The following is a 115,343-nucleotide window of genomic DNA, read 5'->3' as shown; positions in this document are numbered from 1 at the left end:
CTGATGGAGGGCCAGCGTGCCTAAGCGCACCGATATCCAGTCCGTCCTGGTCATCGGCTCCGGCCCGATCGTCATCGGTCAGGCAGCCGAGTTCGACTATTCCGGCACCCAGGCCTGCCGGGTCCTCAAGTCCGAGGGCCTGCGCGTCATCCTGGTGAACTCCAACCCGGCGACGATCATGACCGACCCGGAGATCGCGGATGCCACGTACGTGGAGCCGATCACCCCCGAGTTCGTCGAGAAGATCATCGCCAAGGAGCGCCCCGACGCGCTCCTGCCCACCCTCGGCGGCCAGACCGCGCTCAACACGGCGATCTCCCTCCACGAGGCCGGAACGCTGGAGAAGTACGGCGTCGAGCTGATCGGTGCCAATGTCGAGGCCATCAACAAGGGTGAGGACCGCGACCTCTTCAAGGAGGTCGTCGAGGCCGTCAACCGCAAGATCGGCCACGGCGAGTCCGCCCGCTCGGTGATCTGCCACTCCATGGACGACGTCCTCAAGGGCGTCGAGACCCTCGGCGGCTACCCCGTGGTCGTCCGCCCCTCCTTCACCATGGGCGGCGCGGGTTCCGGCTTCGCGCACGACGAGGACGAACTGCGCCGCATCGCCGGCCAGGGCCTGACCCTGTCGCCCACCACCGAGGTGCTCCTGGAGGAGTCCATCCTGGGCTGGAAGGAGTACGAACTGGAGCTGATGCGCGACAAGAACGACAACGTCGTGGTCGTCTGCTCCATCGAGAACTTCGACCCCATGGGCGTGCACACCGGCGACTCGATCACGGTCGCGCCCGCGATGACCCTGACCGACCGCGAGTACCAGGTCCTCCGCGACATCGGCATCGCCGTCATCCGCGAGGTGGGCGTCGACACCGGCGGCTGCAACATCCAGTTCGCCGTCGACCCCGAGGACGGCCGGGTCATCGTCATCGAGATGAACCCACGGGTGTCCCGCTCCTCCGCCCTGGCCTCCAAGGCAACCGGCTTCCCGATCGCGAAGATCGCCGCCCGGCTCGCCGTGGGCTACACCCTCGACGAGATCCCCAACGACATCACGGAGCAGACGCCGGCCTCCTTCGAGCCGACGCTCGACTACGTGGTCGTCAAGGCTCCGCGCTTCGCCTTCGAGAAGTTCCCTTCCGCGGACAGCACGCTCACCACGACCATGAAGTCCGTGGGCGAGGCCATGGCCATCGGCCGCAACTTCACCGAGGCCCTGCAGAAGGCGCTGCGCTCGCTGGAGAAGAAGGGCAGCCAGTTCGACTTCGTCACCGAGCCCGGCGACAAGGACGAGCTGCTGCGCGCGGCGGGCCGCCCGACCGACGGCCGGATCAACACGGTCATGGAGGCCATCCGCGCCGGGGCCACTCCGCAGGAGGTCTTCGAGGCCTCGAAGATCGACCCCTGGTTCGTCGACCAGCTCTTCCTGATCAAGGAGATCGCCGACGACCTGGCCGCCGCCGAGAAGCTCGACCCCGAGCTGCTCGCCGAGGCGAAGCGCCACGGCTTCTCCGACGCCCAGATCGGCGGCATCCGCGGGCTGCGCGAGGATGTCGTCCGCGAGGTGCGCCACGCGCTGGGCATCCGCCCGGTCTACAAGACCGTCGACACCTGCGCCGCCGAGTTCGCCGCGAAGACCCCGTACTTCTACTCGTCCTACGACGAGGAGTCCGAGGTCGCCCCGCGCGAGAAGCCCGCGGTGATCATCCTGGGGTCCGGCCCGAACCGCATCGGCCAGGGCATCGAGTTCGACTACTCCTGCGTCCACGCCTCCTTCGCGCTCCACGACGCCGGCTACGAGACCGTCATGGTCAACTGCAACCCCGAGACGGTCTCCACCGACTACGACACCTCCGACCGGCTGTACTTCGAGCCGCTCACCCTGGAGGACGTCCTGGAGATCGTGCACGCGGAGCAGCAGGCCGGTCCGGTCGCCGGCGTGGTCGTCCAGCTCGGCGGACAGACCCCGCTCGGTCTCTCGCAGGCCCTCAAGGACAACGGCGTCCCGATCGTGGGAACGTCCCCCGAGGCCATCCACGCGGCCGAGGACCGCGGCGCCTTCGGCCGCGTCCTCGCCGACGCCGGCCTCCCCGCGCCCAAGCACGGCACCGCGACCACCTTCGCCGAGGCCAAGGCCATCGCCGACGAGATCGGCTACCCGGTGCTCGTCCGGCCGTCGTACGTGCTCGGCGGCCGCGGCATGGAGATCGTGTACGACGAGACCCGCCTGCAGGCGTACATCTCGGAGTCCACCGAGATCGGACCCGACCGGCCGGTCCTGGTCGACCGCTTCCTCGACGACGCCATCGAGATCGACGTGGACGCCCTCTACGACGGCTCCGAGCTGTACCTCGGCGGCGTCATGGAGCACATCGAGGAGGCCGGCATCCACTCCGGCGACTCGGCCTGCGCCCTCCCCCCGATCACGCTCGGCGGCTTCGACGTCAAGCGGCTGCGTGCGTCGACCGAGGCCATCGCGCGCGGAGTCGGGGTGCGCGGACTGATCAACATCCAGTTCGCGATGGCCGGCGACATCCTGTATGTGCTGGAGGCCAACCCGCGCGCCTCCCGCACGGTCCCGTTCACCTCGAAGGCGACCGCCGTGCCGCTGGCCAAGGCCGCCGCCCGGATCTCGCTGGGCGCCACCATCGCCGAACTGCGCGAGGAGGGCCTCCTGCCGGCCCAGGGCGACGGGGGCACCCTCCCGCTGGACGCCCCGATCTCCGTCAAGGAGGCCGTGATGCCGTGGAGCCGCTTCCGCGACATCCACGGACGCGGTGTCGACACGATCCTCGGCCCGGAGATGCGCTCCACCGGCGAGGTCATGGGCATCGACAGCGTCTTCGGCACGGCGTACGCCAAGTCGCAGGCCGGGGCCTACGGGCCGCTGCCCACCAAGGGCCGCGCCTTCATCTCCGTCGCCAACCGCGACAAGCGTTCGATGATCTTCCCGGCCCGCGAGCTGGTGGCGCACGGCTTCGAACTGCTCGCCACCTCGGGCACCGCCGAAGTGCTCAAGCGCAACGGAATCCACGCCACCATCGTGCGCAAGCAGTCCGAGGGCGAGGGTCCCGGTGGCGAGAAGACCATCGTCCAGCTCATCCACGACGGCCAGGTCGACCTCATCGTCAACACCCCGTACGGCACGGGCGGCCGTCTCGACGGCTACGACATCCGCACCGCGGCCGTGGCCCGCGGCGTGCCGTGCCTGACGACGGTCCAGGCGCTCGCGGCCGCCGTCCAGGGCATCGACGCGCTCAACCTCGGCGGGGTGGGCGTCCGTTCGCTCCAGGAACACGCGGAACAGCTGATCGCGGCCCGCGACTAGCAGCCCACGAGGGGGACACCGAACCGGTGTCCCCCTCTTCGTGAGGACACCGTCCTCGTGAGGACACACAGGACACCACTGAGATGTACAAGTTCTTCTTCAACCTGGTCTTCAAGCGGATGGACCCGGAAGCGGCCCACCACCTCGCCTTCCGGTGGATCCGGCTCGCGGCCCGCGTCCCGGTGCTGCGCACGTTCGTCGCCGCCGCGCTCGCACCCCGCTACGAGGAACTGCGCACCGAGGCCCTCGGCCTGCGGATGCACGGCCCCTTCGGCCTCGCCGCCGGCTTCGACAAGAACGCCGCCGCCATCGACGGCATGTCGATGCTCGGGTTCGACCACGTCGAGATCGGCACGGTCACGGCACAGGCCCAGCCGGGCAACCCCAGGAAGCGCCTCTTCCGTCTCGTGCCGGACCGCGCGCTGATCAACCGGATGGGCTTCAACAACGACGGCTCCGCGGCCGTCGCCGCCCGGCTCGCCGCCCGCCGGGAGGTCTTCCGCACGGTCGTCGGCGTCAACATCGGCAAGACCAAGGTCGTCCCCGAGGCGGAGGCCGTCGGCGACTACGTCACCTCCACCGAGCGGCTCGCCGCCCACGCGGACTACCTCGTGGTCAACGTCAGCTCGCCGAACACCCCCGGCCTGCGCAACCTCCAGGCCACCGAGGCCCTGCGCCCCCTGCTCAGCGCGGTGCGCGAAGCCGCCGACCGCACCGTCACCGGCCGCCGCGTCCCCCTCCTGGTCAAGATCGCCCCGGACCTCGCCGACGAGGACGTGGACGCCGTCGCCGACCTCGCCGTCGAACTGGGCCTCGACGGCATCATCGCCACCAACACCACCATCGCCCGCGACGGTCTCGGCCTGAAGTCGGATCCGGCGCTGGTCAAGGAGACCGGCGGGCTCTCCGGCGCCCCCGTCAAGGAACGCTCCCTGGAGGTGCTGCGCCGCCTGTACGCACGGGTCGGCGACCGCATCACCCTGGTGGGCGTCGGAGGCATCGAGAACGGCGAGGACGCCTGGCAGCGCATCCTGGCCGGCGCCACGCTCGTCCAGGGCTACAGCGCCTTCGTCTACGAGGGCCCCTTCTACGCCCGGGCCGTGCACAAGGGCCTGGCCGCACGACTGGCCGCGAGCCCGTACGCCACCCTCGCCGAGGCCGTCGGCGCCGAGACCCGAAAGGCAGCCACCGCATGAGCCCTCTGGAACCGTTCGGCACCCGCCTGCGCCAGGCCATGGACACCCGTGGGCCGCTGTGCGTCGGGATCGATCCGCACGCCTCGCTGCTCACCGCCTGGGGGCTGAACGACGACGTCAACGGCCTGGAGCGGTTCACCCGCACGGTGGTCGAAGCGCTCGCCGACCGGGTCGCCGTCCTCAAGCCGCAGTCCGCGTTCTTCGAGCGCTTCGGCTCGCGCGGGATCGCGGTGCTGGAGAAGGCGGTGGAGGAGTCCCGGGCCGCCGGGGCGCTGGTCCTGATGGACGCCAAGCGCGGCGACATCGGCTCCACCATGGGCGCCTACGCGGAGGCGTTCCTCCGGAAGGACTCGCCGCTGTTCTCGGACGCCGTGACGGTCTCGCCGTACCTCGGGTTCGGTTCGCTGCGCCCGGCGCTCGACCAGGCCGTCCTGAGCGGCTGCGGGGTGTTCGTCCTGGCGCTCACCTCCAACCCGGAGGGCGCAGAGGTCCAGCGCGCCACGGCGTCCGGCGGCGGCTCGCTCGCCCAGCTCATGCTGAACCACATGGCGGACGAGAACGCCGGGGCGGACCCGATGGGCTCGGTCGGCGCCGTGGTCGGTGCCACGCTGGGCGACGCGGGCGTGGACCTGGACATCAACGGCCCGCTGCTCGCGCCGGGCATCGGCGCCCAGGGCGCCACTCCGGCCGACCTGCCGGGCGTCTTCGGCGCCGCCGTGCGCAACGTCGTGCCGAGCGTCAGCCGCGGCGTCCTGCGCCACGGGCCGGACGCCGCCGCCCTGCGCGGGGCCGCTGAGCGTTTCGCCGACGAGATCCGTGTGGCGGTCGCCGGCGCGTGACCGGCCGCGAGGGACGTCCGGGAGTCCGTTCGGAGGCCCTGAGGGGCTCTCCGGAGCGGAGCCCGGCCCTCCGAGGGCCCTGCCGAGTCGTTCGGCGGGGCCCTCATCTGCGCCTTCGACCGATGCTTTCTTGACAGAAACCGGGTCGGTATGTCTGGAATATCCAGGTCGGCCGATGCTGACCAGGACTTTTCCGCTGTTCTCGCTGACTGGAGCGGTCTCGGCCGCTAGTCTCCGTCGAGAGTCAGCGATGCAACGGCCACTGCGTTGTTCGTTGCTCGCCTGGTGTGGGCCGACTAGGTTCCTCACCGGTCCGTATCCGACAGTTCGACATCCGAGGTGACGTAGGCGTGGCTCTTCCGCCCCTTACCCCTGAACAGCGCGCAGCCGCGCTCGAAAAGGCCGCCGCGGCTCGCCGGGAGCGGGCCGAGGTCAAGAATCGACTCAAGCACTCCGGCGCCTCCCTCCACGAGGTCATCAAGCAGGGCCAGGAGAACAACGTCATCGGCAAGATGAAGGTCTCCGCCCTGCTCGAGTCGCTCCCCGGCGTCGGCAAGGTCCGTGCCAAGCAGATCATGGAGCGACTGGGCATCTCCGAGAGCCGCCGTGTGCGGGGTCTCGGCTCGAACCAGATCGCGTCGCTCGAGCGTGAGTTCGGCGGCGGCGCCGCCTGACGTTCCCGGGCACTCCCGAGAACCTGGATAATCGCTGCATGGCAGCAGAGGCACGTCCGCGGCTGACCGTGCTCTCCGGCCCTTCCGGGGTCGGCAAGAGCACGGTCGTCGCCCATATGCGCAAGGTCCACCCCGAGGTCTGGCTCTCGGTGTCGGCCACCACCCGGAAGCCGCGCCCCGGCGAACGTCACGGTGTCCAGTACTTCTTCGTCGGCGACGACGAGTTCGACAAGCTGGTCGCCAACGGCGAGTTGCTGGAATGGGCAGAGTTCGCGGGCAACCGCTACGGCACTCCGCGCCGTGCGGTCCAGGAGCGCCTGGAGGCCGGTGAACCAGTGCTCCTGGAGATCGACCTCCAGGGCGCACGCCAGGTCAAGGAATCCATGCCGGACTCCCAGCTGGTCTTCCTGGCTCCGCCGAGCTGGGACGAATTGGTCCGCCGCCTCACCGGCCGCGGCACCGAGGCTCCCGAAGTGATCGAGCGGCGTCTCGAGGCGGCGAAGGTCGAGCTGGCGGCGGAGTCGGAGTTCGACACCACCCTGGTCAACACCTCCGTCGAGGACGTCGCGCGTGAGCTGCTAGCCTTGATGGAAGTTGTCTGATCTTTCTGTTTTCCCCGTAGTTTCTTCGGAAGGCTAGAGCGTGTCCTCTTCCATGACCGCGCCCGAGGGCATCATCAACCCGCCGATCGACGAGCTGCTCGAGGCCACCGACTCGAAGTACAGCCTGGTGATCTACGCGGCCAAGCGCGCGCGTCAGATCAACGCGTACTACTCGCAGCTCGGTGAGGGTCTCCTCGAGTACGTCGGTCCGCTGGTGGACACCCACGTGCACGAGAAGCCGCTGTCGATCGCCCTGCGCGAGATCAATGCGGGGCTGCTGACCTCCGAGGCCGTGGAGGGCCCGGCCCAGTAGTCCCGGCCCGGGACCGGCTGCGGCCGTCCCGGCAAGCATGCGGCACTGTCACCACAGGCCCGGCGGAGCATCCGCCGGGCCTGTGGTGTGTCATAGAGGCGATACGTATCGCCATCGGTGGGGAGCGGGAGACGCAGTGGACAAGCCGAAGGTCGTTCTGGGTGTCAGCGGCGGCATCGCCGCCTACAAGGCGTGCGAGCTGCTGCGCCGGCTGACCGAGTCCGGACACGACGTCCGGGTCGTGCCCACCGGCTCCGCGCTCCAGTTCGTCGGTGCCGCGACCTGGTCGGCCCTGTCGGGGCACCCGGTCTCCACCGAGGTCTGGTCGGACGTCCACGAGGTCCCGCACGTGCGGATCGGGCAGGGCGCCGACCTCGTCGTCGTCGCCCCGGCCACCGCCGACATGCTCGCCAAGGCGGCCCACGGACTGGCGGACGACCTGCTGACGAACACCCTGCTCACCGCCCGCTGCCCGGTCGTCTTCGCCCCCGCGATGCACACCGAGATGTGGGAGCACCCCGCCACCCAGGAGAACGTGGCGACGCTGCGCCGCCGCGGCGCGGTCGTCGTCGAACCCGCCGTCGGCCGGCTCACCGGTGTCGACACGGGCAAGGGCCGGCTGCCCGAGCCCGGCGAGATCTTCGAGGTCTGCCGCAGGGTGCTGGCCCGTGGTGCGACGGCCCCCGATCTCGCGGGCCGCCATGTGGTGGTCAGCGCCGGCGGGACCCGTGAGCCCCTGGACCCGGTCCGCTATCTGGGGAACCGCTCCTCCGGCAAGCAGGGCTACGCGCTGGCCCGTACCGCTGCCGCCCGCGGGGCCCGGGTGACGCTGATCGAGGCCAACACCGGCATGTCCGACCCGGCCGGCGTCGACGTGGTCCACGTGGGCACCGCGGTGCAACTGCGCGAGGCCGTGCTGAAGGCCGCTCCCGACGCCGACGTGGTGGTGATGGCCGCCGCCGTCGCCGACTTCCGCCCGGCGGTGTACGCCGAGGGCAAGATCAAGAAGAAGGACGGGCACGAGCCGGCGCCGATCGCGCTCGTGCGCAACCCGGACATCCTCGCGGAGATCTCCGCCGACCGGGCCCGCCCCGGGCAACTGGTGGTGGGTTTCGCCGCCGAGACCGACGACGTGCTCGCCAACGGCCGGGAGAAGCTGCGCCGCAAGGGCTGCGACCTGCTCGTCGTCAACGAGGTGGGGGAGCGCAAGACCTTCGGCTCCGAGGAGAACGAGGCCGTGGTCCTGGCCGCGGACGGCGGTGAGACGCCCGTTCCGTACGGCCCCAAGGAAGGGCTCGCGGACACCGTCTGGGACCTGGTGGCCGCCCGGCTGGTGTGATCCGTCCGGATGCGCGACCGCCGTGCGGCCCCGTCACCGGAACACACGGCTCCGCCCCGGAGACGGGGTGTGACGAAGTGCTCACCCGGTGGGGCGGGTCGGTGGACACGCCCGGCTCGGGTGAATCCGGGATGAATTCCTCATCCCTCGCAAAGGCGGCGCCAAATCCGGCGAAACCAGTCCTTCCGGCCGCGCGCGGTCGCCGCCGGCGACCCGGGGACGGGTGATTCGGCCCACGGTTGGCAGCCCAGGGTGCGAGACGCTGGTCCGGTCGCCGGGAGTGCCCGATAAACTGTCCCTCGGAACGACGCGGGGCGCAGCCCCCCGGCCGGTCCGCCAATGATCAGCCAGCAGCCGCTGCAACCCCAGGGAGCGTTGTGTCCCGTCGCCTGTTCACCTCGGAGTCCGTGACCGAAGGTCACCCCGACAAGATCGCTGACCAGATCAGCGACACCATTCTCGACGCACTGCTTCGCGAGGACCCCACGTCCCGTGTCGCCGTGGAGACCTTGATCACCACCGGCCTGGTGCACGTCGCGGGCGAGGTGACCACCAAGGCGTGGGCGGACATCCCCACGCTGGTGCGCAACAAGATCCTCGAGATCGGCTACGACTCCTCGAAGAAGGGCTTCGACGGCGCCTCCTGCGGTGTCTCCGTCTCCATCGGCTCCCAGTCGCCCGACATCGCCCAGGGTGTGGACACGGCCTACGAGAGCCGGGTCGAGGGTGCCGCCGCGGGCAGGGACGCGGACGAGCTCGACAAGCAGGGCGCCGGCGACCAGGGCCTGATGTTCGGGTACGCCTGCGACGAGACCCCCGAGCTGATGCCGCTGCCGATCTACCTCGCGCACCAGCTGTCCCGCCGACTCTCCGAGGTCCGCAAGAACGGGACCATCCCGTACCTGCGTCCGGACGGAAAGACCCAGGTCACCATCGAGTACGACGGCGACAAGGCCGTCCGCCTCGACACGGTCGTGGTGTCCTCGCAGCACGCCTCCGACATCGACCTGGACTCGCTGCTCGCGCCGGACATCCGCGAGTTCGTCGTCGAGCACGTGCTGAAGCAGCTCGTCGAGGACGGCATCAAGCTGGACACCGACGGCTACCGGCTGCTGGTCAACCCGACCGGGCGTTTCGAGATCGGCGGCCCGATGGGCGACGCCGGCCTCACCGGTCGCAAGATCATCATCGACACCTACGGCGGTATGGCCCGCCACGGCGGCGGCGCGTTCTCCGGCAAGGACCCGTCCAAGGTGGACCGCTCGGCCGCCTACGCGATGCGCTGGGTCGCCAAGAACGTCGTCGCGGCCGGTCTCGCCTCCCGCTGCGAGGTGCAGGTCGCGTACGCGATCGGCAAGGCCGAGCCCGTCGGCCTGTTCGTGGAGACCTTCGGCACCGCCGCGGTCGACGTGGAGAAGATCGAGAACGCCATCGGCGAGGTCTTCGACCTCCGCCCGGCCGCGATCATCCGCGACCTCGACCTGCTCCGCCCGATCTACGCCCAGACCGCCGCCTACGGTCACTTCGGCCGCGAACTGCCCGACTTCACCTGGGAGCGCACGGACCGCGTCGACGCGCTGCGCGCGGCGGCGGGCCTCTGACGGCACCCGCTCCGCGCGAAGGCCCCGGACCGGACGGCGGTTTCCAGGACTCGTCGCAACAGGTGGTCGTGTTGATCAGGCCGCGAGCGGTTCATGCAGGCGCTCGGCTGGGGTTTCCCGGCCGAGCGTTTTGCGTGGGCGGCGGTTGAGCTGGTCGGCGACGGCGGCCAGGTGATCGGGGCGTGGACGGACAGGTCCGGGGGCCTCGCGCGTTCGCCGGGCGCCGGCCGGGAGGACGGTACTCGGGCCCGGGGCGCTGTCGGTGCCGTCTGGTAGGAATGTGGCTGTGAGCAGCGACGACGAAGCCTCCGAGCGGACCGGGGACGGTTCGCCGGAGCAGCTTGCGCTCATCCGGGAGACCGTGCGGAAGGCCGGCAGACCACGGGCCAAGCCGCGCACCTGGCGAGGGGCGGCCCTCGCGGCGGAGCGCCCGGTGGCCCGGGTCGTGGTGAACAAGGGCGTGCTGCACCTCGACCAGTACTTCGACTACGCGGTCCCCGAGGAACTGGACGAGGCCGCACAGCCCGGCGTCCGCGTCCGGGTGCGCTTCGGCGCCGGATCCCACCAGGTCCGGGAGGGCCGCCGGGAAGGCGGCCGGCTGATCGACGGGTTCATCGTCGAGCGACGGGCCGACTCCGACTACTCGGGCCCGCTCGCCGCCCTCGCGGACGTGGTCTCGCCCGAGCCCGTGCTCGGCCCCGGTCTGCTCGGTCTGGCCAGAGCGGTCGCCGACCGGTACGCGGGCAGTCTCGCCGACGTGCTGCAGCTCGCCGTCCCGCCCAGGAGCGCCCGCGCCGAGTCCCGGCCGTCGCCCGCTCCGCTGCCGCCCCCGGCGGCGCCGGAGCCGGGATCCTGGAGCCGGTACGCGCAGGGGCCGGCCTTTCTGCACGCCCTGGCGGGAGGGGGAGCGCCGAGGGCCGTGTGGACGGCACTGCCGGGCCCGCACTGGGCCGGCGAGCTGGCGGGAGCCGTCGCGGCGACCCTCTCGTCCGGCCGGGGTGCGCTGGTCGTCGTCCCGGACGGGCGGGCCGCCGCACGGGTGGACGCGGCCCTGACCGCACTGCTGGGCGAGGGACACCACGCCGTGCTCACCGCGGAAGCCGGCCCGGAGAAGCGGTACGGGCAGTGGCTCTCCGTGCTTCGCGGCTCGGTGCGGGCCGTGGTCGGGACGCGGGCGGCGATGTTCGCGCCGGTCCAGGACCTCGGGCTGGTCGCGATATGGGACGACGGCGACTCCAGCCACAGCGAGCAGCACGCGCCGCTGCCGCATGCGCGGGAGGTGCTCCTGCTGCGTGCCGCGCACGAGCGCTGCGGATTCCTGCTGGGCAGCGTGAGCTGCACGGTCGAGGCCGCCCAGCTCGTCGAGACCGGCTGGGCGCGGCCGCTGGTGGCGGACCGGGAACAGGTGCGCCGCGCCGCGCCCCTGATCCGCACGGTCGGCGACGGCGAACTCGCGCGCGACGAGGCGGCCCGGGCCGCCAGGCTGCCGTCGCTGGCCTGGCAGACCGTGCGGGACGGCCTGCGCACCGGCCCCGTGCTGGTCCAGGTGCCCCGTCGCGGCTATGTGCCGAGGCTCGCCTGCGAGCGCTGCCGGGCGCCCGCGCGCTGCGGGCACTGCTCAGGTCCGCTGGAGGCCCCGCGGGAACAGGACCTCGCCTGCGGCTGGTGCGGCCGGGACGCCGCCGGCTGGCACTGCGCAGAGTGCGGCGGGGCAAGGCTGCGCGCCCGGATAGTGGGGGCCCGGCGCACGGCGGAGGAGCTGGGGAGGGCGTTCCCCGCGGTGCCGGTGCGGACGTCGGGGCGGGACCACGTCCTGGACTCGGTGCCCGACCGTCCCGCGCTCGTGGTCAGCACACCCGGCGCGGAGCCGGTCGCCGACGGCGGCTACGCGGCCGCGCTGCTGCTCGACGGCTGGGCCATGCTCGGGCGGCCCGACCTGAGGGCGGGGGAGGAGGCGCTGCGGCGCTGGACGGCGGCTGCCTCGCTGGTACGCGGACAGGCTGAGGGCGGCACGGTCGTCGTGGTCGCCGAACCCACGCTGCGTCCCGTCCAGGCCCTGGTGCGGTGGGACCCCGTCGGCCATGCCCAGCGCGAGCTGGCCGACCGCGCCGAACTGGGCTTCCCGCCGGTGTCGCGGATGGCTTCGGTGACCGGGCGGGCGGAGGCGGTGGCGGACTTCCTGGCCACGGCCGCCCTGCCCGCCGACGCCGAAGTGCTGGGGCCGGTGCCCCTTCCACCGCCCCCTCCCGGGCGGCCCCGGCGGCCGGGCGACCCTCCCCCGGATTCTCCGGGGGGAAGCAGGCCGGGCGAGCATGGGGAGCGCGCCCTGCTGCGCGTACCGCCCGGCAGCGGGGCCGCCCTCGCCGCCGCCCTGAAGTCCGCCCAGGCCACCAGGCTCGCGCGGGGAGGCGGCGATCCGGTACGGATCCGGGTGGATCCTCCGGACATCGGCTGACGGGCGACCGGGCGGCCACGGTCGCACCACCGGGGCGCGCTCTCGGGCGGCATCGTGACCTGCCCGGCAGCGGCACGACGCGGAGCGCCGTCCGGTCCGGGGTCGCCTTCCGCACGGCAGCGCCCCGGCGCACCGCGAAGGTGTGCCGGGGCGGACGGGGAGGAGTCAGCCGTTGCGCGGGCCGGGGAAGGCGCTCGGGCGGACCTCCTCGCGGAGCGGGTGGGCGCCGGGCCCCGGCTGCGGCGGCATGGAACGGGCCGCCGGAACCGCGGGGGCGACGGGCATCGTGCGGGTCGCGCCCGGCTCCGGTTCCGTGGGCACGGCGGTGGCCGGCTGCGGCGTGGTCCGCCGCGAGCCGTAACGGCGGTGCACCGCCTGCTTGGTGACGCCGAGCGCCGAGCCCACCGCGTCCCACGAGAAGCCCAGCGAGCGGTCGAAGTCGACCGCTGCGGTCACCAACGTCTCCACGCTGTCCCGCAGTTCCTGGGCCAGACGCACGGTCGGGGCGGGCGCCCGGCCGTAGACGACGAAGCCCGTGGACGGGCCGGAGCGGCGCGGACGGTAGACGTTCCCCAACTGAGCCGTGAGCGTGCGCAGAGCGTCCACCTGCCGGCGGACCCGCTCGATGTCCCGCACCAACAGATGCAGACTCGCCCGGGCTTGGGCGTCGTGGGTTGCGTGGTCGGCCATGAACAAGCCTCTCGAACCGGCGTTGAAAAGGTCGGGCCGCACCGGCGGCCCGCTTCGGTCAATCTCTCTTGACAACGCGCCACCAGGCGATCTGGTCACGCTGCGGAGGTGCAAGCGCACATGCGCGGGGCGCGCACCAGTCCGCGCGCCCCCTGTCGGTGCGGCCAAATAGACTGGTGCGTCGCGCGATCACCCCGGCACACAGAGCGAGGTATTACCAGTGAAACTTGTCTTCGCAGGCACCCCCGAGGTCGCCGTCCCCGCCCTGGACGCCCTGATCGCCTCCGGCCGCCACGAGGTGGCGGCGGTCGTCACCCGTCCGGACGCCCCCGCGGGCCGCGGCCGCCGTCTGGTGGCCAGCCCGGTCGCCCAGCGCGCGCAGGAGGCCGGCATCGAGGTCCTGAAGCCCGCGAAGCCCCGAGACGAGGACTTCCTCGCCCGGCTGCGCGAGATCGCGCCGGACTGCTGCCCGGTGGTCGCCTACGGTGCGCTGCTGCCGCGGACGGCACTGGACGTCCCGGCCCGCGGCTGGGTCAATCTGCACTTCTCGCTGCTGCCCGCCTGGCGCGGAGCCGCGCCGGTGCAGCACGCGATCCTCGCGGGCGACGAGATGACCGGCGCCTCCACGTTCCTGATCGAGGAGGGCCTGGACTCGGGCCCGGTCTACGGCGTGATCACCGAGCACGTGCGGCCGACGGACACCAGCGGCGATCTCCTCACCCGGCTCGCCTTCGCGGGCGCCGGGCTGCTGGCCGCGACCATGGACGGAATCGAGGACGGCACGCTGAAGGCCGTGCCTCAGCCGGCCGACGGCGTCACCCTGGCGCCGAAGATCACCGTCGAGGACGCCCACGTGGACTGGCACGCGCCCGCCCTCCGTATCGACCGCCTCGTGCGCGGCTGCACTCCCGCGCCCGGTGCCTGGACGGTCTTCCGCGGCGAGCGGCTGAAGCTGATCAACGTCCAGCCGCTGCCGGACCGCACGGAGCTGGCACCCGGCGAGCTCTCGGTGGGCAAGAACCACGTGCACGCCGGCACCGGTTCGCACGCCGTCGAGCTCCACTGGGTCCAGCCGCAGGGCAAGAAGCCGATGCGTGCCGCCGACTGGGCCCGTGGCGTGCGGATCGCCCCGGGGGAGACCCTCGGCTCCCAGGCGCAGTGATCGCGAGCGGGGTCCCGGGCGGTACCGGGGCAGGGACGGGGACGCCCGGCCGGCCGACGTAGGCTGAAGGGGTTCGACCCTTCCGAAACGCGGAGCACCTTTGAGCCAGCAGAGCCGTCGCCGTCCCTCGCAGCCCTATCGCCCCCCGAAGAAGGACCCGGTGCGGATCCTCGCCTTCGACGCGCTGCGGGCCGTGGACGAGCGCGACGCGTACGCCAACCTCGTCCTGCCGCCGCTGCTGCGCCGGGCGCGTGAGCAGGGCGACTTCGACAGCCGGGACGCGGCGCTCGCCACGGAGCTGGTGTACGGCACCCTGCGGCGCCAGGGCACCTACGACGCGATCATCGCCGAGTGCGTCGACCGGCCGCTGCGCGAGGTCGACCCGCCCGTCCTCGACGTGCTGTCGCTCGGCGCGCACCAGCTGCTTGGCACGCGCATCCCGACGCACGCCGCGGTGTCGGCGAGCGTCGAGCTGGCCCGGGTCGTCCTCGGCGACGGCCGGGCCAAGTTCGTGAACGCCGTGCTGCGCCGGATCTCGCAGCACGACCTCGACGGCTGGCTGGACCGCGTCGCGCCGCCCTATGACGAGGACCCCGAGGACCATCTCGCCGTCGTCCACTCCCACCCCCGATGGGTCGTCTCGGCGCTCTGGGACGCGCTGGGCGGCGGCCGGGCCGGGATCGAGGACCTGCTGGAGGCCGACAACGAGCGGCCCGAGGTGACGCTGGTCGCCAGGCCGGGCCGGTCCTCCACCGGCGAGCTGCTCGATCTGCTCGGCGAGGAGGGCGGACTGCCCGGACGCTGGTCGCCGTACGCCGTTCGACTCGCCGAGGGCGGGGAGCCGGGCGCGCTCGATCCCGTGCGGGAGGGCCGTGCCGGGGTGCAGGACGAGGGCAGTCAGCTCGTCGCGATCGCTCTCGCCGGCGCGGCGCTGGAAGGCCGGGACGAGCGCTGGCTCGACGGCTGCGCCGGGCCGGGCGGCAAGGCGGCGCTGCTGGGCGCACTGGCCGCGGGGCGCGGGGCCGCGCTGGTCGCCGCCGAGAAGCAGCCGCACCGGGCCCGTCTCGTCGAGCGCGCGCTGGCCGGCAACCCCGGCCCGTACCAGGTCGTGACCGCCGACGGCACGCGTCCGGCCTGGCGGCCGGGCACCTTCGACCGCGTCCTCGTCGACGTGCCGTGCTCGGGTCTGGGCGCCCTCCGCCGCCGGCCCGAGGCCCGCTGGCGCCGCCGCCCCGAGGACCTGGACGGCTTCGCCCCGCTCCAGCGGGCCCTGCTCCGCGAGGCGCTGGAGTCGGTCCGGGTGGGCGGGGTGGTCGGATACGCCACGTGCTCGCCCCATCTCGCCGAGACGCGCGCGGTCGTCGACGACGTGCTGGAGGCACGCGACGGCTCGTTCGGGGCCGAGTGGATCGACGCCCGACCCCTGATGCCGGGGGTACCGGCCCTCGGCGACGGACCGGACGTCCAGCTGTGGCCTCATCTCCACGGAACTGACGCCATGTACCTGGCGCTCCTGCGCCGAACGGCCTGACCCTCGCGCCGCGACGGCCGCTGCCACCACGACCGGGGACGCGAGAGGCGGCGGCCCGGCCGGCTCAGCGCAGCGCGCGGCACAGCAGCGCGACCGGGCTTCGTGACGAGCCCAGACGGCCGGTGTACGCGATGCCGGCGGCGTACTCGTCGCCGGCGCACTGCCCCTTGTGGTGGCCGTGGGCGAAGTCGCCCCCGCCGGCCGCCGGCGGGCGGTTGTCGGACCGGTCGAACCACACGGTCCGGCCCGCCGTCCCCGGAACCCCGCCCGCCTCGACGCACAGGGCGGCGGAGACGGCGGCGCCGCGCACGCTGTAGCCGGCGAGGAAGTACCGCGGCGGGCACTGGAGCTTGGTGTATCCGGAAGCCCAGTCGCGGCCGGGTTCCACGTGCCGTTCGTCGCGGACGATCTCGTGGGCGCCGGCGGACGCGCCGAGGCCCCGGGCCCCGGCGTCGGAGCACAGCCCCCGGTTGCCCGTGTGGCTCAGCCCGACCAGCCGCTGGTCGTCCGGGCACGCCGCCTTGCGCGCGCCCGGGTCCCAGTCCGGCAGGGCGCGCATGCGCAGGGACTGGACGAAGTCGCCGTGGTCCGGGCTGAGCATCGACCAGCGGTCCACCGGGGCCACCCGGCCCGTCCTGCCGGGTGCCTCGACCAGCCGCCTCCAGGGCTCGGCGCGCCAGTCGTCCCCGTCGAAGAGGCCCGCCCGCCGCCCTGCCGAGTCCCAGTGCAGCAGTGCCCAGCCGTTGCCCTTCCGGTCCTCGTGCCAGCCGACGAGCGGCCAGTAGGCGAAGTCGGCGTCCGCATCGACGAGGAAGTCGACGAAGTGGTCGAACCACGCGCGCTGCTTCGCCCCGGTCTCCTGGCGCCCGCCGACGCCGAACTCGCTGATCCAGACCGGCGCGGTGAAGTGCCGGTCGGTCTGTGCGGCGACGTAGAAGGCCTGCCGGCGCAGCACGTCGTACAGCTCGGAGCGGCCGAAGTCGCGGTAGCGGGGGTCGGACGTCTCGCCGAGGCCCGTGGCGCCGCTGTGGTTCGGCCCCGTGTAGTCGTAGAAGTGGGCCGAGTACACGAGCTTCCCGGATCGCACCAGGGTGTGCGAGAGCCGCTGGACGGGCTCGAGGGTGGGTCGTTCGTGGGGGAATCCGTCCACGGGGATCCCGGTCCAGTTGATTCCCTCGACGATCACCAGCAGGTCCGGGTTGGCCTCCTGGAGGATCCGGTCCCCGAGGCGCTGGGACGCCGCGAACCAGTCGTGCCGGTCTCCGAGCCCCCAGTTGGGGTCGTCGAGCACGGAACGGCGGACCTCGTTGTAGAGATCGGCGCCGACGACGCGGGGGTTGTCACGGTAGCGGCGGACCATGACCAGCCAGTCGCTCTCCCAGGTCTCGGCGCTCTGGGACGAGTTCCACCGCTCGTTGCCGTCGACGCCGCAGCACCAGCGCGTGGTGTTGGTGTGGTTGTTGAGGATCACCGCGAAACCGGCGTCCGTCAGGGCCTTGACGGCGGCGTCGTAGACCTGGAGCGGGGTCATCCCCTTCAGCGAGGGGTTGGCCGCCACCGAGGCGTCCGCGACCGGGCGGGTGTCGTGGACCATCTCGTTGGAGAACGGCAGCCGGACGCTGTTGAGGCCGAGTTCGCGGAAGCCGGCGACGATCTCGGACAGGGGAGCGCGGTCCAGGCCCAGCGGCATCCGGTCCGACTTCTCCCCGGCGTGGTTGTTCGCCGGGTCGTCGGGGCTCCCCGAACCGGTCCAGGTGCCGCTGGCCCCGTGCCAGTTGCCCGACTTCAGCTTGAACCGGTCGCCCTCGGCGTCGACGACGTACCGGCCGCGGGTGCTGAGCGGTGGGGTCCACTCCGGTACCGGCGGGACCACGGAGGGTCCGGAGGCGTTCCCGGCCCGTGCGGAGGGAGCGGCCCCGTCCCCGGCGGCTGCCGGGGACGGGACGGGCGCGGCCGCCAGGGTGCACAGCAGCGCCAGGGCCGACAGCGGCCTGAGCAACGACCTCGTCACCAACACCCGCACCCCCGTCGTGCGCGCCCCGGCCCGCGAGCGCGCGATTGGCATGTCTGCGACATGATGTCGGGCGCACGGCGGGTTGACCAGTGCGCCCGCCCGGCGGTGACGGCGCTCGACGGGAGGCGGCGCGAGCGGCCCCGGCGGTGCGGAATGCCGGAATCGTGGCGACTGGGGTGTCCCACGGAGCGGACGGTGCCTCGGAAAGGACGGCTTCCGTCGGCTTCGAGGCCAGGAAGTGCTCCGGAGCATGGCAGTCTTGGCACATGGCCCAGATCAACCCCAGCATCCTGTCCGCCGACTTCGCCCGACTCGCCGACGAGGCGCAGGCGGTCGAAGGGGCCGACTGGCTCCACGTCGATGTCATGGACAACCACTTCGTGCCCAACCTGACGCTGGGGATTCCGGTCGTCGAGTCGCTGAGCCGGGCGACGGACACCCCGCTGGACTGCCATCTCATGATCGAGAACCCGGACCGCTGGGCCCCCCAGTACGTGGAGGCCGGCGCCGGGTCCGTCACCTTCCACGCTGAGGCCGCCGCGGCACCCGTGCGGCTGGCGCGGGAGATCCGGGCCAAGGGCGCGCGCGCCTCCATGGCGCTCAAGCCCGCCACACCCGTCGAGCCGTACGAGGACCTGCTCCCCGAGCTCGACATGCTGCTGGTCATGACCGTGGAGCCCGGCTTCGGAGGCCAGGCGTTCCTCGACATCATGCTCCCCAAGATCCGCCGTACGAGGGAGCTCATCAACAAGCACGGCCTGGAGCTGTGGCTCCAGGTCGACGGCGGGGTCTCGGAGGCGACGATCGAGCGGTGCGCCGAGGCGGGCGCCGATGTGTTCGTCGCCGGATCCGCGGTGTACGGGGCCGAGGACCCGGCGCAGGCCGTCCGGACGCTGCGCGAGCAGGCCGACGGGACGATCGCGTCGGCGCCCTGGGCGTGCAACCACTGAGCCACAGCTCGGTGAACGGGGCCCTACCGGGCTGATCAACATCACCCGGATCTGTCAGGATGGCGGTTCCGGAGTGTGAACAGCAGTGAGGAGAACGCGGTGTCTGCTATGTCGGCGGGACGGTCGGCCCTGCGGATGGGACCCGCGGAGCTGGTGCAGGCGGCGGCCATGGCCCGACGCTTCTATCTCGAGGGAAAATCCAAGATCCAGATCGCGGAGGAGTTCGGCGTCAGCCGCTTCAAGGTGGCCAGGGTCCTGGAGACCGCGCTCGAGCGCGACCTCGTACGGATCGAGATCCGCGTGCCCGCCGAGCTGGACGCCGAGCGCTCCGACGCGCTCCGCGCCCGCTACGGTCTGCGGCACGCGGTGGTCGTGGAGTCCCCGACCGAGGGCGAGGACGAGTCGCCCGACCCGGAGAACCTCGGCGAGGTCGCGGCGGACCTGCTCGGTGAGCTCGTCACCGAGGGAGACGTGCTGGGACTGGCCTGGGGCCGCTCCACGATCCACATGGCGGCCGCGCTCGACCGGCTGCCGCCCTGCACGGTCGTCCAGCTCACGGGGGTGTACGACGCCGGGACCGCGGAGCGCGGCTCGGTGGAGGCGGTGCGGCGTGCCGCGCAGGTGTCCGGTGGCGAGGCGCACCCGATCTACGCGCCCATGCTGCTGCCGGACCCGGCGACTGCCGCCGCCCTGCGGAACCAGACGGGCATCGCCCGGGCCTTCGAGTACTTCGACAAGGTCACGGTCGCCTGTGTCTCGATCGGCTCGTGGGAGCCCGGCATCTCGACGGTGCACGACATGCTGAGCGACGAGGAGCGGGCGCACTACGCCTCGCTCGGTGTCGCGGCCGAGATGTCGGCCCATCTGTTCGACGCCGACGGCAGACGCGTCGGGCGTGACCTGGGCGAACGGTGCATCACCGTCGAGGCCGACCGACTGCGCCGCATTCCCGAGGTCGTCGCCATCGCCGGAGGCCAGCGCAAGGCGGCGGCGATCGGTGCGGTCCTGCGCTCCGGTCTGGTGACCAGCCTGGTGACGGACACCTCGGCGGCGGACTACCTCCTCACGGAGTCCCGCCCCGCGCCGCGCCCCGCGCTGGAGCGGGCCGACCCGGACGACTGACCGGCGTCGAGCCCGGCCCGGGCGGCCGACCGGGGTGGAAGCGGGTCCGGGCGGCCGACCGGCGTCGAGCCCCGCCCGGGCGGCAGCCCTGCACTGCTTTGGCCCCTGCCGCCGGTGCACCACCACGGCGGTGCCGGCCGGGGCCGGACACCGGGCCCCGGCCTCCGGCCGCCCCGGCGGAAGGCGCCGCTACGGCCCCGCCGGGGCGTTGCCGGGGCCTCCGGCGACGGCCCGCCGTACGCGCTGGCCGCGCGCTGCGCAAGCGCCGGGTCCGCTCGCGGATGCCGTCGTACCACCTGCCTCGCCGGCGCTCGCGCCCGGGCCGCACCCGTCCCGTGGCCGGTGCGGCCCCGTCTGCGGCGGGCCCGCCGGCCGTGCGGCCCGCTCTTCACGGGTTCGAGCGGCTCGCGGGCACCGTTCGTGTCGTCGCACGGCCGGTCGGCCGGCTTCACGACTCCGCCGGTACCAGCCCGTAGAGCCGCGCAGCGTTGTCCGCCGCCAGCAGACCCGCGATCCGCGTCGCGTCACGCTCCGACCAGGCGCCGGACGACGTCCAGTCCTCGGTGAGACGGGTGAGCGCGTCCTCGAAGACCCGCGCTCCGACGAGGTACAGCTCCGGCAGCCCGTAGGCGTCGCTCGAGTACAGCAGCTTGCCGAACGGGGTGAGCTCCAGAGCCTCCGCGAGCACGGCGGCCGCCCGGACGCCCGTGTGGGACAGGGCGAGGCCCACGTCCGCGTACACGTGTGTGAACGCATGGGCGAGGTAGGCGGCGTTCCGGTGGTAGGGGTAGCCGTGCAGCAGTACCAGGGGACAGCCGTGTGGGGCGACGGCCCTGATGAAGTCCGTCAGCAGCAGCGGATCGCAGCGGTCGAGCCGCAGGTCGGGGTCGCCGAAGCCGGTGTGGAGCTGCAGCGGCAGCCCGGTGCGGACCGCAGCCCAGAGCAGATGCCGCAGCAGCACCGGATCCGTGAGCCGCCCGCCCGGGTCCCGCTCCGCCAGCCAGCGCGAGGCGGCCGCGTGGACCTCGGGGGAATCCGGCGGATCGGGCTCCAGCCCGAGGCCGTAACGGTACGCGGCGACCGACTTGAAGCCGAGGGCGGTCCGGGCGGATGCCACGACGGCGTGGTCGAACACCTCGACGAAGCCGGCCGCGTCGTGGCTCGTGTCCGCAACGCGCTCGGCGAGGGCCTCAAGGCGCACGATCACGCCCGCGTCCCCGCCGCCCAGCTCCGCCAGCTCGGCGGGTCCGGTGAGATCGCCCGGCAGACCGGTGTCGACCAGGTAGGTGCCGGTGCCGCTCGCCCGCAGCAGCCGCCGCGCCACTTCCTCGGTGCCGAGTTCGCGACGGCGCTCCAGATAGGGCTCCGGCGGGCAGTGCGCCGGCAGCCCGAGCAGCGGCGGGCACCAGCGCAGTACCGCGAACCCCAGCTGGCTGTCGAAGAAGCTCGTACCGGGCGCGGGCGGGGAGTCCGACTCCGTCAGGAACGAGGCGAACCCGTCCCGTTCCGGCGCGTGCCGCAGCACCCCGTGGCAGTGGTGGTCGACGAGCGGAGGCAGCGTGAGGGGCATTCAGTACCGCCCCCGTGTCGCGTCGGCGATCTGCTGCGGGGCCCGGCCGGCGAACAGCTCGCTCTCCGCACGGCGAACCGACGCGATCGCCTCGAAGAGCGCGTCGCCGAGCGCTTCACGCAGCACCTCCGAACCCTCGAAGTACTCCAGTGCCTCCGGCAGCGACCGGGGCAGCCGCGCCGGCCCGGTGCCGACCTCCCGGCGGGCCGTTCCCGTGCCGGTGCGCGGTTCGCCCGTTCCGCCCGCCGCCTCCCGTCCGGCCGCTCCCGCCCCTGTCGCTCCGCCGGGGACCGCCACGCCGCCCGTCACGGCCGGATCGCCCTGCACGGGCGCCGGGAGCCTCGCGCCCGCCTCCAGGCCCGCCAGCCCCGCGGCGATCACGGCGCCCGTGACCAGATACGGATTCGCCGCCGCGTCGAAGCACTTCACCTCGGCGTTCGCACCGTCCGGATCGTCGGGCGCACCCGTGATGAAACGCAGGGCCGCCTCGCGGTTCTCCAGCCCCCAGCACTGGAACACACCGGCCCAGTGAGACGGTTCGAGACGCAGATAGCTCGCCGGTGTCGGCGCGCCGATCGCGAGCAGCGCCGGGAGCGCGCCGAGCACACCCGCGAGGAAGGACTCGCTGTCTCCCGTCATCCCGAACGGCCCGTCCCCGCCCCGGCACAGATTGCGGCCCTCCCGCCACAGGCTCAGATGCAGATGGCCGCCGTTGCCGACGCCGCCGGCCTCCACGACGGGGCCGAAGAGGGCGGTGAGCCCGTGCCGCAGGGAGACCGCGCGGACCGTCTCGCGCACCAGTACGGCGAGGTCCGCCGCGCCGACCGGATCCGCCGGGGCCACGGAGACCTCGAACTGCCCGGCCGCGTACTCGGGATGGATCTGCAGCACCTCCACGCCCTGGGCGCCGAGCGCGCCCAGCACCTCGTCCACGTAGTCGGAGAGCTCGACCACCCGGGCCATGCCGTACGCGGGTCCCGTCCACGGGCAGGTGCCGTCCCGCTGCACGACCCACTCGGTCTCGAAGCCCATCCGCAGGTCGATTCCGCGGTCGGCCGCCCGACGTGCCATCCGGCGGGCGAAGAGCCGCTGGCAGGCGGCATAGGGCCGGCCCTCCTGGTCGTAGCGGTCGACGGGTGCCCAGGCCCAGCCCGGTTGGGCCGCGAGCACCGTCAGCCGCTCCAGGTCCGGCACCAGTCTCAGATCGCCGTCCGGCCCGCCGATGTGCGGGCTGGTGGTGATCGAGTCGTCCACCAGATAGACGTCGAACACCGGGGACATGCCGACCCCACGGCCGGCGACGTGGGCGAGGCGGCCGGTGGGGATCGCCTTGACCCTCGTGAGGCCGGCATTGTCCACCCAGGTCAGGGCCACACCGCGGACGCTCTCCGCGTTGAGCCGGGCGGCCTCCCGGCGGGCCGCGCGCTGAGTCTCGTCACTGTGCTGCACGGGGCATTCCCTACCCGCGCGGGGCCGTCCTCACCGCCACCGCCGAGCCGGCGTGACAGCATCGGCGGCATGCCGAACCGGCCCGCGCGGCTCCTCCTCGTGCTGCTGTCGGCCCTCACGGCCCTGCTGCTGACCGGCTGTCCGGGTGGCACCGGGACGGGCAGCGGCGCGCGGAGCCCAGCCGCCTCGGCCCCCGGCGGTCCGGCCACCGTCCAGGCCGCCGACCTGCCGCCGGAGGCACGCGAAACCCTGCGGCTCATCGACGACGGAGGCCCCTTCCCGTACCGGAAGGACGGCAGCACCTTCGGGAACTTCGAGCGGCTCCTGCCCGAGCGGGAGCGCGGCTACTACCGGGAGTACACGGTGCCCACGCCGGGGGAGCGCGACCGCGGCGCACGCCGCATCGTCACGGGCAGGGAGGGGGAGGTCTACTACACCGACGACCACTACGAGACGTTCAGGGTGGTACTCCGATGAGAAACGGTCCCCTCGCCGCGCTGTTCGGCGCCACGCCGGGGCGGAACATCACCGTGCTCGACCTCCACGGCGTCACCGACAAGAAGACCTTCATGGAGCGCTGCGCAGGCGATCTGGGTCTGCCCGCCTGGTTCGGCCGGAACTGGGACGCCCTCGCCGACTGCCTCACCGATCTCCCGGGCGAGGAGGGCACCCTCGTCCTCGTCTGCCGCTGGCAGGAGTACGCGACCGCCCGGCCCGGGGAGTGGGGGATCGCCCAGGAGGTCTTCACCCATGCCGTCGACACCATGCCGGGGCAGCTCGCCGTGCTGCTCGTCCTTGGAGGATCCGACGAGAGCCCCTCCAGCGGTCCTGGATGATCGGCCCGCACGGTTCCGTCCCCGGCTCATGGGACAATGAAGTACGTGCGTTTTCTCCCGGACGAGTGTCCGGGACCCCTCCGAATCGACTGGGATGTTCAGCACGTGCGTTTCCTCAATGACATCAAGCCGCCGTACGACCTCACGTACGACGACGTGTTCATGGTCCCGAGCCGCTCGGCCGTGGGCTCCCGTCAGGGCGTCGACCTCGCTTCCCCCGACGGCACGGGTACCACCATCCCGCTGGTCGTCGCCAACATGACCGCGATCGCCGGCCGCCGGATGGCCGAGACCGTCGCCCGCCGCGGCGGCCTCGTCGTCATCCCGCAGGACATCCCGATCGACGTCGTCACCGACGTCGTCACCTGGGTGAAGACGCGACACCTCGTGCTCGACACGCCGATCGTGCTCAGCCCGCACCAGACCGTCGCCGACGCCCTGTCCCTGCTGCACAAGCGGGCCCACGGGGCGGGCGTCGTCGTCGACGAGGAGCAGCGGCCCGTCGGCGTCGTCACCGAGCACGACCTGTCCGGCGTGGACCGCTTCACCCAGCTCGCCGAGGTGATGTCGAAGGACCTGCTGCTCGTCGACGCGGACATCGACCCGCGTGAGGCGTTCACCAGGCTCGACGGCGCCAACCGCAAGCTCGCCCCGGCCGTGGACCGGGACGGCCGGCTCGCCGGCATCCTGACCCGCAAGGGCGCCCTGCGCGCCACGCTGTACACGCCGGCCACCGACGCGAACGGCAAGCTGCGCATCGCCGCCGCCGTCGGCATCAACGGCGATGTGGCGGGCAAGGCCAAGCAGCTCCTCGACGCCGGCGTGGACACTCTCGTCGTCGACACCGCGCACGGCCACCAGGAATCGATGCTCGCGGCCATCAAGGCGGTCCGCGCGCTCGACCCGCAGGTTCCGATCGCCGCGGGCAACATCGTGGCCGCCGAGGGCGTCCGGGACCTCATCGAGGCCGGCGCGGACATCATCAAGGTGGGTGTGGGCCCCGGCGCCATGTGCACCACCCGCATGATGACCGGCGTGGGCAGGCCGCAGTTCTCCGCCGTCCTGGAGTGCGCCGCCGAGGCGAGGAAGTACGGCAAGCACGTGTGGGCCGACGGCGGAGTCCGCCACCCGCGCGACGTGGCCATGGCCCTCGCAGCCGGCGCCTCCAACGTGATGGTGGGCTCGTGGTTCGCCGGCACGTACGAGTCCCCCGGCGACCTGCAGCAGACGGCCGACGGCCGGCTCTACAAGGAGTCCTTCGGCATGGCCTCCGCGCGTGCCGTCCGCAACCGGACGAGCGAGGAATCGGCGTACGACCGGGCGCGCAAGGCGCTGTTCGAGGAGGGCATCTCCACCTCGCGCATGTTCCTCGACCCGGCCCGCCCCGGCGTCGAGGACCTGATCGACTCGATCATCGCGGGCGTCCGCTCGTCCTGCACCTATGCGGGTGCCGGCTCCCTGGAGGAGTTCGCCGAGAAGGCGATCGTCGGCATCCAGAGCGCCGCCGGCTACGCGGAGGGCAAGCCGCTGCACGCCAGCTGGAACTGACGTACCGCCGGCCCTGGCCGGCGCGCGTCGCACACGGACGGCCGCGGCCCCGGGGGAATCCCCCGGGGCCGCGGCCGCTTTCCGTGGGCGGTCCGTCGTCCGTGCGCCTGCGGAGCGTCCGGGCCCCGCGCTGGTCGGGCGCCTCGTCGTCGCGAACGTCAGACGCCACCCGCGGCCGCGGCAGCAGGCGTCAGGGCGAGACCCGACGTCCGTACGGCTCCGGCCACCGCCGCCGCCATCCGGGCGTGGCCCGTGTCGTTCGGGTGCAGGCCGTCCGCCAGGTCGTCCGCGGTCAGCAGGCCGGCACCGGGCAGCAGAACCAGCCGGTCGTCGCCCGCGGCGACGAGATCCCGGACGGCCTCCTCCATCGCCGCCCGGAGGTCCGCCAGCGTCGCGCCCAGCGCGTTGCGCGTCGTCTCGGCCTCCGGGCGCAGCACGGGTGAGACCAGCAGCAGCGGTGTGGCCGGGTGCCCCCGGCGGACGAGGGAGAGGAAGGCGCGGGTCGTCTCGTACAGCAGGGGAGCGGAGCAGGGCACGGACGACCAGCAGTTCGTGCCGAAGGCCAGCGTGAGCAGGTCGGCGGGCAGCGCGGCGAGCTGCTGGGCGGTCGCGAGCTCGCCGCGGGCCGATCCGGCGTAGCCGAGGTTGACGCAGTCCAGACCGAGGGCTCGGCCGGCGGCCGAGGGCCAGGCGTGCGCGGGCCGGGTCGACCACCAGCCCTCGGTGATCGAGTCGCCGTGGACCACCCAGCGCGGCCGTCGCGGAGCCGGGACCACCCTGCCGCCCAGCCCGCGCAACCCGAGAACCACCGGAGCCTGCGATTGCGGTGGATGGACGGTGAACGGCCCCGGCCCGGGCGGCAGGGGGACGGTGACCGTCGCCTCCTCCGCGGGCTCGGTGAACGACTCGGCGGTGCACCGGTCGCCCTCCCACACCGCGAAGCAGTGGGCCAGGTCGCGCAGCGCGTCGGTCGTGCCGGGCACCCGGGCCCGGTAGCGCAGTTCGATGGCGCGGGCGCCGTCGGGAGCCGTGAACTCCAGCCGTACGCCGATGGGGAGCGCCGCGCGCTCCCGGGTGTCCCACGGCAGCCGGGCCGCATCGCCGGGGTCGGCCCGTACCGGACGCCCGCCGTCGAGCCAGGCCACGCCGCGCAGGAACGGTCCGGGGTCGAGCCAGTTCGGGTCCGGCGTCACGTGGGCCTCCGTTCGGTCGGGTGCGGGAGTTGACTCCTACCCCGTGCGCGCCGATCGGTGCCCCTCGCCCGGCTCTGTCCCTTCTGGGCCCTGCCGGCGGTACCCCTCGGCCATCGTGCTGTCACTGCCAGTGGCCGATAACCGCCCCCGGCGTTACCGGCGGGAGCATTGCGCGGCCCACGACGGATCGCGTAGCTTCTGCCCCTACCCGGCGGTAACACCCGCTGGCCGTATGTCCCGAACGTCCAGGGGAGCCCATGCGCCGGCGATTGCGCCCTCCCACGATCCGCGGCCGGATCGTGGCCCTCACTGCTGTGCCCGCCGTTGCCCTGCTGGCGTTGTGGAGCTTCGCCATGGTGTCCGTGACGGGGGATCTGCGGGCCCTGATCCGGCTCCAGAGCGTGTACGAGACGTTCGGCACCCCGGTCGACACGGCTGTCGGGCAGATCCAGATCGAACGCCGGCTCTCCGCCGCCTATCTGGGTGCCGGGCAGCGGAACGGCGGGGCGGCCGACGCCGCCGCGCTGCTGGCCCAGCAGCGTTCGACGGACCGTGCCGTGGAGGCCATGCTCGACGCCGTCGGCGACCAGGACCGCCGCGAGGACCTCTCCGGACGGCAGCGCGAGTCCCTGGACGCGATGGCCCGCGCCGCCGAGCGGCTCGACGCCCTGCGGAACGCGGTGGTCGACCGCCGTCTCTCCTGGAGCGAGGCGGTCGACGCCTACACGGTGATCGTCGAGCCGACCTTCGACGTCCAGTCCCAGCTCACCGCGCTGCAGGCCGGACAGCTCGCACGCGAGGCGCAGGTTGTCGTGGAGCTCGTGCGGGTGCGGGAGTTCGTCTCCCGCGAGGACGCGCTCGTGGCCGGGGCACGGGCTGCCGGAGCCCTCGGCGACGCCCAGTACGACACGCTCACCGCGGCCATCGAGGACCGGCGCGTCTTCCACCGCACCTACGTCCCCGATCTCCCGGCGGACTCCCGGAAGCTCTTCACGGACTTCCAGCGGAGCGCCGAGTACCGGGCCCTGACCTCGGGGGAGGACGCGCTGCTCCGGGCCGGTGCGGCGAACGCCGGCGAGGCGATGGCGGATGCCTCGTGGCGTACCACCACGGACCGCGCGGTCAAGCGGTACATGCTGCTGTGCACCGAATCCGCCCTGAACGCGGCCGAACGCGGACGCGCGTTCGCCTACCGCGAGATGGTCAAGGCGGCCGTCGTCGGCCTCGCCGGGCTGGCCGCGGTCGGCCTCTCCGTGTGGCTCTCGGTGAGCGCCGGCCGGCGGATCGCCCGGCGGCTGGAGGAGCTGCGGGACGCGGCGGACGTACTCGCCACCCGTCGGCTGCCCGAGGTGATGGAGCGGCTCGGCGCGGGCGAGGACGTCGACCCGGCGGCCGCGGCGCCACCCCTGGACTTCGCCGACGGGGACGGGGAGCCCGACGAGATCGCCCAGGTGGGCACGGCTCTCAACGCGGCGCGCCGGGCGGCCGTCGAGGCGGCGGTGAAGCAGGCGACGCTGCGGCGCGGCGTCTTCGCCGTCCTGCTGAACATCGCGCGACGGAACCAGGCGCTGGTGCACCGGCAGGCGAAGCTCGTCGACACGCTGGAGCGGCGGACGACGGACCCTGACACGCTCGAGGACCTGTTCCGCATCGACCATCTGACCACCCGTATGCGGCGCCACGCGGAGGGCCTGATCATCCTCTCGGGCGCGGCGCCCGGCCGGCGGTGGCGCAAGCCGGTGCCGCTCGTGGACGTGGTGGCGGCCGCGGTCGGCGAGATCGAGGACTACACGCGGGTCGTGGTGCCCCCGATGCCCGCGGTCGGCGTGGGCGCGGACGCCGTGGCGGACGTGGTGCATCTCGTCGCGGAGCTGGTCGAGAACGCCGCGGCCTTCTCGCCGCCGCACACCCAGGTGACGATGCGCACGGGCGAGGCCCGCAACGGCTTCGTCCTGGAGATCGACGACCGCGGCCTCGGCATGGACGGCGAAGAACTCGCCCGGGCCCACCGCACCCTGGCGCGCCCGGGCGACTTCGACCCGGTCCAGGACGAGCGCCTCGGCCTGTACATCGTCGGCCGGCTCGCCGCCAGGCACGGCATCACCGTCACCCTCACCCGCTCCCCGTACGGGGGCACCACCGCGGTGGTGCTGCTGCCCAACCCGATCATCACCCCGGCGGACCCGGCGCCGGACCCCGACCGGGGGCCGTCCTCCGCACCGGACCGGGCGCACGAGGCGGCCCTCGCCGGCGCTGCGACGGCCTTCGGGGCCGAGCCTGCGGCGACAGCGCCTTCCGGGGCCGGCGCGGTGGTCCGCACCCTCCCGACGCGCTCCGTGCCGCCGGTGGACGAGCCGGCCGAGCACGGCAGCGCGGCGCCCGATGGACGAGGCACCACGAGCCCGCGGCCCGGCGCAGGAGGTGAGGAGTCGGAGGTCCGATCCGGCGCAGGAGGTGAGGAGTCGGGGGTCAGGCCGCTCGGCGGGCCGCCGAGCCCGCTGCCCGTCCGCCGCCGTTTCCACCCCTCGACGGCGGACCGGGCGGAACAGCAGACCGGCCCCGGCGCCGACCCCGGACCGGAGCAGGCGCGGGCCGACGCGGCCCCGCCCTCCGGCAGCGGGACGGGAGACGACCCGGCCGGGACCCGGAGTGCGGCTCCCGCCCCGGGATCCGGCGGCGAACCGCCGGCCGAGCACGGCCCGGCGCCCCGGACCCTGCCCACCCGGATCCGCCAGGCGTCCCTCGCCGCCCCGCTGCGCGAAGGGCGCCCCGGAGCGGAGCAGGACGGGCCCGGAAAGCCGGAGAGGGAGATCAGCGCGGAGGAGATGCGAGCCGTCTTCGGTGCCTTCCAGCGAGGGCTCGACCGCGGACGCAGAAGCGAGCCGCGGGGAAGCGAATCGCGCGCGAGCGCGCCGGGTGACGGGGGCGCTCCGGGCGGCGGGAGCACGCCGGCCGGGCGGGGATCCACGAACGACGAAAGGACGCACGACGATGGCTGAGCCGTACGCCGGAGAGCCCGGACGGACCGCCGCGGACGGCCTCGGCTGGCTGCTCGACGACCTGCTGGACAGGACCGACCACGTCCGCCGGGCCGTGCTGCTCACCGCGGACGGCCTGGTCACCTGCGCCTCCCGGGGGATGCCGCAGCGGGACGCGGAGCATCTGTCCGCCGTGTGCGCGGGCTTCCACAGCCTCGCCGGTGAGGCCGGTTCCCGATTCGCGGCCGGGAAGGTCCGCCAGACGATGGTCATGCTCGACGACGCCTATCTGTTCATCACCCCGGCCGGCGACGGCAGCCGGCTGGCGGTGCTCAGCGGCACCGAGACCGACGTCGGACAGCTCGCCCACGAGATGGCGCTCCTGGTGAAGCGCGTCGGCCGGCACATGGCCGTCCCCGCGCGCTCGGCCGCCGAGGCCCCCGACGCGTAGTCCCGTGAACGATCACTGGTACGAGGACGAGACCGGGTCGATGGTGCGGCCGTACACCGTCACCCACGGCCGGACCCGTCCCGTCGCGGAGCACCACATCGATCTGATGTCGCAGGTCAGAGCCGTGGAATGGGACAGACCCGAGCCGCGACTCGACCATGCCCGCAGCGCGCTGCTGGAACTGGTCCGCCGCGCGCCGCGACCGGTCGCCGAGGTCGCGGCGGACGCCGACATGCCCCTGACGGTCGTCCGGGTCCTGCTCGTCGACCTCGTCGAAGCGGGTCTGGTGCGGGTCTCCGCGCCGCCCGACCGGCGAGGCGAGCACGACCCGTCCCTGCTGAGGGAGATAGCAGACCGGTTGCGCGAAATCTGAACACCTTTGCGCGGCCGTGCAACGAACCCCCGTCGTCGCCCCCAGTACGCAATGATCTTGCGCAGGTGCGCAAAGCTCATGCATTACGGTCGGGAACGTCAACCTCGTAGGGTTCCTGCCTGTACGTGGAGTGGCGGGGACCGCCTGCTCGGCGATTCCCCCGCGCTCCGGGCTGCCCTCGGTCATGCCTGCGCCGGGCCGCCGCGGTCGCCGCCTCACCGATAGGCAGCGATAAGGAGCCTCCCCAGTGTTGGACCACGGCGCAGCGCCCCCCGTCACCCCCCAGAGGGACCCCGGTGGCCCCGCCCAGGGCCTCGGCAGCCGTCTGATGCGGCGCAAGCCCGTCGAGCAGCTCGTCTCCGAGGGCGGCCAGGGCGAGGGCGGCACGCTCCGCCGCTCGCTCACCATGTGGCAGCTGACCATGATCAGCATCGGTGCCACCCTCGGCACCGGCATCTTCGTCGTCCTCGGCGAGGCCACCCCGCTCGCCGGCCCGGCCGTCGCGATCTCCTTCGTCGTCGCCGGCCTGACGGCCCTGTTCTCGGCCCTGTCCTACGCCGAGCTCGCCGGCGCCGTGCCGGTCTCGGGATCGTCGTACTCCTACTCGTACGCGACCATGGGCGAACTGATCGCCTGGGTCTGCGGCTGGTGCCTGGTGCTGGAGTACGGGGTCTCCGTCGCGGCCGTCGCCGTCGGCTGGGGCGAGTACCTGAACGAACTGCTCGACGGCACGATCGGGGTGACGATCCCGAGCGCCGTGTCCGCGCCGATCGGCGAGGGCGGGTTCATCAACCTCCCCGCGCTCGTCGTCGTGCTGCTCGCCATGGTCTTCCTGATGGGCGGTGCCAAGGAGAGCGCCCGCGTCAACACGGTGATGGTCGTCATCAAGATCGTGACGCTGCTGCTCTTCATCGGCATCGGCTTCATGGGCATCAAGGCCGGCAACTACGCCCCGCTCGCCCCGCTCGGCATCACCGGGATCAGCGCCGCCGCGGCCACGCTGTTCTTCTCCTACATCGGCTTCGACGCCGCCTCCACCGCCGGCGAGGAGGCGAAGAACCCGAAGAAGGACCTCCCCCGCGCGATCATGCTGTCGCTGCTGATCGTCACCGTGCTCTACTGCCTCGTCGCCCTGGTCGCCGTCGGCGCCATGCCGTGGCAGGACTTCGAGGGCACCGAGGCCGCGCTCGCACAGATCATGAAGGACGTCACGGGCCAGAGCTTCTGGGGCGTGGTGCTCGCCGCCGGCGCCGTCGTCGCGATCGCCAGCGTCGTCTTCGCCGTGCTGTACGGCCAGACCCGCATCCTGTTCGCGATGTCCCGCGACGGCCTGGTGCCCAAGGTCTTCGCCAAGGTCAACGAGAAGACCGGCGCCCCGCGCGCCAACACCGTGATCGTCTCGCTGTTCTGCGGAGTCCTGGCCGCCTTCATCCCGCTCGGCGAACTGGCCAACGCCACGAGCATCGGCACCCTGTTCGCCTTCGCGCTGGTCAACGTCGCCGTGATCATCCTGCGGTGGAAGCGCCCGGACATGAACCGCACCTTCAAGGTGATGCTCTTCCCGGTCACCCCGATCCTGGGCTTCGGATTCTGCGCCTACATGATGCTCAGCCTCCCCGGCATCACCTGGGTGTGGTTCGGTGGCTGGATGGCCGCCGGGCTCGTGTTCTACTTCCTCTACGGCCTTCGCCGCTCCCGGTTGGCAACTGCAGAGAAGTGATCCACCCCCCGTGCGACTGAACGATCTCGACGAACGCATCGTCCACGCCCTCGCCGAGGACGCCCGCCGTTCCTACGCCGACATCGGTTCGCTCGTCGGCCTGTCCGCGCCCGCCGTGAAGCGGCGCGTGGACAGGCTCCGGGCGGAGGGGGCCATCACCGGCTTCACGGTCCGCGTCGACCCGGCCGCGATGGGCTGGGAGACCGAGGGCTTCATCGAGATCTACGCACGCAGCAACACCTCTCCCGGGACCATCAAGCGCGGGCTCGAGCGGTACCCGGAGGTCGCGTCCGCCTCCACCGTCACCGGGGAGGCGGACGCGATCGTCCAGGTCTTCGCCTCCGACATGCGCCACTTCGAGCGGGTGCTGGAGCGGATCGCCGGAGAACCCTTCGTGGAGCGGACCAAGTCGGTCCTGGTGCTGTCGCCCCTGCTCAGGCGGTTCTCCTCGGGGGCACCTGCCTGAGCCCCCGGGTCCCGGCGGGTGCCGCCACGGACCGCAGGGAGCGCCGACGGCCGAGGCGCAACGAATCGCCGGTCCTCGCCGAATTCACGCAACGGATCGACACTCTGAACGCAACGGTCTCGCCTTGTCCCGGCGGTTGGCCGGAACGTACCGTTTTTGACGTCTCCCAGACACCCAGCCCACTCCTTCCGAGGTAGGTCCATGCCGCCGCTGCGCACCGCCCTGCTCCAGAGCTCCGGGACCCCCGGCGACCTCGCCAAGAACCTCGAGATCCTCGACACCCACGCGGCCCGTGCCGCAGCGGCCGGGGCCGGCCTCCTCGTCGCCCCGGAGATGTACCTCACCGGCTACGCGATCGGCGATGACGTGCGACGCCTCGCCGAGACCGCCGACGGCGCCTCCGCCGGGGCCGTCGCGGCGATCGCCGCCCGCCACGGGATCGCCGTCGTCTACGGCTACCCGGAGCGCGGCACCGGCGACCGGGCGGAGACGGTGTACAACGCGACGCAGCTGATCGGTCCGGACGGCACGCGCCTCGCCAACTACCGCAAGACCCATCTCTTCGGCTGCTTCGAGAAGGAGTGGTTCACGCCCGGCGACGAGACGGTCGTCCAGGCCGAGCTCGGCGGCCTCCGGATCGGTCTGCTGATCTGCTACGACGTCGAGTTCCCGGAGAACGTGCGCGCCCACGCCCTGGCGGGCACGGACCTGCTCGCGGTGCCGACCGCGCTGATGAACCCCTTCCAGTTCGTCGCCGAGAAGCTCCTCCCGGTCCGCGCCTTCGAGAGCCAGATGTACGTGGCGTACGCCAACCGCACCGGCCCCGAGGGCGAGTTCGACTTCGCCGGGCTGAGCTGCCTCGCCGGCCCCGACGGCATCGTCCGGGCCCGCGCCGGCCACGGAGAGGACCTGGTGATCGGCGATGCCGACCCGGACCTGCTGGCCGCCTCCCGCGCCGACAACCCGTATCTGCGCGACCGCCGTCCCGGCCTGTACGGGCCGCTCGCCCGCTGAGACCTCCCGCCCAGCCCCGCCACACCAGGAGCAACACCCCATGACGTCCACGGTGCCCACCGCCGTCCCGCACACCGACGCGCAGCCGCCCATCACCATGTTCGGGCCGGACTTCCCCTACGCCTACGACGACTTCCTCGCGAACCCGGCGGGCCTGGGGCAGATACCCGCGACCGAGCACGGCACCGAGGTCGCGGTCATCGGCGGCGGCCTCTCCGGCATCGTCGCCGCGTACGAGCTGATGAAGATGGGCCTCAAGCCGGTCGTCTACGAGGCGGACCAGATCGGCGGCCGGCTGCGCACGGTGGGCTTCGAGGGCTGCGACCCGTCGCTCACCGCCGAGATGGGCGCCATGCGCTTCCCGCCCTCCTCGACGGCGCTGCAGCACTACATCGACCTGGTGGGGCTGGAGACCCGGGCCTTCCCCAACCCGCTCGCCGAGACCACCCCCTCGACCGTCGTCGACCTCAAGGGCGAGTCGCACTACGCGGAGACCATCGACGACCTGCCGCAGGTGTACCGGGACGTCGCGAAGGCGTGGAACGACTGCCTGGAGGAGGGCGCGGACTTCTCCGACATGAACCGCGCCATGCGCGAGCGCGACGTCCCGCGGATCCGCGAGATCTGGGCGAAGCTCGTCGAGAAGCTCGACAACCAGACCTTCTACGGCTTCCTCTGCGACTCCGAGGCGTTCAAGTCCTTCCGGCACCGCGAGATCTTCGGCCAGGTCGGCTTCGGCACCGGCGGCTGGGACACCGACTTCCCCAACTCCATCCTGGAGATCCTCCGCGTCGTCTACACCGAGGCCGACGACCACCACCGCGGCATCGTCGGCGGCTCCCAGCAGCTGCCGCTGCGGCTCTGGGAGCGCGCACCGGAGAAGATCACCCACTGGTCGTACGGCACCTCGCTCGCCACGCTGCACGTGGACGGGCAGCCCCGGCCCGCCGTGACCCGGCTGCACCGCACCGCGGGCAACCGCATCACCGTCACGGACGCCTCCGGCGACATCCGCACCTACCAGGCGGCGATCTTCACCGCACAGTCCTGGATGCTGCTCTCCAAGATCGCCTGCGACGACTCGCTGTTCCCCATCGACCACTGGACGGCGATGGAGCGCACGCACTACATGGAGTCGTCCAAGCTGTTCGTGCCGGTGGACCGGCCGTTCTGGCTGGACAAGGACGAGCAGACCGGCCGCGACGTGATGTCGATGACGCTCACCGACCGGATGACGCGCGGCACCTACCTGCTGGACGACGGCCCGGACAAGCCGGCCGTCATCTGCCTCTCCTACACGTGGTGCGACGACAGCCTCAAGTGGCTGCCGCTGTCCGCGAACGAGCGCATGGAGGTCATGCTCAAGTCGCTCGGCGAGATCTACCCGAAGGTCGACATCCGCAAGCACATCATCGGCAACCCGGTGACCGTGTCCTGGGAGAACGAGCCCTACTTCATGGGCGCGTTCAAGGCCAACCTGCCGGGCCACTACCGCTACCAGCGGCGCCTGTTCACCCACTTCATGCAGGACCGGCTGCCCGACGACAAGCGCGGCATCTTCCTGGCCGGGGACGACATCTCGTGGACGGCCGGCTGGGCCGAGGGCGCGGTGCAGACGGCGCTCAACGCCGTGTGGGGCGTGATGCACCACCTCGGCGGCGCGACCGACGCCACCAACCCGGGCCCGGGCGACGTCTTCGACGAGATCGCCCCCGTGGAGCTCCCCGAGGACTGACGCCCTCCCTGGCCCCGCTCCGCGGGGCCCGTGAACGCACCCCCGCCGCCGACCGCGACCCGGTCGGACCCGGGAGGTCACCTCAGCCGCCGCCGGCCGGACACCCCGGCCGGCGGCGGCTCCGTGTTCGCGCCCTGGGGCCGGAGTGCCGCGGCCCCGGTCCCGTTCGGGTCAGTGCCGTCCGGGCCCGTCGCCGTGGCCCTCGTGCTGTCGCTCTCGTCAGCGGAGCGGGGTGAGCAGGCAGCGACCGACGAGGCCGACCCCGGCGTCCAGGCGCTCGGTGAACTCCTCCGCCAGCGCGGGGAGTTCCCGCAGCCCCCACAGCAGCCGCGCCGCCGACCAGGCGCCGTCGCGGGCCCGCTCGAGACTCCACGAGCCGAGCAGATGGGTGAGCGGATCGGCGATCTCCAGCAGATCGGGGCCGGGCATCAGATCCTCGCGGATGCGCTCCTCCAGCATCGTGAGGACGTCACCCACGCGGTCGAAGTCCCCCTCGACGTCGGTCGGTCGGCAGCCGAGCGTACGGCAGGTGTCCACGACCGCCAGCGCGAGATCGTGCCCGATGTGCGCATTGATCCCGGCCAGCGCGAACTGCAGCGGACGTACGCCGGGATGACGGCGGAACTGGAACAGCGGCCGCCAGCAGGCCGGTGCCCGGCCGCCCGCGGCGACCGTGTCCGCGGTCGACAGATAGCGCTCGGCGAAGAGAACGTGCAGGGTGACCGCGGACCTGCGGTCGGGGAACTCGCCGCGGTCGATGCGCCGTCCGAGTTCCTCGGTGACGGTCAGGTACACGCGGTTGAAGACCGCGATCCCGTCGCCCGCCGGCCAGTCGGAGCGGAATGCCCGCATCCGGGCCAGCACCGTGTCGACCGACCTGCGGCCCGCCTCGCCGCCGGCCGCGTACTGTGCGATCTTCGCCATGGGGGCAGCGTCCCAGCCATAGGCTCGGACACGCGCCGCCCGGCCGCAGGCGTCCCCGGAACGGGGGAACGCCACGGCCGCGGCGGCCGGGGAGGGAGCACAGCACATGTCAGGCGTACGCAACCGGCGCCGGGCGGAACGGAACGAGCGGCGCCTCGCGGCCGGCCGGGGAGTCATGACCACGGCGGCCTCCGCGGTGGTGGCCCTGGGCGCCGTCGCCGGACTGATGTCCACCGCCGGAGGCGAGGACGACACCGCACGGCCCGAGGTGAGGAGTTCGCCCGTGACCGTCCCGCTGCCCGCCCGCCCGACCCACCCGCCCTCCGCGCCCGCGACGTCACCCGGGCCCCCGCCGTCGCCCGCGGCGTCGGCCGCTCCCGCCCGCTCGTCCCAGGCGAGCCGCCCGGTACGCCGCCCCGGTACGCCCGCGGCCGCCGGCCGGCTGTACCGCCATCCGCAGTCCCAGGTCCTGGACTGGGTGCGCGAGCACCGTGACGATCCCCGCCGGCCGCTGATCGAGTCACGGATCGCCGCGCACGCCGCCGCGGTCTGGTTCCCGGAGCACGATCCCGGACGGATCACGGGCCGGGTGCGGGCGGTGACCTCGGGCGCGGCGGCGGCGGGCCGCGTCGCGGTGCTGGTGCCGTACGCGATCCCGGACCGGGACTGCGGCGGCGCTTCCCAGGGCGGCGCGCCCGATCTCGCCGCGTACGACGCCTGGATACGGGAGTTCGCCGCCGGCCTCGGCGACGGGCCGGTCATCGTGGTCCTCGAACCCGACTCGATCGCGCTCTCGGACTGCCTCGCGGACGACGGCCGGGCCGCCCGCTACGCCTCGCTCGCCAGGGCTGCGCGCACCCTGAAGGCCGCGGGCCCCCGGACGAGGGTGTACTTCGACGCCGGTCACTCCGGCTGGCACCCGGCCGCGAAGCAGGCCGCCCAGCTCCGCGCCGCGGGTGCCGCCACGAGCGGCGACGGCATCTTCACCAACGTCTCCAACTTCCACCGCACCGCCGACGAGGCGCGGTACGCCCGCCGGGTGCTGGACGCACTCGGCGGCCCGCCGGGCCTGGGCGCCGTCATCGACACCAGCCGCAACGGCAACGGCGCGCCGGCGCAGGGCGCCTGGTGCGATCCGGACGGCCGCGCCCTCGGCCGGACGCCGACCACCGAGACGGGGGAGGCCCGGATCGACGCCTACCTGTGGGTGAAGCTGCCCGGGGAGTCGGACGGGTGCAAGGGCGCGGCGGGCACCTTCACGCCGGACTACGCCTACGACTTGGCGAACGGCTGACCGCCGCCGTCACCCTCGTCGTACGTGGACGTGCCCGCGTCCAGCAGCGGCTCCTGCGGCTTCATGTGGGCGGGGGCGAAGGCGCGCAGCACGTGGTAGCCGGTGATGACGACGAGCGTGCCGAGGGCGATGCCGCCGAGTTCGAAGTTCTCGCTGAACTTCAGGCTGACGCCGCCGACGCCGATGATGATGCCCGCGGCGGCCGGGACGAGGTTCAGCGGATTGCGCAGATCCACCTTGGCGTTGATCCAGATCTGCGCGCCGAGCAGGCCGATCATTCCGTACAGGATGACGGTGATGCCGCCGAGCACGCCGCCCGGGATCGCGGCGACGACCGCGCCGAACTTCGGGCAGAGCCCGAAGAGGAGCGCGAAGAACGCGGCGGCCCAGTAGGCGGCCGTCGAGTACACGCGGGTGGCTGCCATGACGCCGATGTTCTCCGAGTACGTGGTGTTCGGCGGGCCGCCCACCGCGCTCGACAGCATCGACGCGGCGCCGTCGGCGGCGATGGCCGTGCCCAGCTTGTCGTCCAGCGGGTCGCCGATCATCTCGCCGACGGCCTTCACGTGTCCGGCGTTCTCCGCGATCAGGGCGATGACGACGGGCAGGGCGACCAGGATCGCCGACCACTCGAACGCCGGGGCGTGGAAGTCGGGGAGCCCGATCCAGTCGGCCTTGCCGACGCCCGACAGGTCGAGCCGCCAGTGGTCGACCGCCTCGGCGCCGCCCGCCGGTGAGTGGATCCTCCCGAAGATCCGGTCGAAGACCCAGGAGATGCCGTACCCGAAGATCAGGCCCAGGAAGATCGCGACGCGCGACCAGAAGCCGCGCAGACACACCACGGCCAGTCCGGTGAACAGCATGGTGAGCAGGGCCGTCCACTGGTCCTGCGGCCAGTACGTCGAGGCCGTGACCGGCGCCAGGTTGAAACCGATGAGCATGACCACCGCGCCGGTGACGATCGGTGGCATCGCGGCGTGGATGATCCGGGCGCCGAAGCGCTGCACGGCGAGGCCCGCGAGGAAGAGCACCGCGCCGACCACGAGGATCGCGCCGGTGATCGTGGCGCTGTCGCCGCCCGTGGCGCGGATGGTCGCGGCCACGCCGACGAACGACAGCGAGCAGCCCAGATAGCTCGGGATCCGGCCGCGGGTCGCGAGCAGGAAGATCATGGTCGCGACACCGGACATCATGATGGCCAGGTTGGGATCCAGCCCCATCAGCACCGGCGCCACGAACGAGGCGCCGAACATGGCCACGACGTGCTGGGCGCCGAGCCCCGCCGTGCGCGGCCAGGAGAGGCGCTCCTCGGGCCGTACGACCGCTCCCGGAGCGGGGGTTCGTCCGTCGCCGTGCAGGGTCCAGCGCACGCCGAGGTTCATACGGGCTCCACTTCCGAGGGGGCGATGATCAGCGACCATCGTACGAGGAACGCGATGCTCCGCTTCCGTCCCCGGTGCGGGCCCGGGGCGCGTTCCACGGCCCCGCGACCTGCTGCGGAGGCGCCGGGCTACGCCCGGAGGTCAGGCGCCGGCGCGGGTGCCTGCGTACCGGTCGCCCCGGGCGCCGCCGGCGCCGCCCCCCGGTTGCTGCCCCGCAGCACCCCCGCTCCCAGGACCAGCCCGAACGCGAGCACCGTCACCAGCCCGAACGACACCACCAGCGAGGTCAGATCGGCGATCCCGCCGATCGCCGAAGGGGCGATCAACCCGGACGTGTAGGTGATCGTCGCCACTCCCGCGATCGAGAGACTCGGGTTCGTCCCGCTGCGGCCCGCCGCCGCGAACGCCAGCGGAACCACCACGGCGATGCCGAGCCCGATGCAGCCGAAACCGGTCATCGCGGCCGCCGGATGGGGCGCCAGAACCACCAGGACGCCTCCTGCGGTGGCCAGCACGCCGCCGACGCGGACCGTGCGGACCGGGCCGAACCGGTCCACGACGCGGTCGCCGACCAGCCGGGCCACCGCCATGGTCAGGGCGAACGCCGTGGTGGACGCGGCGGCGAGCCCGGCCGAGGTGCCCAGTACGTCCCTCAGGTACACCGCCGACCAGTCCAGGCTCGCGCCCTCGGCGAACACCCCGCAGAAGCCGATCGCCCCGATGACCACCGCGGACTTCGGCGGCAGCGCGAAGCGCGGCGGCGGCTCCTCGTCGGCGGAGCTCCGCAGGTCGAGCACGCCCTGGCAGGCCAGCAGCCCGACCACCGTCAGTACGGCGGACGCGAGCAGGTGGTGGAGCCGTGCGTCGCTGCCCAGATGCGCGGCGACCGTGCCCGCGGCCGAGCCGAGGAGCGCGCCCACGCTCCACATGCCGTGCAGCCCGGACATGATCGAGCGGTCCAGCCGGTTCTCGACCTCGACGCCGAGGGCGTTCATGGCGACGTCCGACATCCCTGCGGTGGCGCCGTACACGAACAGCGTGGCGCACAGGGCGTACACGTTGGGGGACAGCGCCGGGAGCGCCAGGGCGAGCGTCCACAGCGCGAGCAGACCGCGCAGCGCGGTGCGCGCCCCGTAACGATGGCTGACGGCGCCCGCGAGGGGCATCGCGAGGGACGCGCCGATGGCGGGGAAGGCGAGGGCGAGCCCCAGCTGTCCCGCGCCGACCCCCGCGTGGTCCTGGATCCAGGGGATGCGGGTGGCGAAACTGCCCGTCACGGCACCGTGCACGCAGAACACGGCGGCGACCGCGTAGCGCGCCCTGTTCAGCCGTCGCCTGTCGTCTGCCACCTCTGTCGGCATCGGCGCCGTCCTCCCCGGGAGTCGTGGTGTGCGCGTAAACTATCAGGAACCCTGCCTGATAAATAGAGTCGAACGAGGCAGGCATCTGGAAGGATTCCGGCATGCCCGCATCCCCGAGCACCGCCCGGGCCATCAACGACCGGCTCGCCCTGCGACTGCTGCAGCAGGAGGGCCCGTTGACGGCAGGTCAGCTGAAGACGCTCACCGGACTCTCCCGGCCCTCCGTCGCGGACCTGGTGGAGCGGCTCCAGGTGTCGGGGCTGATCCGGGTGGTGGGAGAGGCGGGCGAGCAGCGCCGGGGGCCCAACGCCCGGCTGTACGGGATCGTCGCCGACCGCGCCCATCTCGCGGCCCTCGACGTCCGCACCCAGGGTGTCTCGGTCGTGGTCGCCGACCTGGTGGGCGCCACCCTGGCCGAGGCGACGCTGCCCATCGGCAGCGACACGGGCACGGAACCGGCCGTCGAGCGGGCCGTGGCCCTGCTGGAGAGCACCGCCCACGAGGCCGGCGTCCGCCGTCTGCACAGCGTCGGCATCGGCGCGCCGGGGCTGATCGACCCGGTGACGGGGGAGCTGCGGAACTCCACCAAGCTGCCCGCCTGGCACCGCAGACTCGTCGCCGCCCTCCAGCAGCGGCTCCCCGCGACCGTGCTCGTGGAGAACGAGACCAATCTGGCCGCCGTGGCCGAACTGCGCCTCGGAGCCGCCCGCGATCTCGACGACTTCGTACTGCTGTGGCTCGGCCAGGGCGTCGGCGCGGCCGTCGTGCTCGGCGGCGCGCTGCGCCGCGGTGCCTCGGGCGGCGCGGGGGAGATCGGCTTCCTTCCGGTGCCGGGCACCGGAGGGCTGCCGTCCGCGACGGGCTGCGACGCCGGGTTCCACGCGCTGGCGGGTGCGGCCGCGGTACGGGATCTCGCCGTGCTCCACGGCATCGACGGCGAGGCCGAGGAGGCGGTCAGGGCCGCGGCGGCGGGGGAGTGCCCCGGCGGACGGGGGGACGCCTTCCTCGACGCCCTCGCCGGGCAGCTGGCCGTGGGGGCCGCCGCCGTCGCCGCCGTACTGGACCCCGGCTGCGTGGTCCTCGGCGGGGAGATCGGGTACGCCGGCGGTACGGCGCTCGCCACCAGGGTGGAGGCGCGCCTGGCGGCGCTGTCACCGCTGCGCACGGCGATCCGGCCGACGGAGCTGGGCGGCGAGGCGGTGCTGCGGGGCGCCCTGCTCGCGGCCCGGGAGGCGGCCCAGGCGGAGCTCTTCGCACCCGCTTCCTGAGGGTTCGCCTCCACGGCTCGTGCGCCGCGCCGTTGCTCCGGGGGTAGGGGCGGCCGCAGGGCGCACGGTACGCATCACGGCCGGACGGCCCGCGCAGGCGCCCACGGGCCGTCGGGAGGGGCTGCCGTACGGCCGAGGGCTCCCGGGGAGGCGCGAGGACCCGGCGGCGGCAAGGGCCGGGAACCGCCGCCGGGCGTTTCTCACTCGGGGTGCGTGCGGCAGGCCCCGGGGTCCTGCCGCGCCCCGCTCGTCAGCAGGCCCCGAGGTCCTGCCACACCCCCCACTCGCCGGTGGTGCCGGGCTCCTCGCCCTTCGTCCACCACTTCGCCTTCCAGGTGCGGGAGTTGTGGGACACGCTCGTACCGCCGCCGTACTCGGCCGTCGCGCTCCACGCGGGCGCCGTGCACTGCCCGCCGCCCCCGCCGGTCGTCCCCCCGTCGGTCGCTCCCCCGTCGGTCGCTCCCCCGCCGGTCGTTCCCCCGGTCGTCCCGCCTGTGCCGGACCCTCCGCCGGACGACCCCGCGCCGGGATCGACGACGGTCGTGCCCCGTGCCAGATCGCCGGCCAGCGCATAGGTCCTGCCGCCGAAGGTCACCGTCCAGTTCGACGGAGTGGACACCGGCAGGTAGTAGACGAAGTCGAGTTCCACGGACGCGCCCGGCGCGAGAGTCTGCCAGCCCGGCAGTTTGAGGGACACGCGGTGGTGATCGCCCTTCAGTCCGCCCACGTTGCCGCCCGTGTGGTCGCTCCGCACGACGGTCGTGCCGAAGCCGGACTGGTCCTTGGCGTTGCCCGGGGCCGAAGTGCCGTAGTCGAACTGGAACTCCGTACCGCCCGGCAGCGTCGCCGTCGTGCCGTTGGTGATCTTGAGCTTGGGGCTGATCGGGTAGTTGGAGTCGCCGAGCGGGAACTGCCCGAACTCGGCCTTCACGTCGACCGCTTCGGCCGGCATCGGGGTGGTCGCCCGCCGGGCGCCGTACGGGGCCGCCGTCCGGAACTTCTCGTACATGGCCGTGGTGAGCGTGTCGCCCGTCTCGTACTGGCCCTTCGAGGCGTTCCAGTCGTAGTCGCCGGCCAGTTCCCAGACCATCGTCCCGCCGATGCCCCGGTCCACCACGTAGTCGGCCTTGGTGCTCACCGACTGCTCGTCCTCCGTGGAAAGGAAGACCTTCTTCTCCGCGTTCCACAGCCAGGGCGCGACGAGCGTCGCGTCGTACTTGCGGACGTACGTGCCGGTCAGCGTCGTGCCGGCCGGGAAGCCGTACCGGGTGACGTAGTCGCCGACGACGCCCCGCTCCAGGTTCTTCGCGTGCCACATCGGGTTGGAGCCGGCCGGGGACTCCCTGCCCGCCGTGTCCTTGTCGTGCCAGAGGTTGTCGATCCCGACCGCGCCGTCACCGCACCTGGTCAGTCCCGTGCCGGCGGGGCAGTTCGTCGAGGGGGCCCTGCCCCACAGCCCGTCCGTCCCGCCCTGGACGTTCTTGAAGCCGCGGGTGTAATAGGGAAGGCCGATGTTGATCCGGCCGGCGGGCATCGATCCGCGGAAGTAGTGATAGGCCCAGTCGGTGTTCAGATATCCGATTCCGCCGTACTGGGAGGTCGAATAGACCCCGGCCGCCGCGAGTTCGCCGTCCTTGCCGTCGTCGAAGAGCGAGGCATTCGGCCCGACGTACTCGTTCCAGGCGCCGTGCAGGTCGTAGGACATGATGTTGACGTAGTCCAGGTATTTCTGGACCTGGAACGTCTCCATTCCCCTGAGCAGATAGCCGGAGGACGGCGCCGCCACCGTGAGCAGGTAGTGCTTCCCGTCCGCGGCGCCCGCGCGGTCCAGTTTCTCGCGCAGGGTCTTCATCAGCGCGGCGTAGCCCTTGACGAGCCCGGCGCGGCGCGGGTTGGAGACGGCGTGGTCCAGCGGGTTTCCGGCGTCCTTCATCGAGGTCGGGTACTCGTAGTCGATGTCGACGCCGTTGAACCCGTACTTCTTGACGAAGGCGACCGCCGAGTCGGCGAACGTGTCGATCCCGGCCTGGTTCACCGATCCGTCGGCGTTCGTCGCCATGGAGTAGAAACCGCCGGAGTCCACCCGGCTGCCGTCGGCGCCGAAATGGCCTCCGGTCTCGGCCCAGCCGCCGACCGAGATCAGCGTCTTGACGTCGGGGTGCTGCTTCTTGAACTTGCCGAGCAGGTTGAAGTGGCCCTTGTACGGGAACGCCGGGTCCATTTCGGCGCCCGAGACGTCCGGCCAGGTCATTCCGATCGCGGGATTGTCCGGCCCGTCCGCGCCGACCGAGAGTCTGTTGTCGACACCGATGTGCCCGAACGCGTAATTGATGTGGGTGATCTTGTCCCACGGGATGTCGGAGGCGAGATACGCGGGCTCGCCGTTCTTCCCGGTGCGCCAGCCGGTGAAGTAGCCGATCACGCGGCGCTGGTGGTCGGCGCCCATCTTCTCCCGGCCTTCGGCGTCGTAGGCGGTGCAGTACGGCACGGCGACGCCGGGAGTGCGGTGGAGCCCGTCGGGCCGGCAGGACTCGTGGTCGTCGGCGGCGTGGGAGACGCCGCCGGTGAGCGAGCCCAGCAGCAGTCCGGCGGCGGCTGCGCCGGCTGCGAGCAGCGTGGCTCTCGGGCGGGTGGGGGTGAGCACGGTGGGGTCCTCCTGGGGAGGGTGGGGATCACACAACTGGCGGTGGAATGAGTCGGGTTGGCCCCGGTGTGCGCACACCGGAGCGCCGTCTCCGCGGAGGTGACGCAGAGATTAAGAGGACTAGACCAGTGCGTCAATAGGTCTGGACCATTCCGTTCGGGTGGGTTCTTGTGAGCCACCCCACATCGGGTCACCCGTATGGCCCCCGCGCGCTCGTGGCACACTGGGCCTGTATCAGCAGCAGCGCACTCCGGGGTCGGTGCAATTCCGAACCGGCGGTTACAGTCCGCGACCCGTCCGCAGCCAGCGGCCGGTTGACCAGGTGAAATTCCTGGACCGACGGTTAAAGTCCGGATGGGAGGCAGTGCGCGGCGGGCGGCCCTCGAGGTCCGTCGGCCGTAGCGGCTGATCGCCTTCGAAGGACACCTCCGGGGCGATCGGAACCGTTGACGCCGGCGTTTCCCGAGGTGTTGCTCGCTCTCTGTCGACATCGACAGCCCCGGAGTCCGTGCCCGAAGAGGCAGGAGGACCCGGTGGCCACCGCAGCCGACACGCACGCCATGCGCCGAGCCGTCACGCTCGCCGCCCGCGGTCTCGGCTCCACCAGCCCCAACCCGGTCGTCGGGTGCGTCGTCACCGACGCGTCGGGACGCCGGGTCGGCGAGGGCTTCCACCAGCGCGCCGGCGGTCCGCACGCGGAGATCCACGCCCTCCGGGAGGCGGGCGAGCACGCCCGCGGCGGCACCGCGTACGTCACCCTCGAGCCCTGCAACCACACCGGTCGCACGGGCCCCTGCGCCCAGGCCCTGGTCGAGGCCGGGATCACCCGCGTCGTGTACGCGGTCGCCGACCCGAACCCGCAGGCCACCGGAGGCGCCGACACCCTGCGCGCGGCCGGCGTCCGGGTCGAGCAGGGCCTCCTCGAGGAGGAGGCGGAGGCGGGCAACACCGCATGGCTCACCTCCGTGCGCCTGCGCCGCCCGTACGTCGTGTGGAAGTACGCCGCCACCCTCGACGGCCGGATCGCCGCCGCCGACGGGACCAGTCGCTGGATCAGCTCCGCCGAGTCCCGGGCCGACGTCCACCGGCTGCGCGCCGAGGCCGACGCCGTGATCGTCGGCTCCGGCACGGCCCGCGCGGACGACCCCCATCTCGCGGTCCGCGACATCGACGGCGTCACCCAGCCCCTGCGGGTCGTGCTCGACACCGACGCCCGGGCCGTCAGGCCGGGCGCCCGGGTCCTGGACGACGCCGCGCCGACCCTCGTCGCCGTCGCCGAGGACGCCGAGACCGCCCTCCCCGACGTACTGCGGCTGCCCCGGGACGGCCGCGGTCTGTCCGTCCCCGCTCTCCTCGAAGCGTTGTACGAGCGCGGCGTCCGCTCGGCGCTCCTCGAAGGCGGTCCGACCCTCGCCGGATCCTTCGTCGCCGCGGGTGCCGTCGACCGAGTCGTCGGCTACCTCGCCCCCGTACTTCTCGGCGAGGGTCCCGCGGCCCTCGCCGGCGCCGGAATCACCACCATCACCGAAGCGTTGCGGCTCGACGTGGCCGAGACCGTGAGCCTCGGCCCCGATCTGCGCATCACCGCGACCATCCCCAAGGGAGCCTGACCAGTGTTCACCGGAATCGTCGAAGAACTGGGCGAGGTCACCGCCGTGGAGGACCTCGGCGACGCCTCCCGCTTCCGACTGCGCGGCCCCGTCGTCACCGAGGGGGCCAAGCACGGCGACTCCATCGCCGTCAACGGGGTCTGTCTCACCGTCGTGGACACCGTCGACGGCGAGTTCACCGCCGATGTGATGGCCGAGACGCTGAAGCGCTCCAGCCTCGGCGCGCTCGGCGTCGGATCCAGGGTCAACCTGGAGCGGCCCATGGTCGCCGACGGACGCTTCGGCGGGCACATCGTCCAGGGCCACGTCGACGGCACGGGCGCGATCGTCGAGCGCACGCCCTCCGAGCACTGGGAGATCGTCAAGGTCTCGCTTCCGGCCGAGCTCTCCCGCTACGTCGTGGAGAAGGGCTCCATCACGGTCGACGGCGTCAGCCTCACCGTCGTCGACGCCGGCCGCGACCACTTCACCGTCAGCCTGATCCCCACCACCCTCGGGTTGACCACGCTCGGCACCAAGCAGGCCGGCGACCCGGTCAACCTCGAGGTGGACATCATCGCCAAGTACGTCGAGCGGATGCTCGGCGACCGCTCCGAGGGCGCGGAGGGGACCGCCGAGTGAGCGTCGTCGACTGGCTGAACTCCGAGGCGTTCACCGCCTTCGGTCAGCACATCAAGTGGTCCGACATGATCGGCAACGTGATCGGGCTGGTCGCCCTCGCGCTGGGCTGGCGCCGATCCATATGGACCTGGCCCGCCCAGTTCCTGTCCGGCCTCATCCTCTTCGCCGCGTTCGCCCCCCATCTGACGGGCAGCGCGGGCAAGCAGGTGGTCGTCATGGCCGTGGCCGGCTGGGGCTGGTGGCAGTGGACCCGGGGCCGGGGACAGGCCCAGGACGGCTCCATCGCCATCCGCTTCGCCACCTGGCCGGAGCGTCTCCTCATGCTCGGCGTCGCCGCCCTCGGCACGGTCGCCGTGGCCCTGCTCTTCACGGCCTACCCCACGCTGTCGTGGGACCCCTGGCCGGACGCGTACATCTTCGTCGGCACGCTCGTCGCCATGTACGCCCAGGCCCGCGGCATGGTCGAGTTCTGGTTCGCCTGGCTCCTCGTCGACCTCGTCGGCGTGCCGCTGAACTTCGCCAACGGCTACGCCTTCTCCGGTTTCGTCTACGTCATCTACGGCGCGCTCGTCCTGTGGGGCATGCGCGACTGGTGGCTCCGGTCCCGTACGACCCCTGCTCTGGAAGGAGCGGCAGCATGAGCGCCCGCCCGTCTACCACCACCGCCCTGCCGGACGCGGCGGGTCCCGCCGCTCCGTCGCCCTGGTTCGCCGCCGACGGCGCCGAGGAGGACCTCCGCCTCGACCCCGTCGAGCAGGCCGTCCGCGACATCGCCGCCGGCCGGCCCGTCGTGGTCGTCGACGACGAGGACCGCGAGAACGAGGGGGACCTCGTCATCGCCGCCGAGAAGGCCACGCCCGAGATCGTCGCCTTCATGATGAGCGAGTGCCGCGGACTGATCTGCGCCCCCATGGAGAGCGAGGAGCTGGAGCGGCTCGAGCTGCCCCAGATGGTGGCCAACAACACCGAGTCGATGAGCACGGCCTTCACCGTCTCCGTCGACGCCGCCCCCGTGCACGGCGTGACCACCGGCATCTCGGCCGTCGACCGGGCCACCACCCTCAGGCTGCTGGCGGGCGGCACGGCGGAGGCGGCCGACTTCGTCCGCCCCGGCCATGTCTTCCCGCTGCGCGCCCGGCCCGGCGGTGTCCTCGTACGCCCCGGCCACACCGAGGCCGCCGTGGACCTCGCCCGGCTCGCCGGACTCCGACCCGCCGGGGCGATCGTCGAGATCGCCGGCGAGGACGGGGTGATGCTGCGGCTGCCCGAGCTGGTCCCGTTCGCCCGCAAGCACGGGCTCACGATCATCTCCATCGAGGACCTGATCGCCTACCGCCGCAGCGCGGAGCCGACCGTGCGCCGCGAGGCCGAGGTCGACCTGCCCACCGCGCAGGGCGCGTTCACGGCCTACGGCTACCGCTCGACCGTGGACGGCGTCGAGCACATCGCGCTCGTCCACGGCGACATCGGCGACGGCGAGGACGTCCTCGTCCGCGTCCACTCCGAGTGCCTGACCGGCGACATCTTCCACTCGCTGCGCTGCGACTGCGGCCCCCAGCTGCGGGAGTCCATGGAGCGCGTCACCGAGGAGGGCCGGGGCGTCGTCGTCTACCTGCGCGGCCACGAGGGCCGGGGCATCGGGCTGGTGTCCAAACTCCGCGCGTACGAACTGCAGGAACGCGGCCGCGACACGCTGGACGCCAATCTCGAACTCGGGCTGCCCGCGGACGCCCGGGACTACGCCGCCGGCGCGCAGATCCTGGACGACCTCGGTGTGCGCAGCCTCCGGCTGATGACCAACAACCCCGACAAGACCACCGCCCTGGTGCGGCACGGACTGAAGGTGCTCGACCGCGTGGCCATGCCCGTGCAGGCGGGCGAGCACAACCTGCGGTACCTGCGCACCAAGCGCGACCGCATGGGACACGATCTGCCCTGGCTCGACTCCGTGACGGCGTCGACCTGCGGCAACCAGTAAGAACAGGAACGAGGAGACACGTGAGCGGCAAGGGCGCACCCGAACTGTCCGTACGCAACTGCGGAGACCTCCGCGTGGCCGTCATCGCGGCCCAGTGGCACGAGAAGATCATGGACGGACTCGTCGACGGCGCCCTGCGCGCCCTGCACGAGCTGGGCATCGACGAGCCGACCCTGCTGCGGGTCCCGGGCAGCTTCGAGCTCCCGGTCGTGGCCAAGGTGCTGGCCGGCCGCGGCTACGACGCCGTCGTGGCGCTCGGCGTCGTCATCCGCGGCGGCACGCCGCACTTCGACTACGTGTGCCAGGGAGTCACCCAGGGCCTGACCCAGGTGTCCGTCGACACCGGCGTCCCCGTCGGCTTCGGCGTCCTCACCTGCGACACCGAGGAGCAGGCGCTCGACCGGGCCGGTCTGGAGGGCTCCAGCGAGGACAAGGGGCACGAGGCGGTCACCGCCGCAGTGGCCACCGCGGCGACGCTGCGTTCAGTATCCGAACCCTGGCGCTGAGGAGTGCCCACTTCCGCGTAGGGTGGGACCACCATGTCCAAGAAGACGTTCGAGGAGCTCTTCGCCGAGCTCCAGCACAAGGCCGCCAACGGTGACCCCGCGACCTCCCGCACCGCCGAGCTGGTGGACAAGGGTGTCCATGCCATCGGCAAGAAGGTCGTCGAGGAGGCGGCCGAAGTGTGGATGGCCGCCGAGTACGAGGGCAAGGAAGCCGCCGCCGAGGAGATCTCCCAGCTGCTGTACCACGTCCAGGTGATGATGGTCGCGCGCGGGATCAGCCTCGACGACGTCTACGCCCATCTCTGAGCACACTCGTCCCGTACGTCCGAACAGTCCCACGCAAGCACCCACGCACCCGAAGGAAGCCCGTCTCATGCTGCGCATCGCCGTCCCCAACAAGGGTTCACTCTCCGGACCTGCGGGGGAGATGCTCCATGAGGCGGGCTACCTCCAGCGCAAGGACTCAAAGGAACTCGTGCTCGTCGACCCCGAGAACGAGGTCGAGTTCTTCTACCTGCGCCCCCGCGACATCGCGATCTACGTCAGCTCGGGCCGTCTCGACATCGGCATCACCGGGCGGGACCTGCTCCTCGACTCCGGCGCCAACGCCGAGGAGATCCTCCAGCTCGGCTTCGCCCGTTCCACCTTCCGCTACGCCACCAAGCCCGGAACGGCCTCCGGCGTCGAGGAGTTCGGCGGGCTGACGATCGCCACCTCGTACGAGGGCATCGTCGCCAAGCACCTCGCGGACAACGGCATCGACGCCTCGGTCGTCCACCTCGACGGGGCCGTCGAGACCGCGATCGAACTGGGCGTCGCCCAGGTCATCGCCGACGTCGTGGAGACCGGCACGAGCCTGCGCAACGCCGGCCTCGGAGTGATCGGCGAGCCGATCCTGACCTCCGAGGCGGTCGTGATCCGCCGTACGGGCGCCGGGACCGACGACCCGAAGGTGCAGCAGTTCCTCCGCCGCCTCCAAGGCGTCCTGGTCGCCCGCTCCTACGTGATGATGGACTACGACTGCCGGGTCGAGCACCTGGAGAAGGCCGTGGCCCTCACCCCGGGCCTGGAGTCCCCGACCGTCTCCCCGCTCCACCACGAGGGCTGGGTCGCCGTGCGCGCCATGGTCCCGGCCAAGGAGGCACAGCGGATCATGGACGACCTCTACGACCTGGGCGCCCGCGCGATCCTGACCACGGCGATCCACGCCTGCCGACTCTGAGGAACCGGACGGCACGGAGCATGTACATGGACCAACAGGAGCTGCCGACGCTCCCGGTGACCTTCAGGCCCACCCGCACGCGGGCGGTCCTGCTGTCCGTCGGGACCGTGATGTTCGCGGTGATCACCGCGGTCGCCGTCGCGCTGGAGAAGCTCAGCCCGGGGGAGCGGGTCAGTTTCGTCCTGACCGCGGTGCTGTTCTTCGGGGTGCTGGCGCTGCTCAGCCGTCCCAAGGTCGTCGCCGACGCCCGGGGCGTCACCGTGGTCAACCTGACCCGGACCCGCAGGCTCGACTGGGCGGAGATCGTCCGTGTCAACCTCCGTCCGGGTGACCCCTGGGTGTTCCTCGATCTGAGTGACGGCACCAGCCTCCCGGTCCTCGGGATCCAGCCCGGAATCGCCCGTCACCACGCCATCCGCGACGCCCGCGCCCTGCGTCTGCTCGCCGAATCGCGGGGCACCGGCACGGACGACCGCTGAGCCCCTGCCCGTCGGGGCGGACTCGTGATTACTCTTGACCCGGAGGCGCCGAGTGCGCCTCCGCCTCACACCTGTGGGCCGGCCACGGCCCGTGAGGCACCCCTGCGACCCGAGGAGTGACTCCCTCCGGCAATGGACGGATCGTCCGGTAGTACCTGCGCCGCCCCCTCCCAGGAGGCGGCGGCATGATCATCCCGCTACTGCTGCTCTTCGCGGCATTCCTGCTCATCCTCGCCAACGGCTTCTTCGTCGCCGCCGAGTTCGGCCTCGTCACCGTGGAGCGCGCGGACGCCGAACGCGCCGCCGCCGAAGGCGACCGCCGTGCCGGGACCGTCGTCCGGGCCCTGCGCGAGCTGTCCTTCCAGCTTTCCGGCACCCAGCTCGGCATCACCATCACCTCACTCGTCGTCGGCATGCTGGCCGAGCCCGCGCTGGCCCGGCTGCTCGGCGGGCCGCTCACCGCCGCGGGCCTCCCCGCCGGGGCCGTTCCCGGCGTCGCCGTCGTGATCGGCATGCTGCTCGCCTCCGCCGTCCAGATGGTGCTCGGCGAACTCGTCCCGAAGAACTGGGCCGTGTCGCGGCCGCTGCAGGTCGCCCGGTTCGTGGCCGGTCCGCAGCACCGGTTCTCGGCGGTGTTCCGGCCGGTGATCGCGCTGCTCAACGCCGTCGCCAACCATCTCGTACGGGCGTTCGGTGTGGAGCCCACCGAGGAGCTGGCCTCCGCCCGTACCCCCGGTGAACTGGTCTCCCTGGCCCGTCACTCGGCCCGGGCCGGTGCCCTGGAGGAGGACACGGCGGACCTGTTCGTGAGGACCCTCTCGCTCGGCGGGCTGACCGCACAGCACGTGATGACGCCTCGGGTGAAGGTGAGCGCCCTGCAGTCCGACGCGACCGCCGCGGACGTCCTCAATCTGACCCGCGCCACCGGTCTGTCCCGCTTCCCGGTCTACCGGGATCGCATCGACGAGGTCGTCGGCATGGTCCACCTCAAGAACGCGCTGGCCGTGCCCGCCCACGAGCGGTTGCGCACCCCGGTCGGCCGGATCGCCGTGTCCCCGCTGCTGGTGCCCGAGACCCTGCCCGTGCGGCAGCTGCTCGGGCGGCTGCGCAGCGAGCAGCCGATCGCCGTCGTCGTCGACGAGTACGGCGGCACGGCCGGGGTCGTGACCCTTGAGGACATCGTCGAGGAGATCGTCGGCGAGGTCCGCGACGAGCACGACGCCGAGGCCGACGGCGGGCCCGAGCTGGCCCCGGTCCCGCCGGAGGACGGCAGGCCGGCCTGGGAGGCCGACGGCAGCTGCCGCGTCCTCACTCTGCGGCGGATAGGCCTCGACGTGCCCGACGGCCCGTACGAGACCGTCGCCGGTCTCGTCGCCGACATCCTCGGCCGGATCCCGGCGCCCGGTGACCGCGCGGAGCTGCCCGGCTGGCGGCTCTCGGTCCGCCAGGTCGACCGGTACCGCGCCGAACGGGTGCGGCTGGTCCGCACGGCGGACGCCCAGGCCATGGCGGAGGCCGTCCGATGACCGTCCTCCAGCTGCTGTTCGCGCTGCTCCTGGTACTGGCCAACGGATTCTTCGTCGGCGCGGAGTTCGCGCTCGTGTCGGTGCGCCGCAGCCAGGTGGAGCCGCTCGCCGCCCGGGGCTCGTCCCGCGCCCGGCAGGTTCTGCACGGCCTGGAGAACCTGCCGCAGATGATGGCGGCCGCCCAGTTCGGCATCACCGTCTGCTCGCTGACGCTGGGCGCGGTGGCCGAGCCGACCGTGGCGCACCTGCTGGAGCCGGTGTTCCACGCCCTCCATGTGCCCGAGGCGCTGGTCCACCCCCTCGGCTACATGATCGCCCTCGCCGTCGTCGTCTTCCTGCATCTCGTCGTCGGCGAGATGCTGCCGAAGAACCTGGCGATGGCCGCCCCGGAGAAGACCGCGCTCTGGCTCAGCCCCGCGCTGGTCGGCTTCGCCCGGCTGTGCCGCCCGGTGACCGCGGCGCTCGGCGCCTGCTCCCGGCTGGTGCTGAAGCTGTTCCGGGTCGAGCCGAAGGACGAGGTCGAGGCGGTCTTCACCAGCGACCAGCTGGGCCAGCTGGTCGAGGACGCGGGCCAGGCGGGACTGCTCGACCCGGAGGAGCAGGAACGCCTCGGGGACGCCCTGGAGCTGGGCAGCCGCCCGGTGACGGACGTCCTGATCGCCCGGTCGTCCCTGGTCACTGTGGCGCCCTCGGTGACGCCGAGGCAGATCGAGGAGCTGACCGTCCGCACGGGCTACTCCCGGTTCCCCGTGCGCGGCGAGGGCAACGGGCGGTTCATGGGCTACCTCCACGTCAAGGACGTCCTGGAGCTGGAGGACGGCGAGCGGGCCGTGCCGCAGCACATCTGGCGCCCCATGGCCACACTGCGGTCGGAGTTGCCGCTCGACGACGCGCTGACCGTGATGCGCCGCGCTGCCACGCATCTCGCCCAGGTCGCCGACGCGTCCGGGCGGGTGCTGGGGCTCGTCGCCCTGGAGGACGTCCTCGAGATGCTGGTGGGCGAGGTGCGCGACCCGGCCCACCGTACGGTGCAGCCCGCCGCGTCCGCCGTGGGATCCCACCGGACGACGGTCCCGCGGGGCGGTCTGCGGACGGATCCGCCGCACCAGCAGGACGTGCGCTCCCACCAGCCGAGCCCGAGCGGAGTGTGAGGCCCTGCCCCGCCCTCCGGGGCGGGGCACGGCACCCCGGCGGCGCCCTTCCGGGCCGGCGCCGCAGCGCCCGACCGGCCCGGTGGGCTCACGGCCCGGTGGGGTCCTGGGGGCCGCGGTCCCGCGGACCGCGGCCCGAGAGCACCTCTCCGTACGCCTGCATCAGATCGGGCAGCCGCAGCGTCGCCAGGTCCTCGCGCGTCGGGGTGCCCGCGTACCCCGAGAGGCGCAGGTCCCGGTAGGCGCAGCTCTTCTCGTACAGCGTGCGCAGGAAGCGGCCGTTGCCCAGCTCGTCGATCCAGCTCTGGTCCACCACATGGCCGCTGATCGACCGCAGCTCGTCCAGCGCCTCCTCGTCCCACAGATCGCCGTTGGCCGCGGCGAGGACCTCGCCGATGGCGGTCAGCTCCAGCGGCCGGTACGACGGGAAGTCGACGCGGGTGGTGAACCGGGAGGAGAGCCCCGGGTTGGTGGCGAGCAGCCGGTCCATGCCCTCCGGATAGCCGGCGAGGATGACCACCAGATGGTCCCGGTTGTCCTCGGCCCGCTTCAGCAGCACCTGCAGCGCCTCGTCGCCGTAGGCGTCGCCCTTGCTGTAGCCGGTGTTGGAGAGCGCGTACGCCTCGTCCACGAACAGCACGCCGCCGAGCGCCGAGTCGATCAGCTCATTGGCCTTCACGGCGGTCTGGCCGAGGAACTCCCCGACCAGGTCGGAACGCTGCGCCTCCACGAGATGGTCGCCGCCCAGCAGCCCGAGCGCGTAGAAGACCCGGCCGAGGATGCGGGCCACGGTCGTCTTCCCGGTGCCCGAGGGGCCGGAGAAGACGAAGTGCCGCTTCGGCGGCTGGACGGGAAGGCCCTGCCCGGCCCGCAGCCGGGCCATGTTCAGCTGCGCGGAGAGCGCCTTCACCTGCCGTTTCACCGGCTCCAGGCCCACCATCCGCTCCAGTTCCGCGAGCGCGTCGGCGAGCAGCACCGGATCGGTGGGCCCGGACGGGAACGGCGGCGCGGAGCGGGACGGGGCACCGGACTTCTCGCGCACCCCGTCCGGCGGGCCCGCGGCGGCCGGGGCCGGCGCCCCGACCGGGGGCTGGGGGTCGGCGCCGTAACGCGGCTCGGGCACGAAGGGCGGCTCGGCCTCGGCAGGCTGGGCGTCCGCCGCGTCCTGCCCCAGGCCCGCTCCGGCGCCGGCCAGCGACACGGTGGCAAGTCCCGCTGCCTCGTCCGTCCCGTCGATCCCGTCGTAGTCGGCGATCGCGGCGAGCCGTGCCGAGGTGTCCATGAAGGCGGGGTCCACCCGGTGGACGGCCCGGTACAGCGGCAGCGCGGCCGCGCTGCGGCCGGTGCCCTCGTGGGCCCGGGCCAGCCAGTAGCGGAGCTCCTTGCGCTGGGGCTGCTCGCTGCGGCAGCGCATCAGCGCGGCGGACAGCAGCGGCTCGGCCTGTCCGTACACCTCCAGCCGGACCCGCGCCATACCGGCGAAGAGTCCGGCCTCGATCCCGAGGAGCGGATCGTCGACGAGGGGCTCGGTGTGCCGCACCAGCTGGTCCCAGTCCTTGACCAGGTAGGCGCGGCAGGCGTGCAGGAACCGGACCTGGGGATCGGCGTCCACGGGTGGCAGTCCCGCGAGGGCCCGGTCCAGTTCGGGCACATGGCGCCCGTCCAGCCAGTGCGAGGCGTGTGCGAGCAGGAGGTCTCGCGGGCTCTCCAGCACGGGCTGCACCCACCAGCCGAGCCAGTACCAGGAGTTCAGCGTGCGGCGGTGCCGGGCCCGCTGCTCGCCGAAACGCTCCCGGTTCCGGTACATCCTCAGCAGCGCGGTGGTGGTGTCCACGCGCAGTGCGTGCAGTCCGAGCCAGCCGTCGGCCATCCCGGGGTCGAGCCGCACCGCGCTTCTGAACTCCTCCTCCGCCTGCGGGTAGGCGCCCATGGTGTAGGCGTCCACGCCGCGCACCCAGGCGAGGTCGGCCGGGGCCGGTGAGCCCTGCGTGCCGATGTCCATCGGGTCCCCCACATACCTGCCCCCGTGCTGTCCCACCGGGCGGATACCCGGCGGAGCGTGCCGAACCACCTTGTCGCGGGCGGGAATTGACCGCACCGGGGTGCATCGTACCTGCGCAGGGGGCGGCTGATTAAGGGCGCGCGAGCACGGCGCGAGCGGTGACCCTGGGTGAGCGTGCGGTGCCGGAAGGGTGCCGGGGGAATGTGCCGAAGGCAGAACGAAGCCCCCGATCACGGGGGAACAACCGGGGGCTTCGCGTCCGGGCGGCTCGGAAAAGCCGCACATTGAGAACGTAAGACCTGTAAGGGCCCTGGGTCAAGCGGAGTTGAGACGCCCGGTGGAGTGGATTTCCGACCGCTCGGTACGCCGGTCAGAGGTGGTCACGTTCCGTCACGAATCGGTTCGCTCCTGCTGTCGCGCCGGGCCCTGGCAGCCACTCGTACCCCTCGGGCAACTCGCGTACCAGCGTGTCGGCGAACGGGCGCGAGGGGTCGTCCGCGAAGTGACGGTTCTCCGCGACGGTCCAGCCGTCCCAGAAGCCGGAGAGCTCCGGCCCGTCGCGGCGCCGGCCGCGTATCCACGACTCCTGGGGGCCACGCTCCATCCACAGCAGGCGGGCCAGATGGGGCCGCAGCGCCCGGCGGCCCGCGCCCACGCCCTCGACGAGGACGACCGGTGCCGCGGGCAGGGCGCGTGGCGCCCCGAAGCGGCGGAGGTTCCAGTCGTACGGGTGATACAGCGCGCTCTCCCCGCGGGACCACGGACCGATCACCTGTTCAATCAATCGGCCGGTCCAGGCGAAGAGTTCGTCGTGCGTGGCGATGTCGTCGAGGCGGAGCACCGGTGCCCCGCCGAGGGCCTCGGCGAGCACGGCGGCGAAGGTGCTCTTGCCGGAGCCCGCGTGGCCGTCGACCGCGATCAGCCGGACCGGACCGCAGGACGGCGGCAGTGCGCGCAGTCCGGCGGCGGCGCGGGCGAGTGGCACGGAGGGGCTCATGGGGATCACCCTACGGGGGTACACGCGCCGGCCGGGGGCCCCTTCGCAGGTCATGCCAGTGGTCGAGACCAATATTGGTCGGTGCGACGCGGTGCGCGTCACTGGCAGAAGTCGCTCGCGAACCGCGATAGTTGGCCCACCGACGAGCCGCCCAGACCGCTTCCGGAGGTCCCATGACCACGCCTGCCTCGCGCAGAACCGTACTCACCGCGGCCCTTGCGGCCGCGGCCGGCGGAAGCGCCCTGTCCGCCGCCGGCCCCGCGGCCGCCACCGGCATCCCGGTGCCCGCCGCCCGGCCGCGCCCCCTCGTGGACAACCGCTTCTGGAACTCGTACACGGACTGGCGCAGCGGCGAGGGCGCGGGCACCCGCGCCTTCGCCGGCAGCCGCCCGGGGCTGGTGATCGGCACTCCGGCGGGCCGAACGGAGTACGCGGACCCCCACACCGGCCGCACCACGTCCTGGGAGTACGCGAGGTGGATCTCCCCCGTGCACCGCCCCCGGGTGGCCGCGACCGAGGTCATCGCGTCCTGGAACGCACGCACCCCGGCCGGGACCTGGCTGCAGACGGAGCTGTCCGGCACCTACAGCGACGGCAGCACGACTCCGTGGTTCGTGATGGGCCGCTGGGCTGCGGGCGACGGCGACATCCTGCGCACCTCCGTCGACGACCAGAGCGACGGCCGGAGCAGCATCTGGACCGACACCTTCTCCGTGGACGACCCTGCGAGCGGACTGCGGCTGGTCGCGTACCGGCTCCGCCTGACCCTCTACCGCCGGCCGGGGACGGCGCTCACCCCCACCGTGTGGCGCGTCGGGGCCATGGCCTCGGACGTCCCGGACCGCTTCACGGTGCCCGCGTCCACGCCCCGGGTCGCCCGTGAGCTGGCGGTGCCCCGCTACTCGCAGAACACCCACGTCGGCCAGTACCCCGAGTACGACAACGGTGGCGAGGCCTGGTGCAGCCCCACGTCCTCGCAGATGATCGTGGAGTACTGGGGCCGCCGGCCGACGCCGGAGGAGCTGGCCTGGGTCAATCCCGACTTCGCCGATCCCCAGGTCTGCCACGCGGCCCGCCACACGTACGACCACCAGTACCAGGGCTGCGGGAACTGGCCGTTCAACGCCGCCTACGCCGCCTCGTACCGCGAGATGAACGCCGTGGTCACCAGGCTGGAGTCGCTCGGCCAGCTGGAGTCGCTCGTCGCGGTGGGCATCCCGGCCATCACCTCCCAGTCCTTCCTGAAGGAGGAGCTGACCGGGGCCGGCTACGGCACCTCCGGCCATCTGATGACCGTGATCGGCTTCACCCCCGGGGGAGACGTGATCGCGAACGACCCGGCCTCGCCCAGCAACGAGGCCGTGCGCCGGGTGTACAAGCGGGCGGAGTGGGAGAACATCTGGCTGCGCACCAAGCGGTACAACGCGAGCGGGAAAGTGGCGTCCGGCACAGGCGGCGTCTGCTACCTCTTCTGGCCCGAGCGCCCGACGGCCGCCCAGCGCAAGGCCCTCGCCGCCCTCGGCGTCGACTGACGCGCCACCGCCGCGCCCGGGGGCCGTGACCGCTGTCACTGCCCCCGGACGGCGCGGCTGGCACTGTGGTCGGGGCAGGTCCAGCGGACCCCGTGTGGGCGTCGCGGGACCGGCCGGGGGGCGACCGGAACCACGAGAACGACCGAGCGAGCCGCCATGACCACGACCACCGCCAACGCCACCGTCACCCGGGCCCGTACCGGAGGCCCCAAGGACGACGGCCCGAAGATCGTCGAGCACGTCCTGGGCTGGGTTCTCGTGGTCGTGTTCGCGATGCTCGTCACCGGGGCCGGGCTCCTCTGACGGCCCGCACCCGCGCCTGAGGGGCGGGGTACCGGACCGGCCCCCGCCCCCACACGCTCTCGCGGCTCAGCCGATCGACCTGATCAGCTCCCCGTCCGCGGTGTCACCGCCGAGCTCCCGGAAGAAGGTGCCTCCGAGCCCCTGCTGGTTCTTGTACGCCGTCTTCCCGGCGATCGTGGCGGGAGTGTCGTAGCTCCACCACTGGTTGCCGCAGTGCGCGTACGCGGTGCCCGCGATCGTGCCGTTCGCCGGGCACTTGGTCTTCAGGACCTTGTAGTCGTCGATCCCCTGCTCGTAGGTGCCCGGGGCGGGCCCCGTGGCCGTGCCGCCCGGCCTGCTGCGTCACACCGGTCCAGCAGCGCCCGTGGAAGCCGATGCCGAGCAGCAGTTTCGACGGTGGGATGCCGAGGCCCTCGAGCTTCTGGATCGCGGCGTCGCTGTGGTAGCCCTGCTGCGGGATGCCGGGATGCCGGGATGCCGGGATGCCGGGATGCCGGGATGCCGGGATGCCGGGATGCCGGGGTACGAGGTGAGCGGGGAGTGCGGGGCGGTCGGGCCCTGGGCCGCCGACGGCGCACTTTCCGCCCGTGACGTCGCCGAAGGCGTAGTTGATGTGGGTGAGCCGGGTGGCGGAGCCGGAGGTCCGGATGTTCTTCACGTGGTAGTTGCGGTCGTAGACGCCCCAGTTGGTGAAGTAGCCGAGGACCTTGGAGCCGGCGGCGGGGCGGGCTCGGCGGCCCCTCCGGCGACGGCCGTCTCGGTGGTGGTCCGCTCACGGGGAGCGGTGGCGGTCGCGGTGCCGGCTCCGGCGAGCAGGCCCGCGCCGAGGACGGCCGTGCAGACCGTGGCGATCAGTGCCCGCGGGCGGGCACGTGGGGGACGTGGTCCGGGCATCGGTTCTCCTCGTGGGGGAGGCAGATCGAGTGGGGGACTGCGAGACATGACATGGACGCGTCATTCGCTGGCGGGGTACGTCAGGAGGACTGGACCAGTTGGTCAATGGTTCGGACCATCTTCGAGGAATGCGGGAAGCGGCCGCGGGCGTGATTTCCGCCCGTGACGGACGCCGTCCGATGGGGCATACTCAAGCCGCCACAGCCGCTGGTCAGCCACTTCCGTGATCCGGGAGGGCAGCATCGGCGCACCAGTGACATCCGGCGGCGCCGCCCAACCCTTCGCGCGCGACCGCCGCAGCGCCCGACAGGGAGGAGAGCGCCGCCATGCCCGACCGTGCCCCGCAGCCGGTGGACCGCACACTGCCCACCGAGGAGGCCAGGGATCTGATCGCCCTGGTCCGTGAGATCGTCCAGCGGGAGATCGCTCCACGCGCGGCCGAGGAGGAGGAAGCGGGCCGCTTCCCGCGCGAACTGTTCTCCCTGCTCTCCGAGTCGGGACTGCTCGGCCTTCCCTACGACTCCGAGTACGGCGGCGGCGACCAGCCGTACGAGGTCTACCTCCAGGTCCTCGAGGAATTGGCCGCGGCCCGGCTCACCGTCGGACTGGGGGTCAGCGTCCACTCGCTCGCCTGCCATGCCCTCGCCAACTACGGGACCAAGGAACAGCGCGGCGAGTACCTCGCCGCGATGCTCGGCGGCGGGCTGCTCGGCGCGTACTGCCTCTCGGAGCCGTCGTCCGGCTCGGACGCGGCTTCCCTGCGCACGAAGGCCGAGCGCGACGGCGACGACTGGGTCATCACCGGAACCAAGGCGTGGATCACCCACGGCGGTGTCGCCGACTTCTACACCGTGCTGGCCCGTTCCGGCGGCGAGGGCGCCCGTGGCATCTCGGCGTTCCTCGTGCCGGGCGACGCCGAGGGGCTGAGCGCGGCCGCGCCCGAGAAGAAGATGGGCATGAAGGGCTCGCCCACCGCCCAGCTGCACTTCGACGGCGTACGCGTCCCCGACGCCCGCCGGGTCGGCGACGAGGGGCAGGGCTTCGCGATCGCCCTGTCCGCGCTCGACTCGGGTCGCCTCGGCATCGCGGCCTGCGCGATCGGCGTGGCCCAGGCCGCCCTCGACGAGTCCCTCGACTACGCCACCGGCAGGAGGCAGTTCGGCCGCCCGATCGCCGACTTCCAGGGCCTGCGGTTCATGCTGGCGGACATGGCCACGAAGGTCGAGGCGGGGCGTGCGCTGTACCTCGCCGCCGCACGGCTGCGCGACCGGGGCCTGCCGTTCTCGAAGGAGGCGGCGATGGCCAAGCTGTTCTGCACGGACACGGCGATGCAGGTCGCCACGGATGCCGTGCAGATCCTCGGAGGCTACGGCTACACCGCGGACTTCCCGGTGGAGCGGCTGATGCGCGAGGCGAAGGTGCTGCAGATCGTCGAGGGCACCAACCAGATCCAGCGGATGGTCATCGCCCGTCACCTCGCTGGGCCAGAGTCCCGCTGACCCAGCCGGTCCGCCCGGTCCACACCGGTGCCGCCGTGAGCCGGTTCCACTCCTGGTCACGGCGGCCCGGCAGGGTACGTCCCGCACTGGCCCAGCGATGCAGCAGGTCGCGGTAGATCGGCGGATCGGGCGTATGCGGAACCGATTCTTCTTGACGTGAGGTCATCAGCCGGCGGCGGCCCTGGCCGCCCTTGGGGTGCTCCGCGGTCATGCCCGTCCAAACGGCGTCCGGCGGCGCGGGGTCACCCCCGATGCCATTCGAGCACCGGTTCGTCCTGTCACCGGGGCGTGCCGGTGCGGGCCGGCCCTCGGTGCGCGCTAGACCGCCCCGAGGTGCCCGCAGCGGTCGGCGCGGGGATGAGCGCGCGACCGGCGATGCCCGGCGGAACGCGGTGATCCTCCCGGGCATGACGTGCCGTCACATGTCCTGCGGGCAGCAGGAGATGCCGGTGGACCGGGAGGGGTGGTCCCGCACCGCGAACGGCCGTGCCGTCCTGGTGCGGGGGGAAGACGTCGGAGCCGACGGCTCAGGCGGCGCGCCGCATCGGGGGGACCTTCATGGGCCGCGAGCCCGGGCCGCCGACGTGCGAGAAGGGCTGCGTACGCCAGTCGAGTCCCTGAGGGAGCGTCAACAGCAGTGCCGTGTCCTGCTCCTGGACCTCGCGCGTGTCGTCGGCGGGGCGGGCGTCCGCCGCGGCCCGGCCGGTGCCGGCGCAGACCGCGAGCACGAACGGGTTCCACGGCGTCGGGCACAGTGCGTGCTCGGGGAGCACGTACTCGTCCGCGAGCAGCGCGATCGGCTGGGCGCAGTCCGGGCAGACGACCCGGTACATCTCGAAGGTGTCGTAGGAGTCGAGTTCGTCGTCCTCGTGAGACGCGACGGAATCAACGGGCTCCGGTTCGGGACGACCGGTGCGCTTCACACTGTGCATGGAGAATCTCCCCCTCGGGTGGGCCGACCAGGCGCTTGCGGCCTCGACCACAGCAAGCAATTCCCTCCCGGCCCCCGGGGTAACCGCGCGGCCCCGAGGGACACGGCCCCGGTGCTGTGGCGTTCGTCACACGACAGGCGCAAGTGCCCTCCCGGAGGGCGGCCGGCTGTGCCGGAAGGCACCGGGGGCAATAGGTTGACCTGCATGGAGGAGCTGGATCGTCAGATCGTCGAGTTGCTCGTCAAGGACGGGCGCATGAGCTACACCGATCTGGGCAAGGCCACGGGCCTGTCCACGTCGGCGGTGCACCAGCGCGTGCGTCGGCTCGAACAGCGGGGCGTCATCCGGGGGTACGCCGCCGTCGTCGACCCCGAGGAGGTCGGACTGCCCCTCACCGCGTTCATCTCGGTGAAACCCTTCGACCCCAGTGCCCCGGACGACATCGCCGAGCGGCTGGCCGGCGTGCCCGAGATCGAGGCCTGCCACAGCGTCGCCGGTGACGAGAACTACATCCTCAAGGTCCGCGTCGGGACCCCGTTGGAGCTGGAGGAGCTGCTCGGCCAGATCCGCTCGCTGGCCGGCGTCTCCACGCGGACGACGGTGGTGCTCTCCACCCCGTACGAGGCACGGCCGCCGCGAATCTAGGCTGTTCCCCATGAGTGAGAGCGCGACCCAGGCCGAACACCGCACCGTGCTGCTGCGCGGCGGAGAAGTCCACAGCCCCGCCGACCCCTTCGCCACGGCGATGGTCGTCGAACGCGGACACGTCGCCTGGGTCGGCTCCGAAGGGGCCGCGGACGCCTTCGCCTCGGGGGTGGACGAGGTGGTGGACCTCGACGGCGCCCTGGTGACCCCGGCCTTCGTGGACGCGCACGTCCACACGACGGCGACGGGCCTCGCGCTCACCGGACTCGACCTCTCGACCGCCGCCTCGCTGGTCGAGGCGGCGGAACGCATCCGGGAGTACGCCGCCGCCCGGCCCGCCGACCGCATCCTCATCGGACACGGCTGGGACGCCTCGCGCTGGCCCGAGCAGCGGCCGCTCGGCCGGGACGAGCTGGACCGGCTCACCGGAGGCCGTCCGCTCTACCTGACCCGGATCGACGTCCACTCCGCCCTGGTCACCACCGCGATGCTCGACCTGGTGCCCGCGGTCCGCGGCATGGGCGGCTTCCGCGACGGCGAGCCGCTCACCGGCGATGCGCACCACGCCGTGCGGGCCGCCGCCTACAGCGCGGTCTCGCCGGAGCAGCGGACCGAGGCCCAGCGCGCCGCGCTGCGGCACGCGGCGTCCCTCGGTATCGGCACCGTCCACGAGTGCGGCGGGCCCGACATCTCCTCGGAGGACGACTTCACGGCGCTGCTCAAGACGGCGGCCGAGGGGCCGGGGCCGCGTGTCGTCGGCTACTGGGCCGACACGGACGTCGAGCGGGCCCGCGCCCTCGGGGCCGCCGGAGCGGCCGGAGACCTGTTCGCGGACGGCTCGCTCGGCTCCCACACCGCCTGTCTGCACGAGCCGTACGCGGACGCCCCGCACACCGGTGCCGCCCATCTCGACGCGGCCGCCGTCGCCGCGCACGTCACCGCGTGCACCGAGGCAGGGCTGCAGGCCGGTTTCCACGCCATCGGCGACCGTGCGATCGGCAACGTGGTCGAGGGTGTGAGGGCCGCCGCGGACGCCCTCGGGCTCGCCCGGATCCGCGCCGCCCGCCACCGGGTCGAGCACGCCGAGATGCTCACCCCCGAGACGGTGGCCGCGTTCGCCGAGTTCGGTCTGACCGCCTCGGTACAGCCCGCGTTCGACGCGGCGTGGGGCGGCGACACCGGGATGTACGCGCAGCGCCTGGGCGTCGAACGGGCCCGCACCCTCAACCCGTACGCCGCGCTCCTGCGCGCCGGGGTCCCGCTGGCCTTCGGCTCGGACAGTCCGGTCACCCCCGTCGACCCGTGGGGCACCGTCAGGGCCGCGGCCTTCCACCGCACCCCCGAGCACCGGATCTCCGTGCGCGCCGCCTTCACCGCCCACACCCGCGGGGGCTGGCGTGCCGTCGGACGCGACGACGCGGGCACGCTGGTGCCCGGAGCCCCTGCGGACTACGCGGTCTGGCGCACCGGTGAGCTCGTGGTCCAGGCGCCCGACGACCGGGTCGCCCGCTGGTCCACCGACCCCCGTTCGGGCACGCCCGGCCTGCCCGATCTCACCCCCGGAAACCCGCTTCCCGAGTGCCTGCGGACCGTGGTCTTCGGACAAACGGTCTACGTACGGCCGGGCGAGTGACTTCGGGACGAGTCCTGCCGGCGTCCGCCGCCGTACGGGTTCCTCCACGACCTGCGGATCTTCGTCGCTGACCTGCTGGATCGGTCAATCGCCGCAGATCGCACGACTGTTGACAGAGTGCGCCCGTCGGCCGGTAGGTTCGGCGGGTCCACCACAGGACGTCCGACCGGCCGGCCTCCACGCAGTCGTCGAACGCCGCTGGGCCAGGGGGTGGAGCGCCGCACCGGCGCTCCGCCACTGGGAGCCAGGTCCAGCGCCCGCGCCTCGGGGCGAGGGTAGGTCACGGCCGGTGGGGGTCCCCCCTGCCCCGCAGGAGCTCGGGGGAAGGTGCGACCCGGGTGGGGCCCGGCGTTCAGTAGACAACGGCTCTCGGTCGACCCGCAGCCAGCGGTTCCCAGGCCGGCCCGAAGGACGCCGGGCCCGACCCTCCGCCCCCGCTACCGTGCCGTCGTCGCTCCGCCTGCGGCGCTCGCTATGGTGGGTCCCTGCGTACGGACGTTAAGGGGCAGCATGAACGACGGCGGTCAGAGGCGGTACGGCCCGCTCGGAAGAGCCTTGGTGATCATTCCGACCTACAACGAGGCGGAGAACATCGAGCCGATCGTCTCCCGGGTGCGCGCCGCCGTGCCGGAGGCCGACATCCTGGTCGCCGACGACAACAGCCCCGACGGCACGGGAAAGATCGCCGACGAGCTGTCGGCCGAGGACGACCAGGTCCACGTCCTGCACCGCAAGGGCAAGGAGGGCCTAGGGGCCGCCTATCTCGCGGGCTTCCGCTGGGGCGTCGACAACGGCTACGGCGTCCTGGTCGAGATGGACGCCGACGGCTCCCACCAGCCGGAGGAACTGCCCAGGCTGCTGACCGCGCTCAAGGGTGCCGACCTCGTGCTCGGCTCCCGGTGGGTGCCCGGCGGGCGCGTCGTGAACTGGCCCAAGTCGCGCGAGCTCCTCTCCCGCGGCGGCAGCACCTACTCGCGGCTGCTGCTCGGTGTGCCGATCCGCGATGTCACGGGCGGCTTCCGCGCCTTCCGCAAGGAGACCCTCGAAGGGCTGGGCCTCGACGACGTGGCCTCCCAGGGCTACTGCTTCCAGGTCGACCTCGCCCGGCGGGCCGTGGAGGCGGGGTTCCATGTCGTGGAGGTTCCGATCACCTTCGTGGAGCGTGAGCTGGGCGACTCCAAGATGAGCCGCGACATCGTCGTCGAGGCGCTGTGGCGGGTCACCGCGTGGGGGGTCGGCGCCCGCGCCGGGAAGATCATCGGGCGCAAGCCGTTCTGACGCCGGGGCCGGCCCGACGCACGATCCCGCTCCGGCCGTGTACACCGCTCCCGCTCCGGCCCCGATGCGACCGGCCGGAGCAGGCTCGGAGGCGCCGGCCTCACAGGCCGTACCGGCCCCGACGCTCGGGTCCCGTCGTGGCGCTCCCCCCTCCGGGCGGGGCTCCGGCCTGCCTTTACGCCACTCCTGCCGCCACCCAGGCACACTGGGAGCATGACGACCGGCGCAACGACACCGACCGCCCCCAAGCGCTCCCGCGCTCGCACCCTCGTTCCCGTTGGCATCGCCGCATGGCTGGTGCTGGAGATATGGCTGCTGACCGTCGTGGCCGGGGTCGCCGGCGGGTTGACCGTCTTCGCGCTGCTCGTGGCCGGCGGCGTGCTCGGCGCCGTGGTGATCAAGCGAGCCGGCCGTCGTGCCTTCCGCAATCTGTCGGAGACCATCCAGCGGCAGCAGGCGGGCACGCCCGGCGCCGAGGACGGATCGAGCAGGGGCAACGGCTTCCTGATGCTCGGCGGACTGCTCCTCATGCTGCCGGGCCTGATCTCGGACGCTGCCGGACTGCTGCTGCTCGTGCCGCCGGTCCGTACGGCCCTCGGCCGGATGACGGAGCGGTCGTTCGAGCGACGGATGCGGCAGGCGAGCCCGGGTTCGCTCGGGGACGCCTTCCAGCAGGCCCGTATCCACCGCCCGGACGGAAAGATCGTGCAGGGCGAGGTCATCCGCCAGGACGTGCCCGCGGAGCCGCGCCCCGAGCCGGGGCCCCGTCCGCCGCTGGCTCCCCGGTGACCTGACCGGGAGAGGTCGTCCCAGCCGGTGAACCCTTGGGCGGTCACGGCACGGGTCCTCACGCGCCCATGCGCGCCGTGACGCCACCGCCGTCCGGTCGCCCGCCGTGAAGGCCGGCGGCGCGCCGGCGCCTGGGGACCCGCGAGTTCGCCCACCCCGTGGGCCGGCACCGGGAAGCCGTGCTGCCGGTCGCGGCGCGGGTGCTCCACCGCGTGCCGCTCGCACGGGAGCGCACACGAAGGAGCCGCGGGCTGCGGCACACGATGTGTGTGCCGCAGCCCGCGGCTCCTTCGCTCTGTACGAGTGCGGCTACGCGGACTTCCGGCTGTCGCGCGGGTGCACCGCGATGTTCATCGCCCCGGAGCGGAGGACGGCCAGCCGCTCGGCCAGCACCTCCTCGAGCTCCTCACGCGTCCGCCGCTCCATGAGCATGTCCCAGTGCGTACGCGCGGGCTTCCCCTTCTTCTCCTCGGGGCCGTCCCCGTCCACCAGGAGTGCCTGGGCGCCGCACGCCTTGCACTCCCACTCCGGCGGAATCTCCGCCTCGACCGAGAACGGCATCTCGAAACGATGTCCGTTCTGGCATGCGTACTCCACCGCCTGGCGCGGGGCCAGATCGATGCCGCGGTCGGTCTCGTAGCTGGTCACCACGAGGCGCGTGCCGCGAAGAGCTCGCTCACTCATGAATCGTGCCTCCCGGGCTTGTCGCCCACAGGACAGGTGTCGCTGTCGTCGTCATCCGGTCAACGTCCGGTCGGCGGTAAAGATTCCCGTTGCCGGTCATGCGTCGTCGCCCGTCGTGCTGCTGCTTTTCCAGGGTTTGGGTACCCACCAGTGCCCGGTTTGTCACATCTGGCAGAAAGTGTCACCCAGCGTTTGGAGCTTTTCAGCGCGCAGTAACGGTCCGCCTGGCAGGCCAAAGGCGTACACTACCGGCCCTTCGCTTCAACGTCTAAATCCGCTCCGGTACCGGGTTCCCCGCCGCGGCCACCGCACGCCTCACCGGAACGCGCGCCAGGAGGACGAATCCGAGGGCGAAGAAGATCACCAAAGAGATGATGGCATCCCGGTAGCTCCCTGTCAGCTGGAACGTCAGACCGAACACCAGCGGTCCCAGCCAGCTCAGACCCCGGTCGCTCATCTCGTACGCGGAGAAGTACTCCGCCTCCTTGCCGTGCGGGACCAGATGGGAGAACAGCGAGCGCGACAGGGCCTGGCTGCCGCCCAGCACCAGACCGATCGCGGCGGCCAGTGCGTAGAACCACCCCGGGGTCCGTGCCGGCAGGAAGTAGCCCGCGGCGAGGATCAGCGTCCAGACGGCGAGCGAGGCGAGGATCGTGCGCTTGGCGCCGTACGAGCGGGCCAGCCGGCCCATGCCCAGCGCGCCCGCCACCGCCAGCACCTGCACGAGCAGCACCGCGGTGATCAGGGTGGTCTGGTCGAGGCCCAGCTCCTCGGATCCGTACACCGACGCCTGGGAGATCACCGTCTGCACCCCGTCGTTGTAGACGAGGTACGCCAGCAGGAACGACAGCGTCAACGGATGGCGGCGCATGTCCTTGAGCGTCGCGACCAGCTGGCGCCAGCCCGCGCCGACCGCCCCCTCGCCCGGAGCGACGCCGTCCGCGTCGGCCCGTCGGTCCCGCAGCCGGCGCAGCGGCACCAGCGCGAAGGCGCCCCACCACACACCGGCCGAGGCCAGGCAGATGCGGACCGCTTCCGACTCGGTCAGCCCGAAGGACTCGTGGCCGGTGTAGAGAACCAGGTTCAGTACGAGGACCAGCGCCCCCGAGGTGTATCCGAAGGCCCAGCCGCGCGAGGAGACCGTGTCCCGCTCCTCCGGCCCGGCGATCTGCGGCAGGTAGGCGTTGTAGAGGACCATCGAGACCGACAGCGAGGCGTTGGCGACGATCAGCAGGAACGCGCCGAGGAGATAGCGCTCCCCGTCGAGGAAGAACATCCCCGCCGTCGCCGTCGCGCCCAGATAGGCGGCGACGGCCAGCAGCGGCTTCTTGCGGCCCGTGCGGTCGGCGATGGCGCCGACCATCGGCATCACCAGCACCGCCAGCACCACCGAGACGGACACCGCGTAGGGGAACACGGAACCGGCTCGGACGGGGATGCCGAGCGGATGGACGAAACCCCCGGAGTCGGCCGCGGACTTCGCCACGGCCGTGAGATAGGGGCCGAGGAAGACCGTCAGGACGCTCGTCGAATAGACGGAGCAGGCGAAGTCGTAGAAGTACCAGCCGCGCTGCTCGCGCCGGCGCTCGGCGCGTTCCGACCCGTCGGTCCCGTCGGTCCCGTCCACGGTGTCAGCGGCCACGCCCGCCCCCCTCACTCGTCCCCGCGGGGAGACGCGCGACGCTCAGCCCCAGACCCCCCGGTCGGTCATCACCGTGCGCAGCATCTCCAGATGATCGGTCATGATGCCATCCACTCCCAGGTCCAGGAGAGCGGCCGTGCGATCCGGATCGTTCACGGTCCACACGTGCACCTGGAGGCCGCGGGCGTGGGCCTCGCGGACGAAACGGCGGTCCACCACGCGCACCCGGCCCTGCGACTCCGGGACCTGTGCGCACACCGCGCCGCGGCGCATCACCGCGGGGAACCCGAGGGAGCGCAGCCTCAGGCCGAGCACCCCGCGCACCCCGTACGAGGTCGCGAGCCGCGGGCCGGCGAGCCGGGACGCGCGCGAGACCCGGCCCTCCGAGAACGAGCCGACGCAGACCCGGTCCCAGGCGTTCGCCCGCCGTACGAGGTCGACCAGCGGCTCCAGTGCGCCCTCCGCCTTGACGTCCACGTTCCAGCGGGCCTCCGGGAACTCCTCCAGCAGGTCCTCGAAGAGCGGGAGGGGTTCCTTGCCGGCCACCCGGGCGCGCTCCACCTCGGCCCACGGCAGCCCGTCGATCCGGCCGCGGGCGTCGGTCACCCTGTCCAGCGTCGGGTCGTGGAAGGCGACGAGCCTGCCGTCCGCGGTGGTGTGCACGTCCGTCTCGAAGTAGCGGTAGCCGAGGGCGGCCGCGCGCCTGAAGGCCGCGGCCGTGTTCTCCAGGCCGTCGGCCGTGCCGCCGCGGTGGGCGAACGGTATGGGGCCGGGGTGGTCGAGATAGGGGTGCCGGGGGCGCGCTGCGGAAGTCACGAACGCAGTATCGCTCGTTCGGGTGAAGATCCGGCGACGACCGTGCTTCCTCCACCGTCGGACGGGATGGCGAACAGGCGCAGGAACAGCTGGGCCAGCGGGCCGATGGACAGCGCGTAGACGACCGTGCCGGCGCCCACCGTGCCGCCGAGGAGGAACCCGGTGGCCACGACCGCCACCTCGATGGCCGTACGGACCAGCCGGATGGAGCGTCCCGTCAGCCGGTTCAGCCCCGTCATCAGCCCGTCGCGCGGGCCGGGGCCGAAGCGGGCCGAGATGTAGAGGCCCGTGGCCGCGCCGTTGAGGACGATCCCGGCCGCCATCAGCGGGATCTGCAGGCCCAGGCCGCGCACGTCCGGCACGACGGCGAGGGTGCCGTCCATCGCGATCCCGATGACGAAGACGTTGGAGACGGTGCCGAGTCCGGGCTTCTGGCGTATCGGTATCCACAGCAGCAGCACGACGGCGCCCACGATGATCGAGACGACGCCGATGGTGAGCCCCGTCCGGCCAGCCAGTCCCTGGTGCAGCACACCCCAGGGCTCGAGGCCGAGACCCGCGCGGACCAGGAGCGCGGAGCTCGCGCCGTAGAGCGCCAGGCCGGCGTAGAGCTGCAGCAGTCTGCGGGGCAGATGCCTGCCCCGCAGACCGGACGTGATGGACAAGGTTCTGCCCCCGGTGGTGGAAGTGGACTGACGCATGACACTCTGTGGCGGGGAGAGAGATGCCAACCATGGCCAATCCGAGGAAGGTGGACTGACTTCCATGGCTCAGTGGACTTCGGCCGTGGGGGCGCCCGCGCTGGCCCGGCAACTGCAGGCACAGCAGCCGCGCCCGGCGGGCCCCGGCACCCGCAGACCGCCCGCCTACCGCGCCCTCGCGGACGGAATCCGGCTGCTCGTCCTGGAGGGCCGGGTGCCCGTCGCCGCCCGGCTGCCCGCCGAGCGCGAACTCGCGCTGGCCCTGGCCGTCAGCCGCACCACCGTGGCGGCCGCGTACGAAGCCCTGCGGAACGAGGGCTTCCTGGAGTCCCGCAGAGGGGCCGGCAGCTGGACGGCGGTGCCCGCGGGCAACCCGCTGCCCGCGCGCGGCCTCGAACCGCTGCCGCCGGAGTCCCTCGGCTCGATGATCGACCTCGGCTGCGCGGCGCTGCCGGCGCCCGAGCCCTGGCTGACCCGGAGCATCCAGGGCGCGCTGGAGGAACTCCCGCCGTACGCGCACACCCACGGCGACTACCCGGCCGGACTGCCGGCGCTGCGCCGGACGCTCGCCGACCGGTACACCGAGCGAGGCATCCCGACGATGCCCGAGCAGATCATGGTGACCACCGGCGCCATGGGGGCCATCGACGCGATCTGCCACCTCTTCGCGGGACGGGGGGAGCGCATCGCGGTCGAGTCGCCTTCCTACGCCAACATCCTCCAGCTGATGCGCGAGGCCGGAGCCCGGCTGGTGCCCGTCGCCATGGCCGAGGGGCTGAAGGGCTGGGACCTGCCCCGCTGGCGGCAGGTGCTGCGCGACGCCGCCCCACGGCTCGCCTACGTCGTCGCCGACTTCCACAACCCCACGGGGGCGCTCGCGGACGAGGACCAGCGACGGCAGCTCGTGGACGCGGCCCGGTCCGCCGGCACCGTACTCCTCGTGGACGAGACGATGTCCGAACTGTGCCTCGACGACGAGACCGACATGCCCAGGCCGGTCTGCGCCTTCGACCCGGCGGGCTCGACCGTCCTGACGGTCGGCTCGGCGAGCAAGGCCTTCTGGGCGGGCATGCGGATCGGCTGGGTCCGGGCCGCCCCGGACGTGATCCGCTCCCTCGTCGCCGCGCGCGCCTATGCCGACCTGGGTACCCCGGTACTGGAGCAGCTGGGGGTCAACTGGCTGATGGGGACCGGCGGTTGGGACGAGGCGGTGGCGCTGCGGCGTCAGCAGGCCCGCCGCAACCGGGACGAGATGGTGCCGGCGCTGCGCCGGGAACTGCCGGACTGGGAGTTCGAGGTCCCGCACGGGGGCCTGACGCTGTGGGTCCGGGCGGGCGGTCTGTCGGGATCCCGGCTCGCGGAGGTCGGCGAACGCGTGGGCGTACGCGTCCCCTCCGGGCCGCGGTTCGGTGTCGACGGTGCCTTCGAGGGGTACGTCCGGCTGCCGTTCACCGTCGGCGGCCCGGTCGCCGAGGAGGCGGCGGCGCGGCTGGCGGCCGCGGCCCGGCTGGTGAGGACGGGCGTGACCACCGGCACGGAGGCGCCGAGGACGTTCGTGGCGTGACGGTGCTCGTGGTGCGAGGGCGGGGGAGTCGTCACCGGTGCGGGGCCCGCGGCGTCCGTGTGACCCGGGCCGTCGAGGAAGGCCCGGCGGCCCCGGGACGGGCATCGCCGGGCCCGCTCGGCGCGTCGGCGGGTCTGCGGCGTGAGCGGGTTCCCGGCAGAGCCGGTCCGAGGCCGGGTCAGCCCTCCGCCGGCACCGGTGCCGAACCCGCCCGGACGGGCGCACTGGCCACCGGTTCGGGGACGGGCCCCGTCGGCCGTTCGCCGGCGGGACCGGCCGGGACCTCCTCGCGCGGCCCGGTCAGCGCCGTGTCGCCGGGACCCGCCGGCTCGGCCGCCGGCTGCTCCTGCGGCGCGCCCGCCTCCCCGGTGGCCTGCCGCTCCGGAAGCAGCTCCATTACCGCCTGCCGGTGCGCCTCGCTCGCCGCGTCGTCGTACGGGTCGGGCGTCGCGGGCACCTGGAGCCTGAGCACCGCTCCCGTCCCCATGCGCGCATAGCCCCGGCCGGGCGGCACATCGGAGGTGGGCGTCGTGTGCGGCGGAGCGCCGAGCACGCTCTTCACCTGCTCCGGCGTGGCCGGGCCGAGCACGACTCGGGCACGGGTGTGCGTCCGCACCGTCTCGTTCAGGAACTCGAGGCTGTCGAACTGGTCGGCGACGACCACGGTCACGTGCGCCGCCCGGCCGTGCCTGAGCGGCACCTGAAGCAGCTGCTGGGGGTCGGGCCTGCCGTCCGCGGCGGCGAGATGGCTGAAGACACTGGGCCGGTCCACGAGGATGCACAGCGGACGCCGGGCGTCGTCGGGGGCGGAGTGACCCGCCTGCCGCGCCCGGTTGGCGGCGATGAGCCGGCGCTCCGTCTCGTGGGCCGCCCACTCCAGGCCGGCCAGGGCCCCGGCGAGTCCGCACTCGACGGCGAGGACGCCGTCGCGGCCCGTCAGGCAGGCGTACTCGCCGGTGCCGCTGCCCTCCACGATCAGCACGTCGCCGTGCGTCAGCGCCTGCAGGGCGAGGGAGCGCAGCAGGGAGGTGGTGCCGCTGCCGGGGTGGCCGACGGCCAGCAGATGCGGTTCGGTCGAGCGCGGGCCGGTCCGCCACATCACGGGCGGCGCGTCCCGCGTCGCGTCGCCGTCGAGGACGGGCACGGTCCGCTGGACGGCGTCGGGGTCGGTGAAGCCGACGACCAGTTCTCCGGGTGCGGTGACGAAGCGCTGGGCGGCGATGGTGGTCGGGAGCGCGGGCAGGACGCTCATCAGCAGCTGGTTGGCCTCCTCGTCCCAGGAGAAGAGGTATTCGCGGCCCCGGCCCGACTTCGCGTGCAGCAACTGCTCGATCCGGGCGCGGGCCTCGGCCTCGCCGTCGGGGAAGTACGCCGGGTACTTCACACGCAACCGGGTCAGCCGCCCGTCCCCGTCGAACTCGTGGTCGCTGAACGCCTTCGCCCACTCCCCGCCGTGGGCGAAGAGCGGACTCGGATCCTCCGGGACGGAGAAGTACGGCACCAGGGCGTCGTGGAGCGCCTGGAGCCGCGCGATCTGCGAGTCGTCGGGGCCGGTGCGCACCGGCGTGCGCACCCGTCCCTTCCACCCCGCCACTCCCATGAGGCCGATCAGCCCGAGCAGCGGTCCGTACGGGGCGAGTGCGACCGCCAGCACGCAGACCGCCGCCAGGAACAGCGCGGGGCCACGCTTGTCCTTGGGAGTGTCGGCCCACTTGCGCAGTCCGGCGGCGGCCAGCAGCCGTAGCCCGCGGCTGATCGTGATGAGCGGATGGAGGACGTCGGTGGCGTTGTCGGCGGCCGTCCGCGCGAGTTCTCGGCTGCGAGCGATCCGGTCGTTGCCGCTGCTCGGAATGCGGGGGAGTGGTCGCCGGGCCACGTGGTTCTCCTGCTCCTCGAGGTGGGGGAGGGCTGGTACGGGGAGGTCAGAACTTGATCCCGCCCAGGAGGCTGGCCAGGCTCGCTCCTCCTGCGGTGATGCTCGGGGCGATGGCCGTGCCCGCGAGGTAGAAGCCGAAGAGTGCCGAGACCAGCGCGTGCGACGCCTTCAGTCCGTCCTTCTTGAAGAACAGGAAGACGATGATGCCCAGCAGCACGACGCCTGAGATGGACAGAATCATGAGCGGTTCTCCTGGTTGAGGGGACAGTCACCATGAGTCCTTCCATCCTCACAGAAGGTATCTATACGACAAAAGGTGCATTCGGGTGAAAGTTCGTTCTTTTCACCGGATCGGTGGATGGCGGATGGTTGCCGAACGGGTGTTGATCTTCGCGGCGCCGCTTCGCGTGATGTTCGCCATGTGTCACGGGATCGTCCCCGTGGGTACGTGGAGTGACGTCCCCCCGGGGCGCAGTACCCTGTCGGTTCGCTCGTGCGGCGCCGCCCCGCCCCACGAAGCGGCAGGTCAAGCCCCTATCGGGTGTTCCGGACGCGCCGGGCGCCCGTTGTCAGCGCAGTGGAAGGCGGTCCTTCGGATGAGTGAAGCCCCGGATCCCGAGGTGGTCGAGCTGGCCTCCCGGATCTTCGACCTGGCCCGCCAGGGAGACGCCGAGGCACTCGCCGCCTACGTGGACGCCGGCGTCCCGGCGAACCTCACCAACGACAAGGGCGACTCGCTCGTGATGCTCGCCGCCTACCACGGCCACGCCGGTGCGGTGACGGCCCTGCTGGCCCGTGGCGCCGACGCGGACCGCGCCAACGACCGCGGCCAGACCCCCCTCGCCGGCGCCGTCTTCAAGGGCGAGGACGAGGTGATCCGCGCACTGCTGGACGGCGGCGCCGATCCGGAGGCGGGAACTCCGTCCGCGGTGGATACCGCGCGGATGTTTGGGAAGACAGACCTCCTGGAGCTGTTCGGCGCCCGGTGAACGGGAGTTGAACGCCGGGAGGAGCAGCCGCCCTAAATGTGGTCGCGGCGACGAAATGGCTGGGTCATCATGACGTCGGGCCCGCATGGGGCCACCGACGAGAGGCAGAGGAAGATGGTTTGCACCAAGCGGAAGACGACGGGCAGCCGATCATGTTGCCGCGCGGCCTAGGCGAACACTCCCCCGGTTGCGTCGACAGCTTGATGTGAGGCACTTTCCATGTTCGAACCAGTCATAGCGCCGAGCGGCACACTGCACGGCCTGCTGCAGAGGGGCCGCGGCGACGGCACGCTGCACGCGCTCGCCGCGCCACGCGCGGAAGCCCTCGCGGCCCTCAACCAGTGCGTGCTCCACGACCCCCGCCACGACTGGCAGGTGGAGAACCGGTCCCTCTACTACGCCCGCCTGTTCCTGGACCTGGGCGGCGGTCTCGAGGAGATCGAGGCCCACCTCTTCGGTGCCGAGGACCACCTCGACACCGACGACGCCCGTACCGGGCTCGCGCTCTCCGTGCTGGGGCACCTGGCCTCGTACGGGCGCGACGACGCCCTCGTGCTGATCCGCAGGTACGCGGCGACCGGAGCCAACTGGGCCTGGGCCCTCGACGAGCTCGCCCTGCGCGACGACGACTCCGGGCTCCGCTCACTCGCGGGCGCCGTGCTCGGCCGCTTCCCGGCCACCCCGGAGGGCGACGCCGAGCTGGCCGCCGCCGTACGCGACGCCTTCGAGCCCAGGCCGTGGCGGCTCTGGGCCGAGGACCGCCGGGAGGCGGTGGGCGCCAGGGTGCGCGCGGCCCGCGAACGCGGCTCCTTCGACCGCTGGCAGCGCCAGATGCGGCCCACGGGGCCACGCCCCGGCTGGAGCGTCCAGTCCGTCTTCGACTGGGCCCAGCAAGGACTGGAACGCGGCGCCGCCCTGCACGTGCCCGCGGCGCGCTGCCTCGGCGCCGTCGCCGGCCCCGACGACCGGCCGCTGATCGTGGAGGCGGCCCGCAGCGGGCCCGACGGCGCACGCTGCGCGGCCCTGCACTACCTGGCGGAGGCGCGAGATCCCGCCGTGCTCGACCTGATCGAGGCGGCGGCAGCCGACTCCTCCCGTACCGTGGCCGAGGCCGCCGTCGCCGCGTTCGAGCGGATGTGCGGTGAGGCCGCCGTCGACCGGGCACGCGGCTGGATCCACCGGCCCGACGCGCTCGGCGCCTCGGCCGCGGGTGTCCTCGCCTGCCGGGGCGGCGGCCAGGACTCCGAGCTCGTCCTCGGCGCACTCCGGGAGACCGTCCGCGCGGACGGACCCGACGCCCCCCTGCTGTGGGCCCTGGTCGACGGCACCGGCCGACTCGGCATCGGCTGCGCGGCACCCGTGCTGCGCCACATCTACCGCGAGACCACCTCCTCCCAGCTGCGCGGCCGCACGGCCCGAGCCCTGGCCGCCACCGATCCCTCCTTCGCGACCGGCTTCGCCGTCGAATGCCTGTGGGACTGCGAGGAGACCACGAGGGAGGTCGCCGCACTGCACGCCGAGACCGGTGACGCACGCGTCGCCGAACGCCTCCGCCGGCTCGCCGCGGATCCGGCGGAGGAGGCCGAGGTCCAGACGGCCGTCCGCAGCCGCATAGCGCCCGAGGCCCCTCCGCTCTGACGTGACGTGCCGGGGTGCCCGCCGCGCGGCGGGCACCCCGGCACGGGCGGGCATCGGGAGGCGGCCGGAGCGCCACGAGCCCGGGCGTCCGCCGTACCGTTCGGTGCCGCTCGGTGTCGGCCGTGAGATCCGGCCGGTCGGCACGGTCCCGGGTGGCTCGACGCGTGGCCGGCGCTCCGCGACCCGCGTCCGGCCTGCCCGCCCGGTCGGCGGTTCGGGCCCCCGGTCCCGGGCGACGCAAGCGTGCCTCGGGCCCGGGGAGGCGGCACGGCCGGGCCTTCCCGGTCGTGGCCGAAACGGGCACGGTGGGGGCAGGTCCGCCGGGTACACGCCGGGCGGGGCCAAACGCTCATGGGACGTTCGACGCGCCGAAAGATCCACGTTGGCCGCGCCACCCCCGGCGCGACGAGAACACGAGTATGCGTGTCGTCATCGTCACCGAATCCTTTCCACCCGACGTCAACGGTGTGGCGCACTGCGCCCTGCAGACCGCCCGGCACCTCGCCGCACGCGGCCACGATCCCCTCGTCATCGCCCCGGCGGTCACCGGATCCGACAGCGACGCCCCCTGCCCCGTGGTGCGTGTGCCGTCCCTGCCCCTGCCCGGCTATCCCCAGGTGCGGGTGGCCCTGCCCAGCCGGCGGCTGGCCACCGCGCTCACCGCGCACCGGGCCGATGTCGTCCATCTCGCCAGCCCGTTCGTCCTCGGCGTGCGCGGCATGGGCGTCGCGGCGAAGCTCGGGCTGCCCGCCGTCGCCGTCTACCAGACCGACCTCGCCGGATATGCCCGTACGTACGTGGGCGCGGGTGAGAGCACGGCCTGGCGGCGCATCCGCACCGTCCACAACGCGGCCGACCGGACCCTCGCGCCGTCCAGTGCCGCCGTCCGGGACCTGGAGGGGCACGGCGTACCGAGGGTGCGGCTGTGGCCGCGCGGGGTGGACACCGTACGGTTCCGGCCCGAGCTGAGGGACGAGTCGCTGCGGCGGGAGCTCGCGCCGGGCGGCGAGACGATCGTCGGCTACGTCGGGCGGCTCGCGCCCGAGAAATGCGTCGAGCTGCTCGCCGGGGTCTGCGGGCTTCCGGGAGTCAAGGTCGTCGTCGTGGGCGACGGGCCGAGCGGGGCCGCGCTGCGGAACTCGCTGCCGGGCGCCGTGTTCCTCGGCCGGCGTACGGGCGAGGACCTGGCGAGGATCTTCGCCTCGCTCGACGTGTTCGCCCACACGGGACCGTACGAGACGTTCTGCCAGACCGTGCAGGAGGCCATGGCCAGCGGTCTGCCGGTCGTCGCTCCCGCGGCCGGAGGCCCGCTCGACCTCGTCGACCACGGACGGACCGGGCTGCTCGTACCGCCGCACGACGCCGGCGCGGTACGGGACACGGTGGCGGGCCTCGCGGCGGACCCGGCGCGCCGGAGGGCGTACGGCCGGGCGGCCCGGGCCACCGTGGAAGGCCGGACCTGGGCCGCCGTCGGCGACCAGCTCCTGGGCCACTACACCGAGGTCCTGCGCGAGCGCACGGCGGTGGCGGCATGAGCGGGACCGGCGGGGCGGGCGGCACGGACCGCGCGGTCCGTGCCGCCGGTGCGCACCACACGGCGGCGACCAGCCGGGAAGGGGGTGCGGGAGGTACGGACGGTGTGCGCGGGCTGCGGATCGTACGGCTCGCGAACTTCGTGACGCCGTCCTCCGGCGGGCTGCGCACCGCGTTGCGCGAGCTGGGACGCGGCTATCTGGCGGCCGGCCACGAGCCGGTGCTCGTCGTTCCCGGTGACACCGAGAGCGACGAACGCACCGCACAGGGACGGGTCGTCACCGTGGCGGGGCCCGAGCTGCCGGGCACCGGCGGATACCGGGTCCTCGCGGGCCGCGCCCGGCTGCGCACACTGCTCGAGGAGCTGGCCCCCGACCGGCTGGAGGTCTCCGACCGCACCACCCTGCGCTGGACCGGGGAGTGGGCCCGGCGCCACCGCATCCCCTCGGTCATGGTGTCCCACGAGACCGCCGACGGCGTCCTGCGGACCTGGGGCGTCCCCGGCGCGCTGGCCGAGCGCACCGCGGACCGGCTGAACAGGCGCAGCGCCTGGTCGTACTCCCGGATCGTCTGCACGACGGAATGGGCCGAGCGCGAGTTCGTCCGGATCGGCGCCCGGAACGTGGTGCGCGCGCCGCTCGGAGTCGAACTCGACCGCTGCCGGCCGGGCCGCCGCAGCCAGGTCCTGCGCGCCCGCTACACACAGGGCGCCGGCGTCCTGCTGCTGCTCTGCTCGCGGCTCTCGGTGGAGAAGCGCCCCGGCACGGCCCTGGACGCCCTCGCCGGGTTGCGCGCAAGCGGGGTGCGCGCGGCACTCGTGGTGGCGGGCGAGGGACCGCTGCGCGCGGGGCTGGTCCGGCGGGCGCGCGAGGAGCGGCTGCCGGTGCACTTCCTCGGCCACGTCGCCGACCGTGAGGCACTGGCCGACCTCCAGGCCGCGGCCGACATCTGCCTGGCGCCCGGCCCCGCCGAGACGTTCGGGCTCTCCGCGCTGGAGGCGCTCGCCTGCGGTACCCCGGTCGTCGCCAGCGCGTCCTCGGCCCTGCCCGAAGTCGTCGGCGAGGCGGGGATCGCCGCGCCCGACAGGCCGGGGGCCTTCGCGGACGCGGTCCGGGAACTCCTCGACCGCGGGGAGGGCCCGCGCCGCGCCGCCGCCCGTGCCCGGGCCGAGGCCTTCGGCTGGGACCGGGCGGTCGCGGCCTTCCTCGCCGCCCACGACGCCCCCACCTTGGTCCCGGCCCGCCCGGAGGCCGTGGCATGACCACCGAACCGCGCCGGCCGCGCGGCGCCGCGGCGCCGGCGGGTGCCTCGCGTGGTGCGGACGTGCCGGGTCGTTGCGGGAGGGCGGGGACTGCCGGGCCCTGCGCCGGTGAGGCGGCCGGTGGGCAGGCGGCCCGGTCCGGGGCGGGCGGTGGGCAGGCCACCCCTCCCCCCGCCGCCCGAGGCGAGGCCGCCATCGGGGCGGTGAGCCCGTCCGGCGCGGGTGGCCCGGAGCGGCGCGGGTACGGAGGCGGCGGTCCGGCCGTCGCCGCCGTCCCGCAGCCGCGCGCCGTCGCGAGCGCGGCCGGGCCGACCCGGGCGCCCGCGCCGACGGGCACGGCGGGCGCGCGCGTCCTGCGTTTCGCCTCTCTCGGAGACTCGCTCACCGAAGGGGTCGGCGACCGCGTCGACGGGGCGTGGCGCGGCTGGGCCGCTCTGCTGGCACAGGGCCTCGGCACGCCGGGTGGGCACGCGGAGTTCCGCAACTTCGCGGTCAGCGGCGCGCTCTCCCGCGATGTGCACGAGACCCAGGCGCCCGCCGCTCTGGCGTACGCGCCGGACCTCGCCTCCGTGATCGTCGGGGTGAACGACACCCTCCGGCACGGCTTCGACATCCACGACCTCGCCGTACGCCTCGACGAGGTCTGCGCCGCGCTCAGCGGATCCGGCACCCGGCTGCTGACGGCCTGCCTCCCCGACCCGGGCGCGATGCTCGGGCTCCCCGCGCCGCTCGCACGTCCGCTCGCGCGCCGGCAGCGTGCCGTGAACGCGGTCGTCCACGTGCTCTCCGAGCGGTACGGCGCCGTCCATCTGCATCTGGGCGACGCCTCCTGGGTCGAGGACCGCTCCCTGTGGAGCGCGGACCGTCTCCACCCCGGCGAACGCGGCCACCGGGCGATCGCCCGCCGGTTCCACGAGCTGCTCACGGCCCGGGGGCTCGCCCTCGGAGCGCCGCCGGACAGCGAGCCCGAGCAGCCCCCGCCGAGCCGTACGGCGAAGGCGGTGTGGCTCGCCACGGCCGGCACCGGATGGGTCGCGCGCCGGTGCACCGACCTCCTGCCCCAGCTGCTGGCGCTCGCCGGCGCCGAGGTACGGCACTGGGCCGGGGGCACCAGCTCCCGCCTCGACCACCTCGCGGAAAACGCCCTCCGCTCCGCGCTCGCCTCGCTGTCCCCCGCCCCGCCGGTTGCCAGAATGGGGGAATGAGCGGGTGCTGGGAGTTCTGGATCGACCGTGGCGGGACGTTCACCGACATCGTCGGCAGACGGCCGGACGGACGTCTCGTCACCCGCAAACTGCTGTCCCACAACCCCGAGCACTACCCCGACGCTGCCGTCGCCGGCATCCGGCTGCTCCTCGGCCTCGGCCCGGGGGACCCCGTACCGGCGGAGCGGATCGACGTCGTCAAGATGGGCACGACGGTCGCCACCAACGCGCTGCTTGAGCGCCGAGGCGAACCCACCGTCCTCCTCGTCACGGAGGGCTTCCGGGACGCGCTGCGCATCGCGTACCAGAACCGCCCCCGGCTCTTCGACCGCCACATCGTCCTCCCCGAGGCCGTGTACGAGCGGGTCATCGAGGTGCCCGAACGGATCGGCGCCCGGGGCGAGGTGGTCCGGCCGCTGGATCTCGAGCCGGTGCGGGAGCAGTTGCAGCAGGCCCGCCGGGACGGGTTCGCGAGCGCGGCGGTCGTCTTCATGCACGGCTACCGCCACCCCGACCACGAGTCGGCCGTCGCCGGCGCGGCGCGAGAGCTCGGCTTCACCCAGGTGAGCTGCTCGCACGAGGTCAGCCCACTCATCAAGTTGGTACCCCGCGGCGACACGACCGTCGTGGACGCCTACCTCTCGCCGATCCTGCGCCGCTACGTCGACGAGGTCGCGACGGAACTCCGCTCCATCCGACTGATGTTCATGCAGTCCAACGGCGGACTGCGCGAGGCCGCCCACTTCCGGGGCAAGGACGCCGTGCTGTCCGGTCCCGCCGGTGGTGTGGTCGGCATGGCCCGCACCTCCGAGCAGGCGGGCTTCCGGCGGGTCATCGGCTTCGACATGGGCGGGACGTCCACCGATGTGTCCCACTACGCGGGCGAGTTCGAGCGGGAGCTGGGTACCCAGGTCGCCGGTGTGCGGATGCGCGCGCCGATGATGAACATCCACACCGTCGCCGCCGGAGGCGGCTCGATCCTCCACTTCGACGGCCGGCGCTACCGTGTCGGCCCCGACTCGGCGGGCGCGGTACCGGGACCCGCCTCCTACCGGCGGGGCGGACCGCTCACCGTCACCGACGCCAACGTGATGCTCGGCAGGATCCAGCCGGGCCACTTCCCCGCCGTCTTCGGCCCGGACGGCGACCAGCCGCTCGACACCGGTGCCGTGAGGGAGGGGTTCGAGCGGCTGGCCGAGGAGGTGCGCACGGCCACGGGGACCGAGCGCAGCCCCGAGGAGGTCGCGGCGGGCTTCCTCGAGATCGCGGTCCTCAACATGGCCAACGCCGTCAGGAAGATCTCCGTCCAGCGGGGCCACGACGTGACCCGCTACGCCCTGACCTGCTTCGGCGGCGCCGGCGGCCAGCACGCCTGCGCGGTCGCCGACGCCCTCGGCATCAACACCGTCGTCGTGCCCCCGCTCGCCGGGGTGCTGTCCGCCTACGGCATCGGCCTGGCCGACGCCACCGCCATGCGCGAGCAGTCGGTTGAGGCGGAACTCGGCGAGGACACCCTGGTCCGGGTGCGGGAGCTGTGCGACGAGCTGGCCGGACGCACCCGGGCGGAACTGCGGGACGACGCCGTTCCCGACGAGGCGATCGGCACCCGCGCACGCGTGCTGATCCGCTACGCCGGAACGGACGCCGGGCTGCCCGTGCCGCTCGGCACGGAGACCGCGATGCGCGAGGCGTTCACCGCGGCACACCGTGCGCGCTACGCCTTCACCATGGACAAACCGCTCGTCGTGGAGGCGGTGTCGGTCGAGGCCGTGGGTGCGGCCGGGCCGCACGGGACCGTCATCGTCGAGGAGGCCGCCGCCGGCGCGGGTCCGCGGGCACGGGACACGGTGCGGATGTTCCTGGACGGCCGGCCCGTCGACGCCCCGCTCCTGCGGCGGGGGGACCTCTCCCCGGGCGACACCCTCGAAGGACCCGCGATCGTCGCCGAGGCCGACGCCACCACCGTCGTCGACCCCGGCTGGCAGGCGGCCGTCGGCGAGGGAGGACATCTGCTGCTGACCCGCGTGCGGCCGAGGCCCGGCCGTACGGCCGTCGGCACGGACGTCGACCCCGTGCTGCTGGAGGTCTTCAACAACCTCTTCATGGCGATCGCCGAACAGATGGGCCTGCGGCTGGAGAACACCGCCCACTCGGTCAACATCAAGGAGCGGCTCGACTTCTCCTGCGCCCTGTTCGACGCCGACGGCAACCTCATCGCCAACGCGCCCCACATCCCCGTACACCTGGGCTCGATGGGCGAGTCCATCAAGGAGGTCCTGCGACGCAACGCCGGCGAACTGCGGCCCGGCGACGTGTACGCCATCAACGACCCGTACCACGGCGGCACCCATCTCCCCGATGTGACGGTCGTGACGCCGGTCTTCGACGAGAACGGCCGTGAGCTGCGCTTTCTCGTGGCCTCGCGGGGGCACCACGCCGAGATCGGCGGGATCACCCCGGGCTCGATGCCGGCGTTCAGCCGCACGATCGACGAGGAAGGCGTGCTCTTCGACAACTGGCTGCTCGTACGGGACGGGCGGCTGCGCGAGGCCGAGACCCGGGAACTGCTGACCGGCGCCCGCCACCCGTCCCGCGACCCCGACACCAACCTCGCCGACCTGCGCGCCCAGATCGCCGCCAACGAGAAGGGGATCAGCGAACTGGCCAGGATGGTCGAGGAGTTCGGCCTCGACGTAGTCCAGGCCTACATGGGGCACGTGCGCGACAACGCCGAGGAGTCCGTGCGCCGGATCGTCGCGGGGCTCACCGACGGCTCCTGGCGCTACGAGACCGACAGCGGCGCGGTCATCGAGGTCACGCTGACGGTGGATCGGGAGGCGCGCGGGGCCGTCCTCGACTTCACCGGCACCTCCGCACAGCAGCCGGGCAACTTCAACGCCCCCAAGTCGGTGGTGATGGCGGCCGTGCTCTACGTCTTCCGCACGCTCGTCGCCGACGACATCCCGCTCAACAGCGGCTGTCTGGAACCGCTGGACGTACGTGTGCCGGACGGCTCGATGCTCGCTCCGGCCTACCCCGCGGCGACGGTCGCGGGCAACGTCGAGACCTCGCAGGCGGTCACCGGCGCCCTGTACGCGGCGCTCGGAGTGCAGGCGGAGGGCTCGGGCACGATGAACAACGTCACCTTCGGCAACGACCGCGTCCAGTACTACGAGACCGTGGCCAGCGGTTCCGGCGCCGGCGACGGTTTCCGCGGTGCCGATGCCGTGCAGACCCACATGACCAACTCACGGCTCACCGACCCCGAGGTGCTGGAGTGGCGATACCCGGTGCGGGTGGACGCCTTCTCGGTGCGGGACGGCAGCGGGGGAGCGGGCCGCTGGCCGGGCGGGTGCGGTGTCGTACGCCGCATCCGCTTCCTGGAACCGATGACCGTCACCCTGCTGACCGGCCACCGGCGGGTGAGACCGTACGGCATGGCCGGCGGAGAGCCGGGGGCACCGGGGTCGAACGCCGTGGAGCGCTCGGACGGCACGGTCGAGGAACTGCGCGGGGTCGACTCGCTGGAGGTCGCCCCGGGCGACGTCCTGGTCGTGCGGACACCGGGCGGCGGCGGCTACGGGCGCCCGGCGGGCTGACCGGGCGCACCGGGACGGGCGGCCGGGGTGCCGGGTGACGGCGGGGCGGTGCGCGCCGGGGCCGTCGGGGTACGGGGCGACGGGCGCCCGGCCGGCGGATCAGCGGTCCGGGACGAAGCGCACCGGGGTTCCGGGGGCCGCCTGGGCCGCCGCCGCGAGGTCGTGCTCGCGGACGACAGCCACCACCGGATAGCCGCCGGTGGTGGGGTGGTCGGCGAGGAACACCACGGGCCGGCCGTCCGGCGGGACCTGTACCGCGCCGAGCACCATGCCCTCGCTGGGCAGTTCGCCGTGGACGGCCCGCTCCAGCGCGGGGCCCTCCGTCCGCAGGCCGATGCGGTTGCTCGCCGCCGACACGCGGTGGCCACCGGCGGCCAGCGTCCGGCGTGCCCCTTCCGTGAACCAGTCGTCACGCGGGCCGAACCGCACCCGCAGCACGAGTTCGGACGGCGGACCGGGCCAGGGCGAGCCGTCCACCCGCGCGGCCGGGCCGGTGGGCCGGCCCAGCGGAAGGACCGCGCCGTCGGCGAGCGGTGCGGGTCCCAGACCGGAGAGCAGATCCGTCGAGCGGCTGCCCAGCACCGGTTCCGTCGCGATCCCCCCGGCGAACGCCACGTAGCTCCGCACGCCCCGGACCGCCGCGCCCACCTCCAGCAGCTCCCCGGCCGCGACCCGCACCGGCGCCCCCCAGGCGGCGGGCCGTCCGCCGACCCGCACCGGGCACGGCGCGCCGCCGACCGCCACGGTCAACTCACCGCGCGGCCGTATCTCGCAGCCGGTCAGCGTGGTCTCGAGCACGGCCTCGTGCCCGGGGTTGCCCACAAGGCGGTTGGCCAGGCGCAGCGCATACGGGTCCAGCGCCCCCGAGCGGGGTACGCCCAGGTGCGCGTGCCCCGGGCGGCCGAGGTCCTGAACGGTCGTCAGCGCCCCGGCCCGCACCACGACGAGGGCACGATCGGTCATCGGCCCGCCTCCGCGCAGGGCACGAACCGCACCCGGGCGCCGGGGGAGAGCAGCGACGCCGGCTCCCTCGCCGGGTCCCACAGAACGGCGTCGGTCGTCCCTATCAACTGCCAGCCGCCCGGGGAGGAACGGGGGTACACACCCGTGTACGTCCCGGCGAGGGCGACCGACCCGGCGGGGACCGCCGTCCGCGGTGTGACGCGCCGCGGCACCGCGAACTCCTCGCCGAGCCCGGTGAGATAGGCGAAGCCCGGGGCGAATCCGCAGAAGGCGACACGGAACTCGGCCGCGGAATGGACGGCGGCCACGCCCGCCACGGAGACCTTCCACAGGGCCGCCACCTCAGCGAGGTCCGGGCCGTCGTAGCGCACCGGGATCTCCGTCACGGCCCCGCCGCCGGGTGCGAGCGGCGGGACGGACCACCGGGGAAGCTCGTCGGCCAGCCGGTCCGGTTCCTCGACGCCGTCGAGTAGGACGGTCCGTGCCGCCGGGACGATCTCCCGCACCGGGGGCAGCGTGCCCTCGGCGCGGCGGCGCAGCAGCTCGGCGTGGAGCGCCCCGGCCTCCTCGCCGCTGCCGAGCTCCACCAGCAGTGCGCCCTCGCCGACGGGCAGCAGTCTCATACGAAGGCCTCCACCCGGACACCCGACTCCTCCAGCTGCGCCCGCACCCGGCGGGCGAGGGCGACCGCGCCCTCGGTGTCCCCGTGGAGGCAGAGGGAGCGCGCGCGGACCCCGACGGGGCGACCGCAGTGCGAGGTGACCACCCCGAACCGGGCCAGGGAGACGGAGCGTTCGACGACCGCGTCCGCGTCGGTGAGGACGGCACCCTCCCGCCCCCGTGGCACGAGGGTGCCGTCCGCCGCATAGGCCCGGTCCGCGAACGCCTCGGTGACGACCGGCAGTCCGGCCTTCTCGGCCACCGTGTGGAGCGTGGAGCCGGGCAGCCCCAGCAGCGGCAGCCGCTCACCGGTCAGCAGCACTCCCTCCACCACGGCTTCGGCCTGCTGCTCGTCGCGGACGACTCGGTTGTACAGGGCCCCGTGCGGCTTGACGTACGAGACGCGCGTCCCGGCGGCGCGGGCGAAGACCTCCAGCGCGCCGATCTGGTACGCCACCTCGGCGGCGAGCTCCTCGGCGGGGACGTCCATGGAACGCCGGCCGAAGCCGGCCAGATCGCGGTAGGAGACCTGGGCGCCGATCCGCACCCCGCGCTCGGCCGCCAGCGCGCAGACGCGCCGCATGGTGGCCGCGTCCCCGGCATGGAAGCCGCAGGCCACATTGGCGCTGGTGACGACGGAGAGCAGCTGTTCGTCGTCGGTCAGCCGCCAGCGGCCGAAGCCCTCGCCGAGGTCGGCGTTGAGGTCGATCGAGGCCCAGGTCATGGGGGATGGTCCTTTCAGACGAGCTCTCGGCCGCGGGTCTCCGGCAGACCCAGCAGCGCGACGACGGCCAGTCCGTAACCCACGGCGCCGAAGACCAGGGCGCCGCCGACGCCCCAGCTGCCGGCGAGGAATCCGACGAGGGTGGGGAAGAAGGCCCCCACCGCACGGCCGGTGTTGTACGTGAAGCCCTGGCCCGTACCGCGCACGGCCGTGGGGTAGAGCTCGGCCAGGAACGAGCCGAAGCCGCTGAAGATGGCCGACATGCAGAAACCGAGCGGGAACCCGAGCACCAGCAGCAGCCCGTCGGCGCCCGAGGGGATGTTCGTGTACGCCAGGATGCAGCCCGCGGAGAGCACGGCGAACAGCGCGATGTTCTTCTTCCGGCCGAGGACGTCGGTGAGGTACCCGCCCGTCAGATAGCCGATGAAGGCGCCGGATATGAGGAATGCCAGATAGCCGCCGGTGCCGACGACGGTGAGGCCCCGTTCCGACTTGAGGTAGGTCGGCACCCAGGTCGCCAGCGTGTAGTAGCCGCCCTGGACGCCGGTGGAGAGCAGTACCGCGAAGACCGTCGTACGGGCCAGGTCCTTGCGGAATATCGCGGTGAACGACCCGCGGTCGCGGCTCGTCCTGCGCCGCTCCGCTGCCTCGGGCGCGTCCGTCACGTTCCGGCGGACGTACACGACGAGCAGGGCCGGGAGCGCGCCCGTCCAGAACATCACGCGCCATGCGGTGTCGGCGTCGAGGAACTGGAAGACCAGCGTGTAGACGATCACGGCGAGGGCCCAGCCGGCGGCCCATGCGCTCTGGATGGCGCCGAGCGTGCGGCCGCGGTGCTTGGCCGTGGCGTACTCGGCGACCAGGATCGCGCCCACGGCCCACTCGCCGCCGAAACCGAGGCCCTGGAGCGCCCGGAACACCAGCAGCGTCTCGTAGTTGGGCGCGAAGCCGCACAACACCGTGAACAGGGCGTATGTGATGACCGTGATCATCAGGGCCCTGACCCGGCCTATCCGGTCGGCGAGGATCCCTGCGAGCGCTCCGCCTATCGCGGAGACGACCAGCGTGACGGTGGTCAGCAGCCCGGTCTGGCCGCTGTCGAGACTGAAGTAGGCGGCGATGGCCACCATGCTGAGCGGCAGCGTGAAGAAGTCGTAGGAGTCCAGCGCGTAACCGCCGAACGCTCCGCCGAAGGCCCGGCGGCCCCGCGGTCCGAGCGCGCGGAGCCAGGCGAACGCGCCGGTGTCCTCGGGCAGTTCGCCTTGCTCGGGCTGGGTCTTGGTCGTGCTCATCGGCACCTCGCAGAGGGGGAGAGGGTGCGGCCGAATGGTGATGTCCGGTGACGTGGCGGTTCTGCAGAGTGACGCTCGGCACACCGTAGGGGATTGTTCAACGATCCGACAAGAGTCTCGTCGTCTCTTGTCGGGCGGATCTGCTTCTACGATGGGTGCGGACGCCGACGGGGCCGCCGGCGGTGACGGAGAGCGGAATAGAGGGGCGCTGTGGGCACGAAGGGGTCCGAGCTCGGTGAACTGGCCGGTGACCGCCGGCTCCTGGGCCGCACGAGCACCGCGGAGCGGGTCGCGGACATTCTGCGCACCCGGATCGCGGAGGGCTTCTTCCCGCCGGGGGCGCGGCTCTCGGAGGACAGCATCGGCGGGGCGCTCGGCGTCTCGCGCAACACGCTGCGCGAGGCGTTCCGGCTGCTGACGCACGAGCGGCTGCTGGTCCACGAGCTCAACCGCGGGGTATTCGTCCGGGTCCTCACGGTCGAGGACGTCGAGGACATCTACCGCACCCGCCGGCTGGTCGAGTGCGCCGTCGTCCGAGGGCTCGGCGAACCGCCGTTCGCGCTCGACGGGCTGCGCTCGGCCGTGGCCGACGGGGAGCGGTCGGCCCGGGAGGAGCACTGGCCGGGCGTGTCCACCGCCAACATCCACTTCCATCGAGAACTGGTCGCGCTCGCCCGCAGCGCACGCACCGACGAACTGATGCGAGGCGTCCTCGCCGAACTCCGCCTCGTCTTCCACGTGGTGGACGATCCGCGCGGGCTCCATGAGCCCTATCTCGTGCGGAACCGGGAGATTCTGGACGCCCTGGAGAAGGGCAGGCGCGGCGACGCGGAGCGGCTCCTCTCCGGCTACCTCGACGACTCCCGCGCCCGGCTCGTCGAGGTGTACGGGGGCCTCGTGGCGGACGGGGACGCGGTGGAGCGCTGAGCTTCGGGACGACGTGCGGCGCGGGCGCCGGGGCGCCGTGCAGCACGCGGGGTTTCTGCGCCGTTTCGACCGGTGTCAGTGCGAGGACCTAGTCTGTGCACCGTGACTTCGCCAGCCTCGACGGAATCCGTTCCGCCCCAGCTCAGCGCGGGGCCGCGCCCCGCACAGGGCCCGGCCGCCGACGAAGGGCTCGCGCGGCGGCTCCGCGCGCTCGCGTGCACCGCGCCGCTCCACGACCTGGACACCCGCAAGGCGAACCTGGCGGGCGAGTACTCCGTGTACGCGATGGCGGAGGTCGCCCTCGCCGCCATCGATCTCGTCACGCTGAACATGGACTTCGACACCGGCGCCGACCACGAGCAGATAGTGGCCAGGCTCCTTCCGCGCATCGCGGCCCAGGCGCCGCGGCGGCCCGCCGGCGAGCACGAGCGCGTGGCGCGCTGGGTGCTGGAGAACCTGATCAACGTCGGCAGCGTCGACCGCGGTTTCCGCGCGGTGTACGGCACTTTCGGCCCGGACGGGGTGTATGTCCGGCGGGACTACGACTTCAAGCTCATCGAGGAGGTCCCCGGCTACGGCGGGAGCGTCTACCTGCGCACCACCGACGAGGCGGTGAACGTCCTCGTCGGCGCCCTCGACACGGACGTCACCAGCGCGCAGATCGCCGCGGAGGTGAAGCTGGAGGTGCTGATCAGCCGCGGCCGGCTCGCCGACGCCCAGCTGGCCGCCGAGCAGGCCCGCTACCGGACCGTGCAGTACGCGGAGACCCTGCGCAAGACGCTCGAGGCGACCCGGCGCAACGTGCGCGCCGTCGACTGGCTCAACGCCGTGCCCGACATGATCGCCGAAGCGCTCGACCACGTCGCCGACCGCTACCGCCACGAGAACGCCATCCTCACGAACATCCGCAAGGCGCGGGACGAGGCCGAGGACCCCGAGCACAAGCGCCGCGCCGCCGAGCTCGTCGACATAGTCAAGGACTGCATCCGCAGGCACACCCAGCTCCAGTCCCGGCTGCTCGAAGCGGGCCCGCTGTTCCGCGCCGAGCAGGACCGTCAGGCGTTCGCAGCACCGGCCGCCCGATCCGGCGTCGACCTGTACGGCCACCTCGTCGCGCCCCTGCTGCCCCTGCCCGTCGAACAGGCCATCCGGGTCACCGACGCGTACTTCGCACGCGGCACGGGACTGCGCTCACCCGCGTCGGTCCGCGTCGCGGACCTCGTCGACATGCTGCTCAGCCCGCCCGTGGAGCGCGAGCACCTGGGCGCCGAGCTGCCCGAGCCCGACCTGATCGCGACCCCGGACGACAGCCGATTCAGCGAAGAGCAGCTGGCGAGCGCCATGGAACTGCTGGACCTGGAGCACGACGCCCCGCGCCGGCTCTCCGGTCTCCTCGCCGACGCGCGCCGCCGCGATCCGGACCTGCCCTACCTCGTCGCCCTCCTCGCCGTCCACGCGGCCAGCCCCCCGGTCGGCACGGCCTACCGGCAGGGCGAACAGCGGCTGCTGTTCGCCGTCGACGACGGCACGGAGCTGGACGACCCCGAGTTCGGCGGCGCCGACCTGATCGTGGGCACGGCGCTGCTCGACGCCGCCGGCATGGCCGCGGACCGCACGGAGGCCGCGTGACTCCGTGCCCGGGGGCCGGTGCCCCCGCGTTCCCGTACCCGCACGTCCGGTCCGAGCTGCGCCCGCCCGCCCCGGACGTCCGCGCCGTTCCCGGCCCGGAGCGCCCCGCACCCGCACACCACGGCACAGAAGTGCCCCGCCAGCGCACAGAGGAGCACCAGCCGTGAGCGACCAGCACGCAGAGCACGCCGGGCCCCGGCGTGAGCCGGACGTGCCGCTCGGGCCGCCGTCCGGGCCGATGTCCGCCGCCTCCGGCGTCACCCCCGCCGACGCGGCCGACGCCGCGAGGCTCGTCTCCTTCGGGCTGCAGCCCAAGCTGATGCCCGCCCGCGACGCCGAGTACGGCGACCTGCTGCGGCGCTACCGCGAGGAGCCCGCCTTCGCCCGCCTCGCCGACGCCGTCGCCACCGGGCTCGGCCTGGTCGTCCTGGAGGTCTCGCCCCGTGCCGGGATGGCCGTGACCGCGGCCGAGGACTCGGTCTTCGCCGTCCGCATGGGCGACTACGCCCGCCGGGCCTCCGCCGACTCGGTCGACCGGTTCCTCCACGGCCTCGCCCACCTCGCCGTCGCGGCGCTCGCGTTCCCGCGCCCCGAGGACCTCGCCGACGACGGCTACATCGGCCGGATCACGGTCAACGGCGTCGACGCCTTCGTACGGCAGGCCTGCCGCCGGCTGGAGGAGCGGGCCGAGGAGCGGGGGGAGAACACCGACCCGGCCTCCGACGCCCCGGGCCTCGAAGCCGCCTGGCGCATCTACGCGCGCCGCAGCGCCACCGGAGCCACCAAGGACGCCCGCCGCCTCGCCGGCTCCACCACGGGCATCATCGCCAAGGCGGTCGCCTTCCTCACCGACTCCGGCTTCCTGCAGCGCACGGGGGACGACTCCGGCGGTGCGTACCGGACGACCGCCCGATACCAGCTGCAGGTCCGCGACATGGCGGGCACCGCTGCCATGGCGGAGCTGCTGGAGCTCGGGATCGTCCCCGTCACCGACGGCTCCGCCACACTCGTGCCGCCGCCCGACGCCGGCGACCTGGAACTGGCCGCCGACGCCGGCCTTCCCTTCCATCCCTGACCCTGCCGGGGCGAGACACCGTCCGCCGCCGTCCGCCCCGCCTCAACCCCGCTGAGAACGACGAGAGTCCGCCGCCATGTACGAGCTGTCCCGGGTACGCCTCTACTCCATCGGGCCCGCCGGCGCGCGCTATGCCGACACCGTGCTGGACCTGCGCGGAGTCGGCGCGCCCGTGCCCAACCCGGCCCCGATGCAGGCCGAGTTCTTCGAGGCGGAGCCGGTCGGTCCACCCCGCCGGCCCGCCCCGGCGGGCGTGCTCTTCCTGGAGAACGGCGGCGGCAAGTCCGTCCTCCTCAAGCTGATCTTCTCGGTGATGCTGCCCGGCCACCGGAACACCCTCGGCGGCGCCAGCTCCGGTGTGCTGCGGAAGTTCCTGCTCGCCGACGACTGCGGCCATGTCGCCCTCGAGTGGCAGCACACCCTCACCGGTGAGCTGGTCGTCGTCGGCAAGGCCAGTGAATGGCGCGGCCGCCAGGTCTCCAACGACCCCCGCAAGTTCGCCGAGGCCTGGTACTCCTTCCGGCCGGGGCCCGGCCTCAGCCTCGACTCGCTGCCCGTGGCCGAGTCCACCGCCGTCCGCCCGCCCGCCGAGGGCGCGTCCGGCGCAAAGGGCCGCCGCCGCACCATGAAGGGCTTCCGCGACGCCATCACCGAGGCGGGCAAGGCGTATCCGCACCTGGAGGTGTACTGGGAGGAGATCCACGACCGCTGGAACGAGCACCTCGGCGACCTCGGCCTCGACCCCGAACTCTTCCGCTACCAGCGGGAGATGAACGCGGACGAGGGCGAGGCCGCAGGCCTGTTCGCGGTCAAGAAGGACTCCGACTTCACGGACCTGCTGCTGCGCGCCGTCACCGACACCCGTGACACGGACGGGCTCGCCGACCTCGTCAGCGGCTTCGGCAACAAACTGGGCCGACGCGCGGAGCTCATCGCCGAACGCGACTTCACCGCAGGCTCCGTCGATCTCCTCGGCCGCATCGTGGAAGCCGCAGACACCCGGGCCAGGGCCCGCGACATCCACCTGGGAGCCGAGCGCCGCACCCGCACGCTCGCACACCGCCTCTCCGCTCGGGCCGGCGAGGAGCGTGCCCGCGCGGCCGAACTCGCCCAGCAGGTCACCGCCGCCGCACACACCGTCACCGAGGCGGAGCGGTCCCGGAGCCGCAGCTCCCTCATCGCCGCCGAACTGGCCTACCGGCACGCCTCCCTGGCCCTCACCGCAGCGGAGAAGGCCGCCGCCGCCCAGCGCCGAGAGCTGACCGACGCGCGTACCCTCCACTCCGCCTGGCAGGCCGCCGAGGCAGTGCTCCGCCACCGCGCCGCCGCCGACCGTTCCGCGCGGGTGGCCGCCGCCATCCGCGAGGCCGAACGGGACGCCGCGCCGGCACTCGCGGCCCGCGCGAAGGCCGCCGCCGACCTCGTGCGCGCCCTCCACTCCGCCGCCGAGGACGGCGAGCGCCTGGCCAACGAGGAGGAGGAGCGCTCCGCCGGCCTCCAGGAGGCCGGCGAGGCCGCCCACCGCGACGCCACCGCCGCCGCCACCGACGCACAGCGGGCCCGGAGCGAGGCGGGCCATCTGCGCCAGCGCCTCGCCGAGGTCGAGCAGGAGACCGCGGAGGCCGTCCGCGCGGGCTGGCTCGACGACACCGCCCCCGACGCCGACCCGGCGCGGGCCGCCCTCGCGGCCAGCGACGCGGAGAAGTCCGCGGTCGCCGCCTGGGACGCGGCCCGTGAGGCCGCCCGCACGGCCGCGGAGCGCGCCCGTGAGACCGCGGCCGCCGAGACCCGGGCAGAACTGACCGCGGCCCGCGCCGCGGACGCGGCCGAGGCGGCCGCACACGCCCACGAGGCCGAGCGGCTCGCCGCGGCCTCCATCGCCGAGTCGGAGCGCCTCGGCGAGCTGCTCGGCCTGACGGCGGCCGCCGGCCCGGCCGGGGTCCCGGGACCCCGGCGCGAGCGGTCCCCGGAATCGGCCGGACCGGCCCCGGCGGACGCACGAGCGGCGTTTCCGGCCCAGGCGACCGGCTCCGACGGCGACCGCGCCGGCACCGCGCCCGCGGGGACCGCGGACGGCGAGCGCCCGGAGGACGTCCGGCGCGAGCACGACGCGGAAGGCCCCCTCACCGCCGAGGAGTTCGACCGCTGCGCCGACGAACTGCGGGAACTGCTCGACCAGGGCGTCGCGGCCGCCGAGCGCCAGCTGTTCGATCTGAGGACGGCGGCCGCCGACGACTCCCGCATCCTCGGAGCGCTCGGCGACGGCGGCCTGCTGCCCCCCGGCCCCGACGTCCTCGCGACCGTCGAGTTCCTCGGCGAGCACGGCATCCCCGCACTGCCCGGCTGGCGCTACCTCGCCCAGGCGGTCGCCCCGGCCGACCACGCAGCCGTGCTCGCCGCACGGCCCGAGCTCGTCGACGGTGTCGTGATCACCGACCCGGTGTCGTACGCCCGCGCCCGCGAGGTGCTGACCGGGGCGGCTCTGCTGCCGCGTTCCGCCGTCGCCGTCGGAACCGCGGCCGCGCTGCTCGCCCCCGTAGCGGGCCAGGGCGGCGGCACGGACACGGATGTGTTCCTCGTGCCGCCGAACCCCGCCATGCACGACGAGCACGCCGCGGACGAGGAGCGCCAGGCCCTGCGGGCCCGGGCCGCGGCGCGGGACGAGGAGATCAGGGCCCTCGCGGCCCGACTGGCCGGCGACCGCGCCCTCGCCGCCCGTATCGGCTCGTGGCGCGCGGACTGCCCGCCCGGCATGCTCGCCGAACTCGCCCGGGCCGCGAGCGACGCCCGACAGGCGGCCGAGACCGCCGAGGACGTGCTCGCCGAGGCCCGCGCCGCCCGGGCCGAGGCCGAGGAGTCGGCCGCCGACAGCGCCCGGGTGCGCGACGAGCGCCAGGACGCGGCCCAGCGGGCCCGCCGCGCCGCGGACGCGCTCGCCGGTCTGGCCTTCCGGCTCCGCGAGCGCTCCGGGTGGCAGGCGAAGCTGCGTGAACTCGCCGACGACGCCGCCGAGTCCGATGCCCGCGCCGCCTCCTGCCTGGACCGGGCGAGAGCCGCGGACCAGGACCGCCGGGCCGCCCAGCGCGCGGCGGACGACGCCCGGCGCACCGCACGTGCCCTCCGTGCGGAGCGCGCCGAGATCGCGGGCGCCCCCGAGCAGCTGCCCGAGCCGGACGAGACGTCCGACACTCCGCGCCCTTCGCTGCCCGCCCTGCGCGAGGCGTACCGCGCCGCGTCCCAGCTGTACGAAAAGGTCGGCGTCGGCGCCGACCTGCGCGCCGAACAGGCCCACGCCGAGAGCGCCGAGAGCGCCGCGCTCGCCGAGCTGGACCGGCTCACCAACAAGGTCCGCACGCGCGCCGCCCAGTTGCTGGAGGGCACCGACGGAGCGGACGGCCCGTCCCGCCAGGCCGCCGCGGCCCGCGCCGAGTCGCACGTGCAGATGCTGGAGACCCGCGCCTCCGAGGCCAGCGAGAAGCTCGGCCGGCTGCGCGGTGAGGCCGAGCGCCTGGCACCCGCCGACGGTGAGGCGCACACCGGGCTCCCCGGGGAGCTGGAGCCCTCGGACGCCCCGCACGCCCAGGCGCTGCTGCGGACGGCCACCGGCGAACTGGCCGCCCTCACCGAGGCGCTGGAGACCGCCCGGGCGACCCACGCCGAACTGCTGCGGGCGCACCGCACCGCCGAGGACGCGGCGAGCGGCTTCGACGAGACGGCGGCCCTCCTGCGCGACCTGCTCAGGGACCACCCCGACGAGGACCAGGAGGAGCCCGAGCCGTATCCGGGCAGCCTCGAGGAGGCCCGGCAGTCCACCGCCGAGGCCCGCCGCTCCCTGCGCGGTTGCGCGGCCGATCTGTCCGCCGCCGAGTCCTCGGTGCGCGAGGCGAGCGACGTCCTCGTGCGCCACGCCAACTCAACCCGGTACGAGGCGGTGCGCACACCGGCGCGCCTGCAGATCCGTGAGCTGCCGGCGTCCGCCCTGCCGGAGCACGCGGCGCGCTGGGCCGAGGCGTTCGCGCCGCGGCTGCGCGTCCTCACCGACGAACTGGTCCAGTTGGAGCGCAACCGCGACTCCATCGTGGACCGCCTCCGCGGACTGGTGGAGTCCGCCCTCACGACGCTCCGCTCGGCCCAGCGGCTGTCACGGCTGCCCGAGGGCCTGGGGGAGTGGTCGGGACAGGAGTTCCTGCGCATCCGTTTCGAGGAGCCCGACCAGGCGACCCTCACCGAGCGGCTCGGTGAGGTCATCGACGAGGCCACGCGTGCAGCGGTGAGGAAGAACTCCGACCTCCGCCGGGACGGGATGTCGCTGCTGCTGCGCGGTGTCCAGGCGGCCCTCGAACCGAAGGGCGTCGCCGTCGAGATCCTCAAGCCGGACGCGGTGCTGCGGGCCGAGCGGGTGCCGGTCGGGCAGATGGGCGACGTGTTCTCCGGCGGCCAGCTGCTCACCGCCGCGATCGCGCTCTACTGCACCATGGCCGCGCTCCGCAGCAACGACCGGGGCCGGGACAAGCACCGGCACGCGGGCACGCTGTTCCTGGACAACCCCATCGGCCGCGCCAACGCCACCTACCTGCTGGAGCTGCAGCGGGCCGTGTCGAAGGCCCTGGGCGTCCAACTGCTGTACACGACCGGGCTGTTCGACACCACGGCTCTCGCGGAGTTCCCGCTGGTCATCAGGCTGCGCAATGACGCGGACCTCCGGGCGGGCCTGAAGTACATCAGCGTCGAGGAGCATCTGCGCCCCGGTCTGCCCCAGCAGCGCACCGACGGGGAGACGGTGCACGGGGAGATCACCGCGACCCGGATGTTCAAGCGGGGAACCGACGAGCCGTCGCCGGCGACCGCGCCCGTCGAGTCCGGGGCGCTCGGCGAGGACGCGGCGCACACCGGCACCGGAGCCGGGACCGGCGACGGGTCCGGGACAGGAGAGGAGGGGCAGCCGTCGGAGCAGACCCCCTCCGCAGCCGAAGGCGCCGCGTCCGACACCCGGCCGCGGTCCGGTACCTCCGAAACCCCCGCCGGTCGCGAGGAGTAGCCGGAGCACCCCCCCCGAGACACACGGAGCACGGGCCGGGAGGCCTCAGGCCTGGGAGAGCCTCCCCGAGCCCCTCCGCCGTATCCGTGCGGACTCCCGCGCCTGCGCGCGGGCCGTGCGCCGCGCCTTTCGCCGCTCACGCCGCAGCTGCCGCGCGGTGCTGCTCGGAACCGATACGACACCGTTCCGCTGGTTCCACACCTGGCGCGTCACCCACACGTCCAGCACCGCCCAGGTCGCACCGACCGTGCTCGCCACGCTGCTCAGGACCATGGGAAACGCCAGCCATGATCCCGTCACCGTGAAGAAGAAGGCCGTCAGGGCCTGGGTCATCGTCACCGCCGTCACGATCACGGCACGCACGGCCGCCGTGCGCACCGGGTCGGGCAGCCGTCGTCGTCCCACCGGCTCCTCGACCCAGAGCCGCCGCGGTACTCCCGTCTCGTCCGCCGTCGCCATGGTCTGCGCTCACTCCCCACGAATGTCCGACTGCAGGGTTGGCTACCCGCTTCCGGTCCGTGCACGCCGGCGCGCCCGTAGGTCGATTCCCCCGCAACTCCCGTTCCCCGTACACAAAGACGAACGGCCGTCACGGAAGATTCCCGCTGGAACAGAGATTTCCAGCCATACGTCCAGGAAGGGTTTGTGACGTCCGGCCAGGTGTCATCGGCCACAGTTCCGAGTGCCAAGTCCGCGAATACCAGGACAACCCATGATCAACACCGCGTGGCCCGGCTGAAAAACGTCCGGACGAGCCTTCGAGTTGTCACTCTGTCAGTAGTAGGCTCGCGCCGTTTGTTGACGCAGGAAGACAAGTTCTGGCACAACTCGGCACCACTCACGACAGACAACGGCACCACACACCAAGCGGACATCACCACCCGCGCCGTCCGCGCGGGTCGAGCTGGGGGAGGCCATGCGCTTTCGCGGGACGTCCATCCGCCGGAAGATCGTGGCGTTGCTGCTTGTGCCGCTCGTCTCGCTGACCGCTCTGTGGGGGTTCGCGACCGCACTGACCGGCCGTGAGGCAAAGCAGCTGCTGGACGCCGGTTACATCTTCGAGAAGGTCGGCCTTCCGCTCGAGGACACGGTCCGCGTCATCCAGAAGGAACGCCGCCAGACCCTCGTCTACCTGGCCGACCCCCGCGCCGTCGACTCCCTGATCGCCCTGCGCGGCCAGCGGTCGCAGACCGACCGGGCGGTGGCCGAAATCCGTGCCAGCGCACAGGACTCCGGGGTCAGGAACTCCCTCAGCGCGGACGCCTCCCGCCGCCTCGACCGGCTCGTCGACGCGCTCGACGGCCTCGGCTCCCTGCGCCAGAACGTCGAGCAGAGCGCCATCACCCGCGCCCAGGCACTGGAGTTCTACAACCGGCTCGTCGATCCCTGCTACGGCTTCCTCACCTCCCTCAACGGCCTGGAGAGCGTCGAACTGGAGAAGCAGGGCCGCGCCCTCGTCGGCATCGTGCGCGCTCGCGAACTGCTCTCCCGCGAGGACGCGCTCGTCACCTCGTCGCTGGTCGCGGGCAAGGTCACGGCCGGGGAGATCCGGGCCGTCACCGATCTCGTCGCCAACCGCAAGCTCCTGTACGAGATCAACCTCGAGGTCCTGCCGGCCTCCGAGCGCGAGATCGTCGAGCAGTACTGGGCCAGCCCCGACACCCAGCCCCTGCGCGAGACCGAGGAGAAGCTGCTCGCCGCCGGACCCACCGGCAAGCCGCGCGTCGTGGACGCGGAACGGTGGCAGCAGCTCGCCGGGCCCGTCCTGGACGACCTGGCCCGCCAGTCCAGCGAGGCGGGCGACCGCTACCAGGACCGCGTGGAGCCCGCCGCGTACGGGGTTCTGGTCAAGGCGGGCATCGCCGGCGTCCTCGGGTTCCTGGCCCTCCTGGTCTCCGTCGTCGTCTCCGTGCGCATCGGCCGCGACCTCGCGCGTTCCCTGTCCCGGCTGCGCAAGGAGGCCCACGAGGTCTCCGGCGTCCGCCTCCCCAGCGTCATGCGCCGGCTCGCCGCGGGCGAGCACGTCGACGTGGAGACCGAAGCGCCCCACCTGGAGTACGACAAGGACGAGATCGGGCAGGTCGGCCAGGCGCTCAACACCCTCCAGCGGGCCGCCGTCGAGGCCGCCGTCAAGCAGGCCGACATGCGCCGCGGCGTCTCCGAGGTGTTCGTCAACCTCGCCCGCCGCAACCAGGTCCTGCTCCACCGCCAGCTCACCCTCCTCGACACGATGGAACGCCGCACCGAGGACGCCGAGGAACTGGCGGACCTGTTCCGGCTGGACCACCTCACCACCCGTATGCGCCGGCACGCGGAGGGCCTGGTGATCCTCTCCGGCGCGGCCCCCTCCCGGCAGTGGCGCAAGCCGATCCAGCTCATGGACGTCGTACGGGCCGCGGTCGCCGAGGTCGAGGACTACGAACGGATCGAGGTCCGGCGGCTGGCGCGCGTCGGCGTGGCCGGACCCGCGGTCTCCGACCTCACCCACCTCATCGCCGAACTGCTGGAGAACGCCACGGTGTTCTCGCCCCCGCACACCGGCGTGCAGGTGCACGGCGAGCGGGTCGCCAACGGCTTCACCCTCGAGATCCACGACCGGGGCCTCGGGATGACCCCCGAGGCACTGCTCGACGCCAACCTCCGGCTGGCGGAGACCCCCGAGTTCGAGCTCTCCGACACCGACAGGCTCGGGCTGTTCGTCGTCAGCCGGCTCGCCCAGCGGCAGAACGTGCGCGTGTCCCTGCAGCAGTCGCCGTACGGAGGGACCACCGCGGTGGTCTTCGTCCCGGCCGCGCTGCTCACCGACGCCCCCGACACCGAGGGCACCGGCTTCCGCCTGGACCGCAAGGGCTCCCTGGGCGCGGCCTCCGGCCGCCGCCCCGAGTCCGGCCGTCTGGCGACCCTCTCGCAGGTTCCCGCGGGACTCACCGGCCCCGCGGTGCTCGACGGCCCCGTCGAACTCGAGGCGCCCGTCGGCACCCTGGGGTTCGAGGACCGGCCCGCCCTGGGCGGTCGCGCCGACCGCATCGACACGGCCGAACCGATCAACGCGGTGCCCGACTCCGCCGCCGACATCGAGGACATCGAGAGCGAGCGCGGCGGGCTCTTCCGGGCCCGGGAATTCATGCGCGTTCCCGACGAGCAGCACCAGCAGGCCTCCGACCAGACGCCGGAGCGTCCGGGGAAGGGCCCGCGCCGGGCGTCCAGGGGCCCCGTCCCCCTGCCCCGCCGCAAGCCGCCGACGCTGGTCGCGGACAACGGGCGCCGCATCGGCGAGCGGGGCCGTTCGCACCCGCTGCCCGGGTCCGGCGGGGACGAACCGGAAGGCCCGGGCACGCGCCCGGACTCCGCCGCCGGGGCCCCTGCGGCCGGTCCGTCCACCGGTCCGGTGCCGCTCCCGCTCAGGAGCACGCCGTCCCGCGGCCCCGAGCGGCCCGGTGACGCGTCCCAACCGGCGGACGCCACGAGGTCCGGTTCCGGAACCGGAACGGGCGCCGTCCGCCCGGCCCGCGGGTCCTCGGGGCCGACGGTCGGCGGGCTGCCCCGCCGGGTCCGCCAGGCCAACCTCGCCCCGCAGCTGCGCGAAGGCTCCGGTACCCGCGGCGCCGGCACGCGCACCGCGGCGGACGACGCCCAGGACTTCGAACGTGACGCGGAACAAGTACGCGACCGCATGGCCTCGCTGCAACGCGGCTGGCAGCGCGGACGTCGCCAGAACGCCGAGGATGCCACCGGCCCCGGCGAGACAGCACCAGGAACGACACCGGAGGGGGACGGTCGATGACCGCACCGAACGCCGCAGCAACCGACACGACCAAGAACGGCGAGCTCAACTGGCTCCTCGACGAACTGGTCGAACGGGTCGGTTCCATCCGCAAGGCCCTCGTCCTCTCCGGCGACGGCCTGGCCACCGGCGCCTCCAAGGACCTCACCCGTGAGGACGGGGAGCACCTCGCCGCCGTGGCCTCCGGGTTCCACAGCCTGGCCAAGGGCGTGGGCCGCCACTTCGACGCCGGCCGGGTGCGCCAGACCGTCGTCGAGCTCGAGGACGCCTTCCTCTTCGTCACCGCCGCGGGCGACGGCAGCTGCCTGGCCGTCCTTTCCGACGCCGACTCCGACGTCGGTCTGGTCGCCTACGAGATGACGCTGATGGTCAAGCGCGTCGGCGCCCACCTCGCGACGGCCCCCCGGACCGGGCTCTCCGCCGGAGGGTGAGTGGACCGGCCATGACTGACGGCAGACAGCAGGTCCGGCAAGCCCCCCGGTGGTACGACGACGAAGCCGGTCCGGTGGTCCGTCCGTACGCGATGACCCGTGGCCGGACCACGAGTACCACGGAGCACCGGCTCGACCTGATCGCGCTCGTCGTCCCCGAACCGGCCGCCCACGACCCCGGCCGGGACCAGACGCTCTCCCCGGAGCACGTGGAGATCGTCGAACGCTGCAGCACCACCCCCCAGTCGATCGCCGAGCTCGCCGCGGGCCTGGACCTCCCCGTCGGGGTGATCCGGGTCCTCGTGGGCGACCTCGTCGACGACGCACTGGTCCATGTGACCCGACCCGTTCCGCCGGCCGAGTTGCCGGACGTCAGCATTCTCCGCGAGGTGATCAATGGTCTTCGGGCGCTCTAGCCGACGGGAGACGCCGGTGGAGCCGGTGACACTGAAGATCCTTGTGGCCGGTGGCTTCGGGGTGGGCAAGACCACCCTCGTGGGCGCGGTCAGCGAGATCAAGCCGCTCCGTACCGAGGAGACCCTGAGCGAGGCCGGCCGGCCCGTGGACGATCTCGACGGGGTGGAGTCCAAGAGCACGACGACCGTCGCCATGGACTTCGGCCGCATCACGCTGCGCGAGGACCTCGTCCTCTACCTCTTCGGCACCCCCGGCCAGGACCGGTTCTGGTTCCTCTGGGACGAGCTGGCCCAGGGCGCCCTCGGCGCGGTCGTGCTCGCCGACACCCGCCGTCTGGAGGACTCGTTCGCCGCGATCGACTACTTCGAGCGGCGCGGCATCCCGTTCACGGTGGGGGTCAACTGCTTCGAGGGCGCCGACGAGTTCCCCGCGGAGACCGTGCGGGCGGCGCTCGACCTCGACCCCGAGGTACCGCTGATGATGTGCGACGCCCGCCGGCGGGAGTCGGTCAAGTCGGTGCTCGTGGCCGTCGTGGAGCACGCCCTGGTGCGGTCCACGAGGGAGCGGGAACCGGCGGCGACCTGAGGCCGGGCCCGCCACCGGACTCTTCCGGCTTGACACGGCCCGTACCCCCGCCGACAGGGGTACGGGCCGTGGTCCATGGGAGGGGCGGGCGGCTACGCGCCGTCCTCCCGCTGCCAGCCGAAGCTGCGCTCGACGGCCCTGCGCCAGTTGTCGTACTCCCGGTCGCGCACGTCCGCGGCCATCCGGGGCGACCATTCGACGTCGCGCTGCCAGTGCGCCTTCAGCTCGTCCAGGCCGCCCCAGACCCCGGTGGCGAGGCCCGCCGCGTACGCCGCGCCCAGGCACGTCGTCTCGGACACCTTCGGCCGGATCACCGGCACGCCCAGCACATCGGCCTGATGCTGCATCAGCAGCCGGTTGGCGGTCATCCCGCCGTCCACCTTCAGCGTGGTGATCGGAACCCCCGAGTCCTGGTACATCGCGTCGACCACCTCGCGCGTCTGCCAGCTCGTCGCCTCCAGCACGGCCCGGGCGAGATGCGCCTTGGTGACGTACCGGGTGAGGCCGGTGATCACCCCTCGGGCGTCGGAGCGCCAGTACGGTGCGTACAGCCCGGAGAAGGCCGGGACGATGTACGCCCCGCCGTTGTCCTCGACGCTCGCGGCCAGGGTCTCGATCTCGTCCGCGCTGCGGATGATGCCGAGCTGGTCGCGGAACCACTGCACGAGGGCGCCGGTGATCGCGATGGAGCCCTCGAGGCAGTAGACGGGGTCGGCGTCACCGATCTTGTAGCCGAGCGTCGTGATGAGCCCGTTCTTGGAGGGCACCGGCCGGCCGCCCGTGTTGAGCAGCAGGAAGCTGCCCGTCCCGTACGTGTTCTTCGCCGTACCCGTGTCGTAGCAGGCCTGGCCGAAGACGGCGGCCTGCTGGTCGCCGAGCGCGGAGGCGACGGGTACGCCGTCCAACTGGCCCACGGCGGTGCCGTAGACCTCGGCCGAGGAACGGATCTCCGGCAGGACCGCCTCCGGGACGTTCATGGCGGAGAGGATGGACGCATCCCACTGGAGGGTCTCCAGGTTCATGAGCATCGTGCGGGAGGCGTTCGTGACGTCCGTGACGTGGACACCGCCGTCCGTCCCGCCCGTCAGGTTCCAGATCAGCCAGGAGTCGATGGTGCCGAAGGCGATGTCGCCGCGCTCCGCCCGCCCGCGCAGCCCCGGCACATGGTCCAGCAGCCAGGCGGCTTTCGGCCCCGAGAAGTAGCTGGCGAGCGGCAGGCCGGTGGCGTCGCGGAACCGGTCCTGCCCGTCCGCGCCGCCCAGTTCGGTGCAGAGACCGGAGGTCCGGGTGTCCTGCCAGACGATGGCGTTGTGCACGGGCTTGCCGGTCGAGCGGTCCCAGAGGACCGTCGTCTCCCGCTGGTTGGTGATGCCGAGGGCGCTGAGCTGCCCGGCGCGGAGCCCCGCCTTCGCGAGCGCTCCGGCGACCACGGCCTGCACCTTGGACCAGATCTCGGTGGCGTCGTGCTCCACCCAGCCCGGCTTCGGGAAGATCTGACGGTGCTCCCGCTGGTCGACGGCGACGATCGCGCCGTCCTGGTCGAAGATGATGCAGCGGCTGGACGTGGTGCCCTGGTCGATGGCGGCGACGAATTTCTGGGAGGTGTCCGTCATGACGTCCTCTTGTCGGAAGGCGCTGCCCTGAGGCTGCGGTGGGAAGGGTGCGGCGGGCGGTGCTTCCGGAGCACGGCCGCGCGGCGGTTCAGAAGACGAGGTTGAAGATCACGCCCGAGAGGAGCCCCCCGATGAGCGGTCCGGTTACCGGGACCCAGGCGTAACCCCAGTCGGAGGTCCCCTTGTTGGGGATCGGCAGCAGCGAGTGCGCCAGCCGAGGGCCCAGGTCGCGGGCGGGGTTGATGGCGTAGCCGGTCGGTCCGCCGAGCGACAGTCCGATGCCGACGACGAGAAGTGACACCAGCAGCACCGAGATCCCGGAGCCGTAGATCCCCGCGGCCTGTCCCGGGACCTGGCCGATGCCGATGCCGGCGTTCCGCCCGAAAGCGAGGATCGGCAGCACCAGTCCGACCGTGGCGACGGTCTCGGTGACGAGGTTCGCGACGGGACTGCGGATCTCCGGCGCGGTCGAGAAGATCCCGAGCGTGGGCTGGGCGTCCGCGGGCTCGGCGTTGGCCCGGAACTGGGCGTAGTAGGCCAGCCAGGCCAGGACCGCTCCGAGGAGCGCCCCGATCAGCTGGGCCAGGATGTACAGCGGCACCTTGCCCCACTCACCGGTGTCGACCGCGATGCCCACGGTCACGGCAGGGTTGAGGTGGCCGCCGGACAGCGGTGCAGCGGTGTACGCGCCCGCCAGTACGCCGAAGCCCCAGCCGAAGGCGATGACGATCCAGCCGGACGCCTTTGCCTTGGAATGGTTGAGGGTGACCGCGGCGCAGACCCCCGCGCCGAAGAGGATCAGTATCGCGGTGCCGATGACCTCGCCTAGGAAGATGTCTGCGTTGCTCATGGCGGCTCCAGGGCTGGGCGTCGTTCCCATGGCTACGGAGCGCGGAAGGCAGGGCGCGGTGCGGGGGCCGTGCCGTACGCGGTCTCCGTGACGAGCGTGGTGAGCGCGCCGGAACGCCGCGCTGCCGTGGCAGCGGCGCCGACGAAGAGGCAGTTTTCCCCCGGGTTACCGCCCCGTCAAGGTCGCCTGCACCACGTGCGGTTCAGACGGTGAGCCGGAGTCGTGAGCCCGAAGCGCTTGAGCACGGGGCGGAGTTGTTCACCGGACCGCGACGACCGCCGAGCCGTGACCGAACAGCCCCTGGTTCGCGGTCATCCCGGCGCGTGCCCCCGCCACCTGGCGTTCTCCCGCGGTCCCGCGGAGCTGCCAGGTCAGTTCGCACACCTGGGCGACGGCCTGGGCGGGTACGGCCTCCCCGAACGAGGCGAGCCCGCCGCTCGCGTTCACCGGGATCCGGCCGCCCAGGGCCGTCGCTCCCTCGCGCAGCAGCTTGGCGCCCTCACCGGGTCCGCACAGGCCCAGGTCCTCGTACCACTGCAACTCCAGCGCGGTGGACAGGTCGTACACCTCGGCGAGCGACAGGTCATCGGGCCCGAGCCCGGCCTCCTCGTACGCGGCGCGGGCGATCGATTCCCCAAAGCCCAGGGCCGGCGGATCCACGGCGACCGCCGAGTCCGTTGCGATGTCCGGGAGGTCGAGCACGGTCCTGGGGTAGGTGGGGGTCACCGTCGAGACCGCGCGGATGCGCACCGGAACGCCCGCGCCGTGCCGGCGGGCGTACGCCATGCTCGACAGCACCAGCGCGGCGCCGCCGTCGGACGTGGCGCAGATGTCGAGCAGACGCAGGGGGTCCGCGACGACGGGGGAGGACGCCACCTGTCGGGCGCTCACCGCCGTCCGGTAGCGGGCGTACGGGTTGAGCGCGCCGGCCGCCGCGTTCTTTACCTTGACCTGCGCGAAGTCGTCCGTGGTGTCGCCGTGGAGGGCCATGCGGCGGCGCGCGTACAGGCCGAAGTACGCGGGGTTCGTGGCGCCCAGCAGCCGGAAGCGCAGCCAGTCCGGATCGTCGGGCCGGTCGCCGCCGGCGGGTGCGAAGAACCCCTTGGGCGCGGAGTCGGCGCCGACGACCAGCACCACCTCGGCCATGCCCGCCAGGATCTGCGCCCGGGCGGTGTCGATGGCCTGCGCCCCCGACGCGCAGGCGGCGTAGACGCTGGTGACGCGTGCCCCCTGCCAGCCCAGTGCCCGGGCGAAGGTCGCGCCCGCGACATACCCGGGGTAGCCGCCGCGGACCGTGTCGGCGCCGACGACCGACCGGACGTCCTGCCAGCCGATCCCCGCGTCGGCGAGCGCGGCGCGGGCCGCGGCCGTCCCGTACTCGACGAAACTCCGGCCCCACTTGCCCCACGGATGCATGCCCGCGCCGAGCACCGCGACATCGTTCACCGGTCCACCTCCACCGGGCGCCAGTGCCAGGTCGTCCACGCCGTGTCCGCGTCCTCGGAGAGGATCCCGGGCACCACCTCGACCTCCGCACCGACGCTCAGATCCTCGACCGTCACCCCCGGGACCGCCTGGCCGAGCACCACCATCCGCTCGGCCTCGAGCTCGACGGCGACCAGCGTGTACGGCTCCCACTCGGTGTCCGGGTCGGAGGCGTACGGCGCCGGCGGACGGTACCGGCCCGCCGTGTACGACCACACGCGACCCCGCTTCGAGAGCGGCACCTCCGCCAGCTCGCCGCCCGTGCACCCGGGGTTGCGGCAGAACGAGTCCTCCCGGGGGAAGAAGACCGCGGTGCAGGCACCGCAACGGGTGCCCAGCAGCCGGAACTCCCGGTCGCCGTCTCCCTCGGTGAACCACCCGGCCACCACCGGTCTGCGTACGCGCGTCAAGGCCCCTCCCGGACGTCCGTACGTCCGCCACTAACTGACGGATCGTCAGAACAGCTGCCAGTGTGCCACGCCCGGGACGCGCGCACGACCCCGCGCCGAGCCCCGGTCCCCGACACGCGGACGCCCCCGAGCCGATGTGCCGAATACCAGAACCGCACAAGCCCGTTCGGCGTCCGGTAGGAGTGAACGGGTGGCCGGAACCCACGGGGGTGGTCCCGGCCACCCGTTCCTGATAGACGGTGCGCATGATGCGCATGAGAGGACCCGCCCCCGCACTCCGCGCCCTGATCGCCCTGGCCGTCGCAGGCGCCGCCCTGGTCGCCGCCGCGCCCCCCGCCGCCCGGGCCGTCTCCGAACCGAAGGCCCCCGAGGAGTTCGTCGCCCTGAGCTCCGTGGACCCGACGATCCTCCACGAGATGCGCTACACCGCGGCGCACAACTTCGTGGGCGAACCGATCGACGGCTACCACCGGCCGGTCTGCATCGTCACCCGCCCCACCGCCCGGGCGCTCCGCAAGGCCCAGCGCACGCTCCTGCGCCGGGGCCACTCGCTCAAGGTCTACGACTGCTACCGGCCGCAGCGGGCCGTCGACCACTTCGTTCGCTGGGCCGAGGACCTCGGTGACGAGCGGATGAAGAAGGAGTTCTATCCACAGGTCGACAAGTCGAGGCTCTTCGCGGACGGCTACATCGCCGCGAAGTCCGGCCACAGCCGCGGCAGCACCGTCGACCTCACCCTCGTCCCCCTCCCGGCCGTAAAGACCCGCCCGTACGTCCCCGGCGAGCCCCTCGTCCCCTGCCACGCCCCGCAGTCGGAGCGCTTTCCGGACAACTCCGCCGACATGGGTACCGGGTTCGACTGCTTCGACACGCTCTCGCACACCGAGGACCCGCGCATCCAGGGCGTCCAGCGCGCCAACCGGCAGCTGCTCAAGGACACGCTCGCCGGCGTCGGCTTCGTCAACCTGCCCGAGGAGTGGTGGCACTTCACCCACAAACCCGAACTGTTCCCCGACACCTACTTCGACTTCCCCGTGTCAAGGCGATCCCTGTCCTGAACGCGCGGACCGCGGGGCCCGTCGTCGCGTACAGTCCGCCTGTGACCGAGCCCCGCGAACCCACGCCCGATCCCGGCACCGCCGGGACGGCCCCCACATCCGCGCACCGGACACCCGCACGGGACTCCCACTGCTCCAGCTGCGGCGCCCCGTACAGCGGTCCCGCCGACTGGCCCCGGACCTGTGCCGCATGCGGTGACATCGCCTACCGCAACCCCCTTCCCGTCGCCGTGGCCCTGCTCCCCGTCACCGGCCCCGGCACCACCGGACTCGTCGTCATCACCCGCACCATCGAGCCCCAGCGCGGCCGGATCGCCCTCCCCGGCGGGTTCATCGACCACACCGAGGACTGGAAGCACGCCGTCGTCCGCGAACTGAAGGAGGAAACCGGCATCGACGCCGCGCACGGGGACGTCCGGCTCGCCGACGCCCTCAGCTCGCCCGGCGGGCACCTGCTGCTCTTCGGGCTCCTCCCGCAGCGCGCCGCGGACGAGCTCCCGGCATCGGCACCGACCGACGAGACGGAGGGCTGGCACATCCTGCACGAACCCGCGGAACTCGCCTTCCCGCTGCACACCACGGCGGTACGGAACTGGTTCGCGGGCCGCTACGGCTGAGCCCTGCGAGGCGCCCGCGCCGCCGCGCCGCCGCGCACCCGCACCCGGCGCTCCGGCCGCACCGCACCGGCGTCGGACACCCGTTCCACGACCACCCGGCCGTCCACCAGCCGCGACGCGTAGCGCTCCACCGCCGGCCGCGTCCCGGGGGTGGCACGGTCCTCGACGACCAGACCGCTGCCGGTGCGGCCCGGGGCGGGCGACCACACCTCCAGCTCGGTCCCGCCGTCCTCGCCGCGAACCGGAATCACCGCGCCCGCCCTTGCCAGCACCGGGATCCGCGACAGGGGGGCGTCCAGCAGGGCCTGGCCGGGGCCCTCGTACGCCACGCCGGACGCCGTGTCGAACCAGAGCCCCCGCGGCAGTCGCACCGCACGCCGGTTCGCGCCCGGCTCCAGCACCGGCGCCACCAGCAGCGCGTCACCCAGCAGGAACGCGTCCTCGCAGTCCCGCAGCGCCCGGTCGGCCGGCGCGCCCCACCACAGCGGCCGCACATACGGCGCCCCCGTCAGCCTCGCCAGATGCGCCAGGGTCACGAAGTACGGGCGCAGCCGCTCCCGTTCGAGCAGCGCCGCCCTGGCGTGCCCGAGAACCTGCGGGCCGAACTCCCACGGCTCCCGGCGCCCCGCCCCGATCGCCGCATGAGTGCGGAACAGCGGCAGACAGGACCCCAGCTGGAACCAGCGCAGGAACAGCTCGGGCGACGGGCTTCCGTCGAACCCGCCCACGTCCGGACCCGAGTACGGTACCCCGCACAGCCCGAGCCCCAGCACCAGCGCCAGCGATGCCCGGAGCCCCGGCCAGCCGGTCGCCACATCGCCGGACCAGGTCCCGCCGTACCGCTGCATGCCCACCCAGCCCGAGCGCGAGAACAGGAACGGGCGCTCCTCGGGACGCAGCTTCCGGAGCGCCTCGTGGCCGGCCCGTGCCATCGCCAGGCCGTACACGTTGTGGGCCTCGCGGTGATCGCCGCCGCGGCCCTCCAGGCAGTGCCGGGCCGAGAGCGGCAGCGTCATGTCGCCGAAGGGAGCGAACGCCACCGGCTCGTTCATGTCGTGCCACACCCCGGAGAAGCCCTGCGCCAGCCGCTCCTCGTACAGCCCGCCCCACCACGCGCGGACCCGGGGATCCGTGAAGTCCGGGTACACGCACTCCCCGGGCCACACCTCACCGCGCACCTCGCGGCCGCGCCCGTCCAGGACGAACGCGCCGGCCGCCGCTCCGGAGTCGTACACCTCGTTGCCCGGCTCCGCCCTCACCGCCGGATCGACGATCGAGACGAGCCGCACCCCGTCCGCACCGAGATCCTTGGCCAGCCCGGGGAGATCGGGGAAACGCTCCGCGTCCACGGTGAAGACCCGGTGGCCGTCGTAGTGGTCGATGTCCAGGTGCACCGCCGACAGCGGCAGCCCCCGCTCCCGGTAGCCCGCCACCACACGCCGCACCTCGCGCTCGCTGCCGAAGCCCCAGCGCGCGTGCTGGGGCCCCAATGCCCACGACGGCGGCGGCGCGGGCGCGCCCGTGAGCCCCGTCCACCTCCGGAGCACCCGTGCCGGCGTGCCCACGACCACCCAGCAGCGCAGCGGCCCACCGCCCATGCGGACCTCGCTCGTACCGGGACGGTCGTGTCCCGACCCCGCGCCCTCCTCGCCCTCGCGCAGGGTGACCCGTCCCTCCCAGGAGTTGTCGATGAACGCCAGGTGCGTACCCGCGTCCGCGACCACGAGCTGTACGGGCATCGTGATGTACAGCGGATCGTCGCCCGGCCCGAAGCTCCCGCGCGGATCGGTGTTCCACAGCCGGTACGTGCCGTCCCTCAGCCGCGGCCCCGACGCACGGCCGCCGAGGCCGAAGAACCGGGCGTCCGCCGCCACTTCACTGCGCTGGAGCCAGCGGGCCGGACCGCCACCGACCGGTTCCCACCAGCGCGGAGGAAGATCCCTGCGCAGGACCACCCCGCCCGGTGTCCGGATCTCGACCCCGCCGTGCCGGGACACCGCCACCGTCACCCGCTCCGAGACGATCCGCCAGCCGCCGTCCTTGTCCGGCTCCAGTCCGGCCCGTGGGTCGGGTTTCGGGGGCGCGCCGTCCAGCGCGTACGACGGCTCGGGCTCCGCACCGTCCCAGCCCCAGAAGACGACACCCGTGGCCGCCACCCGCACCAGCAGCTCCGAACGGGCAAAGCGGACGATCCCGCCGCCCGGCGCCGGCTCCGCCCCGGTCACCTGACCCGGCACCCGCGCCCGCTCCGCGCCCCGCGGGGGCAGCCCCCACGCATCCGTACGCCTCCTGCGCCACGCCGAGCGCGCCGCGCGCAGCCCCCGCACCGTCCCGAAGAGCCGCACCGAGCGCACCAGATCACGACCGTTCATGCCGCTCACCCTGCCATCCGCCGAGGCCGGGGCGGGGTCCGTTCAACTGTCGTTCACCCGCGGTGGCAGAACCCACTCACCGCGGTGCCGAGACCCATCACCCGTGGTGAGAGCACACAATCGGCCACCCCGCCATGGGTGGGGAACCCTGGTGCGGAAGACGATCACATGGCATCGTCCCTGTCAGCCGCGCGAAGGCACACCCACGCCCCGCACGGACACACACGTAGACCACGTGCCGACCGAGTGCCGACCACGCACAGAGCCGCACAGCCGCCCGGGAGCCGCCCCATGACCTCAGCAGCGAACCCTGCCCCCCTCTGGCAGCCGGACGCCGACCGCATCGCGGCGGCCCGGATCACCCGCTTCCAGGCATGGGCCGCCGAGCACCACGGCGCGCCCGCCGACGGCGGCTACCCCGCCCTGCACCGCTGGTCGGTCGACCGGCTCGAGACCTTCTGGGAGGCGGTCGCCGACTGGTTCGACGTACGGTTCTCCACCCCTTACGAGCGCGTCCTCGCCGACCGCGGCATGCCCGGTGCCCAGTGGTTCCCGGGCGCCACGCTCAACTACGCCGAGCACGCCCTGCGCACGGCCGACGACCCGACGCGCGCCCATGAGCCGGCACTCATTCATGTGGACGAGACACATGACCCGGTCCCCATCAGCTGGGCCGAGCTGCGCCGCCAGGTCGGATCGCTCGCCGCCGAACTCCGCGCCCTCGGCGTACGCCCCGGCGACCGCGTCAGCGGCTACCTGCCCAACATCCCGCAGGCCGTGACCGCCCTCCTCGCCACCGCCGCCGTCGGCGCCACCTGGACCTCGTGCGCCCCCGACTTCGGCGCCCGCAGCGTCCTCGACCGCTTCCAGCAGGTCGAACCGGTGGTCCTGTTCACGGTGGACGGCTACCGCTACGGCGGCAAGGAGCACGACCGCGCCGACGTGGTCGCCGAACTCCGCCGCGAACTGCCCACCCTGCGTGCCGTCGTCCACATCCCCCTCCTCGGCACCCCGGCCCCCGAAGGCGCCCTCGAGTGGTCCGCCCTCACCGCCGGCGACGCCGAGCCCGTCTTCGAACCGGTCCCGTTCGACCACCCGCTGTGGGTCCTCTACTCCTCCGGCACGACCGGGCTGCCCAAGGCGATCGTCCAGTCCCAGGGCGGCATCCTCCTGGAACACTTCAAGCAGCTCGGGCTGCACTGCGACCTCGGTCCCGGGGACCGCTTCTTCTGGTACACCTCCACCGGCTGGATGATGTGGAACTTCCTCGTCTCCGGCCTGCTCACCGGCACCACCGTCGTGCTGTACGACGGCAGCCCGGGCCACCCGGACACCGGCGCCCAGTGGGCGATCGCCGAGCGCACCGAGACGACCCTCTTCGGCACCTCCGCCGCCTACGTGATGGCCTGCCGCAAGGCCGGCGTGCACCCCTCGCGCGACCACGACCTCTCACGGATCCAGTGCGTCGCCACCACCGGGTCCCCGTTGCCGCCCGACGGCTTCCGCTGGCTCCACGACGAGGTCCGCGAGGACCTGTGGATCGCGTCCGTCAGCGGCGGCACGGACGTCTGCAGCTGCTTCGCGGGGGCCGTGCCGACCCTGCCCGTCCACATCGGCGAACTCCAGGCCGCCTGCCTCGGCACCGACCTGCAGTCCTGGGACCCGCACGGCAAGCCCGTCATCGGCGAGGTCGGCGAGCTCGTCGTCACGAACCCCATGCCGTCCATGCCGATCCGCTTCTGGAACGACCCCGACGGAAGCCGCTACCGCGACAGCTACTTCGAGCTGTTCCCCGGCGTCTGGCGGCACGGCGACTGGATCACGATCACCGACCACGGCTCCGTCGTCATCCACGGCAGGTCCGACTCCACCCTGAACCGCCAGGGCGTCCGCATGGGCTCCGCCGACATCTACGAAGCTGTGGAACGGCTTCCCGAGATCAGGGAATCCCTCGTCATCGGCCTGGAGGAACCCGACGGCGGATACTGGATGCCGCTCTTCGTCCACCTCGCCCCTGGCGCCGCCCTCGACGACGAACTGCGTTCCCGGATCAAGCGGACCATCCGCGAACAGCTCTCCCCGCGCCACGTCCCGGACGACATCATCGAGGTCCCCGGCGTCCCGCACACCCTCACCGGCAAGCGCATCGAGGTTCCGGTCAAGCGCCTGCTGCAGGGGACCGCCCTGACGAAGGCGGTCAACCCCGGCTCGGTGGACAACCTCGAACTGCTGCGCTTCTACGAGGAACTGGCACGCAAGCGCGGCGCCGAGCGCGGCTGAACCCGAGCCGCCCCCTGGGCCGCGAGGACACGCTGTCAGTGCTCACGGTTACGGTGAGTGAGCACTGAGCAACGGGGCTCACGCCACCAGGGGGATTCCATGCAGCACCGCAAGCACGACGCGACCGCCCGCACCTCGGCCCACGGCAAGGACGGCACACACCGCCCGCAGGACGGCCAGGACCACACCACCGCCGCCAAGCACGCCGGTCGGCACGGCCACGCGCGCCGACGCGCACGGGCGGGCGACGCCCGCCGGGCACGCCACCGGGCGCTGCGCCGCGACGTACCCGCAACCGTAGGACTCCTCGTCGACGACCGGGACTTCGCGGCCATGCGCCGGTATCCGACGTTCGTCTTCGACGACCATCCCGACTACCTCCGCCACACGGAAGGCCTGCTCAAGGCACTCTCCACCCAGGGCGGTCACACCACCGTCGCCCTGTTCGACCCGGTGGAGTTCGCGCACTACTGCCAGGAGACCGGTCTCGACCCCGACTCCTCCGCAAGCCGCAGCCGCTACACCGCCGAGGTCGCCTCCACCGGTGCGACGATCGCGTACACCGGCCAGCCGCTCGACGAGCTCGTACCGCAACTCGTCCACCGCACGGCCCGGCAGACCACCTGGGAGTACGCCACCTCCCTGCTCGGCGACCTCGGCACCTGCTCGGACTGCGGGGAGGACGCGGGCCGCTCCGCGTTCGACCGGGCATCGAGGCTGCTGGTCGAACTGCTCGACGGCGCCGGGCCCGGTACGCACCACCTCGTGTGCAGCGTCCCGGCCGAGAAGGGGCAGCAGCTCCTGGCGGTCCTCCACACCATGCGCGCCGCCGAGGCGCCGGCCGTGCTCGACTCCGCCGAGGCCGCCGAATTCGCGACGGTCCTCGCGGTCGGCATTGCTTTGGAGAGCCCTGGGGGAGTCGTCCTGAGGACCTCCACGCCCGACGCACCCGACCGGCTGCACGGCTGGCGGCTCCACGGAGGCCGGCTCGTCGCACTCACCGAGGCCGAGGTCTTCAGCGCCTACTGCACGGACGCGGACACCGGAGAGCCGCTCGCCCCGGAACCAGGCGTCGAGTACCGCGCGGGCTTCGCCGTCGGCGACTCACAGCCGTAGAGGCAGAGGGGCAAGGACAAGGGAGAGCACACGGGAACGGAAGAGGGGCTCCCCGCCCGCGGCGGGAAGCCCCTCCACACTCCGACCGGCCGGTCACTCGCCGGACAGCACCGCCTGCGCGGCCCGCCGCGCCTCGTCGGCGGAGTCCGCGGCCCGCGCCGCGGCCGCGGCACGCTCGCACTGGGCCAGCGTGTACTTCGCCAGCGTCGCCCGCACATAGGGGATCGACGCCGCACCCATGGAAAGGGAGGTGACGCCCAGACCCGTCAGCACACACGCGAGCAGCGGATCCGACGCGGCCTCACCGCACACACCACAGCTCTTGCCCTCGGCCTTGGCCGCCTCGGCGGACAGCGACACCAGGTCGAGCAGCGCGGGCTGCCACGGGTCCTGGAGCCGGGACACCGCACCGACCTGGCGGTCCGCGGCGAAGGTGTACTGCGCCAGGTCGTTCGTGCCCAGCGACAGGAACTCGACCTCCTGCAGCACCGACCGCGCCCGCAGAGCTGCGGACGGGATCTCGACCATCGCACCGAACTTCGCCTTCAGGCCGGCCTCACGGCACGCGTCCGCGAACGCCCTGGCGTCCGTGCGGTCGGCCACCATCGGCGCCATGACCTCGAGGTACACGGGCAGCCCCTCGGCGGCCTTCGACAGCGCGGTCAGCTGCGTCCGCAGCACCTCCGGGTGATCGAACAGCGCCCGCAGCCCGCGCACGCCCAGCGCCGGGTTCGGCTCGTCGGCCGGAGTCAGGAAGTCCAGGGGCTTGTCGGCGCCGGCGTCCAGCACCCGCACGACCACCCGCCCCTCGGGGAACGCCTCCAGCACCTTCCGGTACGCCTCGACCTGCTTGGCCTCCGACGGCGCCTGCTTGCTGTCGTCCAGGAAGAGGAACTCGGTGCGGAACAGACCGACGCCCTCGGCACCGGCTTCGACGGCGGCGGGAACGTCCCCGGGGCCGCCGACGTTCGCCAGCAGCGGCACCTTGTGGCCGTCCGACGTCGCACCCGGACCCGTGGACGCCGCCAGTGCGGCCTTCCTCGCGGCCGCCGCCTCGGTCAGCTGCGCACGCCGCTCGTCGCCGGGCTCCACGAACACCTCACCGGTGCTGCCGTCCACCGCGACCACCGTGCCCTCGGCCAGCTCGCACGCCCCCGGAAGCGCCACCACGGCCGGCACCCCGAGCGCCCGGGCCAGGATCGCGCTGTGGCTGGTCGGGCCACCCTCCTCGGTGACGAACCCGAGCACCAGCGCCGGGTCGAGCAGCGCCGTGTCCGCGGGAGCGAGGTCCCGCGCGATCAGCACATACGGCTCGTCGCTGTCCGGCACACCCGGCATCGGCACCCCGAGCAGCCGCGCCACGATCCGGTTGCGCACGTCGTCGAGGTCGGCCACCCGCCCGGCCAGGTACTCACCGGCACCCGCCAGCAGCGCCCGGTAGGCCGCGAATGCGTCGTAGACGGCCCGTTCGGCCGTGCTGCCGACGGCGATCCGCCGCTCGACATCCGCCATCAGCTCGGGGTCCTGCGCCATCATGGCCTGCGCCTCGAGCACGTGCTGTGCCTCGCCGCCGGCCAGATTGCCGCGCGCGACAAGGTCGGCGGCAACGGCGTCCACCGCGTGCCGGGCGCGCCCCTGTTCACGCCCGGCGTCCTCCGCCGGTATCTGCTTGGCCGGCGGTTCCAGCACCGCCGTGCCCATGTGCCGAACCTCGCCGACCGCCACACCGTGGCTCACGCCGACGCCTCGCAGCGTTGTCTCCATTGCACCCGTCTCCGATAGTGCGGCGACCCCAGCCGCCGCGGTGGATGTACGACAGGCCGTCACCGGGACGGCGAGGTCACTCCCAGCTGAACAGTTCGTCGCCGGTCTTGATGTCGCCGTCCTCGCGGAGCCCGCCCAGCGCGTCGGCGGAGGCCTCGAGGGCCACCACGGGACAGATCGGGGACTTGCCGGCCTCTTCGACGGCGAGGGGGTTCCAGCGCACGACGGCCTGACCACGGGTCACGGTGTCGCCCTTGTTGATGAGGAGCTCGAAGCCCTCACCGTTGAGCTGGACCGTGTCGATGCCCAGATGGGTCAGCACACCGTGGCCCTCGGGGTCGACGACGACGAAGGCGTGCGGGTGCAAGGAGACAACGATGCCATCCACGGGGGAGACCGCCTCGGACGGCTCTCGTACGGGGTCGATCGCCGTACCGGGACCGACCATCGCACCGGAGAACACCGGGTCGGGCACGGCGGCGAGCCCGATGGCGCGCCCGGCCAGAGGCGACGTCACGGTTGTCATGGGGGCCTCCCAGGGGTGGAGATTCACGTGCCGCCGCCACTGCCTGTACCGGGCGGCGTACTGTTCAGAGCGTATGTCATAGGTAGTCCAGGTTCCGTGCGTGACTTACCAGTTGGCGGACCTGGAGGGCTCCGCAAACGATTTGCCTCGTCTGCCGGTGACATGTAACGTCGTACCCCTGCTTCGCCACGGCGCGACTATGAGTCGTGGATCTGCAGCACCTGTCGAGCCGACATCCTAACTGGTCTACATCACTGGTCTACACCTCTGTGTGTCCACTCAGGCGTGTGGTCAGGAAGACGGAAAAAGGCTGGTAGGGTTTCGGAAGCCGGAAAGGGAAAACGCGAAAGCGGAAGAACGGACCGGCAGCCCGCTCCAGCGGGTGGCGGAAACGGAAATCGGATCTGCTAAGCTGGAAACACCGAAGGGAAGCGCCCGGAGGAAAGCCCCAGAGAATGTTCTGCGGGTGAGTACGAAGGAAGCGTCCGTTCCTTGAGAACTCAACAGCGTGCCAAAAGTCAACGCCAGATATGTTGATAACCCCGTCCATCCGCACGGATGGTCGTGGTTCCTTTGAAAAAACACAGCGAGGACGCTGTGAAC

93 protein-coding genes, 1 pseudogene and 1 riboswitch (1 of these 95 running past the window's edge) are annotated in these 115,343 nt (G+C 73.0%); of the genes and pseudogenes, 62 read left to right on the top strand and 32 right to left on the bottom strand.

What is annotated here, in order from left to right; translation table 11 throughout:
- From carA to BLT82_RS23980, 10 genes are all read left to right on the top strand, one after another.
- Positions 1 to 24 carry the 3' end of a glutamine-hydrolyzing carbamoyl-phosphate synthase small subunit gene (carA, locus tag BLT82_RS24030; RefSeq protein WP_093658274.1) on the top strand. It extends 1,143 nt beyond the left edge of the window, so 24 of the gene's 1,167 nt are visible here — the last part of the coding sequence; its start codon lies off the left edge, out of view; the stop codon is at positions 22 to 24.
- Entirely contained in the window at positions 17 to 3,325 is a 3,309-nt protein-coding gene (carB, locus tag BLT82_RS24025; RefSeq protein WP_093658272.1) for a carbamoyl-phosphate synthase large subunit, read from the top strand. The genes carA and carB overlap by 8 nt, the downstream gene beginning before the upstream one ends.
- Before the next feature lie 83 nt (positions 3,326 to 3,408).
- Positions 3,409 to 4,521 (top strand): quinone-dependent dihydroorotate dehydrogenase, encoded by a 1,113-nt coding sequence (locus BLT82_RS24020; RefSeq protein ID WP_093658270.1) that lies wholly within the window; start codon positions 3,409 to 3,411, stop codon positions 4,519 to 4,521.
- Positions 4,518 to 5,360: an orotidine-5'-phosphate decarboxylase gene (pyrF, locus tag BLT82_RS24015; protein WP_093658268.1), complete on the top strand. Its 843-nt coding sequence runs from the start codon at positions 4,518 to 4,520 to the stop codon at positions 5,358 to 5,360. Before BLT82_RS24020 ends, pyrF begins: the two co-directional genes overlap by 4 nt.
- A gap of 350 nt (positions 5,361 to 5,710) precedes the next feature.
- Positions 5,711 to 6,034 (top strand): integration host factor, encoded by a 324-nt coding sequence (locus tag BLT82_RS24010; protein WP_093658266.1) that lies wholly within the window; start codon positions 5,711 to 5,713, stop codon positions 6,032 to 6,034.
- Between the two features lie 38 nt (positions 6,035 to 6,072).
- Positions 6,073 to 6,636 carry a guanylate kinase gene (gene gmk, locus BLT82_RS24005; protein ID WP_093658264.1) on the top strand — a complete coding sequence of 188 codons (564 nt, stop codon included), beginning with the start codon at positions 6,073 to 6,075 and terminating at the stop codon, positions 6,634 to 6,636.
- Positions 6,637 to 6,676: 40 nt separating this feature from the next.
- Positions 6,677 to 6,949 (top strand): DNA-directed RNA polymerase subunit omega, encoded by a 273-nt coding sequence (rpoZ, locus tag BLT82_RS24000; RefSeq protein WP_093658262.1) that lies wholly within the window; start codon positions 6,677 to 6,679, stop codon positions 6,947 to 6,949.
- Between the two features lie 136 nt (positions 6,950 to 7,085).
- The gene (gene coaBC / locus BLT82_RS23995; RefSeq protein WP_093658260.1) at positions 7,086 to 8,288 is read left to right on the top strand and encodes a bifunctional phosphopantothenoylcysteine decarboxylase/phosphopantothenate--cysteine ligase CoaBC; all 1,203 of its coding nucleotides are present in this window, start codon (positions 7,086 to 7,088) and stop codon (positions 8,286 to 8,288) included.
- 377 nt (positions 8,289 to 8,665) lie between these two features.
- Positions 8,666 to 9,889, top strand: a complete 1,224-nt coding sequence (metK, locus tag BLT82_RS23990; protein ID WP_093658258.1) for a methionine adenosyltransferase — start codon at positions 8,666 to 8,668, stop codon at positions 9,887 to 9,889.
- Between the two features lie 286 nt (positions 9,890 to 10,175).
- The gene (locus tag BLT82_RS23980; RefSeq protein WP_093658254.1) at positions 10,176 to 12,344 is read left to right on the top strand and encodes a primosomal protein N'; all 2,169 of its coding nucleotides are present in this window, start codon (positions 10,176 to 10,178) and stop codon (positions 12,342 to 12,344) included.
- Between the two features lie 165 nt (positions 12,345 to 12,509).
- Here BLT82_RS23980 and BLT82_RS23975 read toward each other — a convergent pair whose 3' ends face one another.
- Positions 12,510 to 13,034, bottom strand: a complete 525-nt coding sequence (locus BLT82_RS23975) for a hypothetical protein (RefSeq protein WP_093658398.1) — start codon at positions 13,032 to 13,034, stop codon at positions 12,510 to 12,512.
- Positions 13,035 to 13,254: 220 nt separating this feature from the next.
- Between BLT82_RS23975 and fmt the strand changes: the two genes are divergently transcribed.
- Both fmt and BLT82_RS23965 read left to right on the top strand, forming a co-directional pair.
- Positions 13,255 to 14,196: a methionyl-tRNA formyltransferase gene (fmt, locus tag BLT82_RS23970; RefSeq protein ID WP_093658252.1), complete on the top strand. Its 942-nt coding sequence runs from the start codon at positions 13,255 to 13,257 to the stop codon at positions 14,194 to 14,196.
- 100 nt (positions 14,197 to 14,296) lie between these two features.
- Positions 14,297 to 15,727, top strand: a complete 1,431-nt coding sequence (locus BLT82_RS23965; RefSeq protein WP_093658250.1) for an RsmB/NOP family class I SAM-dependent RNA methyltransferase — start codon at positions 14,297 to 14,299, stop codon at positions 15,725 to 15,727.
- Positions 15,728 to 15,791: 64 nt separating this feature from the next.
- Here BLT82_RS23965 and BLT82_RS23960 read toward each other — a convergent pair whose 3' ends face one another.
- A complete protein-coding gene (locus BLT82_RS23960; protein ID WP_244292107.1) occupies positions 15,792 to 17,738 on the bottom strand; it encodes a glycoside hydrolase family 5 protein in 1,947 nt (648 codons plus the stop codon).
- Between the two features lie 269 nt (positions 17,739 to 18,007).
- Here BLT82_RS23960 and rpe point away from each other — a divergent pair, with 269 nt between their 5' ends.
- The gene (gene rpe, locus BLT82_RS23955) at positions 18,008 to 18,691 is read left to right on the top strand and encodes a ribulose-phosphate 3-epimerase (protein WP_093658246.1); all 684 of its coding nucleotides are present in this window, start codon (positions 18,008 to 18,010) and stop codon (positions 18,689 to 18,691) included.
- 75 nt (positions 18,692 to 18,766) lie between these two features.
- Positions 18,767 to 19,813, top strand: coding sequence for a sugar-binding transcriptional regulator (locus BLT82_RS23950; RefSeq protein WP_093658244.1), 1,047 nt, complete (start codon positions 18,767 to 18,769; stop codon positions 19,811 to 19,813).
- A gap of 448 nt (positions 19,814 to 20,261) precedes the next feature.
- On the opposite strand, the gene BLT82_RS23945 is transcribed toward BLT82_RS23950, so the two are convergent.
- Both BLT82_RS23945 and BLT82_RS23940 read right to left on the bottom strand, forming a co-directional pair.
- Positions 20,262 to 21,383, bottom strand: a complete 1,122-nt coding sequence (locus BLT82_RS23945) for an amidohydrolase family protein (protein ID WP_093658242.1) — start codon at positions 21,381 to 21,383, stop codon at positions 20,262 to 20,264.
- Complete coding sequence (locus BLT82_RS23940; protein ID WP_093658240.1) at positions 21,384 to 22,832, bottom strand: type I glutamate--ammonia ligase; 1,449 nt, start codon at positions 22,830 to 22,832, stop codon at positions 21,384 to 21,386.
- 69 nt (positions 22,833 to 22,901) lie between these two features.
- On the opposite strand from BLT82_RS23940, the gene BLT82_RS23935 reads away from it, so the two are divergent.
- From BLT82_RS23935 to BLT82_RS23925, 3 genes are read left to right on the top strand one after another with little or no spacing between them, the layout of a single operon-like run.
- On the top strand, positions 22,902 to 23,309 hold the full coding sequence (locus BLT82_RS23935) for a guanyl-specific ribonuclease (protein WP_093658238.1): 408 nt from the start codon (positions 22,902 to 22,904) through the stop codon (positions 23,307 to 23,309).
- Complete coding sequence (locus BLT82_RS23930; protein ID WP_093658236.1) at positions 23,306 to 23,668, top strand: barstar family protein; 363 nt, start codon at positions 23,306 to 23,308, stop codon at positions 23,666 to 23,668. Before BLT82_RS23935 ends, BLT82_RS23930 begins: the two co-directional genes overlap by 4 nt.
- 36 nt (positions 23,669 to 23,704) lie before the next feature.
- A complete protein-coding gene (locus tag BLT82_RS23925; RefSeq protein ID WP_093658234.1) occupies positions 23,705 to 25,216 on the top strand; it encodes a GuaB1 family IMP dehydrogenase-related protein in 1,512 nt (503 codons plus the stop codon).
- A 158-nt stretch (positions 25,217 to 25,374) separates the two neighbouring features.
- On the opposite strand, the gene BLT82_RS23920 is transcribed toward BLT82_RS23925, so the two are convergent.
- Positions 25,375 to 26,409 carry a GDSL-type esterase/lipase family protein gene (locus BLT82_RS23920; RefSeq protein WP_093658232.1) on the bottom strand — a complete coding sequence of 345 codons (1,035 nt, stop codon included), beginning with the start codon at positions 26,407 to 26,409 and terminating at the stop codon, positions 25,375 to 25,377.
- Between the two features lie 257 nt (positions 26,410 to 26,666).
- Between BLT82_RS23920 and BLT82_RS23915 the strand changes: the two genes are divergently transcribed.
- From BLT82_RS23915 to BLT82_RS23885, 7 genes are all read left to right on the top strand, one after another.
- Positions 26,667 to 29,408 carry a sensor histidine kinase gene (locus BLT82_RS23915; protein ID WP_244292106.1) on the top strand — a complete coding sequence of 914 codons (2,742 nt, stop codon included), beginning with the start codon at positions 26,667 to 26,669 and terminating at the stop codon, positions 29,406 to 29,408.
- Complete coding sequence (locus BLT82_RS23910) at positions 29,401 to 29,838, top strand: roadblock/LC7 domain-containing protein (protein ID WP_093658228.1); 438 nt, start codon at positions 29,401 to 29,403, stop codon at positions 29,836 to 29,838. Before BLT82_RS23915 ends, BLT82_RS23910 begins: the two co-directional genes overlap by 8 nt.
- A gap of 4 nt (positions 29,839 to 29,842) precedes the next feature.
- Positions 29,843 to 30,211: a DUF742 domain-containing protein gene (locus BLT82_RS23905; RefSeq protein ID WP_093658226.1), complete on the top strand. Its 369-nt coding sequence runs from the start codon at positions 29,843 to 29,845 to the stop codon at positions 30,209 to 30,211.
- Positions 30,212 to 30,458: 247 nt separating this feature from the next.
- Positions 30,459 to 31,931, top strand: coding sequence for an amino acid transporter (locus tag BLT82_RS23900; protein WP_093658224.1), 1,473 nt, complete (start codon positions 30,459 to 30,461; stop codon positions 31,929 to 31,931).
- 10 nt (positions 31,932 to 31,941) lie between these two features.
- Entirely contained in the window at positions 31,942 to 32,397 is a 456-nt protein-coding gene (locus BLT82_RS23895; protein ID WP_093658222.1) for an Lrp/AsnC family transcriptional regulator, read from the top strand.
- A 201-nt stretch (positions 32,398 to 32,598) separates the two neighbouring features.
- Positions 32,599 to 33,411, top strand: coding sequence for a carbon-nitrogen hydrolase family protein (locus tag BLT82_RS23890; protein WP_093658220.1), 813 nt, complete (start codon positions 32,599 to 32,601; stop codon positions 33,409 to 33,411).
- A gap of 40 nt (positions 33,412 to 33,451) precedes the next feature.
- The gene (locus tag BLT82_RS23885; RefSeq protein ID WP_093658218.1) at positions 33,452 to 35,146 is read left to right on the top strand and encodes a flavin monoamine oxidase family protein; all 1,695 of its coding nucleotides are present in this window, start codon (positions 33,452 to 33,454) and stop codon (positions 35,144 to 35,146) included.
- Positions 35,147 to 35,365: 219 nt separating this feature from the next.
- Here the strand turns inward: BLT82_RS23885 and BLT82_RS23880 are convergent, their stop codons facing one another.
- On the bottom strand, positions 35,366 to 36,070 hold the full coding sequence (locus BLT82_RS23880) for a DUF5995 family protein (RefSeq protein ID WP_093658216.1): 705 nt from the start codon (positions 36,068 to 36,070) through the stop codon (positions 35,366 to 35,368).
- 106 nt (positions 36,071 to 36,176) lie between these two features.
- On the opposite strand from BLT82_RS23880, the gene BLT82_RS23875 reads away from it, so the two are divergent.
- A complete protein-coding gene (locus BLT82_RS23875) occupies positions 36,177 to 37,364 on the top strand; it encodes a glycoside hydrolase family 6 protein (protein ID WP_093658214.1) in 1,188 nt (395 codons plus the stop codon).
- On the opposite strand, the gene BLT82_RS23870 is transcribed toward BLT82_RS23875, so the two are convergent.
- On the bottom strand, positions 37,343 to 38,746 hold the full coding sequence (locus tag BLT82_RS23870) for a uracil-xanthine permease family protein (protein WP_093658212.1): 1,404 nt from the start codon (positions 38,744 to 38,746) through the stop codon (positions 37,343 to 37,345). The two genes, BLT82_RS23875 and BLT82_RS23870, sit on opposite strands and share 22 nt — an antisense overlap.
- A 128-nt stretch (positions 38,747 to 38,874) precedes the next feature.
- On the bottom strand, positions 38,875 to 40,107 hold the full coding sequence (locus tag BLT82_RS23865; protein WP_093658210.1) for an MFS transporter: 1,233 nt from the start codon (positions 40,105 to 40,107) through the stop codon (positions 38,875 to 38,877).
- Positions 40,108 to 40,208: 101 nt separating this feature from the next.
- On the opposite strand from BLT82_RS23865, the gene BLT82_RS23860 reads away from it, so the two are divergent.
- A complete protein-coding gene (locus BLT82_RS23860; RefSeq protein WP_093658208.1) occupies positions 40,209 to 41,375 on the top strand; it encodes an ROK family transcriptional regulator in 1,167 nt (388 codons plus the stop codon).
- 250 nt (positions 41,376 to 41,625) lie between these two features.
- Here the strand turns inward: BLT82_RS23860 and BLT82_RS23855 are convergent, their stop codons facing one another.
- The gene (locus BLT82_RS23855; RefSeq protein ID WP_093658206.1) at positions 41,626 to 44,019 is read right to left on the bottom strand and encodes a chitinase C-terminal domain-containing protein; all 2,394 of its coding nucleotides are present in this window, start codon (positions 44,017 to 44,019) and stop codon (positions 41,626 to 41,628) included.
- Between the two features lie 241 nt (positions 44,020 to 44,260).
- Positions 44,261 to 44,391: riboswitch (FMN riboswitch) on the top strand.
- A 161-nt stretch (positions 44,392 to 44,552) separates the two neighbouring features.
- Between BLT82_RS23855 and ribD the strand changes: the two genes are divergently transcribed.
- From ribD to BLT82_RS23805, 10 genes are all read left to right on the top strand, one after another.
- Positions 44,553 to 45,629 (top strand): bifunctional diaminohydroxyphosphoribosylaminopyrimidine deaminase/5-amino-6-(5-phosphoribosylamino)uracil reductase RibD, encoded by a 1,077-nt coding sequence (ribD, locus tag BLT82_RS23850; RefSeq protein WP_093658204.1) that lies wholly within the window; start codon positions 44,553 to 44,555, stop codon positions 45,627 to 45,629.
- A 3-nt stretch (positions 45,630 to 45,632) separates the two neighbouring features.
- Entirely contained in the window at positions 45,633 to 46,250 is a 618-nt protein-coding gene (locus BLT82_RS23845; RefSeq protein WP_093658202.1) for a riboflavin synthase, read from the top strand.
- Between the two features lie 65 nt (positions 46,251 to 46,315).
- Positions 46,316 to 46,891, top strand: a complete 576-nt coding sequence (locus tag BLT82_RS23840) for a nicotinamide mononucleotide transporter family protein (RefSeq protein WP_404205113.1) — start codon at positions 46,316 to 46,318, stop codon at positions 46,889 to 46,891.
- The gene (locus tag BLT82_RS23835) at positions 46,888 to 48,228 is read left to right on the top strand and encodes a bifunctional 3,4-dihydroxy-2-butanone-4-phosphate synthase/GTP cyclohydrolase II (protein ID WP_093658198.1); all 1,341 of its coding nucleotides are present in this window, start codon (positions 46,888 to 46,890) and stop codon (positions 48,226 to 48,228) included. Before BLT82_RS23840 ends, BLT82_RS23835 begins: the two co-directional genes overlap by 4 nt.
- 20 nt (positions 48,229 to 48,248) lie before the next feature.
- Positions 48,249 to 48,734, top strand: coding sequence for a 6,7-dimethyl-8-ribityllumazine synthase (gene ribH, locus BLT82_RS23830; RefSeq protein WP_017949544.1), 486 nt, complete (start codon positions 48,249 to 48,251; stop codon positions 48,732 to 48,734).
- Between the two features lie 33 nt (positions 48,735 to 48,767).
- Positions 48,768 to 49,040, top strand: coding sequence for a phosphoribosyl-ATP diphosphatase (locus tag BLT82_RS23825; protein ID WP_093658196.1), 273 nt, complete (start codon positions 48,768 to 48,770; stop codon positions 49,038 to 49,040).
- 67 nt (positions 49,041 to 49,107) lie between these two features.
- The gene (gene hisG / locus BLT82_RS23820; protein WP_093658194.1) at positions 49,108 to 49,956 is read left to right on the top strand and encodes an ATP phosphoribosyltransferase; all 849 of its coding nucleotides are present in this window, start codon (positions 49,108 to 49,110) and stop codon (positions 49,954 to 49,956) included.
- Between the two features lie 26 nt (positions 49,957 to 49,982).
- Positions 49,983 to 50,435: a PH domain-containing protein gene (locus BLT82_RS23815; RefSeq protein ID WP_093658396.1), complete on the top strand. Its 453-nt coding sequence runs from the start codon at positions 49,983 to 49,985 to the stop codon at positions 50,433 to 50,435.
- Between the two features lie 185 nt (positions 50,436 to 50,620).
- Positions 50,621 to 51,961, top strand: a complete 1,341-nt coding sequence (locus tag BLT82_RS23810; protein WP_093658192.1) for a hemolysin family protein — start codon at positions 50,621 to 50,623, stop codon at positions 51,959 to 51,961.
- A complete protein-coding gene (locus tag BLT82_RS23805; RefSeq protein WP_093658189.1) occupies positions 51,958 to 53,112 on the top strand; it encodes a hemolysin family protein in 1,155 nt (384 codons plus the stop codon). Before BLT82_RS23810 ends, BLT82_RS23805 begins: the two co-directional genes overlap by 4 nt.
- An 88-nt stretch (positions 53,113 to 53,200) precedes the next feature.
- Here the strand turns inward: BLT82_RS23805 and BLT82_RS23800 are convergent, their stop codons facing one another.
- Together BLT82_RS23800 and BLT82_RS23795 are read right to left on the bottom strand one after the other, a co-directional pair.
- Positions 53,201 to 55,114 (bottom strand): AAA family ATPase, encoded by a 1,914-nt coding sequence (locus BLT82_RS23800; RefSeq protein WP_093658187.1) that lies wholly within the window; start codon positions 55,112 to 55,114, stop codon positions 53,201 to 53,203.
- A gap of 370 nt (positions 55,115 to 55,484) precedes the next feature.
- Positions 55,485 to 56,111 (bottom strand): uridine kinase family protein, encoded by a 627-nt coding sequence (locus BLT82_RS23795; protein WP_093658185.1) that lies wholly within the window; start codon positions 56,109 to 56,111, stop codon positions 55,485 to 55,487.
- A 173-nt stretch (positions 56,112 to 56,284) separates the two neighbouring features.
- Here BLT82_RS23795 and BLT82_RS23790 point away from each other — a divergent pair, with 173 nt between their 5' ends.
- Entirely contained in the window at positions 56,285 to 57,643 is a 1,359-nt protein-coding gene (locus BLT82_RS23790) for a peptidase C39 family protein (RefSeq protein ID WP_093658183.1), read from the top strand.
- 156 nt (positions 57,644 to 57,799) lie between these two features.
- A complete protein-coding gene (locus BLT82_RS36465) occupies positions 57,800 to 57,946 on the top strand; it encodes an SCO1431 family membrane protein (RefSeq protein WP_107490269.1) in 147 nt (48 codons plus the stop codon).
- 66 nt (positions 57,947 to 58,012) lie between these two features.
- Here BLT82_RS36465 and BLT82_RS23785 read toward each other — a convergent pair.
- Positions 58,013 to 58,840: pseudogene (locus BLT82_RS23785) on the bottom strand (glycosyl hydrolase family 18 protein).
- A 326-nt stretch (positions 58,841 to 59,166) separates the two neighbouring features.
- On the opposite strand from BLT82_RS23785, the gene BLT82_RS23780 reads away from it, so the two are divergent.
- Positions 59,167 to 60,339 carry an acyl-CoA dehydrogenase family protein gene (locus tag BLT82_RS23780; protein ID WP_093658181.1) on the top strand — a complete coding sequence of 391 codons (1,173 nt, stop codon included), beginning with the start codon at positions 59,167 to 59,169 and terminating at the stop codon, positions 60,337 to 60,339.
- Between the two features lie 527 nt (positions 60,340 to 60,866).
- On the opposite strand, the gene BLT82_RS23770 is transcribed toward BLT82_RS23780, so the two are convergent.
- Positions 60,867 to 61,271 carry a hypothetical protein gene (locus BLT82_RS23770; RefSeq protein WP_093658178.1) on the bottom strand — a complete coding sequence of 135 codons (405 nt, stop codon included), beginning with the start codon at positions 61,269 to 61,271 and terminating at the stop codon, positions 60,867 to 60,869.
- Positions 61,272 to 61,475: 204 nt separating this feature from the next.
- On the opposite strand from BLT82_RS23770, the gene BLT82_RS23765 reads away from it, so the two are divergent.
- From BLT82_RS23765 to fxsA, 4 genes are all read left to right on the top strand, one after another.
- Positions 61,476 to 61,916: an Lrp/AsnC family transcriptional regulator gene (locus BLT82_RS23765; protein WP_093658177.1), complete on the top strand. Its 441-nt coding sequence runs from the start codon at positions 61,476 to 61,478 to the stop codon at positions 61,914 to 61,916.
- A gap of 10 nt (positions 61,917 to 61,926) precedes the next feature.
- On the top strand, positions 61,927 to 63,549 hold the full coding sequence (locus BLT82_RS23760; RefSeq protein ID WP_093658175.1) for an amidohydrolase: 1,623 nt from the start codon (positions 61,927 to 61,929) through the stop codon (positions 63,547 to 63,549).
- 510 nt (positions 63,550 to 64,059) lie between these two features.
- Positions 64,060 to 64,827 carry a polyprenol monophosphomannose synthase gene (locus BLT82_RS23755; protein ID WP_093658173.1) on the top strand — a complete coding sequence of 256 codons (768 nt, stop codon included), beginning with the start codon at positions 64,060 to 64,062 and terminating at the stop codon, positions 64,825 to 64,827.
- A 213-nt stretch (positions 64,828 to 65,040) separates the two neighbouring features.
- A complete protein-coding gene (gene fxsA / locus BLT82_RS23750) occupies positions 65,041 to 65,616 on the top strand; it encodes an FxsA family membrane protein (RefSeq protein WP_093658171.1) in 576 nt (191 codons plus the stop codon).
- A 309-nt stretch (positions 65,617 to 65,925) separates the two neighbouring features.
- Here the strand turns inward: fxsA and BLT82_RS23745 are convergent, their stop codons facing one another.
- The 4 genes from BLT82_RS23745 to yczE all read right to left on the bottom strand — a co-directional run bounded on the left by BLT82_RS23745 (position 65,926) and on the right by yczE (position 69,459).
- Positions 65,926 to 66,300, bottom strand: coding sequence for an RNA polymerase-binding protein RbpA (locus BLT82_RS23745; protein WP_003959706.1), 375 nt, complete (start codon positions 66,298 to 66,300; stop codon positions 65,926 to 65,928).
- Positions 66,301 to 66,568: 268 nt separating this feature from the next.
- Positions 66,569 to 67,942 (bottom strand): MFS transporter, encoded by a 1,374-nt coding sequence (locus tag BLT82_RS23740; RefSeq protein ID WP_093658169.1) that lies wholly within the window; start codon positions 67,940 to 67,942, stop codon positions 66,569 to 66,571.
- Between the two features lie 42 nt (positions 67,943 to 67,984).
- Positions 67,985 to 68,758: a glycerophosphodiester phosphodiesterase family protein gene (locus BLT82_RS23735; protein ID WP_093658166.1), complete on the bottom strand. Its 774-nt coding sequence runs from the start codon at positions 68,756 to 68,758 to the stop codon at positions 67,985 to 67,987.
- Positions 68,755 to 69,459, bottom strand: a complete 705-nt coding sequence (gene yczE, locus BLT82_RS23730; protein WP_093658164.1) for a membrane protein YczE — start codon at positions 69,457 to 69,459, stop codon at positions 68,755 to 68,757. The genes BLT82_RS23735 and yczE overlap by 4 nt, the downstream gene beginning before the upstream one ends.
- Before the next feature lie 64 nt (positions 69,460 to 69,523).
- On the opposite strand from yczE, the gene BLT82_RS23725 reads away from it, so the two are divergent.
- A complete protein-coding gene (locus tag BLT82_RS23725) occupies positions 69,524 to 71,023 on the top strand; it encodes an SCO1417 family PLP biosynthesis transcription factor (protein ID WP_093658162.1) in 1,500 nt (499 codons plus the stop codon).
- A 178-nt stretch (positions 71,024 to 71,201) separates the two neighbouring features.
- On the opposite strand, the gene BLT82_RS23720 is transcribed toward BLT82_RS23725, so the two are convergent.
- Together BLT82_RS23720 and BLT82_RS23715 are read right to left on the bottom strand one after the other, a co-directional pair.
- Positions 71,202 to 72,899 carry a hypothetical protein gene (locus BLT82_RS23720; protein ID WP_093658160.1) on the bottom strand — a complete coding sequence of 566 codons (1,698 nt, stop codon included), beginning with the start codon at positions 72,897 to 72,899 and terminating at the stop codon, positions 71,202 to 71,204.
- 46 nt (positions 72,900 to 72,945) lie between these two features.
- Positions 72,946 to 73,140 (bottom strand): hypothetical protein, encoded by a 195-nt coding sequence (locus BLT82_RS23715; RefSeq protein WP_093658158.1) that lies wholly within the window; start codon positions 73,138 to 73,140, stop codon positions 72,946 to 72,948.
- A gap of 355 nt (positions 73,141 to 73,495) precedes the next feature.
- On the opposite strand from BLT82_RS23715, the gene BLT82_RS23710 reads away from it, so the two are divergent.
- The 6 genes from BLT82_RS23710 (at position 73,496) to BLT82_RS23685 (ending at position 83,124) form a co-directional block, all read left to right on the top strand.
- On the top strand, positions 73,496 to 73,888 hold the full coding sequence (locus BLT82_RS23710) for an ankyrin repeat domain-containing protein (RefSeq protein WP_093658156.1): 393 nt from the start codon (positions 73,496 to 73,498) through the stop codon (positions 73,886 to 73,888).
- A 219-nt stretch (positions 73,889 to 74,107) separates the two neighbouring features.
- On the top strand, positions 74,108 to 75,526 hold the full coding sequence (locus BLT82_RS23705; protein ID WP_093658154.1) for a hypothetical protein: 1,419 nt from the start codon (positions 74,108 to 74,110) through the stop codon (positions 75,524 to 75,526).
- 419 nt (positions 75,527 to 75,945) lie between these two features.
- Positions 75,946 to 77,061 (top strand): glycosyltransferase family 4 protein, encoded by a 1,116-nt coding sequence (locus BLT82_RS23700; RefSeq protein ID WP_093658152.1) that lies wholly within the window; start codon positions 75,946 to 75,948, stop codon positions 77,059 to 77,061.
- Positions 77,058 to 78,320, top strand: coding sequence for a glycosyltransferase (locus tag BLT82_RS23695; protein WP_404205050.1), 1,263 nt, complete (start codon positions 77,058 to 77,060; stop codon positions 78,318 to 78,320). The genes BLT82_RS23700 and BLT82_RS23695 overlap by 4 nt, the downstream gene beginning before the upstream one ends.
- Positions 78,321 to 78,673: 353 nt before the next feature.
- The gene (locus BLT82_RS23690) at positions 78,674 to 79,525 is read left to right on the top strand and encodes an SGNH/GDSL hydrolase family protein (protein WP_093658390.1); all 852 of its coding nucleotides are present in this window, start codon (positions 78,674 to 78,676) and stop codon (positions 79,523 to 79,525) included.
- A complete protein-coding gene (locus tag BLT82_RS23685; RefSeq protein WP_093658150.1) occupies positions 79,522 to 83,124 on the top strand; it encodes a hydantoinase B/oxoprolinase family protein in 3,603 nt (1,200 codons plus the stop codon). Before BLT82_RS23690 ends, BLT82_RS23685 begins: the two co-directional genes overlap by 4 nt.
- A gap of 99 nt (positions 83,125 to 83,223) precedes the next feature.
- Here BLT82_RS23685 and BLT82_RS23680 read toward each other — a convergent pair whose 3' ends face one another.
- The 4 genes from BLT82_RS23680 to BLT82_RS23665 are packed head-to-tail and all read right to left on the bottom strand — an operon-like array spanning position 83,224 to position 86,763.
- Positions 83,224 to 84,087 (bottom strand): 5-oxoprolinase subunit C family protein, encoded by an 864-nt coding sequence (locus BLT82_RS23680; RefSeq protein WP_093658148.1) that lies wholly within the window; start codon positions 84,085 to 84,087, stop codon positions 83,224 to 83,226.
- Positions 84,084 to 84,710 carry a 5-oxoprolinase subunit B family protein gene (locus tag BLT82_RS23675; protein ID WP_093658146.1) on the bottom strand — a complete coding sequence of 209 codons (627 nt, stop codon included), beginning with the start codon at positions 84,708 to 84,710 and terminating at the stop codon, positions 84,084 to 84,086. The genes BLT82_RS23680 and BLT82_RS23675 overlap by 4 nt, the downstream gene beginning before the upstream one ends.
- The gene (locus BLT82_RS23670) at positions 84,707 to 85,471 is read right to left on the bottom strand and encodes a LamB/YcsF family protein (RefSeq protein WP_093658144.1); all 765 of its coding nucleotides are present in this window, start codon (positions 85,469 to 85,471) and stop codon (positions 84,707 to 84,709) included. The genes BLT82_RS23675 and BLT82_RS23670 overlap by 4 nt, the downstream gene beginning before the upstream one ends.
- 14 nt (positions 85,472 to 85,485) lie before the next feature.
- Positions 85,486 to 86,763 carry an MFS transporter gene (locus BLT82_RS23665; RefSeq protein ID WP_093658142.1) on the bottom strand — a complete coding sequence of 426 codons (1,278 nt, stop codon included), beginning with the start codon at positions 86,761 to 86,763 and terminating at the stop codon, positions 85,486 to 85,488.
- A 210-nt stretch (positions 86,764 to 86,973) separates the two neighbouring features.
- Between BLT82_RS23665 and BLT82_RS23660 the strand changes: the two genes are divergently transcribed.
- The 4 genes from BLT82_RS23660 (at position 86,974) to BLT82_RS23645 (ending at position 95,432) form a co-directional block, all read left to right on the top strand.
- Positions 86,974 to 87,690 carry a GntR family transcriptional regulator gene (locus BLT82_RS23660; RefSeq protein WP_093658140.1) on the top strand — a complete coding sequence of 239 codons (717 nt, stop codon included), beginning with the start codon at positions 86,974 to 86,976 and terminating at the stop codon, positions 87,688 to 87,690.
- A gap of 102 nt (positions 87,691 to 87,792) precedes the next feature.
- Complete coding sequence (locus BLT82_RS23655) at positions 87,793 to 89,319, top strand: hypothetical protein (protein ID WP_093658138.1); 1,527 nt, start codon at positions 87,793 to 87,795, stop codon at positions 89,317 to 89,319.
- Between the two features lie 163 nt (positions 89,320 to 89,482).
- Entirely contained in the window at positions 89,483 to 90,394 is a 912-nt protein-coding gene (locus BLT82_RS23650) for a hypothetical protein (protein WP_093658136.1), read from the top strand.
- A gap of 76 nt (positions 90,395 to 90,470) precedes the next feature.
- A complete protein-coding gene (locus tag BLT82_RS23645) occupies positions 90,471 to 95,432 on the top strand; it encodes a hypothetical protein (RefSeq protein ID WP_244292105.1) in 4,962 nt (1,653 codons plus the stop codon).
- A 45-nt stretch (positions 95,433 to 95,477) separates the two neighbouring features.
- Here the strand turns inward: BLT82_RS23645 and BLT82_RS23640 are convergent, their stop codons facing one another.
- Complete coding sequence (locus BLT82_RS23640) at positions 95,478 to 95,891, bottom strand: hypothetical protein (protein WP_093658134.1); 414 nt, start codon at positions 95,889 to 95,891, stop codon at positions 95,478 to 95,480.
- Positions 95,892 to 96,348: 457 nt separating this feature from the next.
- On the opposite strand from BLT82_RS23640, the gene BLT82_RS23635 reads away from it, so the two are divergent.
- The 4 genes from BLT82_RS23635 to BLT82_RS23620 are packed head-to-tail and all read left to right on the top strand — an operon-like array spanning position 96,349 to position 100,649.
- The gene (locus BLT82_RS23635) at positions 96,349 to 99,216 is read left to right on the top strand and encodes a sensor histidine kinase (RefSeq protein ID WP_093658132.1); all 2,868 of its coding nucleotides are present in this window, start codon (positions 96,349 to 96,351) and stop codon (positions 99,214 to 99,216) included.
- Positions 99,213 to 99,647, top strand: a complete 435-nt coding sequence (locus BLT82_RS23630; RefSeq protein WP_093658130.1) for a roadblock/LC7 domain-containing protein — start codon at positions 99,213 to 99,215, stop codon at positions 99,645 to 99,647. Before BLT82_RS23635 ends, BLT82_RS23630 begins: the two co-directional genes overlap by 4 nt.
- An 11-nt stretch (positions 99,648 to 99,658) precedes the next feature.
- Entirely contained in the window at positions 99,659 to 100,063 is a 405-nt protein-coding gene (locus tag BLT82_RS23625) for a DUF742 domain-containing protein (protein ID WP_093658128.1), read from the top strand.
- Positions 100,044 to 100,649: a GTP-binding protein gene (locus tag BLT82_RS23620; RefSeq protein WP_093658126.1), complete on the top strand. Its 606-nt coding sequence runs from the start codon at positions 100,044 to 100,046 to the stop codon at positions 100,647 to 100,649. The genes BLT82_RS23625 and BLT82_RS23620 overlap by 20 nt, the downstream gene beginning before the upstream one ends.
- A gap of 92 nt (positions 100,650 to 100,741) precedes the next feature.
- On the opposite strand, the gene glpK is transcribed toward BLT82_RS23620, so the two are convergent.
- From glpK to BLT82_RS23600, 4 genes are all read right to left on the bottom strand, one after another.
- Positions 100,742 to 102,262 (bottom strand): glycerol kinase GlpK, encoded by a 1,521-nt coding sequence (gene glpK, locus BLT82_RS23615; RefSeq protein WP_093658124.1) that lies wholly within the window; start codon positions 102,260 to 102,262, stop codon positions 100,742 to 100,744.
- A gap of 88 nt (positions 102,263 to 102,350) precedes the next feature.
- A complete protein-coding gene (locus BLT82_RS23610) occupies positions 102,351 to 103,112 on the bottom strand; it encodes an MIP/aquaporin family protein (protein ID WP_093658122.1) in 762 nt (253 codons plus the stop codon).
- 258 nt (positions 103,113 to 103,370) lie between these two features.
- On the bottom strand, positions 103,371 to 104,558 hold the full coding sequence (locus BLT82_RS23605; RefSeq protein ID WP_208868015.1) for a lipid-transfer protein: 1,188 nt from the start codon (positions 104,556 to 104,558) through the stop codon (positions 103,371 to 103,373).
- Positions 104,555 to 104,986, bottom strand: coding sequence for a Zn-ribbon domain-containing OB-fold protein (locus tag BLT82_RS23600; RefSeq protein WP_093658120.1), 432 nt, complete (start codon positions 104,984 to 104,986; stop codon positions 104,555 to 104,557). Before BLT82_RS23600 ends, BLT82_RS23605 begins: the two co-directional genes overlap by 4 nt.
- A 266-nt stretch (positions 104,987 to 105,252) precedes the next feature.
- Between BLT82_RS23600 and BLT82_RS23595 the strand changes: the two genes are divergently transcribed.
- Both BLT82_RS23595 and BLT82_RS23590 read left to right on the top strand, forming a co-directional pair.
- On the top strand, positions 105,253 to 106,065 hold the full coding sequence (locus tag BLT82_RS23595) for a M15 family metallopeptidase (RefSeq protein ID WP_404205040.1): 813 nt from the start codon (positions 105,253 to 105,255) through the stop codon (positions 106,063 to 106,065).
- A 41-nt stretch (positions 106,066 to 106,106) separates the two neighbouring features.
- A complete protein-coding gene (locus BLT82_RS23590) occupies positions 106,107 to 106,682 on the top strand; it encodes an NUDIX domain-containing protein (protein WP_093658118.1) in 576 nt (191 codons plus the stop codon).
- Here the strand turns inward: BLT82_RS23590 and BLT82_RS23585 are convergent.
- Complete coding sequence (locus BLT82_RS23585) at positions 106,673 to 109,054, bottom strand: glycoside hydrolase family 31 protein (protein ID WP_093658116.1); 2,382 nt, start codon at positions 109,052 to 109,054, stop codon at positions 106,673 to 106,675. The genes BLT82_RS23590 and BLT82_RS23585 overlap by 10 nt on opposite strands.
- Before the next feature lie 291 nt (positions 109,055 to 109,345).
- Here BLT82_RS23585 and BLT82_RS23580 point away from each other — a divergent pair, with 291 nt between their 5' ends.
- Together BLT82_RS23580 and BLT82_RS23575 are read left to right on the top strand one after the other, a co-directional pair.
- Positions 109,346 to 111,334, top strand: a complete 1,989-nt coding sequence (locus BLT82_RS23580; RefSeq protein ID WP_093658114.1) for an acetoacetate--CoA ligase — start codon at positions 109,346 to 109,348, stop codon at positions 111,332 to 111,334.
- A 99-nt stretch (positions 111,335 to 111,433) separates the two neighbouring features.
- Positions 111,434 to 112,450, top strand: a complete 1,017-nt coding sequence (locus tag BLT82_RS23575; protein WP_093658112.1) for a hypothetical protein — start codon at positions 111,434 to 111,436, stop codon at positions 112,448 to 112,450.
- Between the two features lie 93 nt (positions 112,451 to 112,543).
- Here BLT82_RS23575 and ptsP read toward each other — a convergent pair whose 3' ends face one another.
- The 3 genes from ptsP to BLT82_RS37600 all read right to left on the bottom strand — a co-directional run.
- Positions 112,544 to 114,214 (bottom strand): phosphoenolpyruvate--protein phosphotransferase, encoded by a 1,671-nt coding sequence (gene ptsP / locus BLT82_RS23570; RefSeq protein WP_093658110.1) that lies wholly within the window; start codon positions 114,212 to 114,214, stop codon positions 112,544 to 112,546.
- Positions 114,215 to 114,290: 76 nt separating this feature from the next.
- Positions 114,291 to 114,740 carry a PTS sugar transporter subunit IIA gene (locus BLT82_RS23565; RefSeq protein WP_093658108.1) on the bottom strand — a complete coding sequence of 150 codons (450 nt, stop codon included), beginning with the start codon at positions 114,738 to 114,740 and terminating at the stop codon, positions 114,291 to 114,293.
- Between the two features lie 291 nt (positions 114,741 to 115,031).
- On the bottom strand, positions 115,032 to 115,343 hold a 312-nt coding region (locus tag BLT82_RS37600), incomplete at its 5' end, for a hypothetical protein (protein WP_208868014.1).

It is taken from the genome of Streptomyces wuyuanensis (assembly GCF_900103455.1).
GTDB classification, from domain to species: domain Bacteria; phylum Actinomycetota; class Actinomycetes; order Streptomycetales; family Streptomycetaceae; genus Streptomyces; species Streptomyces wuyuanensis.
Note: the sequence above shows the minus strand (reverse complement) of the source record. Positions and strands in the feature narration are given on the sequence as shown.

Coding starts and splice junctions, on each gene's coding strand:
- BLT82_RS24020 (WP_093658270.1), top strand. CDS start 3,409: ATGTACAAGTTCTTCTTCAACCTGGTCTTCAAGCGGATGGACCCGGAA.
- pyrF (WP_093658268.1), top strand. CDS start 4,518: ATGAGCCCTCTGGAACCGTTCGGCACCCGCCTGCGCCAGGCCATGGAC.
- gmk (WP_093658264.1), top strand. CDS start 6,073: ATGGCAGCAGAGGCACGTCCGCGGCTGACCGTGCTCTCCGGCCCTTCC.
- BLT82_RS23975 (WP_093658398.1), bottom strand. CDS start 13,034: ATGGCCGACCACGCAACCCACGACGCCCAAGCCCGGGCGAGTCTGCAT.
- rpe (WP_093658246.1), top strand. CDS start 18,008: ATGGCCCAGATCAACCCCAGCATCCTGTCCGCCGACTTCGCCCGACTC.
- BLT82_RS23945 (WP_093658242.1), bottom strand. CDS start 21,383: ATGCCCCTCACGCTGCCTCCGCTCGTCGACCACCACTGCCACGGGGTG.
- BLT82_RS23935 (WP_093658238.1), top strand. CDS start 22,902: ATGCCGAACCGGCCCGCGCGGCTCCTCCTCGTGCTGCTGTCGGCCCTC.
- BLT82_RS23930 (WP_093658236.1), top strand. CDS start 23,306: ATGAGAAACGGTCCCCTCGCCGCGCTGTTCGGCGCCACGCCGGGGCGG.
- BLT82_RS23925 (WP_093658234.1), top strand. CDS start 23,705: ATGAAGTACGTGCGTTTTCTCCCGGACGAGTGTCCGGGACCCCTCCGA.
- BLT82_RS23915 (WP_244292106.1), top strand. CDS start 26,667: ATGCGCCGGCGATTGCGCCCTCCCACGATCCGCGGCCGGATCGTGGCC.
- BLT82_RS23910 (WP_093658228.1), top strand. CDS start 29,401: ATGGCTGAGCCGTACGCCGGAGAGCCCGGACGGACCGCCGCGGACGGC.
- BLT82_RS23890 (WP_093658220.1), top strand. CDS start 32,599: ATGCCGCCGCTGCGCACCGCCCTGCTCCAGAGCTCCGGGACCCCCGGC.
- BLT82_RS23885 (WP_093658218.1), top strand. CDS start 33,452: ATGACGTCCACGGTGCCCACCGCCGTCCCGCACACCGACGCGCAGCCG.
- BLT82_RS23880 (WP_093658216.1), bottom strand. CDS start 36,070: ATGGCGAAGATCGCACAGTACGCGGCCGGCGGCGAGGCGGGCCGCAGG.
- BLT82_RS23875 (WP_093658214.1), top strand. CDS start 36,177: ATGTCAGGCGTACGCAACCGGCGCCGGGCGGAACGGAACGAGCGGCGC.
- BLT82_RS23870 (WP_093658212.1), bottom strand. CDS start 38,746: ATGAACCTCGGCGTGCGCTGGACCCTGCACGGCGACGGACGAACCCCC.
- BLT82_RS23865 (WP_093658210.1), bottom strand. CDS start 40,107: ATGCCGACAGAGGTGGCAGACGACAGGCGACGGCTGAACAGGGCGCGC.
- BLT82_RS23860 (WP_093658208.1), top strand. CDS start 40,209: ATGCCCGCATCCCCGAGCACCGCCCGGGCCATCAACGACCGGCTCGCC.
- BLT82_RS23840 (WP_404205113.1), top strand. CDS start 46,316: ATGATCGGCAACGTGATCGGGCTGGTCGCCCTCGCGCTGGGCTGGCGC.
- BLT82_RS23835 (WP_093658198.1), top strand. CDS start 46,888: ATGAGCGCCCGCCCGTCTACCACCACCGCCCTGCCGGACGCGGCGGGT.
- BLT82_RS23825 (WP_093658196.1), top strand. CDS start 48,768: ATGTCCAAGAAGACGTTCGAGGAGCTCTTCGCCGAGCTCCAGCACAAG.
- hisG (WP_093658194.1), top strand. CDS start 49,108: ATGCTGCGCATCGCCGTCCCCAACAAGGGTTCACTCTCCGGACCTGCG.
- BLT82_RS23815 (WP_093658396.1), top strand. CDS start 49,983: ATGGACCAACAGGAGCTGCCGACGCTCCCGGTGACCTTCAGGCCCACC.
- BLT82_RS23810 (WP_093658192.1), top strand. CDS start 50,621: ATGATCATCCCGCTACTGCTGCTCTTCGCGGCATTCCTGCTCATCCTC.
- BLT82_RS23805 (WP_093658189.1), top strand. CDS start 51,958: ATGACCGTCCTCCAGCTGCTGTTCGCGCTGCTCCTGGTACTGGCCAAC.
- BLT82_RS23800 (WP_093658187.1), bottom strand. CDS start 55,114: ATGGACATCGGCACGCAGGGCTCACCGGCCCCGGCCGACCTCGCCTGG.
- BLT82_RS23795 (WP_093658185.1), bottom strand. CDS start 56,111: ATGAGCCCCTCCGTGCCACTCGCCCGCGCCGCCGCCGGACTGCGCGCA.
- BLT82_RS23790 (WP_093658183.1), top strand. CDS start 56,285: ATGACCACGCCTGCCTCGCGCAGAACCGTACTCACCGCGGCCCTTGCG.
- BLT82_RS36465 (WP_107490269.1), top strand. CDS start 57,800: ATGACCACGACCACCGCCAACGCCACCGTCACCCGGGCCCGTACCGGA.
- BLT82_RS23780 (WP_093658181.1), top strand. CDS start 59,167: ATGCCCGACCGTGCCCCGCAGCCGGTGGACCGCACACTGCCCACCGAG.
- BLT82_RS23770 (WP_093658178.1), bottom strand. CDS start 61,271: ATGCACAGTGTGAAGCGCACCGGTCGTCCCGAACCGGAGCCCGTTGAT.
- BLT82_RS23765 (WP_093658177.1), top strand. CDS start 61,476: ATGGAGGAGCTGGATCGTCAGATCGTCGAGTTGCTCGTCAAGGACGGG.
- BLT82_RS23760 (WP_093658175.1), top strand. CDS start 61,927: ATGAGTGAGAGCGCGACCCAGGCCGAACACCGCACCGTGCTGCTGCGC.
- BLT82_RS23755 (WP_093658173.1), top strand. CDS start 64,060: ATGAACGACGGCGGTCAGAGGCGGTACGGCCCGCTCGGAAGAGCCTTG.
- fxsA (WP_093658171.1), top strand. CDS start 65,041: ATGACGACCGGCGCAACGACACCGACCGCCCCCAAGCGCTCCCGCGCT.
- BLT82_RS23745 (WP_003959706.1), bottom strand. CDS start 66,300: ATGAGTGAGCGAGCTCTTCGCGGCACGCGCCTCGTGGTGACCAGCTAC.
- yczE (WP_093658164.1), bottom strand. CDS start 69,459: ATGCGTCAGTCCACTTCCACCACCGGGGGCAGAACCTTGTCCATCACG.
- BLT82_RS23725 (WP_093658162.1), top strand. CDS start 69,524: ATGGCTCAGTGGACTTCGGCCGTGGGGGCGCCCGCGCTGGCCCGGCAA.
- BLT82_RS23715 (WP_093658158.1), bottom strand. CDS start 73,140: ATGATTCTGTCCATCTCAGGCGTCGTGCTGCTGGGCATCATCGTCTTC.
- BLT82_RS23710 (WP_093658156.1), top strand. CDS start 73,496: ATGAGTGAAGCCCCGGATCCCGAGGTGGTCGAGCTGGCCTCCCGGATC.
- BLT82_RS23705 (WP_093658154.1), top strand. CDS start 74,108: ATGTTCGAACCAGTCATAGCGCCGAGCGGCACACTGCACGGCCTGCTG.
- BLT82_RS23700 (WP_093658152.1), top strand. CDS start 75,946: ATGCGTGTCGTCATCGTCACCGAATCCTTTCCACCCGACGTCAACGGT.
- BLT82_RS23695 (WP_404205050.1), top strand. CDS start 77,058: ATGAGCGGGACCGGCGGGGCGGGCGGCACGGACCGCGCGGTCCGTGCC.
- BLT82_RS23685 (WP_093658150.1), top strand. CDS start 79,522: ATGAGCGGGTGCTGGGAGTTCTGGATCGACCGTGGCGGGACGTTCACC.
- BLT82_RS23680 (WP_093658148.1), bottom strand. CDS start 84,087: ATGACCGATCGTGCCCTCGTCGTGGTGCGGGCCGGGGCGCTGACGACC.
- BLT82_RS23675 (WP_093658146.1), bottom strand. CDS start 84,710: ATGAGACTGCTGCCCGTCGGCGAGGGCGCACTGCTGGTGGAGCTCGGC.
- BLT82_RS23670 (WP_093658144.1), bottom strand. CDS start 85,471: ATGACCTGGGCCTCGATCGACCTCAACGCCGACCTCGGCGAGGGCTTC.
- BLT82_RS23665 (WP_093658142.1), bottom strand. CDS start 86,763: ATGAGCACGACCAAGACCCAGCCCGAGCAAGGCGAACTGCCCGAGGAC.
- BLT82_RS23645 (WP_244292105.1), top strand. CDS start 90,471: ATGTACGAGCTGTCCCGGGTACGCCTCTACTCCATCGGGCCCGCCGGC.
- BLT82_RS23640 (WP_093658134.1), bottom strand. CDS start 95,891: ATGGCGACGGCGGACGAGACGGGAGTACCGCGGCGGCTCTGGGTCGAG.
- BLT82_RS23635 (WP_093658132.1), top strand. CDS start 96,349: ATGCGCTTTCGCGGGACGTCCATCCGCCGGAAGATCGTGGCGTTGCTG.
- BLT82_RS23630 (WP_093658130.1), top strand. CDS start 99,213: ATGACCGCACCGAACGCCGCAGCAACCGACACGACCAAGAACGGCGAG.
- BLT82_RS23625 (WP_093658128.1), top strand. CDS start 99,659: ATGACTGACGGCAGACAGCAGGTCCGGCAAGCCCCCCGGTGGTACGAC.
- BLT82_RS23620 (WP_093658126.1), top strand. CDS start 100,044: ATGGTCTTCGGGCGCTCTAGCCGACGGGAGACGCCGGTGGAGCCGGTG.
- glpK (WP_093658124.1), bottom strand. CDS start 102,262: ATGACGGACACCTCCCAGAAATTCGTCGCCGCCATCGACCAGGGCACC.
- BLT82_RS23610 (WP_093658122.1), bottom strand. CDS start 103,112: ATGAGCAACGCAGACATCTTCCTAGGCGAGGTCATCGGCACCGCGATA.
- BLT82_RS23595 (WP_404205040.1), top strand. CDS start 105,253: ATGATGCGCATGAGAGGACCCGCCCCCGCACTCCGCGCCCTGATCGCC.
- BLT82_RS23585 (WP_093658116.1), bottom strand. CDS start 109,054: ATGAACGGTCGTGATCTGGTGCGCTCGGTGCGGCTCTTCGGGACGGTG.
- BLT82_RS23580 (WP_093658114.1), top strand. CDS start 109,346: ATGACCTCAGCAGCGAACCCTGCCCCCCTCTGGCAGCCGGACGCCGAC.
- BLT82_RS23575 (WP_093658112.1), top strand. CDS start 111,434: ATGCAGCACCGCAAGCACGACGCGACCGCCCGCACCTCGGCCCACGGC.
- ptsP (WP_093658110.1), bottom strand. CDS start 114,214: ATGGAGACAACGCTGCGAGGCGTCGGCGTGAGCCACGGTGTGGCGGTC.
- BLT82_RS23565 (WP_093658108.1), bottom strand. CDS start 114,740: ATGACAACCGTGACGTCGCCTCTGGCCGGGCGCGCCATCGGGCTCGCC.